Source organism: Granulicella mallensis MP5ACTX8, assembly GCF_000178955.2.
Taxonomy (GTDB): domain Bacteria; phylum Acidobacteriota; class Terriglobia; order Terriglobales; family Acidobacteriaceae; genus Granulicella; species Granulicella mallensis.
Window position 1 is genome coordinate 1,833,635 of record NC_016631.1, and the last position, 115,343, is coordinate 1,948,977.

Consider the following 115,343-nt stretch of genomic DNA (forward strand, 5'->3'; position numbering starts at 1 on the left):
GCAATCCTACAACTACTGTCGTTAGGTCTTTAGCCAATTGGAACGTCCCTTCAAGGATGAGCATTTGGCGGGTCTCCCGACGGCTTTAGGAGAACCAGGATGCCGAATCAAAAGAAACCAGCTCGCACAGGGCTGTTTCTCGCTGCATGTATATTGCTGGCGGGAAGCAGTGCCTACGGCCAGGCCGTTTATGGCTCGCTTTACGGAACGGTGAAAGACACCTCAGGTGCAGTCATCAAGGGTGCCACCGTTACGGTCACGGACGAACAAAAGGGGACGGTACAAACCACCCAGACCAACGAGAGTGGCGGCTGGAACGTCGGCCACCTCGTCCCGGACAACTATGACGTCAAGATCAGCGCCCCGACGTTTCAATCAACCGAGTCAAAGGACGTAGTGGTCCACGCCGACGTCTCCCAGCTTGTCGATGTGCAACTGGGAATCGCCGGAGCAGACCAGACGGTTACCGTTTCGGCCTCGGACACCCCGGCCCTGAAGACGGACCGCGCTGATGTCTCGCAGGTGATCGACGAGCACGCCGTGCAAAACCTCCCCAACCTGGACCGCAACTTTACGCAGTTCACCCTGCTCACGCCGGGCGTGCAGCACTCCACGTTCAATATCAATGGTCCCGAGAATCCGCAGGGAACCACCTCGGTAACGACGAACGGCTCCAGCTACGGCGTCCAGGGATGGCTGCTCGACGGCACCGACAATCGCGAGCCGGTTGACGGCATCATCGTGATCAACCCGACGCTGGATTCGGTCGGTGAGCTAAAGGTCACCTCTGCCGACTACGACGCCGAGTTTGGCGGCGCTGTGGGCGGTATCGTCAGTGCGCAGACCAAGTCCGGCGGCAACGATCTTCACGGCGACGCCTTCTTCTATCGCCACAGCGGAGCGCAGCTGGCTCGCAACCCCTTCACGCAATCCGAGCCCGATCCGGTTACCGGCCACCTCATCCCGGGCCAGGTCTACGGCCAATTTGGCGGCTCGCTCAGCGGACCCATCGTCAAGGACCGCACCTTCTTCTTCCTCGACTACCAGGGCACGCGGCAGCGTCTCGGTGCCAGCCAGTTGCTCACCGTGCCGACCCTGACGGCCCGCAACTCCTGCGTCCTGCAGACCGCCGGTGCCACCTGCGATCTGAGCCAGTACCTCGGCTCACAGCCTATCTATTACCACCCGACAGGTTCGGGCGGACCGGGCCAGTTATTTGCGAGCAATGCGATTCCGGTCTCGGCCATCTCTCCGCAGGGTGCGAACCTGCTGAAGCTGTTGCCGGCGCCGAACACCAACGGCACGTCGATCACCAACAACTTTGCGGCCTCCGGCAACGGCAACGACAACGCCGATCAGGCCGACATCCGTCTGGACCATCAACTCAACAGCAAGATTCATCTCTTTGGCCGGTATGACTACGCGCTCTTCGGCCTCTTTGGCAGTGCGGCCTTCGGTCCGGGCGGCGGTGTCGGATTCGGCATCTCCGGAACGACCGGTACCTCCGAGGTCCAGAACCAGAGCGCGGCTCTCGGCATGGACTGGGCGATCCATCCCACGCTGTTGACGGATCTGCGTGCCGGCTTCCTCAGCTATCACGTCTCCGAGAACAAGCTGACGGCAGGCCAGACCCCGGCCGCTGATGCGGGTATTCCGAACCTCAACACTGCCGCAGACAGCAGCGGTCTTCCCAACATCACGATGGCCGACACAATCAGCAACTTCGGCAACCAGGGCTGCAACTGCCCCCTGCTGGAGAGTGAACAGGTCTTCCAGTTGGCCAACAACTGGACGAAGATCCTCGGCAACCACACGATCAAGTTTGGCGGAGACATTCGCTACGCCTTGAACCTGCGCAATGCCAGTGACAACGACCGCGCCGGTGTACTGAGCTTCGCAGCGGCGTCGACAGCGGCTGGCCCCTCCGATCCCACAGCCTCCAGCGGTACCGCTCTTGGTTCTCTGCTGTTCGGTCAGGTTGCCCAGTTCCAGCGCTTCGACGTCTACTCGCAGGATGCTGCCAACCGCCAGAAGCGTGGATCTTTCTATGCCCAGGACTCCTGGCGGCCCAACAGCAAATTGCAGGTGAACTACGGCGTGCATTGGGACGTCATCTTTCCTGAGACGGTTAACAGCCCCGGCAACGGCGGCTTTGCCGATATCAATGCGGGCGGCGTGCGCGTAGCAGGCTTTGGCGGTAACGGCACCAACGGCGGCCAACGCATGGATTACACCAACTTTGCAGGCCGCTTCGGCTTCGCCTACCAGGTTCATCCCAACACGGTCATTCGTGGTGGCATCGCCCAGGTGTACGACGACGTAGGCTTCTTCGGTACGCTCTTCGGTTCTGTCCTGACGCATAATCTGCCGGTGCTGAACAACGAAAACGAAGGCTCAACCAGCTCGACCGGGCAGTACATCTCGACATTGACGACGCTGCCTGCGAAGCCCGCTGCACCCACGATTCCGGCGAGCGGCATCATTCCGTTCTCCAACAGCTACAGCCCGCAGTTCCGCGGCGATCGCATCCAGCTTCCCGAGGTCGACCAGTGGAACGTAACGCTGCAGCAGCAGTTCTCCAGCAACTTCACGATGGAGATCGCCTACGTGGGCAACCACGCGGAGCGTATCTACCCGGGTGAGACCTACGGCTTCGACTTCAATGCACCGACGCTGCCTACCTCTCCCGCACAGTTGGGTGATACCTCGGCACGTCGTCCTTACTTCAATAAGTTCACTGGAACCTACCAGGGAGCTTCGACGATCTGCTGCTCGAACGGCCTGACCTCGGCCGCTCCAACGGCGAACTCCAACTATCACTCGCTGCAGACCAAGCTCGACAAGCGCTTCAGCAACGGACTGCAGTTCAACGCCAACTACACCTGGTCGAAGGCAATGAACTATGCCAACGACGAGGCCTTTGCGAACTATCCGCAGATCAGCCATGGGCGCGGAGACACCAACCGCACCAATGTCTTCGTGGCGAGCGGTGTCTACGCCTTGCCGTTCGGTCGCGACCGTATGTTCGCCAGCCACGTCAATCGCCTTACCGATTACGCGATCGGCGGTTGGACTCTCAGCGGCACGACGACATGGGAGAGCGGACGCCCCTTCACTCCCACGTACCAGGAGTGCGGTGCGGATGAGGACATCGACAATAACTTCGGAGGCCCGGGTGTTACCAGCGATTGCCGTCCCAGTGGCGACGCGGCAAACCTCGTGCGTTCGGTAGGTGCACTCGATCCGGCAACGCACTCCAGGCAGTTCTTCACGCCTGTGGCTGCGCTTACAACGAATGGCGCTACTTCCGGCCCGTTCACCCGCCCCGCGTTTGGAACCTTCGGCAACGTCGGTCGCAACTCCCTGACGGGCCCCAGCGATTACTACGCCGATATGTCGCTCATCAAGGACATTCCCATTACCAAGCGCGTCAAAGGCCAGTTCCAGTTCCAGGCTTTCAACGTCTTCAACCATCCGGAGCTGGATATTCCCAACGCTTCGAACGCACGTTGCATTGATTGTTCGAACGGCGGTGTGATCACCACCCTGGAAGGGAACTCGAGCATGCGTCAGTTGCAGTTCGCAGCGCGCGTTTCGTTCTAACGGCGCTATACCTCGAAAGCCTCCTGACACGTAAGACCGCATAGAACAATGTGGTCTTATGTGCCAGGAGGCTTTTGGCATAGAGCGATGACACGATGCAGATACCTACCCCGATCATTCGATAGAGGCACGCTCTAAGCCCCGAAGGGGCGGCCCCATCATAGCCCAGGGTGAAACCCTGGGTAACAATGTCACCAAGAAGGTGAGCCCTGAAAGGGCGTCCTATCGATGCTCACCGAGATAGGTCGCCCTTTCAGGGCTACACATCTCAATGCTCTACAACCCAGGGTTTCACCCTTGACGCAGAGCGCGATGCAAATGTTTGTGGCGCGCTTTGCGTCCTCACCCTGGGCTATGATGGGGCCGCCCCTTCGGGGCTAGTTGGTCGGCTCTCTGTATTTCTTCGGGATATCACTTCGATGGTTCTTAGAGAGGCGCCTCGACCGGAATTCTTCCGGCAGCCTCAGCCGTCTGCACTGTGCCCTCCTCTTTATCCGAGAAGGTCAACAAGAACAGAACCAGAACAACAGCCGAAGCCCCAGCCGCAACCAGCCAGATCGATCGCCAGGAGTGCACGTCTGCACCCGCCGCCGAGAGCGTCGTGTAGTGCTCAACGACCGCTCCCGATAGCCAGGAGCCGACAAACATCCCGACACCATAGGTAAGGAATGTAATCAACCCCTGCGCCGCGGCCCGCAGCGCCAGCGACGACTTTCGGTCGATATAAATCTGGCCGGTGACGAAGAAAAAGTCATAGCAGATGCCGTGCAGCACGATGCCGAGCACCAACATCCACACATGTTCATTCGCATTGCCATAGGCAAACAGAACATAGCGCAGAACCCACGCCAACATTCCCGCGACCAGCATGTACTTGACGCCGAGCCTGCGAAAGAACCACGGGATCAGCAGCATGCAGAACAGCTCTGACATCTGTCCGCCGGTCATCTTTCCGGCTGCATTCCTGACGCCTGCCTCATTCAGAAACAGATTCGTGAAGGCGTAGTAGAACTGCAACGGGATGCAGATAAGAAACGAGGCAATCGCAAAGATGGCCATGGAGCGCTCGCGCAGCAACGATCGTGCCTCTTTAGGAAAGACACTCTCGATCGTGAACTTGCCCTCGCGTGAGAGCGGTGGCGTATCCGGAAGCGTAAGGCAGTAAGCCGCCATCAACAGGGAGAAGGCCGCCGCCGTCTGTAGTGGTCGCGCTGTGCTTTCGAGCTTCAGCGTGCCGATCAACAGGCCCGCAACGATCCATCCGAGGGTGCCCAGCACGCGGATCGGCCCGAACTCCAGCTTCGGCTCGCGCATCTGGCGAAAGGCAAGCGAGTTGGTCAGCGCCAGCGTCGGCATGTAGCACAGGCTGTACAACAACAGCAGGACGTACTCTGCGTGAAAGGCTGTCTGCACCGAAGCAATAAACAACAGCACGCCACCCAGAAGATGAAGCAACGCCAGCACCCGCTGGGTGGCGAAGAGCTTATCCGCAATCAAGCCCACAAAGAAGGGGGCGATCATGGCGCCCACCGCTGTTGTGCCTGCGGCCAGGCCAATCTGCTGCCCGGAGAAGTGAAGCGATTTCGTCAGCCAGGTTGCAAGCGTGACATACCACGCGCCCCAGATAAAGTACTGGAGAAACATCATTACGCCCAACCGTGCTCTGATCTGCATCTTCATATGGGCAAGTTTATCCTTTGTGCCCACTTCCACTCCTGGAGTGAAGTCGAACCGTGCAAATAGTTTTGTTGGGCACGGATCGGAAGGGCATGGCTCCATAGGCTACGGAAAAGCAGGAGCTTGATCTTCAAGAGCATCTTGGTCTTTAGGGCCAAAGGCCCTAATTTATTGCTGCATCGAATTCTTCACCAGCATCGGCTCTTCGGTATCCTCGACAACACGCGAAGCCAGTCCAAGAGTCGCAAGTAACTCCCCCACAGCCAGCCCGACCGAAGCCTCTAAAAAGCGGCTGCGCACAATCTCCAACTCACCCTCCAGCAGACTGGCAGTCGTACCGCGCAACGCCACACAGCGCTCCGGGCGATAGGTGCAGGAGGCCAGATCGGTAATGCTCAATGTCTTTGTTGGTGTGCAAAAGATCGTGCGTGGAGGCGCCATGCGATCCAGCAGGCTGAAGATCTCCAGCTTGGATTCGAGTTCGTCGGGAACGAAATCAATCACCAGGTCCGCATCATGAACAGCGTCTTCCACCGTGCCCGCATAGCGCAGCGAACCCGTCGCGCCTGCCGTCGCAACAAACTCGGCGTACTCATCCTGCGCGCGCCGCAGGTTCGAGGGCATCACGTCCTCGAGCACCACCTGCAAGCCGGCACCGGCACAGCGAAAAGCAAAGGCGCGTCCAGCGGGACCGGCGCCAATGACGGCGACCGATCGCACGTGGAACACGCCTTGTTCTTCTGCAAACACGTCAGTTACTTGGCCGAAAGAGCGGTTACGACAGACTCGTAGCTCGGGTCGGCATGGCGGACATGCTCAGCAACGCGCTCGCGCTCTTCGGGTGTCAGCACCGGCAGCACCGACAGAATGCGGCGCAGGGTCACTGAGATGTCGTCGACGTAGTTCATGGTGCGAATAGCTTCACCGGAAAGTGGCACGAATAGGCTCCTCTACTTCTTTGTTATTAAGTGTACGCGTCCCTGACGAGGGAATCCTAGCCCCTGGGTTGCGTGGTTAGCTTTGCGATCCCTCATCCACGCGCAGATGGGCTTCGTCGGTGGGGCCGCCTGCACCCTCTCCCTCAAGCGGCTTTTGATAGCCGTCGCGGTCGGTCATCTCCATGATCGCAGCCAGCTGGGTCGCGAAGTCCGGATGCAGCGCATTAGGCGCATAGCGCCATGTCCAGTTGCCGTTGGGCGCGGCAGGCACGTTCATGCGGGCTTCGCTGCCAAGATGCAGGACATCCTGCAAGGGGAAGATGCAGGTCGTCGCCACGGAGCCGGCTGCTGCCTTGATCATCGCCCACACGATATCGCCGTCGTGGTCGATACGGTGCAGGTAAACCTGCACATTCTCGCGCTCCACCGGCGAGGCATCATCGCGCCACCAACCGAGCGTCGTGTTGTTGTCGTGCGTGCCCGTGTAGACCACCGTATTGGGCACGTAACGATGCGGCAGGTAGAGATGCCCGCCCCGGTCCGCGAAGCCGAACTGCAAAATACGCATGCCGGGCAGACCGAAGTACTCGCGCAACTCATCGACCTCAGGCGTGATGAGGCCAAGGTCCTCCGCGATAAACGGGAGCTCTCCGAAGATCTCCTTGAGCCGCTGAAACAGCGGCCGTCCCGGAGCTTTGACCCACTGGCCATTGATGGCGGTCTCTTCCTCGGCGGCTACGGACCAGTAGGCCTCAAAGCCGCGGAAGTGGTCCAGGCGAACATTGTCGTAGAGTGCCAGCGCACGACGAATGCGCGCCACCCACCAGTCGAACCCATGTTCTTCCAGCAGCTTCCACTTGTACAGAGGATTGCCCCAGCGCTGGCCTGTCTTCGAGAAGTAGTCGGGCGGCACGCCTGAGACTCGAATCGGCTTGCGCTGATCGTCGAGTTCGAAGATCTCAGGGTGCGTCCACACATCCGCACTATCGTAGCTGACGAAGATCGCGACATCGCCCAGGATGCTGATCTTGCGCTCCGCACAGTAGGCGCGCAACGCAACCCACTGCTCGTTGAAGAAGAACTGCACCACCTGCTCGATCGCCAAGTCGCGGCCACTGTCCGTCAGCAGCGCGGTCATGGCCTCGGGGATGCGCAGGGCATACTCGGAGGGCCACTCGTTCCAGCTCGCATAACCGAAGCGCCGCCGCAGCAGGTTGAACATCGCATAGTCGGTGAGCCAGGAGGTGTTGTCCTGCGCGAAGTGCTGGAAGCGTGCGCGGTCTTCGTCTCCGGCGCGGTCGAGAAAGTTCGCCGCTGCCTCTTCAATCAGTGGGTGTTTGAGATCGAAGGCCGCGCCGAAGTCGCAGGGCCCTTCCGCGCCGGGCAACCCCTGGATGCGGTCCCAGCCAATCCATCCTGCCTCCGCCAGCCGTTCCAGGCTGATAAACAGAGGGTTTCCCGCAAACGCCGACAGAGCAGAGTAGGGAGAGCTGCCATAGCCCGTCGGGCTGAGTGGAAGCACCTGCCACATGCGTTGCTTGGCCGCCGCCAGGAAGTCAACGAAGTTGTAGGCTGCCGGGCCGAAGTCGCCCACTCCGCCATACGAGGGCAGAGACGTTACGTGTAACAAAACTCCTGAGATGCGCTCCGCAGCCATCGAACCCCCGCTTACCAATCGATCTGAAACGTAGGACGTAAACAAGAAGCGCCGGGATGCGTTAAAGCTTCCCGGCGCTGCAAGATGAGTAAACCAGTTTTACTAGCGTCCGCCAAACGGCGAAGCAGGCTGCTTGGTGCTATAGACAATCGCACCGGCCTTCTCGTACTTGTCCATCAGCGAACCGACGAAGACGTTGAAGATCTCTTCGCGCTTCACGTTCAGGAGCTTCTCCCGGCTGGTGGGAAGGTTCTTGGCGATATCGTCAGCGGTCGGCTCCTGCTTGTCGGCAAGCTGAATCACGCTGCCGTTGGGGCCTTCGTTGATCGGGCCGGAGATGCCGCCCTTGGGCAGCGAGAACACTACTGATGCCGGGCCGGTAAGCGCACCGAGATCGGGTACCTGCGCATCACGGCCAACCAGGTCGCTCGTCTTCACCGGGACGTTCATCTCGGCTGCGGCCTTCTTCAGGTCGTTCAGAACCTTGGCGCGATCGGCGAGCTTGATCAACTGCGAGTTGAGAAGCTCAGGAGCCTTCTGCTCGCGGTAGTCGTCGAGGATGTGCGGCTTGTAGTCGGCAAAGTCAGGAGCGTGCGCTGCCTTGATGTCGTCCACCTGGAAGACCGCGTAGCCTTCACCCGTGGAAGCCGTTGCCGGCGCCGCGCCCTTGGCCACACCGAACGCCTGCGTCAGCACGTTGGAGCTGTCAGCCAGGCTGGCGATCACGCCATCGTGGCCGATGTAGTCGGTGGTTACGAGATGCAGGCTATGAGCGTCAGCGGTCTTCTGCATGCCGTTCTTCTTGGCTTCAGCAGCAAGCTGGTTGGCGAAGTTCAACTCCGCTGCTCCTGCCTTCTGCTGCTGCAGCAGGGGAACGATGGTGTCCTTGGTCTCAGCCAGCGTCTTCGTGTGGGCTGCTTCCTTCTGCTCGGTCTGGATGATGTGATAACCGAACTGCGAGCGCACGAGGTCCGAGGTCTGGCCCGGGTTCAGGGCCATGGCTGCCTTCGAATACTCAGGCACAAATCCGCTGGTCGGCATCAGGGGCAGTTCGCCGCCCTGGTCCTTGCTACCGGGGTCATCGGAATTCTTCTTGGCGAGGTCGGCAAAGTTGCCGCCGGCCCTGATCTGCTTCAGGATGTCCTCTGCCTTGGCCTTCGCCGCTGCGTCGGTCTTAGCATCCGCGCCCTTCGCGACGGTGATCAGGATGTGCCGCGTCTTTACCTGCTCGGGAAGCTTGTACTGATCCAGATGAGCGTTGTAGTAAGCCTGTACGTCGGCATCGTTCACCTGGGGCTTGCCGCCCGGAATGTTGGAGGCGTCGAAGGAGAAGAGCTCCAGCTTCCGCGTCTCGGGAATAGCCGTCGCGTAGCGGGCGGCAAACTGCTTGAAGAAGGCCTGCAGGTCCGCATCGCTGGGGTTGATCGTCTTCTTGATGTCGCTGGCCGCGATGACCGCGTAGTCGAACTTGACCTTGGTTCCTTGCTGCATGTAGTCCGCACGAACCGCGGCATCGGAGACCGTAACGCCGGCGGTAACCAGCGACTGCAGGCGCTGGAGCTCGAGGTCAGACTTCACCTCGGCTTCAAACTCAGGCACCGAGATCTGGAAGTACTGCTGCACGAAGTTGGTGTACTGGTCGGTCCCGATGAACTTGCCGCCGGGAAAGATGTATTGGGACAGGGTGCCCTTCTGCATGAAGGAGCGCAGATCCTCGTCGCTCACCTGCAGGCCCAGGCGGTCGGCCTCGAGTGCGAGCACCTTACGCTCCACCTGCTGCTGGCCGACACGGCCCGCCAACAGGGGAGCATACTGCTCGGGCAGATGCTGTTGCTGGATCTGCTGCATCGTCTGGCGCTGCACGTCCGCCATCTGCACCTGCTGAGATTCGCCCACGATCTTGCCGAAGATGCCCGGCGTATGGATCGTTGCGAACACCGAAGGATTGTTGTTCGCGCCGTTGTCGAAGATGCCGGGAACCAGGGTGATGACCATCGTGATAATGGCAGCGCCGATAATGAGCGCAAAGATGGCTTTGGTGAGCCGGTTGTCTTGCTGCAGAATGCGGATCATGCTTGGCTAACGACCTTCACTTCGCGCGAGTTTTACAGAGAACGTCTCGCGTGCCCGGGATTTTTGCGCACGGCAGGTACTCGTCCCGTATCGAACGCACCACGCCTGCTTGCAGGGGCTCGCTCTAAAGTATAAATCAGCACAGCACAGCTTCCCGGTAGCTAAATCTGTATTTGCGCAGTTTCGGAACCACGCTGTTACAGCACAAAGAAAAAGCCGCCAGAGGATTCCTCTGGCGGCTTGTGTAACGTTGAAGGCTTAGTACGGACGGTAGTACGGCGGTGGGTAGGGTCCGGGGCCGTAGTAGCGAGGTCCAGGACGAGGTCCGGCGGCGTACGACAACCGTGCCATCTCCTGCTGCGATACGGTTGTTACTGTCGTCGGCTGAGCCAGCGTAAACGTCAGCACCGTCTCGGGCGGTACGATGACGCGTCCGTTGGGCGACGCCGCCGAGCTGGCAACACCGGCCGCTCCGCCGACGCCCGCGCCGATGGCCGCACCTGCACCGCCACCCGCCACTGCACCGAAGAGAGCTCCAACCGCACCCAGACCGATCGCACTATTGACCGTTCCGGTTGTCTTGTCCCGGCCGGCCTGCGCCCAGACATTGCTCATCAGGGGATAGGTCTGGCCGCCGAGGGTAAGGCTCGTAATCTGCAGCGTCAGCACGCCACGGCCCTTCAGCGTACCGGCCTTCTTGGCTTCGACCACCGAGCCCTGGACGGAAGCGCCACGAGGGATGGCGACCGCTCCGTTGGCCACGATGTCGTTCATCACGATTCCATCGAAGGGCGTTCCGGGCTGAACGTGATTGGAGTCCAGACCGCGATTGATGCGAACCTGCACTGCCGCTCCGTTCGGAACGGTAACCTGCAGACCGGCTCTCTGACCGGCATAAGGATTGCCATTGGGGGCACCGCCGGGAGCATAGCCATTACCGTTACCACCGTACATCGGCTGGCGGCCCGGAGGGGGTGGGGGACCAGGCTGTCCATAACCCGGTTGGCCGTTGGGTTGGCCCGGCTGGCCATATCCAGGCTGACCACCCGGCTGGCCCGGCTGTCCATTGGGCTGTCCGCCGTTGTCATATCCGGGCTGCGGCGGCTGATTGCCGTTATCGGCCTGCTGCTGTCCGGGCTGTCCCTGATCGTCCGGCTGCGCGGGAGCATAGGTTCCATCCGACTGGAGAACCATGTTGCTTCCGGGCTGACCCTGATTGGGGTTGTTGGGATCGGCTCCAGGGGCACCCTGTCCGCCGTCCGGCGCGCCCTGCTGCTGGGCGTCACCATCGTTTCCGGCGGTGGTTGCAGGCGTATCGCCGAGGGTGAGTTCATCGACTACTTTTTTCACGCCCTGGGCCCGAGAGGCGAGATTTTCAGCCTTGGTACGGAGGGCATCGTCGTGCACATTACCCGAGAGGGTCACGGTGCCATAGACGGTCGTGGACTGAATATTCTGATTCGAAAGTTCGGGTGCGCCCGCTAACTGCCGAAGGACATTGGCCTCAATCTGGGCATCCGAGATGGTGCCTTTGCCTTGCGGCTGTGGATTACTTTGGGCCTGGGGCTGGGTTTGGGTCTGCGCACCGGCAACGCCCAAGGCAAGCCCACCCGCCAGCACCACTCCGCCCAGACGATTGATTCGATGAAAACTCATAACTCTATCTCCCTCCAGGGACTCAGCGGCCATGAGCGCCTAACCCTTTTGATGCTTGTTTGCCTGGCCAAATCGTTTAGGCCAATGCCTCGCACTATCATTGACGCAGTTTCAGAAGAAAAGTTCCGGTTTCTTGTAGGCAGCATTTCTCTTACTTCCGTTTATTCAGCAACCTGGCAGGAATTGACCTGAGCGGCTTTGTAACGCTATAGTCAAAGAGCGGGGTGGAGCAGCCCGGTAGCTCGTTGGGCTCATAACCCAAAGGTCGTAGGTTCAAATCCTACCCCCGCAACCAAAAGATTCAAAGTAAGTTACAGGACATCGGATACTACCGGTCGATTCCCACTAAAGACTCCCCAACAAGAAAAATCATGGGTTTAGGCGCTCGCTTTTACCGGCTTGAGCACCCTCTCTACAGCCTTGCCTGCTGCATCTCTCTTCGATGACACATGCCCTATCCGTAGATACTCATCGTCGTCTGGATGAAGGCATGCCGCATCCATTCCTGCTGCACCTTCATGGGAGCTCCGGTGAACGGAACGTGTGCTGGCCGATCTCTCCGAGCTTCCCCGTCCCAACTTGTCATGGATCAGAACGCGCTTGCCGTCCGCTTTGGGCTCATCTTGCTAGCCCAAAGTAGGACGGACCACACAGTAACCAGAGCGGCGAAGATGCCGCTTCTGGATCTCGGTCAGGGGATAGGGGCGGTTCGTCATCGGCTGGCAAACACCCAGATCGCAGCTTAGCTGCGATCTGGGTGAGGACTATCTATCCTGCATCGTAAGTTAACTAGTTAATTTCGATTGCACTGAGCAGGGAATTGTTGACGACCGAAGCGAACGTAACTACGAAAGTACCGTTGGAATCCGCATTTGTCGTGAATTGCTGTATCACTGCCTTGTTCTTGGCGCCCGCCGCCGCGAAGATATCGTAATTTGTCATCACCTGCGTGCCATTGATGCTGATATCGAAGGTGCGGGAGCCGGCAGTGGAGAAGTAGGTTTCGGCGAAATGCAACCTCACCGTATGGCTCGATCCGGGGACAAAGCCTGACAACGTGTAGCTAAAGTTTCCCTGGCGTGCGTCCTGATACACAGCCATCGGCGCAGCATTCGTAACACCACTGAGATCGATGACGTTCTTGTGGCTAAGAATCGAACCGCCCTCGAAGTCAACATCCGGAATAAAGGGAGCAACCTCTGAACCACCCACATTAATCCTGGCACTCCCAATCGTCGGGCAGGCGCTGATTGAAGCGCTGGACTGAGGCGACGAGAGTGATAATCCCGCCAAATCTACCGCTTGTACTGTGTAGTAGTAGGGCGTCTGACAGGTTACTGTCGTATCCTCATACTTTGTGCCGGACACTACCGTTGCGATCTGGTTGGCGGCCGATGGACTGAAGCCGGACGTGGTGCTGCGGAACACCTTGTAGTACCCAACCGCGCAGCCTGCGGGAGCGGGACTGGCGTTCCAGGTTAGTGCAATCGCATTGTTGGAGTCTTCCGCCGCGCTCAATGCGCTCGGCGTCTGAGGCAGGATGCTGCAACTATTGCTTCCACCTGCGGTGACAGTCATCGAGTCAAGACGAGAGATGCTTTGAGTGGCCACGTTGAAGACTTGAACGGTGTTTTGGCCAGCCTTCAAAGGGACCGCAATGGTTACAGTGTTAAAGGTATCGAAGTCTCCGGTGACAGGGAAGTTCAGATCATCGGTCATGACAGTGCCGTTTACCATCACGCCCTCTGGACGATTCAAAACCCCTTGAAAAAGGCCGGTGGCAAATGCATAGCGGATCGCCAAAGTGTAGATGCCGGGGGCCGGTACCACCACGTTCGAGAAGGTCGCTGTGCCGTCAGTCGTATAGGCCATATCGACGGTCTCTTTGGCAGGATTCGACGCGTTCGATGAGGTGATATAGGAGGGGAACCAGGAACTTAACTCCTCGAAACAATCGAAGCCATTGAGTAAAGCATCCTTGAAGTAATATTGCGTTCCGCCCTCAACGGGCGCGCCAGCGACCGTACCAGTGCCGCGCGATGTTGGAAATTTCACAGGACAGGGTCCGGCCAACGCCGCCCTGCTTCCCAGAGACAGCAACATCAATAGAACAAGAGATGCTCTTTTCATTACGGTGCCTTTCAGTACCTGAATTCAGCGTTAGGGATGAAGAAGTGGGTGTTGTCAGATAAAACACCGAGGAGGCCAGATTTATTCCCTGCTGGATAGATGCTGTGGCGAGATGTTTCTTTTTTCAGATTGTTGCTTTGTTAATGATTTAGCGAGCTTTTCAGATGCTTACTCAGACCAGTCAGTACAGGCTTTCTTTCGTTGCTCATTGGCGGGGTGGACTACCACTTGGTTCAATGAGGATCTTCGACCGTCACATATTTGCAGAAGATCGGCACACACGCTAGCAGGGCGGCCAGAAACCAGAATGCATTGTGCAAGCCGATCCCCTTGGACAGGAAGCCAATGACAGCCGGCCCTGTCAGCATGCCCGCGTAACCCGCCGTGGTGAGGGCAGCAACGGCTAATCCCTTAGGCATGGTGTGTTGCGTGCCCGCGAGTCTGAACAAGATAGGCACGATGTTTGCGGCTCCAAGGCCCACAAAGACGAAACTGACAAGTCCGATCCATGCAACGGGTGCGAGGAGGAGGCCGCACAATCCGAGAAGCGCTGTCACCCCGCCAAGTGTCAGCACGATTCGGTTCCCGAATCGCGCCACGATGCCATCGCCGACGAAACGGCTGAACGTCATCGCGATGGAGAAAAGCATGTACCCCAGCCCCCCGTGCGCAGCAGAGACGAGGTGTTCGCCGACGAGCAGGAGCGCACTCCAATCGAGCAGAGCCCCCTCAACCAAGAATGAGATAGCCGCGAAGATAGCGATGACGAGCACGATACCTTTCGGAATCGCAAAAAGAGGTTGTTTCGTCCCCTCTCGATTCGAGAGCATGCGCGGAAGGGCCACAAGAATCAGTGCGACAAGAATCGCGGAGCTAAGAAGGGTACTTGAGCTGGGTGCGATTCCTCGAGAAAGAAGAGCTGTCACGGTCCCCGAACCCAGAAAGCCCCCAATGCTGAAGAGTGCGTGAAATCCAGACATCAACGGCTTCTCAGAGGCGTGCTCAACATCTACGGCGTGCAGGTTCATTGCAACATCCAGCGATCCCAGAAACGCCCCGAAGGCGAACAGCGCAACTCCAAGTGCGATCGGCGACGAGACGATACTCAGGAGCGGCAATGTGACCGCCAGTCCCAAGCCGCCCGTAAGTACGATCGGCTTGCTGCTGAAGCGCCCGCTCAGATTCGCCGCGAGCGGCATCGCCACAATGGAACCGGCGCCCAGGAGAAGCAGGACCAGCCCCATCGTGCCGTCGCCGAGATGGCAGCGGGTCTTGGCAAAAGGCACTAAGGGTGCCCAGCAAGCTACACCGAACCCTGCGGCGACAAACGCCAGCCTGGTCGCCAGCTTCGCGCGTGATTGATTCACATCCGCTGTCATGAAATCCCCGCTCTCAGTTGTGCTGAACGAGACGCAACCTGGGATTGCGCAAGGATTACTTTGGGGCCGGCATTGGAAAAGGTCGAAACGATCTCTTCAGACGTACCGTTCTCAAGAACAATATGGTCAAGGACTGCGAGTGCGGCCACCTGAAACGGTGCGCGAGTCTCAACTTTGTCCATCGTGACCAGCGCCGCGGTGCGATTACTTCTTGCCAGGAGTGTGCGTTTAAATTCGGCGTCCGCCAGCAGGAACGCGCCAATTCCCAGAGACATGGACACGGCGCAGGTTCCGAGGAAACACAGATCAAAGCTCAATCGTTCTGCTTCACGGATCGCAGAGAGCCCGATCGCCGCTCCGGTTTCACGGTCGATCTCTCCTCCCAGGACGATGACTTTGAAATTCTTCCGATCGAGGAGGGCACTTGCGATGGAGATCGAATTTGTGGCGATGGTAAGAGAGCGATCGGGCGGCATCTCTCTGGCCAGGGCCAGGTTGGTACTGCCGCTGTCGAGGAACACCGTCGATGCTTCAGAGAGTAAGGGGAGGGCGGCCAAAGCTAAAGCGCGCTTCTCTTTCGAATCGTTCAGGAGTCTTTGTTCAAGCGGAACGCCTTCCGGCGATATCGGAAGCCCGCCCCCGTAAACCCGTTTGCACTTGCCCTCGGCAGCTAACGCTCGCAGATCTCGACGGATGGCGTCCTCAGACACCAGGAACTCCCTTGCAAGAGCAGTGGCATTGACTGACAGGCCACTCTGCAGCCGGCTTTCGATCTCGTCTTTTCTTGTTGTCCCTAACGAAACGTGCACAAACAAGAATTACCATGCACAATCAAGAAAGACAAGAATTTTCCTTCGCCCGGTCATCCGCCTACCGTACAGATCCTCCAGCGGGTAGCTACAGCGGCAACGTCCGCAGGGTCATGTCGACTACGCGAGCGGCAACGTCCGCAGGGTCATGTCGACTACGCGGTTCAGGTCGGCTTTGGTATCGCCATTGGCAGCCATAATTCCAAGACCGTAGATGACAGAGGACAGATATCGAGTGAGATCTCCGGCGTTCACGTCTTCCGGCAGATCCCCTTCTGTCCTTGCCCGCTTGAATCGCTTCTGCATCTCTACCTCAGCACCTTTGCGCCATTCGATCAGTACATTCTTAATGGGCTCTGCACCGAGCCCTGTTGCAAGCGCTCCTTGTGTCGATAGACAGCCGCGAGGATTCTTCGGGTTCCCCAGAAGATCGACTACCCCCTTGAGCAGTGCCTCGACGACTCTTCGAGCGGTCGGCTCTTGCAGCGCCGTCTTTACATAGGAGGCCGGTCCTTCTCCATACCGGGCAAGCGCTTGACGAAACAGCGCCTCTTTATCGCCAAAGCTTGAGTACAGGCTCGCGCGATTGATCCCCATTGCCTCCGTCAGGTCCGCAAGGGAAGCCCCTTCGTACCCCTTCTCCCAAAAGACGCGCATAGCCGCCTCCAGCGCAGTCTCTTCGCAGAAAGCGCGAGGGCGACCCAACTTTGCCGTTGCTGTCTCAGTCATGCTCACAGAATATTAGATGTAGATATTAACCGAACAGTCCAAAATATCTGAAACCTTTCCTGCAGCCCTACATCTATTTTTTAGAACGATCAGTACAAATATAAACAGGAGAGAGTGATGTCAAAGAAGCTTGAAGGTAAGATCGCAATCGTCACAGGTGGAAGTGCAGGCATTGGCCTCGCAGCCGCTCAGCAGCTGGTTTTGGAGGGCGCATACGTCTTCATCACAGGCCGGCGCCAGTCGGAGCTCGATATCGCGGTGAAGGCCATTGGGGCAAACGTCACCGGCATTCAAGCCGACTCGTCCTCACTGAGCGATTTGGATAAGGTCTATGCTCAGATCAAACAACAAAAGGGACGTGTCGATATCGTCTTCGCAAATGCAGGTGGCGGCGATTTTGCTCCCCTGGGTGCGATCTCCGAAGAGCACTTCGACAGGATCTTCAATGCAAACGTAAGAGGCTTGGTCTTCACCGTTCAAAAGGCGTTGCCGTTGATGCCCGACGGGGGCTCCATCATCCTCAATGCCTCTATCACTTCGATCAAAGGCACGGGAGCATTCAGCGTGTACTCCGCGAGTAAAGCGGCTGTCCGCTCCTTTGCTCGCACCTGGACCGTCGATTTAAAGGACCGCAAAATCCGCGTTAACGCCGTCAGCCCTGGGCCGATTGAGACCCCCGGACTCGGTGGGCTCGCTCCGGATGCAGAGCAACGCAAGGGATTGTTCGCCCATCTTGCGTCAACAGTGCCGCTCGGTCGCATTGGTCAACCCTCTGAAATCGGTAAGGCGGTCACATTTCTCGCCTCCGACGACGCCAGCTTTATCACCGGTATCGAGCTCTTCGTGGACGGCGGAGCCGCTCAAATTTAATTCATCTGTCCCGTGGGGGTGCGTCCCAGCGCGGACGCACTCTCTTCTTCAGCGTTGTTCATCTCAAAGGAGTTGTAGAGCATTGAGCACAGAAGATGCTTTTGTAGATATGGCGCTTCGCGCCTGGAAGTTAAACGTAGACCGAACTGGGAAATTTTTCTCCAGTCTCTCTGAGGAGCAGCTGCTCCACGAAGTCGCCCCAGGGAGAAACAGGCTCGTGTACTTATGGGGACACCTTGCTGCGGTCAGTGATGCGCTGATTCCGCTGCTCGGATTCAGTGAGCGGCTTCATCCCGAACTTGACGTTATGTTCATTTCGAATCCCGATCGCGCTCTGGCTCAGACTCTTTCCGGTGCGGAACTGACGAGCATTTGGAACGAGATGAACGATGCCCTCTGGCTCGGGTTTGGTAAATTGTCCGCCTCGGACTGGCTGGACAAACACACCGCCATCTCAGATCAGGATTTCGCGCGCGAACCGCATCGAAACCGGTACTCCATCCTGCTAACCAGAACTTCGCATCTCGCTTACCACTTTGGCCAGGCGATTCTGACGCGCAGCCGATAGCTCGATGATTCGCACCCATTCGTTCGTGTCTGACGAATGGGTGAATCCGACGCGGAGTCCGGTCGGATACTGCACAGTCCACGGCCGGACAGCCGTCCTGGCCGTGGACCTTAGTCGGAATTCAGTCTTCGACGATACTCTTTGACCTTCAACCGATTCCCGCAGGTCGCCATACTGCACCAGCGCCTGCGGCCGGGTCGGGTGAGGTCGTAGAACCAATGAACGCAAGTCTCAGAATCGCAACGGCGGACACGTTCGAAATCGCCGTTTGCCAAAAGCTCAGCAGCCTTCACTGCAATCGGTGCCAGTACCTGCTCGGCCGTGTCAGTAGAACGGGAGGTCTGTATTTCAATTGTCCTGGCTTTCGACCAAATGAGTTGCGGATGACTTTGAGCGGCAGCCAGGAAAGCATTCAGGTCTGATAGATCAGGTCGTTTACCCGCTTTGCGAGCTTCAATCAGAATACGAATCACCGACCGTAGCGCATGAGCGGCCCGCACCAGAGAACCGGAGGGACGAACTTCTGTAACCCCAACAGGTGCAAGTCCAGTCTGCCGTAGCCAACTGAAGACATCCCCATCCGTTTCAAAGAAGTCCTCTGTGCCAGCCGCTGTGGGCCATTCGGTATTTAATAAATCCAGCGCCGCGTGGCTGGCGAGAAAAACACCAGGCTTCTCAACTTGTTCGATCTTCTTGGAAGTACGTTCAACCATAGAGCTTTTGCATCTGCAACGTTCCCTTTCAGCGTAACGTAGCGACTGGTAGAGCGTGAGAACTTGCTGCTTGTTTATTAGATGTAACAACGAGTTGGGAATAGATCGGGCGAAGAAAGCTATTTGGGTGCCTGCGATATTCGAGCTTGTCCGTGCACACGACCCGAGTTGAAGCTCTCGGTCGTGTGCACCGAACAAACATGGTACCGACAACGCTACAACTTCACGACGATCTTTCCGTTGGCCTTATTCGACTCCATGAGAGCCTGCGCCTCACGAATCTGATCGAATGAGAACACTGCCGCTGGCTTCGCCTTGTAGATGCCTTTCTCGACCTTCTCCACGATCTCCTGAAGGTGATATTCAGAGACAGGAAACTCCGGTGTCCCTAGGGCCACGCTGACAAACAGGCTGAAATGGATTCCACTTGCCATTTGGAGCAGGGGATTGAAATCTGGAATTGGCGCAAGACCGCCTAGCCAACCAATCAGACAAACCCGTCCATGGCGATGAGGAATGGCGACGGAGTCGAGAAGAGTGCTGTTTCCGATAAGATCCAGCACGGAATCCACCTGCTTCCCGTCATTCAGTCTCTTCGATAGATCGGGTCCTTCCAGCTCGCAGCGTTTGGCTCCCATTTCAAGCAGCTTGCCGAATTTTGCCTCGCTACGGGTCGTTGCAATGACATTCGCACCGGCATCCACCGCGATGTTCAGCGCAGCTTGTCCAAGCGCCGAGGTGGCTCCCCGAAGTAGTAGCGTTTGGCCTGGCTGAATGTCGAGGTTGGCCTTGAGTGCGATCCAGGCTGTGGCGTAGGACTCGGGTAATGCAGCGAATTCCTCCCATGGCAGAGTCGTGTTGATCTTGATCACATTTGTCACCGGTGCAACGGTGAACTCTGCATAGCTACCGTTGATCGTCCTGCCGAGGCCTCCCATAAACGCGGCCACTTTATCCCCGGGATTGAACTCCCCGCCTGGGGCAGAGACCACCTCGCCTACGCACTCGATACCAATGATAGGCATTGATTCTGCCCACTCACCCTTGCGCATGTGTGTTTCCGCATGATTCAGACCGAAAGCACGCACTGCAATCAAAACTTCACCTGGCCGTGCTTCCGGCTTTGGCATTTCCTTGATAACCAGACTCTCCAGCCCACCGAATCCCTCTAAGACGACAGCTCGCATTCTGTTGCTCTCCTTGGCCCGGGAAGTTGAATCCCGAACATATTGGAGTAGATTTACGACACCAGTAAAATGATTATTTAATGGTGTCTATTTTATGAAATAATTCTTATAAGTTTGAAATGAAATAGATTTTCATACTCTTACGTAACCTGATGAATGTTAAGTAATTGGTTACTAGACGGGAATGGAAATCTCTACGATCAGAGCAGGCGTCTCGATATCGTCCGTAGCTTGATCGGTAAAGGTTCTGCATATCTCTTTGGGTTGGAGGGCGCTGATGCCATCCATTCGTCGGAGAGGCAATAGATACCGGAGACTTACGGTTTTGAGCAGCTGGACGATCTGGCAGCCAAAGCGAACGGACGAGGAGATTACATGGATAGCTATCGGGGAATGAATCGAGAGGCGCTTGACCGTGCCTACAACAACACCGCCGCAGTTCCCGATGTAGCCGAAGTGATGGCCGATTTCGGTCGTCGCAGCGCTGTGATCTATGGCCGTAACGGGATCAAGCGAGACCTGGCCTATGGAGAGGGCGCGAATCACCGAATTGACTGGATTCCCGGTCCTCACGCTGGCGCGCCGACCATCGCATACATCCACGGCGGTTATTGGCAAAGCTTGTCCAAGGAGAAGTTTGCCCATATCGCTGCCGGCCCGCTCTCACACGGCTTCAATGTGGCACTTATCGAATACACACTCGCGCCCGAGGCGCGTATTGGCACGATCGTCAGCGAGATTGGCCGGGCGATCGATTTCCTGGCGACTCATCTCGACGAATGGAGAGCCGATCCCGCGCGTCTCTGTCTTGTGGGCCATTCCGCCGGCGGCCATCTGGCGGCTTGCCATCGGTCTCATCCCGCCGTCTCGCTCATCATGGGCATCAGCGGACTGTATGATCTTGAACCGATCCGGCTCTCCTATCTGAACGAGAAGCTCGATCTCACTCCCGCCGAGGTAGAGGTCTACAGTCCGGAACGACACGCCAGCACTGGAGTTCGTACCCTGTTAACCGTTGGGAGCGCCGAATTGCCTGAGTTGAGGCGCCAGACCGCAGATTACGCCTCCTCCCTGCGAGCGCGCGGCGAGTTGGTCGAGGAAGTCACAACGCCCGGCTATAACCACTTCACGATATTGGAGACGATAGCCTTGCGAAACGGCGCGGCAATCGAGGCAGTGGCCCAGGCACTTTCTTGAGGCAGTTTGATCGTCTTAGATCGTTATCTTCTATTCCGGCAGCAGATCATCTACGGCCGCAACAATTGGTATTCAGGACCTGGAACGTTTCCCGGCATTCAACAGAATGCGTCCTGATGAAGCGGGGAGACAGGACAACAAAACTGTCCTGTCTCCTCCGCTTCCCACCTCGCTACATTGAGGACGTCCTGTGAGCATCGTCTTCGATAGGTTGAGAGCTATCTGGCCTCACGAGCTGCCTCTTCAATGACGTTCGCAACGATTTGGGGCTGGGATACGAAGACACTGTGGCTCGCGCCTTTAACTTCTGTCACCTTCGCTCCTGCGCGCTGGTACATATTGCGTTCTTCGTCTGGGTTGATAATGCGATCTTCCGTCGGGATTACGCCATAGCTTGGTTTGGTATGCCAGGCTGCCGCAGTGACAGGCGTCATAAAAGCTGCCCCGGAGACGGGTACCTGGGAATGAGCCATAAACTCAGTCACTGACCTGGGTACGTCCGCCGCAAAATCTTCCGAAAAGTCGGCCGGATCTTCGAAGAGGAAGCCATCTGCGGTCGGATGAATATTATTGCTTGCAGGAGGAATAGACATAACCAGCTGCGCTGTATTCTCACCTACTTCAGGAGCTGTGGCGGAGACATACACGAGCGCCTTCACCTTAGCATCCGTTCCTGCCTGCGTGATGACAGATCCTCCATAGCTCTGCCCCACGAGAACTACAGATCCGCTCTGCAGATCGAGAACGCGTTGGGTCGCTGCAACGTCGTCGGCAAAGGATGTTTGCGGTTCCTGCACGATCGTTACCTTGAATCCGTCTTTGACCAGCAATTCGTAGACGCCCTTCCATCCTGAACCATCGACAAGCGCGCCATGAACGATGACGACATTGGGGATGCTTGCTCGCTCCTGGCTTTGCGCCGGAGAGGAACATGAAACGAGAGTCGTCCCGTAAGCGATCATTGCTGTGATAGCCGCTGCCTGCTTTACGCGTTGTTTTACTGTGCGCATGGTGTGTATCCTTTTCTCTATTCCTACCGTCTAGTAGGTAGTTTCGGGGAAAGCGAGAACCCCTGAACTGTCGGCGATCCACTCTACTTCGGAGTTGAAAGTCTGTTTAGGCTGCTCCGCATAACGTCCTGGTATACCGCGCAGTTGCCATAGACACGCGCGGAGATCATTGCTCCATGAACCAGGGCGATAAAGTTTTGAGATGGATGCTTGGCTTTCGGAATACCACACTTTTGGCGATATCAGCATAGCTAAAGGCTGAGTATCCGCACTCAGCAATTAGATCGTGTGCTGTTTTGACGATTCGATCGGCCATTTCACCGTGCATGTCTAGGTAGACAACCTTCTAGTCGGTTTGGTTACAAGGGAATTGAAATTGGACAGACTACATGGGAGCCACTGGTGTTCCTTCCGCACCCTCAGGGGTAAACCCAAAGGTCGCAGGTGCCGTTGCCGCAACGTCTTTCATTGTCATGGCTGCAAAGCGAAGCCCCTGCCGTAGCAGGGGCTTCGCGGGATGATCTTCGATTCGTTACTACAACTAGTTGAGGTCGGGTGCGGCCTTTGCTTCGTCCTCTTTGCTCTTCTTCGCCGAATACTTCTCTTTGCCTGTCTTCGGCTTCTTTGGCTCTTCCGGCTCGCTGGCGCTCTGTTTCATAATCGGGCCGCCTGCTGCCGTGATCTTCTTCGCAGCGTTCAGCTCTTCTTTCAGATTGGAGTTCAGAAGCTTGGCAACCTTGGCCAGGCCTAAGGTGGTCGCCATGGAGATGCAGGCTTCGTAACCGGCGATCTCATAGTGCTCGGTTCGCAGTGCCGCGCCGATCAGGCCGGAATCGAACGATGCACCTTCCTCGTCCTTCTCCAAAGCATCTTTTCCTTCTTCAATGACGCCTTCCATCCCATTGCAGTGCTGTCCGGTCGGCTTTTCCCCTAGCTCAAGGAAGACCTTCTTCAGCCGCTCTACCTGGCCCTTGGTCTCCTCGAGATGGGCAGCGAAGAGCTGCTTCAACTTGGGGTTCTTCGCTCCCTTGGCGAGCTTCGGCAGAGCCTTTACCAGTTGGTTCTCCGCGCTATACATATCGCGGAGTTCATCGATTAAAACTTCCTTGAGTGCCATGTGTCGGTTCTCCTTGTACTTAGAAGGATGCAAACCATGCGACTCGCGTATAGGCGTCAGGAGCAATCTCTCTAAGAGTCGATTGGGAGAACCGTCTCCGTGCCTAATGATTCGTGGCGTAGAGCCTGCAATGTTCGAGGTACGCCACCTCATGATCCGCGATGAGGGCGACAACGCTGGACCAGAGCCAGCTTGGCGCATCGAGGCTCTTCGAGTGCTGCTTTCTCAACTTAGCGAGCCAGGACGACCTTACTTTGACGTCCATCTGCCTCCCATGAGCTTTTCCGACGACTCCTGCCAGATAACGTGCAGCGGCTACCGCTTCCTCCTGGGTCAGGCGGTCCAGGTCGAACTTGAGGTCCTGGGGCATCAGCTCCCGCATGACCAGGTCTTTGCCTCCGAGCCTGACGGCCAGCATGCGCTGTCCCAGGTTTGGTGAGAGCTCACACGCTCCGGTCACAACCCTTTGGGCGTTGCTGCGGACCTTCATCCTGCTTTGAGGCGCTGCCGCTGGCGTGGCCTCTTTGAGGTCGATGAGGCAATAGCTTCGTTCGCTCTTCTTCCCGATCCCCAGCAGAACTGCATACCGAAGCCGTCCCAAAGAACTGCATCCCTTCATCCAGTAAGCCGCATCCACGACTGAAATTTTGGTCTTCGGCTTACGTCCTTTAAATTCCAGGATCTTCTTTACAACGCCCTCTTCCTCAAAGAGCGCGTTAATACCAGCGCGTTCCTTTTCTTCCAGGGCCCAGAAGCGCTTGCCGAGCGGAATCACAGGTTTTACATCTTCAATGCGTTCCTCGGCAAGGTGGTGCCAGCGCCGCCGCTGCGATTGTCTGAGTACGGCCTGGATGGGCTCGAGACCGTCACCGTTCGCCTTCATTGAGGCCTTCGGAGTGGTGAGCGCCTGTTCGTACCCATCGATCATCTGCTCCATCATCTTGACGACGGTAACCCCGGGCAGATCCGAGCCCCGCGCCGCAGTCGCCAGGGACAGGGCCAGGCGAACGAGGTCATGGGCTGGATTCCCCACTACCGTCTGATCGAGGTCCCGAATCTGAATCTCGATATGACCCTCTGAATCGGCCAGAGGCCCAATATTTCCAACATGGCAATCTCCGCAGATCCAGACGGGTGGCCCCTCCGGGATGCTCCGGGCCGAATGCTTCTTCAACCACTCATAAAAATGGAGAGTATTCCCACGAACATAAGCATGGGCCGATTGAGCCATCTTCGCTTGTCGATTGGCAGTGAGAACCTTGGCTCGGTCGGTAGGTTTAATGGAAGTGGCAGCTTTAGGCATCTGCTATTTGTACATGAAATGTGAATATAAGATGAATACGACCGATTTTCGGCATACAGCATGCCTCGCTGGCTTGAGGCCCGTGCCTCGCGTGTCGAAGATCAGGCTTCCGTGCTTTGTTCTTCTGGGAAAGCTATGATTCGTATATGAAAATTGCCTGGCTAGCCCCTGTTCTTGCGATTACAGCTTTTGCCTCCGCGCAGAGCGCCGTAAAAGATCGTCCCGTGCCCGCCTCGCAGCCACGTCCGTCGCAGGCGACTGTTGCTCAGTGGCAGGATCGCAAGTTCGGCATGTTCATCCACTTCGGGCTGTTTTCGGAGTTCGGCGGGGTCTATCACGGCAAGCAGATCGACAACGGGTATAGCGAGCAGATCATGGCGAATGCTCCCATCCCTGTGGAGGAATACGCCGCCGCAGCCCAGACCTTCAATCCCACGAAATGGGACCCGGATGCCATCGTCGCCCTGGCTAAGGCCGCGGGGATGAAGTACATCGTCATCACATCCAAGCACCATGACGGCTTCAACATGTTTGCGACGGCACAGACGCGATACAACATCGTCGACGCGACGCCCTATCACCGGGATATTGTGAAGGAGCTCTCTGAAGCGTGCCGCCGCGGCGGACTCGCGTTCGGTGTTTACTACTCCTCCATCGACTGGCATCAGCCTGGTCTGGATCACTACATCGAAGGCAACAGCAATCCGCTAAGCGACGAACACGCCCGTTTCAATGCCGCACAGTTGCGGGAGCTGCTGAGTCACTACGGTCCCATCAGCGAGATCTGGTTCGACATGGGCAAGCCCACTCCGGAACAGAGCAATCTCTTTGCGACGACGGTCCACAAGCTGCAGCCACAGGCCATGGTGAGCGGTCGCGTTTGGAACTACCAGGGCGATTTCACCGTCATGGGCGATAACCAGGTTCCTGAATATGGCATCGATGAACCCTGGCAGACTCCCGCGTCGATCTTTGGCGAGACGTGGGGATACCGCTCCTGGCAGAAGCGTGAGAATGTCGACGGAAAAATTCAGGAGAACATTCTGAAGCTGGTCCAGGTCGTAAGCCGTGGAGGGAACTACATCCTCAATATCGGCCCGGAGGGCGATGGATCGGTTGTGCCGTATGAGGCAGAGGTCTTGCGCGGAGTGGGAGCGTGGCTGAAACCGAATGGAGAGGCGATCTACGGTACAAGGTCGTCGCCGTTCGGGAATCTGGACTTCGGTTATGTGACGGTGAAAGACCATAACGTTTATCTCTTCGTGAAAGATGCGACAGCCCCGATCATCCTGCCTCGCGCAGCCAGGACGAACGTGCTGAATGTGAGCGTTCTCCAAAATCACATCCCGCTAAAATTCGAGACACGCGGTGAGGACCTGGTCATCAAGGCAACTCCCGATCAGCTTTCAGGCTATCTGCCCGTAATCAAACTTACGACCGCGCAGGGTCTCGTCGTGCAGCACGATATTCCGCAGTGGGCTCCACACGGAGCCCTCAAGCTGACGAGTGCGGAAGCTGAGAAGTACTTCAACTACAACGGCAGGGGCTATGAAGCACCTGCCACCCTCTACAAGATGCGCTGGTATCTGCCTGCAGGCTGCACGCATCTCACGTTCCACACAGAGGGGCAGGGAACAGTTGCGTTGGTTGCGGACCATAAGGCAACGGCGATCTCACTCGCCGATGGAACCGAGCGTACGGTAACGGTCGGTGAAGATGGAGTGCTGGAGATCACTCCTCCACAGCCCTTCGTGAAGGGGACGCAGCTTGCTCTCCACATCCGATCAATGGATGCGACCACTTGCGCGAGTACGGGCGGTTCCCACTAACCGGCCCCTACTGTCTCATTCCAACTGTAGAGGATGAACAAACTGAAACACAGATGAAGTAGCATGCCTCCTAACATCATCTTTTTTGTCTTTGAGGCCCTCTCATGTCCAGTCCGAAGTCGTACGCCACGTATCGATCCCCGATCCTTTCGCTTTGGCAATCGGCTGTGCATGCGGTCCAGCTCAAGCATCAGGACGCGGCGTCTCCCCACGTCCTGAAAAGCTCAGTGGTCTCAACGACGCCTCCTCCCACGGAAGACGATTTGATGGCGCCGGCCCATCTCATCGGCGTGCCGCTCTCCGCAGGGCAACCGGCTCCAGCCGCTATCACTTCGCCACTGCCGGCAGTCGCGCCACGAGCCGTGGGAACCGCCGGGTTGGTGGTCGACTGCGCCGAGACGACGGCCAAGTTTCTGTGGGCCGAGATGACGGGGAACCAGCAGAACTCAGCTATCTATGCGGCACAGTTGCGCGACAGCCCATGCAATGCGCTCGGCTGGTTTGAATGCGTGACAACCTATCTGGGCTTCAAGGCTTCGCTCGGCAGCCTGCCGTATCGGCCCAACCAGAACGTCGTCGTTACGATCCCCGATCAGGCTAAGATCGCGATCATCGGCGACTGGGGAACAGGTGGCTCGACGGCAACGAATCTGCTGCAGCAGGTTGCCACCTTCAAGCCGGACATCCTGCTGCACCTCGGCGACATCTACTTTGCCGGTACGCAGAGCGAGGCGAACGATAACTTCCTTGCGATCTGCCGCCAGGTGCTGGGTAACATTCCGTTGTACAGTCTGTGCGGCAATCACGACATGTACTCGGGCGGCGACGGTTACTATTGGCTGCTCGACCAGATCGGGCAGAAGTCCAGTTACTTCTGCCTGCAGAACGACTACTGGCAGCTTCTCGCCATGGACACTGGTTATAACGACTGCGATCCGTTTACCGTGAACAGCAATATGACCAGCCTGTACAACAAGAACGGTTGGAACGAAGCCGATTGGCACCTCGACAAAATTCAGCAGGCCGGCAATCGCAGGATCGCCTTGCTCTCGCACCATCAGTTGTTCTCGCCGTTCATCTCAGTGGGGAACAATGCTGCCGGTCAACCATCAGCCTATAACCCCAACCTACTGGCTAACTTTCAAAGCGTTCTGCCTAAGGTCGACATCTGGTTCTGGGGACACGAGCACACGCTCGCTCTCTACGATCCGTATCTGGGATTAGTGCGCGGACGCTGCGTCGGCGCCTCGGCCGTGCCGGTCTTCACCAATCAGCAGGACTACCTCGCTGATACCAGTCTCCTGAACGCCCAGGTAACAACGCTGCCCACCTGGAACTCCGTTGCGAACCTCGGGAGCACGGACGGTGACTACAACAACGCCTTCGCCATCATGACACTCAATGGCGTAGAACCTGCCGTGGTCAACTACTACCAGGTTCCGCCTGATGGGGCGTACGAACAGATCCCGTTCACTGATACGATCTGACGCGATCGCTGTCGCTTTTGCTGTTGTCGTTGCCGTTGCCGTTGCTTTTCTGGTTGTCATTCCCGCAGGGAATCTGCTGTTGTTCTTGCTTTTCTTGCTGTCATTCCGACCCTGAGCGTAGCCGAAGGGGAGGAACCTGCTGTCTCCCGTTCTTCGTTCGGATTACTTGCATGGTGGGTAGAAGCAAGAGGTTTAGCTTGTGCTGGCACGAACTAAAACGGGAGGAAGCAGGTTCCTCCCCTTCGGCTACGCTCAGGGTCGGAATGACAACAAGAAAAGCAACAACAAAACCGCCTTAAAATCGTCCCACGCTTTGACCGCGCAGCTTTGTTATTCATATCCCTCGACGGCCTTGATGAGATTGTTGCGCAGGGTGACGATGGCTTTCTGTACCTGCGGATATTCCTCGGCTGTCAGGCCAATAGCCTTGGCGAGGCTCATTCCCAGGCCTTTCTCTCTCAAGCGCCGTCCCGTGTCAGTCAAGCTGACAAAGACACGACGTTCGTCTTCTGCATCTCTCTGCCGCCGCAGATATCCCAGTGCTTCGAGTTTTTTGAGGATGGGGGTCAGGGTATTGGATTCGAGAAACAGCTTCTCCCCCAGGCTGCTGACCGTCTGGTGGTCTTCCTCCCAGAGCGCGACGATCGTGATGTATTGCGTATAGGTCAGTCCGAGTTTTTCGAGAATCGGCTTGTAGGCTTTCCCATACGCAAGGTTGGCTGAATAGACCGCAAAGCAAAGAAAATTGCTGAGTTTGGGATTGGCTGGATCGGTCGGATCGATAAAAGGAACCTTCTTCTTCGCGCTCATAAGTGGGCCTCGTGAACTCCCTGTAAATTTTATATCGCATACGATCAAATCGCAATTGACATAGAGTGGACCGGCATGTAGATTTACATCGTGGTCGATTGAATCGCACACGATTTAAATGAAGTGAAGGAAAGAAGGAGATCGTCATGACTCAAGTCGAGAAAGTACTGTACACAGCGAAAACTCACACCACGGGGGGACGAGACGGTGCCTCTCGCAGCTCGGATGGCCATCTGGACATCAAGCTTTCCTCCCCCGGGGCTCCAGGCACTGGCACCAATCCGGAACAGTTATTCGCAGCCGGTTGGTCGGCCTGCTTTATCGGAGCTATGAGGCTCGCGGCCGGAAAGATGAAGGTCTCCTTGCCGTCCGATGTGGTGGTTGACGCGGAGGTGGACCTCGGCACCGCCGAAGGCGCGTATCTCCTGCAAGCTCGCCTCAACGTGAGCCTGCCTGGTTTGGAGCGCGAAGTGGCGCAGTCGATTGTGGACTTCGCAGAACAGAACTGCCCTTATTCCAAGGCGACGCGCGGCAACATCGGCGTCACCGTAACTCTGATCTAACTCCGATTCAGGACAGCCCCGGGAGATCACACGAGATATCCCTGTCCGGATGAAATCAACGCAGATGAACAGAATTCGAAAGGAAAATCTAAAATGAAAAAACTTATTGCAGCTCTCGCCGTCGCCGTCGTCTCGCTCTCCGCTTCATTTGCAAAGGCAGCTGAACCCACAAAGCCAACGGTCGTGCTGGTCCATGGTGCTTTCGCAGATAACTCAAGCTGGAATGGCGTAGTCAAGATCCTTGAGAAGGATGGCTACACCGTCGTCGCGGCCTCTAACCCACTGCGCGGAGTGAAGAGCGATGCGGACTACGTCGCGAACATCATTGCGGGAATCAAGACGCCCGTCGTGCTGGTTGGCCACTCTTATGGTGGATTTGTGATCAGTGAAGCCGCCTTCGGCAAGGACAATGTAAAGTCGCTGGTCTTTGTCTCAGCCATGGCTCCGGAAGCCGGTGAAACTGTCGGCGGCCTGATAGGCAAGTTCCCTGGGGCCACCCTTGAACCCACGCTCGCTCCCCCGGTCGATCTTCCCGGTGGCGGCAAGGATCTCTACATCCAGCAGGATAAGTTCCACGACCAGTTTGCGGCCGACGTGCCGGAGCCAGAGACAAAGGTCATGGCTGCGACGCAGCGTCCGATCGCAGCGGCCGCCCTGGGTGAAGCCTCTACCGATCCGGCCTGGAAGACGATTCCGTCTTACTTTATCTATGGCGATAAGGACAAGAATATTCCTCAGCAGACAAGCATCTTTATGGCGGATAGAGCGCACTCAAAACACACGATTGCCATCAAGGGCGCTTCTCACGTCGTCATGATCTCCCACCCCAAGGCCGTGGCGGACCTCATTGAGGAAGCTGCGAAGTAACTCGATCTTCAATCTTTACCGGACCGGCTCGCACGTATATTGTGCGAGCCGGTTGGCTTTAAATCAGTAACTGCCCTGAATTTAGAACGAACCAAGAAAGATGGATGCTCCGATATGTTTTCGTTCGCGTCCCCATAGAATCGTCATCCTGAGCGGAGTAACTCGCGCACTTTGCGAGGTACGCAGTCGAAGGACCCCGAGGGACTCTATCTTGCCCATGAGGTCAGGACCTTTTCCAGCACAAAAATCCAGGCGCAAAGGCTTGAGGTAGAAAAGGTGCAAAGAGGCATAGGCAAGATTACAACCCTTGGGGTCCTTTGACTCCGCGTCCCCAAGGGCCGGGACGCTCCGCTCAGGATGACGTTTCTGAAGGCAGAGAAATAAAAATATAACTACCGCTCCGACTTACTCATCTCCGCAGCAATCTCCCGAAGCCACTGCGTAAATACCGTCAGCGATTTAAAGTTCGTCCCACCCTTGAGCCTCGCGTATCCGATGCGCCGAGCCTGCGGCTTGGCCAGCGGTACGATCGAACAATCTTTAGCATGCGCCGCAGCCATCGAAGGCGCAATCGTAACGCCCGCTCCCGCGGCTACCAGCGGAAAGATCGATCCGAAGTGATTGGACTCGAAGGCCGGCGCCATCTCTGTCTTGCCTCGCTTGCACGCCATCAGCATGTCTTCTCGAAAGCAGTGTCCCTCCTTGAGCAGCAGCAGCTTCTCTCCCGACAGGTCCATCTTGCTGGCCAGCGGTTGAGAGACCAGCTTGTGGCCCTTGGGAGTAACCAGCACCAGTGGATCGCGGAGTAGTTCACTGCACACCAGGTCGGCGCGCTTCAGGGGAAGGCTGACGATGATGAGATCGAGATCGGCCGCCTGCAGCCTCTCGACAAGCCGCTCGGTCAGGTCTTCTTCAAGAGTGATCTCAATGTCGGGATAACTTCTGGTGAACTCCTGAAGACGCGGCGCAACCAGGTAGGGAAGCACCGTTGGGATCACGCCGATGCGAAGCGACCCACGGGGCTCTGTCTCCAGTTGCCTCACCTGCGCCGTTGCCAGCTTGGATTGATGGAGGATGTTCTCCGCATAGGGGTGAAAGACAGAGCCGGCCTGTGTCAGGCGAACCGAACGGCCAAGCCGCTCGAACAACTCCGCCCCAACAGAATTTTCGAGCCGACGGATCTGTTGGGACAGGGAGGGCTGAGCGATGCCTTCTTCTTCGGCGGCTTTCGTGAAGCTGCCGTTCTTTACGACGGAACAAAAATAACGGAGCTGATGGAGTTCCATATGGCTCTTCCTGACAGGCCACTCAGCGATCTCTACTGAGTGGCCTCTCTGGCGGATCATTCAATTCGATTGCGTGTTTAGCTCTAGAGTCCGAGATCGCTCAGGCTGGGATGATCGTCCGGCCTACGGCCGAGCGGCCAGTGGAACAGCCGGTCTGATTCCTTGATGGGCAGATCGTTGATGCAGGCGTAGCGATGATGCATCAGGCCATCCGGAGCGAACTCCCAGTTCTCATTGCCATAGGAGCGGAACCAGTTACCTGCGTCGTCATGCCACTCATACGCAAAGCGAACGGCGATGCGGTCGCCATCGAAAGCCCAGAGCTCCTTGATCAATCTGTAGTCGAGTTCCTTGTTCCACTTCCTGCGCAGAAACTCGACGATCTGTTCACGGCCATTCACGAACTCAGCCCGGTTACGCCAGACGCTATCGACGGTGTAGACCAGGGAGACCTTTTCCGGGTCGCGCGAGTTCCAGCCGTCCTCGGCTTTCCGTACTTTCTGAGCAGCCGTGTCGCGATCGAAGGGGGGAACGAGATTGGGAGCGGGCGTTGTCATAAGCGATCTCCTGTCGAGCAAGTGGATGAGTCACAAAACCGGCGAGCTTCTAAGCCGCCATATCAATAGTAGTGAAAAGGTGCGGTCTTAGCCCCGAAGGGCAAGGTTGTGCAAAAAAAGAAGTAGTTGCAGTTGTTTTTTTGCTTTTGCAGTTGCGGTTGCATTTGTTTTTCTTGTTGTCATTCCCGCAGGGAATCTGCTTCTGCTTTTGCCTTTGCTTTTCTGGTTGTCATTCCGGCCCTGAGCGTAGCCGAAGGGGAGTGAACCTGCTTCCTCCCGTTCTTCGTTCGGGTTACTCGCATAGCGAGTAGAGGCAAGAGGTTTGGCTGGTGCCAGCATAGTTTAAAAACGGGAGACAGCAGGTTCACTCCCCTTCGGCTACGCTCAGGGCCGGAATGACAACAAGAAAAGCAAAGGCAGAGCACCCAAGCTCACCCACTAACTCACGTCAATTCCCACAAGCATACTCACCACGCACTGCTTGATATAGAAGCAACTCCCTATAAGACCCATAGGCTCCGCACCCTACCTCCGCCAACCATCACCGCCTATCTTGGTTCTCGAGGTGATACAGGCAGATGAAGAAGCTTACAACCAAATTTGGAGCCCCCGTCGACAACAATCAAAACATCGGAACCGCCGGCAAACGTGGCCCGGCCTTGATGGAAAATGTGTGGCTCATCGAGAAGCTGGCGCACTTCGACCGTGAGGTCATTCCCGAGCGGCGCATGCACGCCAAGGGCGCTGGAGCCTACGGCACCTTCACCGTAACCCACGACATCACCCAGTACACCAAGGCGAAGATCTTCTCCGAAGTCGGCAAGCAGACTCCCATGTTCACTCGCTTTTCCACGGTAGGTGGAGAGCGTGGCGCAGCCGATGCCGAGCGCGACATCCGTGGATTTGCGATGAAGTTCTACACCGAGGAAGGGAACTGGGATCTCGTCGGCAACAACACCCCGGTCTTCTTCATTCGCGACCCCTTGAAGTTCCCCGACCTCAACCACGTCGTCAAGCGCGACCCGCGCACCGGCGTTCATAACCCGGACGCAAAGTGGGACTTCTGGTCGCTGCTCCCGGAGAGCCTGCACCAGGTCACCATCACGATGTCGGACCGCGGCATCCCTCGCTCCTGGCGGCACATGCACGGCTTCGGCAGCCACACCTACAGCTTCATCAACACCGAGAACAAGCGCTTCTGGGTGAAGTTCACCTTCAAGACCCAGCAGGGCATTCAGAACCTCACCGATGCCGAGGCGGAGAACCTGATCGGCCGCGACCGTGAGAGCCATCAGCGCGACCTGTTCGAGTCCATCGAGAAGGGTGACTTTCCGCGCTGGAAGCTGTACGTCCAGATCATGCCCGAAGAAGACGCGAACACCTATCGCATCCATCCCTTCGACATCACCAAGGTCTGGCCTCACGCGGACTATCCGTTGATCGAAGTGGGTGTCATGGAGCTGAACCGGAACGCGGAGAACTTCTTCGCGGAGGTCGAGCAGGTAGCGTTCGCGCCGACCAATATCATTCCCGGCATCGGGTTCTCACCCGACAAGCTGCTCGCGGGCCGGCTCTTCTCCTACGGCGACGCCCAGCGCTACCGCCTCGGCGTCAACCACGATCACATCCCCGTCAACGCTCCCCGTTGCCCGGTTCACAGCTACCACCGTGACGGCGCCATGCGGACCGACGGCAACGGAGGACGAACGATCAGCTATGAGCCGAACCGCCATGGCGAATGGCAGGAGCAGCCGGACTTCTCCGAGCCGCCGCTGGCGATCAACGGTGAGGCCGCGAAGTTCGACTTCCGCGAGGATGACGACGACTACTTCTCCCAGCCGGGCATTCTGTTCCGTCTGTTCACGCCGGAGGAGCAGCAGCGGCTGTTCGAGAACACGGCACGGGCAATCGTTGGCGCCTCGCAGGTCGTCCAGGAGCGCCACATCTCGAACTGCAGCAAGGCTGATCCTGCCTACGGTGCCGGTGTGGCAAAAGCACTCGTGGAGCTGCAAAAGCAATCAGCCTGAGGAGTTCATCTAGGGGCGCTCCATAGGCCCTTACTATAAGGCCTATTTGGGCCCTTTCAACCCTACCCCTACCTTGTCATCTCGACCGGAGGCGGCGTTCTTTGCCGCCGCAGTGGAGAGACCTGCAGCTTGCCTGCGCAGGCGATATTGCCTCCACGAGCAAACTGCAGGTCTCTCCACTGCGCATGACATAAAGCTGTCATGCTCCGGTCGAGATGACAATGCAGAGGTAGCTTTGAAAAGAACCCTCTACAGCTACATGGGCGCCGTCCGCTACGAAAGCCGCTCCATATAACTATCCGCCTGCGAGGCGAAGCGAAAGTCGAGCCCCAGGTAGAACGTCTGGGCATCGTGCGTGATGAGGGCGATCCGTTTGAGCGGTTTCAGCTCCGGATGCTCCAGCACGCAGCGCACCAGCCACGATCCCAGGCCCTGCCCCCGCCGCTCTTCCACGATGAAGACATCGCAAAGGTAGGCATAGGTGACATAGTCGGTGATGATCCTGGCCAGGCCGATCTGGCGGTCGCCTTCTTTCAGCGAAAAGCAGAGGGAGCTGCGCAGGGCGCGGTCAAGCGACTCCTGGGTCAATTCCGTCCACCACTTCGCCTGCGTTAGAAACCCGTAGATTGCCTCTGGATCAAGGTCGCCGGGGTCGGTCGATACAACAAAGCCGTTCTGTTCTCGGAGAAAATAATTCACATTACCCACTGGACCCTCTTATCTGCGAGGCCCCGCCGCTTACGTTGAGCGAACAGGAGATCTCGTACAGAAAAGCCACAAAACAGAAGGATAATCCTTGTGAGAGATTTTCGCGGGTATTATGTTAAAAATTAACAATTCCAGTGTGATGAAGAGCAAGGGAAGCGAGCTTTTGCCTTTCTTGTTGTCATTCCCGTAGGGAATCTGCTTTTGCCTTTGTTCTTGTCTTTGCTTTTGCCTTTGCTTTTCTGGTTGTCATTCCGAGCGCAGCGAGTGAACCTGCTGTCTCCCGTTTTTAACTCGTGCTGGTACAGCAGCTAAACCTCTTGCCTCTACTCACCATCCGAGTAATCCGAACGAAGAACGGGAGACAGCAGGTTCACTCCCCTTCGGCTACGCTCAGGGTCGGAATGACAACCAGAAAAGCAAGAGCTGGAGCGAATGACAGTTTGCTGACACCACCCTACGACGTCCGCAACCCATTCCCCTGCGGCTCGGAATAGTCGAATCGAAACAACATCAACGTCGCGATAAGCACGATAGCTGACCCCAGAAACTCCCTCGGAACAAGCCGCTCGCCCAGGATGCTGAACGCCAGAGCGACACCGAACAGCGGCATCAGATACAGCGACGCCGACGCAATCACGACATCGACCGTACCCAGCGCGCGGAGAAAGAACACCATCGACAGGCCATAGAAGAAGATCGCTAAATATCCCAGCGCTCCCCATTGAACCACCGTAAGGTGGGCCAGGTGGCTGAGGCAATGCGGTTCGAACACGAAAAGAACGGGCAGGCTGAAAACCGTCGTCGGCAGATAGCTGAAGAACAGAATCTCGATCCCCGAGAAGTGATTCAGGAGCCGCTTCGAGTAGACGTTGTAGAACGCGGAGCCCAGGCATCCAGCCGCGATGAGCAGGTTTCCGGCCAGCGCATGATTGCGTGTTCCTGCACTGGACACACCATTCAGGGGCGAGAGCAGAAACACTCCCGCGAGACCAAGCAGCAGCACGCTGACGCGAAGGGCGGAGAGCCGTTCGCGCAGCAGCCACACGGCGATCAGCGCGCCGAAGATCGGGATCAGTAGGCTAAGGATGGCGCCGTTCGAGGCTGTCGACCAGCTGATGCCCAGGGTCATTCCCACCTGTGCCATGAGCTGGCCGCAGATGCCGGCGAGAAAGAACTCGCGGCGCAGCGTCCACGCGGCCTTGAACTTCTGGGCGACGTCTCCACGGAGGCACAGCAGGCCCAGGCCGAGGAACGTGATGAAGTAAAGCGGAAGCAGGGCCGTAGCCAGCGGACCAAGCCCCCCGGCCAGAAGTTTGACCGCAACGCCCTGTCCGGCCCACAGAAGATTGGCGACGATCAGCAGTAGAACTGCCAAAAGCAGACGCGTGTTCCGTGTCGAACGCACTAGGCCATTCCCCAAAACGAATCCCGGAATGATGCGAGCTGCAGCATGCGCGCATCAAAGGCGTCGACGCCGCTGGAGCTGCCCTCGAAGAGATGAGGCATCTTGCCATGTTCGCTGGCGTACTCCTGCGCGATCCGCTCAATGGCACGCTGATCGTCAGGCCCGGAGCGTCCCAGGATGGCTACCACGCCGCCCGCACCGCCGCCGGTCATCTTAGCGCCGGGAAAACCTGCTTTGCGCGCGCGCGATACCAGCTCATCGCAGGCCGGAGAGCCCAGGCCGCATTCGGCATAGGCGACGTGCGACTGGCAGAGGATCTCGCCGATGAGTTGGAGCGTGCTGTCCGATACGCTGCCCTGAAGCAGCGTGGACACCGTCTGTACGCGGAGATTCTCCTCCGTCGCGTATCGAACCGCTGCACGGACGGGATACTCCGCAGCGGGATCGAGAGTGGTGAAGGGATCAACATGTTCGCCCGCCCGCGCCAGGAACTCGCGTCCACTGATCGACTCCGGCAAGCCTCGTTCGAAGCGCGAGCGAAACTCTGAAGGCGCGAGATTTGAGAGGTAACCGTTCCAGCGCGAATCCGTCCAGCGAGCAATTCCCGACGTCTGCTCCGGGATTACCGCGAGGCCTTCCTGCTGGCAGATCAGCTTGTACCCCATGAAGGCCGCGGCGCGGGCGATCTCGTAGGCCGCGCCCGTCGTCGAGCGGGGAGCCATCGAATCGATGCCCCAGAGCCGAAGGCCTGCAGGAAGCTTCACCGGAGCAAAGGGCTGGCAAGGCTGGCAGAGCAGGGGAAGAAGATGATTCTCTTTGCCCAGCACGATCGCCGCCTGGTCCATGATGCCGCACGCCGCGCCGACCACAACGTTCTCCACCCACTGCCCGGCCGTTGCCAGCGCGACACCATCAAGCGAGATTCCCCAAGCCGCCGAGGCCGCTTTGAGCACCGCGATCTCAAGCGCCGCCGAGGAGCTGACCCCCTTGTTCGGCGGCAGGTCAGAGGCCAGAAAGAGATCGGCCCCGGTGCCGCATCCATAGCGGGTCTTGAGAAAGTGGAGTGCACCGAGCACATAGCAGGCCCAGCGGGAACCTTCTCTTCTATGGCAGAGTAGGCGCAGGCTGGCCAGATCATCCATATCGCCCGCACAAAACTCGAGGGAGCTCTCCCAGCCGAACTCTGCTGCGCCGGGATTGAGCAGGCGGATCGTATCGTCGGCACGCGGCTGAATCGCAACCCAAACGGCCTCGCGGAGAAGGCCCTGCAGCACCACGCCGCCGGTGTAGTCGACGTTGCCTCCCATCACATCGAGGCGGCCAGGTGCACGCGCGATCCATAGCGGCTTCTCTGGAGAAAAGAAGCCGTACGTTGCGACGGTGGTGGCAACCTGATCTTCGAAGATGCTCAATTCCGGCTGGCTCTCTCGACGGGAGATGACATTCTCTTTTTCAGGCTACCGAATTGCTATACACAGAACATTAATAAAAGTTCATTCCGCCACCTGAACCTGCGTAATTTGACGCAACCGCGCAAGATCTTCGGCGGAGATGTCCTTATCGGTCAGGATCAGGTCGCAGTCCTCAATGCCGCAGAGGCGATACGTGGCCTCGGTGCCGATCTTGCTGCTGTCGACGACCAGCACTCTCCGCTTGCCCGCCTGCAGCATCTCGCGCTGCGCATCGGGATCGTGGACCATAATGCCGCGCGTAAATGAAACCGCTGCCGCACCAAAGATAATGGTGTCCGCGCAGATCGAGGTCAGGCTCTTGCCGACGGCATGCCCAATGAGGTCGTGGCTGCTCGAACGATAGACGCCGCCGGTCAGCTCCACCCGGATATCCTCGGCCGAGGTGAGCTCTTCGAGGACCGCCAGCGAAAAGGTGAAGACAACAACATTGCGCCGCGCGCGCAGCTCCCTGGCCACATAGAGCGTGGTCGTTCCCGAATCGAGAACCACGGACTCCCCATCATGAACCAGTGCGGAGGCTGCCGCGCCGATGCTGCGCTTGGCATGCGACATCTTCTGCAGGCGTTCGAAGAAGCTTCGCTCCGCACCCCGCCAGTTTTCAATCCGCGCCCCACCGGGAATTCGAATGACCTGCCCGGCTTCGACCAGCTTCTGCAGGTCACGCCGAATCGTCATCTGCGACACGTGAAAGGTCTCCGCAATCTCACCGATCGAGGCAGATGTGTTTATTTTTAACATTTGAACGATCGATTCAAGCCGGGAGCGTTCTGTGATCTCACTCATGTTGTCCGTTTCCCAAGTGTAAGTTTAGCGATTGTTCTACAGATTTTAGCCTATTTTCAGAATAAAACGAGAATGCCTGCATTTTCTCTGCCGCAAATCTAGATAAGCCATATGTCTGCGTTGTGTAACTTTTTCTCATGATGTGTCAAAAGTTTGTCCCTTATTAACATTTCTTTGTTACGGTCTTCTCATCGCAACTGAAGTACGTCGCGTCTGCTCACCACGCACGGGAGCTTTCGCGGTTTTATCGTTCTCGATCCTGAGTCTTCCCGACGAACGCATCTTCCAAACTTTGGGGTTTCTATGAATTGCGTCCTGCCCGCATCTACTGCAACTGTCTGTCTGCAATCCGGTATCGTTCGCCGATCCTATGGTAGCGACAAACGAATGAGCTGCCGAGTCTTTCAGACTTTCTACGGACTGGCATTGTTATTTGCCCTGATCGTTTCCGGTGGCGTCCTCCAGGCTCAGACCTTCTATGGCTCCATCAGCGGCGTCGTCAAAGATCCCAGCGGAGCGGTGGTGTCGGAGGTCGCTGTCACCGTGCACGAGAACCGCACGGCGACGGAGTACAAGACCCTTACCAACAAGGCAGGCAGCTATCGTGTCTCCTTCTTGAAGCCGGGTGGCTATACCGTCCGCTTTGAAAAGGGTGGTTTTGCGCAGTACATCACGGACGAGCTCAACATCGTTCTGAACCAGGAACTCGTCGTCGATGGAGCGCTGAAGATCGGCGAGAACTCCGAGGTCATCACGGTCACCGGCGCCGCGAGTCCGCTCAATGCCACCAATCCCCAGGTGGGCGGCGAACTCAGCACGCAGGAGCTGATCGATCTCCCCGAAGAGACCAGCACGAAGGGCGCGAACGAGTTCCTGCTGACCAAGACCTTCGCAGGTGTCGCCAGCACCAGCCAGGACTACTCGAACGTGAATAACGTCTCGCTTGGCGGCGGAAGACCAGTCACGAACCCCATCATCATCGACGGTCTGCCCAGCAACATGGGCGTCGACGGCACCTACGGCCTCATCCCGACGCCGGACTCCACAGAAGAACTCCAGGTTCTGACCTCGCCATTCTCTGCCCAGTACGGCCAGAGTGGTGGCGGCGCTATCCTGACCACCACCAGGTCCGGCACGGATAGATTTCACGGCAGCGCCTTCGAATCCTACAGCTCGCAGGATCTCGTTGCCCTGGGCTACTTCACCGCTCACGGCACCGTCGTGCCACCCCAGTCCTTCAACTACTTCGGAGGATCGATTGGTGGCCCGGTCTGGATTCCCAAAATCCTCGATGGACGTAAGCATCGTCTCTACTTCTTTACCGACTGGGAAGACACGATCACCCACGCAACCAGCCCGCTTAATAGCGACGTGCCTACCATGGCAGAGCTCGGCGGAGACTTCTCCGGGATCTCACCCCAAAATCAGCCGACACCCACCATCTACGATCCCAACACGACAACTGTAGACAGCAAGGGCCATATCACCCGTACTCCTTTCAAGGGAAACATCATCCCGAAGGCACGGCTCGATCAGGTAGGTCTCAATCTCGCCTCGTTCTTCCCGCAGCCGAACTGCAGCTATCTGACCTACAATTATTGCCTCAGTCCCGTATCGCACAGCAGCTATCTCTATAACGCCGACCGCATCGACTACAACGCCTCCGACTATGACCACATCTGGGCGAAGTTCTCGCGTGACGGTCCAACGAACCAGCCCACCATCGATATTCCGAACGCTGCCAACACCTCGGCGCTGGGCGGTTGGGTCGATGACCACTACGCTGTCTCCTGGAGCCATATCTTCTCGCCGCGCATCTCCAATGAGGCCCGCTTCGGCTATGTTTCGGAAGAGAACTTCAGCACCCCAACACCGGCGGATGCCGATGCCATCGGTCTCAAAGGCGTCCCTCTCACCCAGTTCCCCAGCATCTCTACAACCCAGTACATCAGCTTCGGCGCAGGCTCCTTTGCCCGGACGCGGGACGGCCACTACATCCTGAACGACGCCATGGTCATGCAGATGGGCCGTCACAGCCTCTCTGTCGGTGGAGAGTTCATGCGCTACGCCTACAGCTACTACACCCCCGGCGTTCTCTCCGGAAGCTATGGCTTCACGGGAACCTTTACCACTGCGAGCGGTCAGTCCGGACTGGGTCTTCCCGATCTCGAACTGGGTATTCCTGCAAGCGCGTCGATCAGCACCACCAATACGATCTTTCACGAGAACCTGAACTACTTCGCGGGTTATGTCCAGGACGACTACAGGGTTTCGACGAAACTCACGATCAACCTCGGTCTGCGCTACGAGTTCGATGGACCGTTCTCCGAAGAGCACGGCAACATGTATACCTTCAATCCGAACATCATCGACCCTGCAACGCAGAAGCCGGGCGGAATTGAATTCGCCGGCACTAACGGAGCGCCCCACAGCCTGATTCCGAACATCTACACCGGCATCCTGCCGCGCGTCGGCTTCAACTACCATGCTGCGCACAACATCGTTGTCCGTGGCGGCTATGGAATCTACGAGCTCCCGAGCATCGGCTTCGGCACAGCGGGACTCACCTCGGCTTCCACTGTCAGTGCCAGCTTCCAAAGCTCCGATCCCGGTGTCACTCCTGCCTTCGAGTTGAACCAGGGCGTTCCGGCCTACGGCCCCAACGTAGGCCCCAACGGCGAGCCGCTCATCCCCACCAGTCTCACGAAGCCCTCCTTCAGCCCCACGGAGTTGCCGCAGCACGCTGTGCTTCCGTATCTGCAGGAGTGGCAGTTCGGCGTACAGCAGGACCTCGGTCATGACTGGATCGCGGAGCTCGACTACGAGGGCAACCACGGCGTGCATCAGCCGATCGAGGTGCCCATCAACCAGATCACTCCTTCCGCGGGTTGCTGCTTCGGCTTATCCACTGCCCAGAGCCTCCGGCCCTTTCCCCAGTTCCTTACCGTCACTGCTCTGACCAATGGAGGTGCTTCAAAGTATGCGGCTCTCCTGGCGACGTTGAGCCACCGCTGGAGCAATGGCATCTCGGTTCGCGCCGCCTACACCTGGGCGCATGCAACGGACGATGTCGACGCTCCTGCCCGCGCCGATGCCGCCCCGGTCCAGAACGTCTACAACCTCCGCTCCCAGTGGGGAACGGCTATGACGAACGTTCCGCAGCGTTTCTCCCTCTCTGCCGTCTATGCGCTGCCGGTCGGTTCGGGCGGCAAGTTTTTCACGCATACGCCCGTTGTCTCGCAGGTGATCGGGCACTGGAAGGTCAGCACGGTGGCCCAGTTCCAGAAGGGTTATCCCTACTTCATCTCGCAGGCAAACCAGCTTGGTCTCTTCTCCGGTGCTCAGTATGTAACGCAGGTGGGCAACCCCAACCTGTCGCGCGGCTCTCGCACGGTGCAGGAGTGGTTCAACACCAAGGCCTTCGCGATTACCCCCGTGGATACCCTGGGCAATGCGCCGCGCGCCGCGCTCTATGGCCCGGGGCAAAATGTGTGGGACCTCAGCCTCATGCGTGAGGTTCCGCTCTGGAAGCACGCCGGGCTGACCTTCCGTGTCGACGCTCACAATGCCTTCAACCATCCGCAGTTCTCCGGCCTGGACACGACGATCACCGACGCCAAATTCGGCCAGGTCACGGGCGCACAGGATCCACGCATGCTGCTTCTCATCGCTCGTCTCAAGTTTTGAAGCTGCATAACCATAGAGACCTCAACGTATAACGAATAAAGGGACAACAAAATGCGTCATTCAATCACGAAGCTACTGATCGGCTACACCCTCGCAGGCGGCGTTGCCTGCGCCCAGACCGCGTGGACTCCAAAGGACGATGCGAAGACCATCAAGGTCATCTCCCATCGCGGCGAGCACCTCCACCATCCCGAGAACACGATGCCTGCTTTCCAGGCCGCCATCGATGCCGGTGCCGACTACTTCGAACTCGACGTCCGCACCACCTCGGACGGCAAGTTCGTCATCATGCACGACGGCACGCTGGACCGCACCACCAACGGCACCGGCGAAGTCCACAAGCATACCTTCGACGAGATCCGCGCCCTCGATGCCGGAGCCAAGTTCGGCGCTGCCTTCGCCGGAACCAAGGTCCCCACGCTCGACGAAGCCTTCGATCTCGCACACGGCAAGATCAACGTCTACGTCGACACCAAGTACGCTGACCCCCAGCAGTTGGTCGATACGATCGTGCGTCACGACATGCAGGATCACGTCGTGGTCTACGGCAATCCCTTCTTCCTCTACGAGGTGCATAAGATCAAGCCGACGCTGAAGGTGATGCCGGAGACGATCAGCCCCGACATCTGCAAGTTCCTGGTGCGCGGCATGCAACCTCAGGTTCTGGCCTTTGATGCGAACGACTTCAAAGATCCGGTCATCGCCTGCGCGAAAGACGCCAACGCGAAGATCTACGTCGACCGCCTCGGCGACGCCGACAACCCGGAGACCTGGCAGAAGGCCATCGACCTCGGAGCGAACGGCATCCAGACCAACCTGCCCGCAGAGCTGGCGACCTATCTGCGCGCCCACAACCTGGCGACCCACTAAGAATTACCCACGACTGTCATCTCGGTTGTGAAGAGACCCCTGTATTTGCTCGTAGCGGCTAGGCTGCTACAGGCAAAATACAGGGGTCTCAGCTTTCGCCCTGAACTCTTTGCCAATGCGGGCAAGGGATTAGATTATTGCAATCCTCCGGAGACGCGGATGATCTGTCCGGTCACCCAGCGAGCTTCATCCGTAGCGAGTAGGGTAACCACATCGCCGACATCCTGGACCGTTCCGAGACGGCCGAGAGGCGTCTTTGCCACCAGGCCTATGACAAATTCGCTCTCCGCGGTAAGACCGTCGGCGCTTGTGCCTTCCGTCAGGATGATGCCCGGATTAACGGAGTTGACGCGAATCTTCTTTGGGCCAAGTTCATTCGCCAGGACGAGTGTGATCGAATCCACCGCACCCTTCGTTGCGGTGTACGCCACGGAGGCCGGCACATTGAGCCGGGTGCCGACGCTGCCAATATTGATGACGCTGCCGCCCTCTTCGCTGAAATGCCTGATCGCCTCACGCGTCGTAAAGAGCAGGCCGAAGACATTCGTCTCGAATTGGCGGCGAAGCTCTGCCTCTTCCAACGCCTCGATAGGGGTGAAGGCATAGACACCGGCGTTGTTAACCAGGATGTCGAAACGGCTAAAGGCCTTTTTCGTCTCTTCAAAGAGACGTGCCACATCGGTGGTCTTGCCAACCTGCGCCTGGATCGCAATAGCTTTTCCGCCTGCCTTTACAATCTCGGCAACCGTATTCTCGGCACCGGCCTTATCCGACGCATAGTTGACGACGACCGATGCTCCCTCAGCCGCTAAGGACTTTGCGATTCCAGCGCCGATGCCCTTGGAGGCTCCTGTTACGATGGCGACCTTGCCGCTTAACTTGCTCATATCTTCAATCTCCATTTTTGCTGCGTACGTTCTATTGATCTGTGAATACTGCCCTTTGATGGGCACCCACCAAAGGGCATCGTCTTCGCGCTTTATAGATCCGCGGGTGGGGTCCATCCACCGATCTGCTGCATCACGGATAGGAGATTCGCCACACCCCAGTGGTCGGTGATCTTGCCGTCTTCGACGCGCATTACGTCAACCGTCTCGAAGTGGATCTTGCGATGCGTTGGAGCGACACCCAGAAAGGGTCCCTCGTGCGTGCCGTAATAGGTTTTGTAGGTCGTTACGCGATTTCCAGCGGCAATCTGCCAATGAATTTCGGCACGAAAGTCGGGAAAGGCAACACGGATGTAGGTGTAGAGCTTACGTACTCCGGCCTTGTCGGGCGTAGTCCCCGGCTGGGGTGTGTGATCGATGAAATCTTCGGCAAACAACTCCTCGAAGAGGTCGAAGTCTCCTTTGCCTTGAACTTCTTCGGTATTTCGTAGAATGACCGCTTTTGCAATGGCGGACTGATCGTTGATGCTCATGCGTTACGCTCCTTGCGGTTGAGAGGGATGTCGGTCGTGATTCTGCACGAGATATCTATCAATATAGATAGTATCTGTGTTAATAGAATTGATGACCTACACTGATGATGGATTCATCGGTTTTATGAAAAAAAGATCATCGGATGCCCTTCATGTCTGGCTGGTGTTGAACAAGGCTATCCAGGCCATCTCGCGATATGCCGACATGAAGATTCAGGGTGCTGGTCTGGGAGACTCCGACTTCCGGGTCCTTGAGGTCCTCCTGCATAAAGGGCCTCTTTCTGTGAACACGATTGGGCCGAAGGTAAATCTCACTCCCGGCGCCATCAGCGTTGCGGTGGATCGTCTCTATAACAAGGGATTGGTCAGCCGGGTCGAGAGTGCGGAAGATCGTCGCATTCGCATCGTCGAACTCACACAGAGCGGAAGGGAACTCATCGTTCCCGTGTTCCGGAACCATATGGAGACGATAGGGAAGGTATTTTCCAAACTCTCCCCGCAGGAATTGGAACAACTGGAAGCGATGATGAAAAAAGTAGGCAGGAATGCCGAAACACTCGGCGGGACGAATGAGGGCTCCTAGCGGAGGGAGCCGTAGTTTTTAGGCTGTGGAATAAAGGCCCTGCAAAAATTGAGCTTTAGGTAGTGCCTGACGAATCGGGGATAACAACGAATCACATATTTTGCTCCCCACAGAAACGTCATCCTGAGCGAAGCGCCTCGCGCTTTTTGCGAGGTGCGTCCGTTCGACTACGCTCAGGACCGAAGGACCCCGAGAGACTTGGTCTCGCCCACGCTGTCGAGACCTTTTCCAGCACGGAAGTCCAGGCACGAGCACTCGGGGTAGAAAAGGTGCGAAGGGTATGGGCAAGATTCCAACCTTCGGGGTCCTTTGGCTGCGCGTCCACAAAGGCCAGGACGCGCAGGATAAAATCCCCATCCTCCTTTGTCCTTGCTCCCCTCCACAAATTCGTCATCCTGAGCGTAGCGCCTCGCGTTTTTTTGCGAGGTGCGCAGCCGAAGGACCCAGAGGGATTTGATCTCGCCCAGGCTGCCGGGACCTTTCCCACCACGGACGTCCAGGCACGAGCGCTTGAGGTAGAAAAGGGTCAAAGAGTATGGGCAAGATTGCAACCCTCGGGGTCCTTCGACTTCGCGTCCCCAAAGGCTGGGACGCTACGCTCAGGATGACGATTCTGGGGTGGGATGAAAACAATGTCCTGCGTAAAGTTCACTCACTTCTTCACGACTGTCACCACGCCTATATCCACCGCCGCCCCCGTCTGCTCCAACTTGCCCTTATCCTCCGACCAGTGAAGACGCGTAATCTCGCTCTTGCCCTCTTCATACGCATACGTCTTGCCATCGTCGCTATAGATCGTGAAGTCCCCATCAGCCCCGGGATAAACACGCACGCTGGCGATCGCCTGCTTCTGCTCCGTGCTTTCGATCGGCACACCTAGCGGCAGAATCGAACCGGCTCGCACAAAGACCGGAATCGTGTCGATCGCGGCGGCAACTTCCACACGCTGTCCGCCATGAACACGCTCGTTGGTCCAGAAGTTGTACCAGTCGCTGCCTGCAGGCAGATACACCGACCGGCTCGTCGCACCCTGCTGCGTAACCGGAGCCACCAGCAATGCTGGCCCGAACATAAACTCATCGCCGATAGAGGCCGTATTGGGATCGCTGCCGAAGTCCATGAACAGCCCACGCATAAACGGCGCGCCGGTCTGGTGCGAAAAATATCCAAGCGAATAGATGTACGGCATCAACTCATAGCGCAGCTTCAGATACTTCTCAAGGATCGGCTCGGCCTGCTTTCCATAAGACCAGACCTCGTTGAAGTTGCGGCTTCCATGCGCACGCATTGTCGGCTGAAACGTCGCGTACTGGAACCAGCGCACATACAGCTCAGGATAGTCGTCGTAATGATTCACGTTCTCGCGTGCATCGCTGGAATCGATCAGAGGCAGATGCGCAGGCGTATGCGAGTAGGGAAGATACTGCCACCCGCCGATATCGGTACTCCAGTACGGCATGCCTGAGGCAACAAAGTTCAGTCCCGTCGGTACCTGCCGTCGCAACGTGTCCCACGTTGGAGCGATGTCCGACGACCAGAAGATCGCGCCATTGTGCTGCGCTCCCAGATAGGCATCGCGTGAGAGGATCAACGCGCGCGTCTGCGGCAGGTCGCGCCGGAAGCCGTCATACAAAGCCTTGGTGTGGAAGTACGGATAGACATTGAAGTACTCCGTCCCCGGCCCAACATGCAGATAACTCCCATTCGGAGGCAGGTCGGGCTCTGTCTCATCGGACCAGAAAGAATCGAAGCCCTTGCTCACAAAGTTTTCGCGAATCGTATCCCAGTACCACCGCGCTGCTTCAGGATTCGTCGTGTCGATATCGGAGCCCGCGCGATCGTAGGGCAGTCCATTGGTCGGCGTTCCATCAGCAAGATGTTCGAACCAGCCCTTCTTGAGCAGCAGATCGTAGTAGCGGTCCTCCGGCACAAAGCGTGGCCACACGCTGATCATGCTGTGGAAGCCCAGCTTGTGCAGCTCCGCGTTCATGGCCGTCGGATCGGGCCACTGCTTCGGGTCCATATCCATCTGCCCCATCTTCGTGAAGTAGAACCAGTCCACCACCATCACGTCGGCGGGAAGGTGCCGGTCGCGATAGCCATGCGCCACGTCCAGCAGTTCTTTCTGCGAGGCATAACGCTGCTTGCACTGGATGTAGCCATAGGCCGATTTCGGCAGCATCGGAACACTGCCGGTAAGGCTGCGATAGCCCTCATAGAGCTGGTCGTACGTGTCGCCCACAATCACGAAAAACGAAACCCGCTGTCCCACCTGCGAGGTCCAGCGCGTCTGCTCGTTGAACGCGAAGTCGACGCGTGTCTTCGACGGGTTGTCCCACAGAATCGCGTAGCCCTTGTTCGTCACCACAAAGGGAACGCAGACACTCGGGCCACCTGCGGCTGTGTAGTCGTGCGCGCATTCCAATGAGTGGCTACGCAGATCCAGGAAACCCTGCTGGTTCTGTCCCAGGCCGTAGTAGTGTTCGTCTTCAGGAGCCGCGAACGTTGCCCCTACCTCAAAGTAAGGATCGTCTCCCTCTCTGCGGTCGTTGAGCACGGCGGCGCTGCCGTCCTTGTGGTTCGGTACGGCCATCTCCCAATCGTTCATGCGCAGAATCGGTTTGCCGTCGGGCGTCTCGATGCGCAGGCCCACGTGGGGCGCAGAGCCATTGAAGTACCGGGCGATATCGGCACTGGTGCCGCTGGCCTTCCCATGGCCTTCCGGCGCAACCTGCACGACCATCCGGTTGGAGCGAAAACCATCTCCGCTGCCTTCACTGGATTGCGTCCATCCTGCCTCATCCGGCTCAGCCGTAATGCCCACACCCGGCGACTTCAGCGCGTACGTCTTGTCGAGGCTCATCGTGACACGGAGGATGTTCGGAGCATATCCCTCCAGCACCACCGTCGCGTTGCCGCGCGTGAGTACGGCCTGCTGGGCCATGGCCGTACCGCAGAAAAGAAATGCGGAAAGAAAGGTATAGCTCGTGCATCGACGAAAGAAAGGCATCTTCAGCAATCTCCAGAAAAACAATCTACGGCTGTACCAGCAGCGTGTGCTTCAAACGAACATCGGCAGAGGAAGCGGCCGCACGAAATTCGACGCGATCACCTTCGACGATAAAGCGATGTGTTGCCTCGTCCCAGTAGGCGAGGCTGGTGACTGGCATCTCGAAACGAACAACTTGTTTCTCTCCTGCGCGTAACGCAACGCGCCGAAACGCCTTCAACTCTTCGATGGGACGTGGCACCGTTGAACCCTGGTGTGCGGCATAGATCTGCACCACCTCGTCTCCCGCGCGCGATCCCGTGTTAGCAACCGTCACCTGCACGGCGATGGACTTGCCGCGCTGCGTGACCGTGAGATCGCTATAAGCAAAGCTGGTATAGCTGAGGCCGAAGCCGAACGGATAGAGCGGTGCCTTCTCGGCGTAGAGATAGGTGCGCCCGTGCCGCAGGTCGTAGTCCATCATCGGGGGAAGCTGTTCGAGCGAGGCAGGCCACGTCTGCGTCAAACGGCCCGCCGGGTTGTAGTCGCCAAAGAGAACATCCGCCAGTGCCGTGCCTTGCTCTTCACTGTTGTGCGTGATCTCGAGGATGGCGGGCGCATGCTCCTGCGTCCAGTTCGTGGTGTACGGAAAGCTGGTCTGCAGCACCACGACAGCATGCGGATTGGCGGCAAGCACTGCCTTCACCAGCGACTCGTCGGGCAACGTCAGACTCTTGCGGTCGATGGCCTCCTTGCCCTCGCTGGGCAGAGCGCATTTGTTCCACCCCGCATCGCACGTGGGATGGTTGCCGACGATCACAATCACGGCCTCCGAACGTGCCGCCAGAGCCGCCGCTGCTGCTTCGTCCTTGCCATCGTTGAACACCACCGAAGCCCCGGCAGCCCGCCGCCGAATGCCTTCAACCGGAGTCACGGAGAGCAGCGGTGTTCCGCTGTACCAATCCAGCGCCACGGTATCACCCCACTGGCCGATAACAGCGATGGACTTCAGCTTCGCCGCATCGAGCGGCAGCGCTCCGCCCGTGTTCTTCAGCAGCACAATCGATTCATCGGTAGCGCGGCGTACAAGCGCTCGCGGAGCTTCCGTATTCCACGGATCGCTCTGCGCTTGATCGAATGCGCCAATATGAGAGTAGGGAGAGTTTGCCGTCGGATCGAGCAGGCCAAGATGCAGCATCACCCGGTAGACGCCGCGCAAGTTGCGATCGATGTCCTGTTCCGTGATGAGCTTCTGCTGCAGCGCATCGCGCACCGGTTGCTGATAGTCGTCGAGAAATTGGTTGATCCCCGCATGAATAGCCGCCGCCGCAGCCTCCGGCATCGTGGCATACGTATGGTGCTGCTTCACCATGTTGGTAAGTGCACCGGCATCCGTGCAGACGATGCCGTCGAGACCCCACTGCGCCATCACCACATCGCGAACCACGGGATTGGCCGTCATCGGCACGCTGTTCCAGGCGTTGTAAGAGGTCATCATGGCATCGGCATGTCCCTCTTCAATCGCCATGCGAAAGGGAACAGCGTAGTACTCATGAAAGAGCCGCGCGTCGAAGTTGGACGACGAACCATCGCGGCCGTCCTCGTTGCTGTTGGCCAGGAAGTGCTTGAGCAGTGAGGCTGTCATCCAGACATGCGGATCGTCGCCTTGGAGCCCATGCGCAAACGCAGTGGCGAGCGTGCCGACGAGGAAAGGATCTTCACCATAGCTCTCTTCACCACGTCCCCAGCGGGGATCGCGGCTTAGGTCGGCGTTCGGTGCGCGGACCACTAAACCTCCGCGATGATATTTGCCAAAGGCAAAGCGCGTCTCATAGGCCTCCTGCGCTGCCGCCTTCTGCAGCAGGGCAGGGTCCCATGTCTGTCCTAGCCCACGCGACTGCGGAAACTGCGTTGTAGGAATGACATTCAGCATCGTGCGCCCCTCCGAATGGCCCTCCCAATGTCCCGGTCCTCCGAGCGCAAGGCCATGCAGGCCTTCGACATGATTGGTTCCAGCGACACCGAGCCGAGGCACGGAGGGGTCCGTGCTGAGCGCATGGATCTTCTCGTCGAGCGTCATGGCAGCCAGCAGCGCGGTGACGCGGCTCTCCGGATCAGCATGCGAGTCCAGATACACAGGAGGTGCTGCCACCTTTTGTGCAGCCATCACGGACGCCACTGGAACCAGGCATAGCAGGAGAAACGCAGTGCGGACGGGCACCGTTGTTTTGGAGTTGAGAGAGAGAGAGAATTTCTGGGCCAACATCAAACAGTTCTCCTGATTGCTTGTACTACTGCTTTTGTTTTTGCTGTTGTCTTTGCTTTTGCCGTTGTTGTTTCTGCCGTTGTCGTTGCTTTTCTGGTTGTCATTCCCGAAGGGAATCTGCTTCTGTTGTTGTCGTTGCTTTGCTGTTGTCGTTGCCTTTGCTGTTGTCGTTGCTTTTGCTGTTGTCGTTGCTTTGCTGTTGTCGTTGCTTTTGCACTTGCTTTTCTGGTTGTCATTCCGAGCGCAGCGAGGAACCTGCTGTCTCCCGTTCTTCGTTCGGATTACTCGCATTCGTGAGTAGAGGCAAGAGACTAGCTTGTACCAGCACGAGTTAAAAACGGGAGACAGCAGGTTCCTCACTTCGCTCGGAATGACAACTAAAAAGACAACGACAACAACACAAGCTACGAGCGAACCCCGTGGCGACCAACCCCACCACGGGACCCTCCCTAGAAGCTGTACTTCAGCGACAACTCCATCACCCTCGCACTCCCCGACTTCGTATCCAAAGTCCCCCACGTATACCCCGCAGGCAGCCCCGAAGCCACATTCGGTGTAAACGTCGTACCGTCATTCGTAGCGTACTTGAGCGTAATGTCGTTGCTCGTACTAAACCCTCCCAGGGGATGATTCAGGAAGTTGAACGCCGACACACGGAATTGCACATTCTGCTGTCCAGTAATGCGGAAGGTTTTATAAATAGTCAGATCCGAGTTGTCATAAGCGGGCCCACTCAGATAAGGGAACTGCCTCAACCCCTGATGCCCCACAGCAGGCGCGCTAAAGCAGGAGAGGTTCAGCAATTGCCGCGACTGCAATCCACTCCTCGGATTGCAGGTCATAATCGGCAGGATCTGGTTCGCATTGGTTCCGAAGTAAGTATTCGAAGTCAGCGATTCATTCTTCGCCGTGTTGAGAATCGTCAGCCCAAGATTCTGTGTATCCTGCGCCTGCAGGTTTCCGCCCGACTGCCAGGTCGTGGTGCCGGAGATCGTCCAGCCATTGACGGTGCCGCTAATCAGCCGGTGGTCTCCGCGATACACCTTGCCGATGTCATAGGCATACGAAGTATTGATCACCTGGGGACGATCGATATTCAAGATGCCATAGTTGCCACGCACGTTGAACGCATCGACCGTGCTGTTGATAATGCCCAGCGACTTCGACCACGTGTAGTTCACATCGAAGGACAGGCGGCCTGCCTGCTTGAGCCACGCGATCTGCAGCCCATGGTAGTTGGAGTAGCCGACATGCTGGTTCACCGTAATGGCGTTCGAACCATAACCGGCTTGATAGGGGTAGTAGTCGTTGAGCTTGTAGGTGGAGGTGTTATCGGGATCGGCCGGGGCCGCCGCACCCGTTACGGGGTCCGGTTGAAAGAGGCCGCCAACAGGAATCTTATTCACGTTGCTGAAGCCGGAACCGCCAATGGAGGAACCACTGCTCTGGCCACCCATCAACAGGTGGCGCGTGGTGTTGCCGACATACGCAATCTCGAACAGCGACTGCCAGGGGAGCTGCCTGTCGATCGTGAGATTCCAGGCAGCAGTGTTCGGAACGTTATAGTCGTTCGGGTCCGCCGCACTGACAGCGCTTGGAAGGGCCGCACTGGCAGCCGCAGTCGCGCCAAGATCACCAAGGTGCGAAAGAGTCACGGACTGCCCGCTGGGCGAGTTATAGGTGGTCATCAACTGTGACGTGCTAAGGTCCCCGGCATAGTCGTTGAATTGGTCGTTCCAGCGATACTCACCCCATCCGCCGCGGATGACGGTACGGCCCGCACCATCGAGATTCCAGGCCATGGCAGCTCGTGGTGAGGTAAAGGCCAGCCGCGTCGGCGAGCCGCCTACAGGGATGCCGGGATTGAGGGCATGCCAGGAGACGCCGGGATAGACCTTCCCTGAGTTGACCTCGCTCGTATAATTTCCGGGGAGCCAGACCGCCAACCCTGTTCCTTGCCGGTCGTACCAGCGGCCGACATGGTCCCAGCGCAGACCCAGGTTCACTGTAAGTCGGCTCGTGACCTTCCAGTCGTCCATCAGGTAGGCAGAGGTGGTGCGGTAAGCCATATCTTCGATCGGCATGTAGTTATTCTGGGTAAAGGCAGTGGCAATGCCCATCACCAGGTTCGCGACCGGATTGATGGAGCCGATGCGCACTGTTGGATTAGCTACGTTAGGCTGCAGCCCGCTGTTGAACGAGAGGTTGCCGTTCGGATAAGCGTAGGTTCCCTGGCGATTGCTGGCGAGGTCGGTATACGCTCCGAACTTGATGGTGTGCGACTTATAGACCTTGGTGACGTTGTCGGAGAAAGCTGGATTAGCCTTGACCGTAGGATAGGAACCTCCTACCTCCCACAGATCGGGTTGAGACAAGTCAGGAAAGGTCTGTGCTCCGGCGCTGTTGATCGAGGGCGCAAGCTGTGCGGCGCTGCTGTAGATCGTTCCGTAGCCATAGCCCAGCGTGGACTTATACGCTGCCTGAAGATTGTCCGGCTGATAAGGGCTGCTGGCATATCCCCACGCGGCGACGAACTCATTGGTGAGCGTTGCGCTGAAGATATGTACGAAGTTGCCCGTCAGAACCCGCGAAACGGTGGGATTGTTGATGGTGCCGCCCTGGTACGGCGCGGCATAGCTGGGGTTGTAGTAAATATGCGCCGGCTGCGAGGAACCGTTGCTTCCGGTCTGATAGGTAAAGAAGAGCTTCGTGTTCTCGCTGAGGTTGTAGTCCACCCGGGCGCGCCACACATAGCCGTTCGCCTGCGTGGTGACAGGCAGATAGAAGTTGTAGCCTCCGGGCGTACTGGCCGGATTGGCATTGGCGGCGGGGAACATCTTCATCAACGCCGCCGCGCCGGCGTCCAGGTACTGCGAAGGAATCACGCCTCCGGTGATCGGTGTGCCATCGGGGGCAACAGACTTGGACAGATCATTGCACCAGTTGGTGGCGGAGGGGCTGAAACCGCTGGGACAGAGCGCGGAGTTGCCTGCTCCGCCGGAGGTGAAGTTGCCTGCCTCCATGGCCGCCGTCGGCACATAAGACTCGAGCGGAGCGGCTGAGGGAAGGAGCTGGCTGTAGTACTCGTAGCCGGCCCAGAAGAGCAGCTTGTTGTTATGGTTGAAGTCCGTTCCGGGGACCTTGATCGGACCGCCTACATTGCCGCCGGGGTAGTAGTAGTGGGCCTCCTGCTTGGGGCTGCCTTGATTGTCGTTGGCCCAGGAGTTCGCGTTGAGCGCGCTGTTGCGGGCGTACAGATAAGCCTGTCCGTGGTACTTGGCGGAGCCGCTCTTGCTGATGGCGTTGACGATCACCGGACCGTTGGGACTGTCGGCGCCGAAGTTCGACGTCTGAACTTTTACCTCCTGGGTCATGTCCGGGTTCACCACGGCAATCGACCAGCAGTTGCAACCTGGATCGATGATGTTCGCGCCGTCGAGGATGTAGGACGTGCCGCCGCGATAGGGTGCGCCACCCGGGGAGAGTCCCACGCCGATGGTGCTTCCCGTCGAAGAGGAGGCGGTGAAGTCAAAGCCTACGCCGTTACCGATACCGTTGGGAACGCTGGTGACGCCGGGAAGGACCTTGAGGAGTTCCGAGATATTGCGGCCCTCCAGCGAAAGCCGCTCGATGTCTTTGGAGCTTAGAATCGCCGAGCGCTCTCCTGAATCGGTCGGCAGCAGATTGGCGGCACCGGCCTCGACCTCGACGGTCTCGCTGGAGGCGCCCACCGCCAGGGCGATCCCGGCCACCTCACGGGTATCGCCGGGGTTCATCGCAAGGCCTGATTGTTTCCAAGATTTGAAGTTGGCCGCCGAGACCGTCACCGTATAGGTGCCCGGCTCAACCGCTGCAAAGGTGAAGTGCCCCACGCTGTTGCTCACCGTCCGACGCTCGTCGCGGCTCGCCTCGTTAAGCAGAACGATACTCGCGCCGGGCACCGCGGCACCGCTGGAGTCCATGGCCGTGCCGGAGAGGCTTCCGGTCGTCAGTTGTCCGCGCAACAGCGGAGTCATGAGCAGAAGGCAAAGCGGCACGAGAGCGATCAGTCTGCCGAACGCCTTCCCCTCACGTCTGAACCTGTTCGGAATCCGGGCCCCTATTGAAAACGATGTTGTTCTCAGGATCTGCTGGAACAGGAATCTAAGTCTTGGGGTCATCTGGTTCTCCTTGAACGGATAAAAATGGTGGCGTCGTTTGCGATCGCTCACTGGCAAGCCTGAAGGTCTGGTCGAAGGCGGCGTAGGGAAACTCTGAACAGCCGTTTCTTCAGCCCGGATCACATGACGCTTCGGAATACACAGGCCACAAGCAATGTACGGTTCGTTACCGGTCTAACTGCTTGATTCTGCGTGTTTGACAGGTCAGATTACAGGGGGGTACCATACCGCCTCGTAGACATAACCTATTCATGGAAACCCTCATCAACCCGGCCTCTGCATCGGAGGAGAACCAGGGAACAGGATCTCGAAGCCCCGAGCGCGTGTACCAGGCGCTCGACCTGATCCTCTCCAGCCCTCCCTTTCGGAACACGCAACAGGGGCAGAGCCTGTTGCGCTACATCGTCAAGCACACGCTCGCCGGCGAGGACAATCTTCTGCGCGAACGCGTGATCGGCTCGGAGGTCTTTGGCCGCCGCCCGGACTACGAGACCGGCGACGACCCGGTGGTACGAATCCGGGTAGCCGAAGTTCGAAAGCGTCTGGCGCAGTACTACCAGTCGCTGCACGAGACGCCAGACGTCTACATCGAGATCCCCTCCGGCTGCTATCGCGCGACCTTCCGGTGGAACGACACTCCTCATGAAGCCGTCCACGGAGCGGCTGGTGGATTTATTCCACCTGTTGGAATAAATCCTGAACCTGTCTATACAAGCCACCCCCCAGTCGATCCCGAACTTCACCCAACTCCAGAAATCCCCCAGGGCTCCCCCATTTCCGCCACTTTGCGCGAATCCTCCGTCAAGAAGGGAAGTTGGAAGATCTGGACCTCGGCAGTCGTCCTTCTCCTCCTCGCAGGGATTGCCGTTTGGGCTCACTGGAACAACGCTCAAACCGAAGGTTTCAAAAAGTTCTGGGCTCCCTGGACGAACAGTCCAAAGCCGGTCATCATCGTCATCGGAAGCAACGCCGTATACCGGCTCTCCGACAGCGTCACCGACCAGTACGCTCGGGACCATGCGTTGGAGACGCACGGCCAGGAGTTCTTCGTTCCGTTCGCTCCAACGGCAACCCTCCATGGCAGCGATTTGCACCCGGCAGAGAACAGCTTCGTTGCTCTGGGTGACGTCGCGTCCGTCTCCGCGCTGGTAGCCACGATTACCCGGCAGAAGCAGACCTTCCAGGAGCGCTTTCCCAACGACATCTCCTTCGCGGAACTACGCAACAGTCCCACGCTACTGGTCGGAGGCTTCAATAATCCGATGACGGTGGAGTTGACCAAAGGTCTGCGCTTCGTCATGAGTGCCCGCAACGAAATCGATGACGCCCAGGACCCCCATCGACGCTGGCTGCTGCATGCTTCTCTGGACTCGCACGACACCGAGGACTACGCGATCGTCACCCGGCTCATCCAAAGCCCCGGCGATGTTCCTCTACTTAGCGTTGCCGGCATGGGGCAGTACGGAACCCTGGCTGCCGCCGACTTCGTCTGCAACCCCGCAGCAATCTCCGACATGGTGCATCACCTGCCGAAAGACTGGGCAAGCCGAAACCTGCAGCTGATCCTCCACGTCAAGGTCATCGACTTCAAACCGGTGGCAACAGAAGTCGTCGCCGTACACGTTTGGTAGGGCATTTGTAATCTTGCGGCAACAAAGCAATTGTTAGGCTTTGGAGATGATAGTGCGACGGTGTAGTTGGCAACTTGGAGTGATGACAGGCTTGGCTCTGCAGGCCGGGTTAGCGTTTGGACAGACGGGAACTTCGATCGATCTGCCAACGAGTAAGCAGATCGTGCGACCGGTGCCCGGTAGCCCGCAACGGCTGAACAGCTTGCCGATGTCGATGGCCATATCGCCGGACGGACGCTATGTCGTAACCGTGAATGCCGGGTATGGAACCTACGAATCGAACTACATGCAGTCGCTGGCCGTGATGGATACCCAGACCGGCGTAGTAGTCGATTTTCCCGATGACCGTACAGCAGTCAAAGCCAAGCAAACGCTTTACTCAGGCCTGGCCTTCAGCCACGACGGCAAGCACGTCTACGCCAGTATGGGCTCGGAGACCGACCCTCTCGGCACAGGTAAGAACGATACCGGCAGTGGCGTGGTGGTTTATGGCTTCAGCGACGGAAAGATCTCGCGGGAACGGATGATGAAGATTCCTCTGCAGCAGTTGGCTGCGGGGCGCAAGACGATGCTGGTCGGCGGAGTGGAGGGCGATAAGGGCGTTCCATTTCCAGCAGCGATCGCTGTCATTGGTTCGGCGGGCGCGGAGAAGATCCTGGTCGCCGATAATCTTTCCGACGATGTGCTGCTGATGGATGCGACTACAGGCGAGATTATCACTCGGTTCGACCTGTCGGAAAACGACGCTGTGCCTTCGACGTATCCTGTCGCCCTGAGCGTGTCGAAAGATGAGACCCGCGCGTTTGTGGCGTTGTGGAATGCGAGCGAGATCGTTGAACTGGATCTGAAGAAGGGCACTGTAGGCCGGAAGCTGCCACTGCTCAAGCCGGACAATGCTATAGCTGCAGGCACACATCCCTGCGCCTTTGAAGTATCGGCCGACGGTCGGACGATGTACGTTGCCCTGGCGAACCGCGATGCCGTTGCGGCCGTGAATGTAGACGCCGGACAGTTCGCAGTGAAGGGATACTTCGATACGCGTCTGCCGCGGCAGACCTACTTCGGAGCAGAGCCCGAGGCTCTGGCCTTGTCGTCCGATGATTCGAGACTGTATGTCGGCAATGCGATCACAGATGCGATTGCGGTGTTCGACACCAGGAAGCTGACCCCGAAGGCTGCCCAACAGGGGATGATCGAGCCGCTCGGATTTGTGCCGACAGAGTGGATGCCGATGTCGATGGGTATCACCGGAGGAAAGCTGTACATCGCAACAGCCAAGGGCAAGGGAACCGGACCAAATAACTTCCCCCAGCGTCAGGTGCCGGGATCGCACGCCAGGATCGGGGCGTCTACCTATATCGGAACGCTGCTCTACGGTTCGCTTGCCGTGTTGGATACGCAGGCGATGGAACAGAACCTGCCCAAGTGGACGGCTGAGGTTGTGGAGTCCAACCGGACGAAGGCCGCAGAGGAGAAGATCCAATTTGCAGGCGGCCAGGATCGCATCAAGCATGTGATCTACGTCATCAAGGAGAACCGCACGTACGATCAGGTCCTTGGGGATCTCAAGCAGGACGGTAAAGCCGTTGGCAACGGAGACCCGAGCCTGGCGATGTATGGTGAGGACAGCACTCCGAATGAGCACAAGCTGGCCTTGCAGTTTGGAGTGCTGGATAACTTCTACGATTCCGGTGAGGTATCGGGCGACGGACACGTCTGGTCGACCGCCGGCATTGGAACGGATTACCTGGAGAAGACCTGGCAGCAGAGCTATCGCGGCGGAGAGCGGACGTACGACTTTGAAGGAGTCGTAGCGCAGGGCTATCCGATCCTGCAGAAGATTCCGGACGTCAATGAGCCGACGAGCGGATACCTCTGGGGCAACATGGCGCGGCATGGCAAGTCGTACTACAACTTTGGGGAGTACATCGCGTCGACCTTCTGTGGAGCGAAGAAGACGGAGAATCCACAGGACGGCCCGCTGCTGGCCGGAGCAACGTGCGAGAAGCCTACGATCCTGCCGGGCGATGCTCTCCCTGAAGCTTGGGGCGGCGGAGTGAACAAGTGGCAATGGCCGATTCCGGTGCTGGCCAACAACACGGCCACGAAGCCAGAGCTGGTCGGCCACTTTGCGGCAGAGCAGCCGGACTTCAATCTGCGCGTTCCGGATCAGATACGAGTAGAAGTCTTCCTGAAGCACTTCAAAGGGTGGGTAGCGGATCGTGAGGCAGGTAAAGACACCTTACCGAACTTTATCCTGATGCGTCTCGGCAACGACCATACGGCGGGAACGGTTCCCGGCGGACCGACACCGAAGTCTTCCGTCGCGGATAACGATCTGGCTGTCGGCCGGTTGGCGGAGGCCATCTCGCACTCGCCCTATTGGGACGACACAGCGCTCTTTGTTCTGGAAGACGATGCCCAAGCCGGTGCGGACCACGTAGACGCGCATCGCAGTATTGCTTTAGTAATTAGCAAATACTCTCCGAAGAAAGCGGACGGAACTCCGTTTGTAGACAGCCGGTTCTACTCGACGGTTAGTTTCGTGCGGACGATGGAGACGCTGCTGGGACTGCCTCCGATGAACAACAACGATGCCTTCAGCTCTCTGATCGGATCGCTGTTTACGGGAGCAGGAGAGCAGCCAGCTTACACCGCGGACTATGTGAATCGCGATAACTCGTTGATCTATACGGCCAACGTGAAGACGGCCGTCGGGGCGAAGGAATCCATGAAGATGGACTTTCGCCACGCCGACCACGCGGACCCTCAAAAGCTGAACGTGATCCTCTGGAAAGACGCCATGGGGGATCGCCCAGTACCGGCGATGTTGACGGTACATCGGAAGCTAAAGAAGGACGATGACGACGACTAGTTTGTTTTAGGCAGGACGATTTTTGCTACGGCACGAAACGCAAACCCCGACACGAAAGTGTCGGGGTTTGCTTCAGCGCGCTACGACTGTTTCAGCAGCCCTAATTGTTCTTATGCCGTTTCTGTTTGTTCGCTGTTCTCCAGGTGTAAAGAGCATAGAAGGCATAACCGAATTGCAAACCCCATGTGATCGCGTAGATGAGTACCAAATTCCGATGGCCCAATGGCGTGTCGATCGCCGGGTCATACGGAAAGATATTCAGTAGAAAAAACAAGATGTTACGCATATTGCGATTCCTCATTTGCTGTTGAATCGATGATTTCCAGCGCCTCTGTTTCCTCATTCTGCTGGCTACGTAACTCCGCTGCGTACCGTATGCTGGCGATCAGCAGTCCCCATGCCGCCCAGGCAAGCACATTCCACCAGACAGGACGGGCAATGCTGGGAGCGATGGAACCTTCGCCTCCAAATACGGGAGCGGGATGTTGTGTACGCCACCAACGGGTAGACATGTAGACGATAGGGATATCGCAGAACCCAAAGATTGCCAGGACCGCGCACGTCGTAGCCCGGGTAGAACCAGTGCTCATGCGCCGCACGAACAAATAGCTAATGTAAATAGCCCACAGCATGAGCGTAGTGGTCAGACGTGCGTCCCAGGTCCACCATATGCCCCATTCTTCTCTCCCCCAGAGAGAACCCGAAACGAGCCCCAGTGTGCAATAAAGGACGCCCATCTCTGCCGTGGCAAGAGCCAGGGCGTCTGCTTTCACTGAGGCATCTGCATGCTTGTGCCGCAGGAATAAGTAAGCTACTGACGCCGCTAGATTCAGAGGGAGAAATACTGAAGCACCAATCCAATTTGGGAAATGATAGTAAAACGCCCGAATCATGTTGGCCTGCTCTGCATCGGGTGGCGATGCCCAGAGGGCCAATCTAAGACCATAGCCTAAGAGGCTTACGGAGATGACGAACCAGATCCAGCGGATCAGCCTTCCCTTTGTACTCATCGAATCATCTCTCGCATAGCTTCACGGAATTCTCTCATCTCCCGATTTTAGTTGAGCCTCATTGCGAGTTAGTCGTTTACCGGATAACTCGTTCTGTATGAAGCATCCGGGACAATTCTCCAATTACGGATGCCGTGCACCGCTTGCGACTCCCATGGAAACCTCAGAGGTTGAAGGCAACGCGAACCCCGCTGGAGGCATTTAACGTACGAAGACGAACGGTCTTCGGACCTGAGTGGACTATCCACTGCGCAGTGATGTCGGGCTCTAGTGGGATCCTCTCGAAAAGGAGGAGTTTAATGATCTCAAAGCAAATGTGTAGCAAGGTTCTACTGGGCTTCGTGCCTACGCTGTTGGCTGGTGCCATGGCCGTTGCGCAGAATCAACCGGGTGGTGGTGCTGCCGGTACGTCTAACCAGACCACCACGAATCCATCTACTTCGGCGCCAGGTCCAGGTGGTATGGCGTCCGATATGAATGACAATCAGCAGCTACAGGGAATGGCAGACCAATCCTTCGTGAAGAAGGCGCTCGAAGGCAATGCCGCCGAGGTTCAACTGGGGCAGTTGGCCCAGCAAAAATCACAGAGCGATGACGTTAAACAATTCGCGCAGAAGATGGTCTCGGATCACACGCAGCTCAACGACCAGATGATGAAGCCGATCGCTCAGCAGCTCAAAGTAAAAGAGCCGACCGAGCTTTCGAAGAAGGACAGAGAGCTTGTCGCAAAGCTCGGCGGCCTCTCCGGTCAGGAGTTCGACCAGGCTTACATTCAGGCTATGGTGAGAGACCATAAGCAGGACCTGTCGGAGTTCAAGGATGAAGCCTCAACTACGCAGAATCCCGGTATGAAGCAAGCCGCGCAGCAGGGGGTGGCGTTGATCTCACAGCATCTCCAGATGATCGAGCAGATCGCGCAAAATCACAATATGCCTGACGGTAAAGTAATGAAGTCTTCGGGTAGTTAATTGCCTTCTGCCTACAAAACAATGAAGGGCCTCATAGAGGCCCTTCATTGTTTTTTGCCTCGGAGTTCTTAGTTCGCTGCAGGTTCGCGCTGATAAGGCTTCTGCATCAGCGCACGGGCCTCGTTAATAGCTCCTTGTGTATTGTCGTTGGTCTGCACAGCCAGGCGGTACTCATTGACGGCACGATCGCGTTGGCCTGTTACATCAAAGATCCTGCCCAGATTGATATGGCTCCAGACCTCGGTCCACTTCGGATCGCCGTCGCCTCGTAGTGCGTCGCGAAACGAGTTAGCGGATGCCTGGTAGTTGCGCTGCGTGAAGAAGATCTCCGCGAGGCGATAGTTTGCCAACGAGCTGGAGCGGTTGGAGTCGAGTGCCTTTTGATACTCGGCGATCGCGGCCATCAGGTCGCCCTGCGCTACCTCCTGCTGGCCGCGCAGAACGGCAATACGGACAGCCAGGTCAGGCGTGTTTTTGAGCACCCAGTTCTCGGGATCAATGGTGATGCGGCGCGGCCGTCCGAAGGTCTCAATGGAGTAAGCAGACTCTGTCCCTGAGAGATCGACGCGGCGCTCCTCGGTCTTGCCTTCCGTCTCGATGCGCAGTTCTATCGGCATGCGAAAGAGGTCGAGGTCCTGCGTGACGGAGCCGACGGTGCGAAAGCCCTTGTTGCTGCCGAGCCGGAAGACGCTGAAATTGTTGCCTAGCTCGGGTGCGCCGGTGCCGTCGAGCCACTGGGAGAAGAAGGGCGTGAGCTGAAGCTTCGATTGGGCTTCGGCGACGGTCTGAACGTTTGCGGTACGTACGGGCTTGTCGGTGTACTGCGAGAGCAGCGAGCGCAGAAACTGCTGGAAGACATCGTCGCCCATCTCCCAGCGGAGCATGTGGAAGACCATCGCACCCTTCTCCAGGGTCATCGACTGAAACTGCGGCGAGAACGGATCGAGCCGGCCAAGGGTGGTGAGCGGTTCGGTGTCATAGGCCAGCGCCCCAGCCTCCACATCAGAGATAGCGGATTGCAGCGCAGTTTTACCGGCGGAGTCTTCGAGGTACAACAGCTCGGCGTAGCGCGACATACCGTTGGTGATCCAGGCGTCGTTGAGTGTCGCCGGTGAGGTCTCCGAGCCCCACCATTGGCGCGCAACAGTATTCGCGAACAACCGTGCATTGCCGCGGTCGGGGCGGATGGCGACGATCTCGGGCGCCCAGGCGGCAGAGACTGAATCTCCGGGGAGCTCTACTACCTCGAGCCGCCCGGACTCCGCGCCACCGAAGAGGTTCGTCATGAACTCGAACTCTTTGGCGACTGTAGCCGCGAAGTCCTGACCCTTCTCTTTGTACTTGTCCGTGACGAAGACGCGAATGTTGGGAATACCTGGCGTGGTGATCGGCGGAAGGAACTTGCCCGCTACGATGGTTCCGGGAAAGCCCGGCTTGGTCCAGTTGAAGACGAACTCAGTGCCACCGCCGGAAAGCTTGTGTTCGCCGCTTACGCCGCTGCCGACGACACGCTCGCCCTCGGGCACGGTGATGTGTATCTCGGCTGTGAACCGATCGGTGAAGAGCCCCGTCATGGGGAACCAGCGCCCCGCATAGAGCAGGACGCTGACGGGATCAGCAATCTGGACGAGCTTGATTCCATCGACCGGGCTGGTCTCGACGGTAGGCGCTCCCGCATAAGTAAAGATGTAGGTCGCCGAAGACCCTTTAGCTAATAAGGTGGCGGGGGTAACGCGGATGGTCGAGTCGGTAACGTTGCGCTCAGAGTTTAGAGAGGCGTTGGCCGCGTCAGTAATTTTGCTGACCTGCAGGCCGTTATTCAAACCGAAGACGACGACGTTGAGGTCATCGAGCGCCGTGAAGGTGATGGCGGCGGTGGCGGTCAGCTTGCCGGTCGCCGGATCGAGGTCGGCGTGAATGACATAGCCGGTGATGTCGATCTGCGGACGTCCTGGAGGAGCTGCGTGGAGCGCAAGCGCTGAGAGACCCACCAGAAGAATGCAAAGGCTGCGGAGTCGCTGAATCATGCCGTAAGTCCTTGGCGGAGCATCGGACCAGGCCGCGCTCCATCGTCATTGTGTTCTGTTTTGCGAGTGCTGAACACATGATTGCGTTTCAAACGTCTTAGACGCAAATTGTACGACTTAGGCCTTGTTCCCGCTGCCCGAAGACGAGAGAAGCTCAACCACGGCTTCGGCGACGCGGTGGATGGGCGATCCTGCTACCGCATCGCTCGCGCGAAGCTTGTGGCGGACGTCGGCCAGGGCTGCTATCTGGGCCTCGCGTGCCGGCCCATCGAGCAGCAGCGGAGTGAGCGCAGAGGCGACATTCGCGGCGGTGAAGCGGCTCTGTAGCAGCTCGGGCACGATGCGCCGCCCGGCGATGAGGTTGACCATCGCTACCGGCAGGTTGCCGTCGAGGTCCATCATTTTGGGGAACTCATCGGGATAGCGAACAAGCTTCTTGGCGAGCGCAAAGGTCAGGTCCGAGACCCGGTAGACGACGAGGAACGGATTGCCGACGATCGCCGCCAGCACGGTCGCGGTGCCGCTGGCCACGACTGAGGCGCGGGCATGGGAGAGAGCCTCGTAGGCGTCAGGAACCAGCGTGAGCCGGATACTGGAGGCCTCAGGGCCGAAGTACTTCAGGTGTTCGGCGTTCAGTTGATCGATGTACGCACGAAGATTTGTGGGATCGATCGTAGAGGCTACCGGCAGCAGGAACTCGTAGAGCGTGTGGGCGGCGGGATCGCGGGGCTGCCGGACACGGTTGCCGTCGAAGGTCGTATAAGCCGCGGAACTGGCGATTAGGTCGCTCATAGCCAGCTCGTGCAGCGTGGGCAGGTTGGCGTGGATCTCCTTCCAGCGGCTGCCGGGCAGCAACGCGATCCAGATTCTTTCCAGGTCGAGGCCATGCTGTGCGGCGTAGGCCTCGCGGGGGATGGCTGTTCTGGGCGTACCGGCCAGCGGATGTCCCACAAACTCCGCGTCGACGCCGCGTTCGCGGTAGAACGTCTCTTCGAAGGGGAAGATGACGAGCATCTTGTCCACGCGCTCCTGCACCCAGCGCAGACGGCGTCGCTTCCAGGCCCAGAGCTGCGGGCTGACGAACCAGACCACGGGCACTCCGGAGCGGTGGAGATGCTTCGCCAGCCGGAAGTTCACGTCGGGGAAGTCGATGAGCACGGCCACATCGGGCCTGTTGGCGCGGATGGAGCGAACCAGCCGGCGATAACTGGCGTAAATGTGCGGGATGTGGCGAAGAATCTCGGTGACGCCCATGACCGCGACGTCTTCCGCGCGGACAACCCGTTGCTGGCCGGCCTGTTCCATCTGCGATCCGCCCAGGCCGGTGAAGGTCGCGTCAGGGAAACGCTCGTGCAGATTTTGGATCAGGGCAGAGCCGTAGGCATCGCCCGAGGCCTCGCCTGCGGAGAGAAAGATGCGCGGATTGGAACGAGTGGCGATGGCTGTAGTTTAGCTGGTCGAGGAGTGGGTTTGTTTGGAACGGTATGCTGTGGGTGAGCTTTGCCGAGTCTATGAATTTAAAGAATTTAAAATTGTTGCCAAATTCAGAACGCTGGCGGTCGCATCTTTTGTCTGTGCCGCTGGGGCTGGTGAGCCGAGGGCTCATGACTCGCGACGCTCTTCTTGGAGTGACGCGCCGCATTCCAAAGCATGAGTCGCGCGAAGAGTTCTTCTTTGCCAGTGGTACCCGGCGTCTAGCCGGAGTGTTGGTTGCGGGTGATGAGGGCGCGCCGGTCATCCTGATCTGCCATGGGATCGGCGAGACGGTAGGGCATTGGAGTGGCGTTCAGGCATGGTTTCGGGATCATGGCGTGGGCACGATGGTCTTCAACTACTCGGGCTACGGTGCCAGCTCGGGAAAGATCCGTTCAGAACACTGCGACGAGGACCTGGTATCCGCTTATGCGGAGCTGCGAAGACGGATCGGACTAAGTGTGCCGGTCTTCGTGCTGGGTTTTTCCTTGGGCAGCGGTATCGCAGCGAGCGGGGTCGGGCGGCTGGAGCCACCGCCTGCGGGGTTGATCCTGTGCGAGGCGTTTACCTCTTTCCAGGATGCTGTGCGCTCGGCGGGATTTCCGCACTGGTTGGCGCGTGAGCTGCCGGATGTCTGGAACACCGTTACGGTTGTGGCTTCGGCGCGGTTGCCGGTCTGCGTGGTTCATAGCGACGGCGACAAGCTGTTTCCCTTGAAGATGCCGCGGCGAATCGCCAAGGCCTGTGGCGAACGAGGAGAGTTGATCGTGGTCGAGGGGCTGGCGCACAATGAGCCGTATCTGAAGCCGATGGACGCCTACTGGGGGTCGATCGTTGCGTGGATGGCTCGGCAGGAATGCCCGGGAGAGACTGATGGCGGCAGGTAAATCGAAGACGTTTCGCGCAGCCCTCGAAAAGGGCGACCGCTCGCTGGGCTGGACCATCGCACGCGTGCCCTTTGAGCCCTCCGAGATATGGCCGAAGATGGTTCGCCTGCGCGTGCGGGGCGAGATCAATGGCTTTGCGTTCCGTACCTCGCTCTTTCCCGATCCGCGTGGTGGATTCTACCTGCTGGTGAACAGGGTGATGCAGCGGGGGGCTTCGGTTTCCTCGGGAGAGATGGCGGAGTTTTCGTTGCAGCCGGATATGGAAGCGCGCGCGGCAGAGCTGCCGGATGAACTCGCCGTGCTTCTGGACGATGAGCCAGGGCTGCGCGAGTGGTACGACGAGTTGACCGAGTACATGCGGCGCGAGATCGGCAAGTGGATAGCGGGCGTCAAAAGTGATGAGGCCCGCATGCGCCGCGCCGAACAGGCAGCCGAACGCCTGCTTGCGGCGATGGAAGGCGAGCGCGAGTTGCCGCCGGTCATCGAGGCTGCGTTTCGCAAGAGGCCGAAGGCAAGGGTGGGCTGGGCAAAGATGACTCCTGTACAGAGGCGTGGGGAGTTGATGGCGGTCTTCCACTATCAGACGCCGGAGGCACGCGAGAGGCGAGTAGGGAAGTTGTGCGATCTGGCCGAAAAACGCGTTCTTTTGTAGAGCTTTCTCCAAAGCTTCCCCAAATGACAGGCTTTGGTGACCCTGCGCAATGCGTTTATGTGAACAGCCAAACTTGCAAGTTTAACTTGCAAGTTTGGCTGTTCATGCGTAATCTGAACCTGTCATGTCGCGAAAGAACTTCGACCTCGAAATCACCGACTTTACCCATTCCATTGGGCTCCTGGTGCGACGCGCGCGCGTTGCCTCTTCTTCGCAGGAACTCTCCTGGACGGAGACCAGCGTACTGAAGCGCCTTGCCAAGGAGGGACCTGCTACCACCGCCGATCTGGCGCGAATGCAGGGTATGCGGCCGCAGTCGATGCGAACCATCATTGCAACGCTGGAGAAACTGGGCATGATCGTGCGCAAGCCGCACGCGACCGACGGCCGCCAGGTGAACATCGCGCTGACCGCCAAGGGCGCGGCTCTGCAGAAGAGTGCTGGCGATGCCAAGCGGACGTGGCTGGCAAAGGCCTTCGCCCAGCTCGACGCACAGGAACGAGAGACGCTGTTCGCGGCCGGAAGGATCATCAAGCGCCTGGTGGAAGGCGATACTCAGTGAGGATCGACGGCAGCTTATGAGTGGACCTGCAACCAGTCCGGATAGGGAGGAGATCTCTTCTCCTGGCAGTTCGATATCCCACGCATGGCGAGCGCTGCGGCACCGCAACTTCAAGCTCTTCTTCTTCGGCCAGAGCATCTCCGTAATTGGCAATTGGATGACGCGGCTGGCGACAACCTGGCTGGTCTATCACCTGACCCATTCGGCGCTGCTGCTTGGCATCGTAAGCTTCGCAGGGCAGATTGTTTCGTTTGCACTGGGGCCGTTTGCGGGCGTCTGGGTCGAGCGCCTCCACCGCCGTAATTTATTGGTGAGCACGCAAGCCGCGGCGGCTATTCAGTCGCTCGCTATGGCCGCTCTCACGTTGGCCCATGTCATCACTCTCTGGGAGATCATCGCGCTCACCGCCCTGCAGGGCGTGATCAATGCGTTCGACATGCCCGCGCGCCAATCCTTTCTTGTGCAGATGGTGGACGACCGGAACGATCTCAGCAACGCCATCGCTATCAACTCTTCGATGGCTAATGGAGCGCGGCTGATCGGTCCCGCCATCGCCGGTCTGGTGGTCGCGGCCTTCGGAGAAGGTGGTTGTTTTCTCATCGACGGCCTCAGCTACTTTGCCGTGATCGCCTCCTTGCTGCTGATGCGGATCAAGCCGCAGGATCTCCGGCGCAGCAAAGCCAACATGTTTGAGCAGATACGCGAGGGCTGGGATTATGTCAGCGGCTTTCGGCCTATCCGCACCATTCTTCTGCTCTTTTCGCTCATCAGCCTCATGGGGTATTCGTGGTCTGTGCTGCTGCCGATCTTTGCCGCCCAGGTCTTGCATGGCGGCGTGACGACTCTCGGCTGGCTCATGGGCGCGGCGGGAATCGGTGCCCTGACATCGGCGATCTCGCTTGCTTTTCGCAAGTCGGTTGTCGGGCTCACGAGGATGCTGCAGGTCGCTTCTGGGATGCTGGGAGTGGCGCTGATCCTCTTCGGCCTGTCGCATACATTGTGGCTGTCGATTGTCCTGATGGTCTTCGTGGGCTTCGGCATGTTGCAGGCTGCGTCCGCCAGCAACACGATCATTCAGTCGCTGGTGCCGGAGGATAAACGCGCCCGCGCAATGAGTTATTACACGATGGCCTTCTTTGGCTCCGCGCCCTTCGGCAGCTTGTTTGCCGGTGCGCTGGCTGACCGAATCGGTGCCTCTCACACGGTCATGGTCACGGGCACGTTCTGCATCGCCGGATCACTTTGGTTCACGTTGGAGCTGCCGAAGGTTAACGCAGTCATACGCCCGATCTACCGCAAGATGGGCCTGCTTCCTGCTCGCGACATCGATGCGATGCCGGACGTACAAGAGCCGGCGTTATGACTTCAACAATCCCTAACTGAGAGGAAACCCCATTGAACTGGCATCACTTTATCGCTTGTTTTTTCGCCGGCCTATTTCTAACGAATGTCGTGCCTCATTTTGTGTCTGGCATCTCTGGTGACCGTTTTCCAACCCCTTTCGCTAAGCCTCCCGGAAAAGGCTTGTCCTCCCCGACGGTGAATGTTGTCTGGGCGCTCTTCAACCTGGTCGTTGGCTATCTTTTGTTTCGGGTTGGAAAGGTCTCGAGCGGAGACACTCTCGCCCTTGTTCTCTTCTTCGCGGGCATCGCTGTAATCAGCCTCTTCTCGAGCGTGCGCTTTGCGCAGAAACACGCCAGCTAACTGCCTGAACGGAAGACGGGCGATCTTCCAGATTCACCAACGAAAGGAAAACCATGCCTCTGACTACACTCGATCCCAAAGCCGCCTTGATTGCAATTGATCTGCAAAAAGGCATCGTCGGTCTACAGACCATTCATCCTGGTGGCGAGATCGTCGCACGCACTGCCCAACTTGCGCACGCCTTCCGCGAGAAAGGTCTGCCGGTCGTTCTCGTCAACGTAACAGCCCCGGCTCCAGGCCGTACCGACGCCGGTCCACGCAACTTTTCGTTTCCAGATGATTGGACCGACCTTGTTCCCGAATTGGAGCAACAGCCGGACGATTATGTGGTCAGCAAGCAGCGGCCGGGTGCGTTCATCGGGACTTCGCTCGATGAGTACCTGCGCCAGCGCGGCGTAACCCAGGTCTTCCTGACCGGTATCGCGACAGGCTCGGGAGTAGAAGCGACTGCGCGCAGCGCCTTTGATTACGGCTACAGCGTCGTGGTTGTCGTGGATGCAATTACGGATCGGGATGTCGATGCACATCGCCATTGCGTCGAGAAGGTCTTTCCTCGGATTGGGGAGACCGATACCACGGAGAATGTGTTGAAGGTATTGCGCGGGTGAAGACCAACCTAGCGCGAGCGCTATCCGCAATGCTTCAGCGTTGCGAAACGGAGGAAGCCGTGGGCTTTAGGCCACGGAATTCAGGCTTGGCAAAATGTGGCCTTTAGGCCTGGGCCTTCTTCGGCTGCGGACAAAAAGGCCCGTGGCTAGGTTATGTCTGACGAATCGAAGACCCCAGCCTTGGAGCGACCCAGGCTCGCTGTACGCATAGCTTTTGTTTTGCGTTTCCCCACAGAACCGTCATCCTGAGCGAAGCGTCCCAGCCTTTGGGGACGCGTCCGTTCGACTACGCTCAGGACCGAAGGACCCCGAGGGTTGACCTCTTGCTTATGCCTTTGGAGCTTTTCGACCTTGAGCGCTCGAGCCTGGACTCTCGTGCTGGAAAAGGTTCCGGCATCCTGGGCGAGATCAAGTCCTTCGGGGTCCTTCGACTCCGCACCTCGCAAAAAACGCGAGGCGCTACGCTCAGGATGACGTCTCTGTGGGGGAACAAAATATGTAATGCGTTGCTGTACACGATTCGTCAGACACGAACTAAAAGCTCAATTCGTGCCTGCCTCTTGTTCCGTAGCCTAAAGGCGATTGCCTCCCTTACCCTCCGTCTCTGTGACGCTGAAGCGTCACAGAACGCGCTTCGCGCTATAGCTGGGGGCGGCCCTACGCAGTCGCCGTTTCGGCGATAGAGGAACCCAACTCCTGATCCTTGTACTGGAGCTGATAGAGCTTGTAGTACAGGCCGCGCAGCGCCAGCAGCTGCTGATGCGAACCCTGCTCGCGCAGCTGGCCCTTGTGCATGACCAGAATCGTATCCGCGCGCTGGATGGTGGAGAGCCGGTGGGCGATGAGCACCGAGGTGCGGCCCGTGATCATGCGTTCGAGCGCGAGACGCACGCGCAGTTCCGTTTCGGTATCGACAGAGCTGGTGGCCTCGTCGAGGATGAGGATCCCCGGCTTGTGGGCCAGAGCGCGGGCGAAGCTGATGAGCTGCTTCTGTCCGGTGGAGAGTGTCGAGCCACGCTCCAGCACCGGCTCGGCGAACTGTGCGGGCAGGGTGCGGATGAAGTCGGCGACATTTACTTCTTCAGCCGCGTTGGCGACCTCGTCGTCGGTGATCCAGTTCGAGCCCAGGCGGATGTTCTGCGCGATGGTGCCGGAGAACAGGAAGGGGTCCTGCAGGACGACGCCGAAGCGTTTGCGCAAGGGGATGAGGTCCTGCTCGCGGACGTCGATGCCGTCCACCAGCACCGCACCGCGCTGCACGTCATAGAAGCGCATCATGAGCGCGGTAATCGTGGTTTTGCCCGCGCCGGTGTGGCCGACGATGGCGGCGGTCATGTCCGGCTCGATGGTGAAGCTGACACCTTTCAGAATCCACTCGATGTTATCGAGTGCTGCTATCTGAAGCCCATTGTTCTGCGCAGAGAGACCTTGAAGAGCCTTGAGTTGTTCCGGCGTAAGCGTCTCGTAGGTGAACCATACATCGCGAAATTCAATGCGTCCGCTGCGGTCACCGGTAACGGGCTTTGCAGGGATCGGGATCTCGGGTTCGGTATCGAGCAGTTTGAAGACGCGCTCGGCGGCGGCCATGGCTGATTGCAGGATGTTGTACTTGTCGCTGAGGTCCTGAATGGGCCGGAAGAAGCGCTGCGCGTACTGGATGAACGCGATGAGAATGCCGACCGTGACCACAGGATGCAGGAAGCCGCCATGCTGGATGGCTGTCTGTCCGTGCAGAACCGCGATACCGCCACGCCAGATGACCAGCGCAATCGCGATGGAGCTAAGAAGTTCGACGACAGGGTAGTAGAGCGCGTAGGCGAAGATGGCGTCGGTCCACGCCGCCTTGTTCTCGGAGTTCACCGCGGAGAAGTCGCGGAAGGCGCGCTTTTCGCGGTTGAAGAGTTGTACGACGCTCATGCCGGAGACGTACTCCTGCGTGAACGAGTTGATCTTCGCGGTGGCCGCGCGCTGGCGGCGGTAGCTCTCGCGCACATAGATGCGGAACAGCTGCGTCGCATAGAGGATCGCCGGGATGACCGAGAGCGTCAGCAGGGCGAGCAGCCAGCTCATGCTCAGCATGATGACGACGATGAAGGTGAGCGCGAAGACGTCCTCAAAGATGGCGAGCACGCCCGAGGTGAACATCTCGTTGAGCGCGTCGACGTCGGAGGTGACGCGCGTGACCAGGCGTCCGACGGGATTACGGTCGAAGAAACCGACGTGCATGCGCTGGATGTGGCGGAAGATCTGGCTGCGCAGATCGAACATGATCTTTTGTCCGGTCCACTGCATCAGGTAGGTCTGGACGAACTCCAGGCCGAAGGTGAGCAGCAGGGAACCGAGGTAAAGCGCGCCGATCTCGGTCATGCCGCGAACGGGGTCCGGGCTGAGATGACGGGCGAGCCAGCTCAGCGGTTTTCCGGGGGTAGGGGCGAAGTAGGTATCGACCGCGACCTTGACGAGGTAGGGGCCGAAGACGTCGCTGGCGGACTTGATGAGGATGGCGACCGCAGAGATGCCGGCCTGCAGCTTGTAGGGCTTCAGGTACGCGAAGAGCCGGCTCATGAGCCGGCTATCGTAGGCCTTGCCGACGACATCGTCGTCGATGCCTGGGCGTTTGGGGGCAGCTTGCTGCGTCTGCTCCGCCGTTGCGGCGGGTTTTTTCTGTTCGTCTGCCATCGATTCCATTCTATTCGGAGCGGGCAGTTCGTCTTCTGAAATCACACCGCATGAAAGAATGGATGCGTGAGGATCGAATCGGCTTCGGATGCGCTGGGGATATATATTTCAGTCCCTTTTTGCCGCGCCAAGTGCAGTTTTTGCAACTTTGCCTCGGGAGTTTCGTCTCCAGCAACCATCGAGCGTTATGTGGCGATGCTCTGCGGGGAGATTGACGCGGCAAAGAAAGCCGCCGCGAGCCTCGGAGCCGATCTGCCGGGGTCGGTCGGAACGGTGTACTTTGGAGGGGGAACCCCGAGCCTGCTGGCCCCTTCGCAACTGCGTGAGATCTTTGCGGCGTTGCGGCGGAACTTCGAGGTGGCCGGGGATGCCGAGATTACGCTGGAGTCCGCGCCGGGGCAGATTGCGGACGAACTGCTCGCCGAAGCGATGCGGCTGGGCGTGAATCGCGTGAGCCTCGGGGTGCAGTCGTTTGTGGACCGGGAGAGCGCCGCGGTGGGCCGTTTGCACACGGAACGCGAGTGCGTGCGCGAGATCCTGCGGCTGCGAGCTGCTGGATTGCCTGAAGTCGGCGCCGATCTGATTGCAGGATTGCCCTATCAGACCGAGGAAAGCTTCGCTCATTCGCTGGAGGTTGCGAGTGGTGTGGGGCTGACGCACCTCAGCGTGTACATGCTGGAGGTCGATGAAGACTCTCGCCTCGGTCGCGAGGTGCTCGCCGGAGGGCAGCGCTTTCACGCGCATGGGGTGCCGCAGGAGGAGATCGCCGCGACGCTGTACGAACAGGCCTGTGCGATGCTTCCGCAGCAGGGGTTTGCGCAGTATGAGATCTCGAACTTTGCGGCGGAGGAACATCAGTCCAGGCACAACAAAAAATATTGGCAGCGTGCGCCTTACATGGGTTTCGGCCTCGATGCGCACTCGATGCTGCTGCGCGGGGTGGGTGCGGTTCGGTTTGCGAATCCTGAGGAGCTTGCAGATTACAGAGCGGCTATGCCTGCTGAGCCAACGCTGGTGGGGGTGCGTGAGGCGTTTGAGGAGACCGTGTTTCTTGGCCTGCGGATGACTGAGGGAATTTCGATGCAGCAACTGCGGAGTGAGTTCGCAGAAGAGCTCGTTGCCCCGTATGAAGAGGCTGTGCGGGAGTTGGTGGATGAGGGATTGATGCTTGCGGAAGAGGATCGCTGGCGGCTTACGCTACGCGGGCGATTGGTGTCGAACGAGGTGTTTGGGCATTTGCTGGAGAGGCTTCCTGGGTGAAGTTGTGGTGGTTCGGGAAGCAGATTCCCTACGGGAATGACAACTAGAAAAGCAAAGGCAAAGGCAAAGACAAAACAGAATCAAGCAAAAGAACGAAGGGATAAAGGAAAAGATGAGTTCGAAAGTAATCGACCTGCGTAGCGACACAGTGACCCGGCCTACAGCGGCCATGTATGCGGCGATGGCGTCCGCCGAAGTGGGCGACGATGTGTACGGGGAAGACCCGACAGTGAATCGGCTGGAGCAACGTGCGGCAGAGGTCTTCGGTCGTGAGGCCGCGATCTTTGTGCCTACCGGAACGATGGGGAATCAGATTGCGATTCGCCTGCACACCCAGCATGGGCAGGAGGTTATCTGCGAGTCGCGCTCGCATGTGCTCGACTGGGAGATGGCCATGCTCTCCGCCTTCTCCGGCTGCATGCCGCGTACCGTTGCAGGAGACCGCGGTGTGTTGAGCTGGGAGTCGATCAGGAAGGCTATCTCTCCTAAGATCTACTACCGGGCGGCGACAGGGTTGATCTCGCTGGAGAACACGCACAACATGGCCGGCGGAACCGTGACGCCGCTGCCAGTGCTGCGCGAGATCTGGCAGGGCGCTCGTGAGGCGGGGCTGCCGGTGCATCTGGATGGCGCCCGTGTCTTCAACGCTGCGACTGCGCTGGGAGTAAGCGTTGCCGAGTTGACCAGTGGCTTCGATACCGTGATGTTCTGCCTGTCGAAGGGGCTGGGCGCGCCGGTGGGCTCGATCCTGGTGGGTAGCCGTGCGGCAATCGATCGCGCACGCATCTTCCGCAAGGCGTTGGGTGGAGGCATGCGGCAGGCTGGCATCCTGGCGGCGGCTGGATTGATTGCATTGGAAGAGATGCCGTCGAGGCTCGGTGAGGATCATGCGAATGCGCGTCTGCTCGCTGAGGCCACTGCGCAGTGTCCCGCAGCGGAGATTGATCTTACCGCGGTGCAAACCAACATCGTCATCTTTTCACTGAAGAACAATGGCGATGCCGCGGGGTTTGTAGCGAAGTTAAAGGCGAAGGGCATTCTGTCGAGCGCTATCGGACCGCACCATGTGCGGCTGGTGACGCACTATGATGCGAGCCGTGAAGATTGCGATGCTTGCGCGGCGGCACTTACGGAGCTATTGCGCTAAAGCAATAGGAAGATAAGTGGGCCAACTAGCCTGGTGGCTCACTTATCTCCTGTGGTTGATCCACCTCTGTAAGTATTTAATAAAGCTATAGATTTATTACTGCATGAATAAATCTATTCCGAAATCCAAGAAGACAATTATCTGACAATTCCCTGACAACAATCGTTATTGCGCGCGCCTATTGTGATTGGCGGGTAACTCCTCAGGAGAGACCCATCTTCGTAACAGATCAGGATAGGTAGAGCAATGGAAAATCCGATAAGCAACATCAATCGTCCAGTTAATCGCCGTTCATTTATGAAAAGCGGTCTTCTGGCAGGAGGCGCTGCAACAGTTGGCGTCGGTTTGTTAGCGAATGGAACGAAGGCCAGTGCCCAGGGTCGATCAGAGGGCAGGCTCAATGCAGGAGATGCTGCCATTCTTCGTTTTTTGGCGGCGGCAGAGCTCATTGAGTCGGATCTCTGGACACAATATGCGGAGCTGGGTGGTATTGGCAATAACAAGCCCATTGAAGTAGATCCCAACCCCAACCCACCGTTGAATAACTATCAAATAGCGTTATCAAACCTCGATACCGATGGCCCGCAATATATCACCAGCAATACGCTGGATGAAGTAAGTCATGCTGCCTTCCTGAATGCCTATCTCAAATCCAGGGGAGCCGAGCCGGTTGATTTCAGCGAGTTCGAGACTTTGCCGGGAAGTACTGCTACGGGGTCGTCAGGCAAGTTGCGCCTCACAAACCTCATGCATCTCAATGTCGACACCAGCTGGTTTGTTCGTTATCGCAGCACAAAGAACCCGGACCTGGGGGCGACCTTTCCGCAGGCTGTCACTCTCAATGGGGTTACGGCTATTCCCAAGACCGATGCCGACTTCAATGGCGGTGCCGCCAGCTTTCCGGGCAACCTTCATATTCAGGCGATCGCGAATGTGGCCGCCTTTCACTTTGGAGCGATTGAGCAGGGCGGTACAAGCCTTTATGCAGCCATGAGCCAGAAGGTGTCGGACCCGGAGGTGCTGCAGATCACGCTTGGCATCGGTGGGGATGAGATCGCTCACTTCCTGGAATGGGTCGATTTTGCCGGCAATGGAGTACAGCAGAGCATTGCTCCGTTTACCGATCCCATCTCCGGCCTGACATTCCCGGACTTTTTCAATAATCCACCGCTGCAACCGCCCAGCGTGGTTCAGCCCAGCCTGATCTTTCCTGTTCCTTGTGAGTTCATCAGCTCCGAACTCCCTCCAGTCGCCATCATTCGTCCGTTGACCGACAAGGTTACGGGCGCCGTCGCTTCGGTCGCAGCTCTTACCGCTAGTGGCCTTTTTACCGGCCAGAGCAGGAAGTTCCTTCAGACGCTACAGATCATGGCGATTGAAGCCGATGCCGCTGTTCGCTTTATTCTGTAGTCTTTTGAATTCACGTTACGTTGAATCACGAATGGGCTTGCTTCTTCAGCAAGCCCGGTTTTTTTAGCGTTTCATTTGTTCTTGCGCAGTTTCCATATAGGTGCAGAGGGTTCTTTTCAAAGTCCCCCATACCTTGTCATCTCGACCGAAGCATGACGGCTCTATGTCATGCGTCCATTCGACTTCGCTCTGGACGGAGAGACCTGCAGTTTGCTCGTGCGGGCGTCATTGCCTCCATGAGCAAGCTGCAGGTCTCTCCACTCCGGCGGCAAAGAACGCCGCCTCCGGTCGAGATGACAGTTTTGTGGTCAATTCGAAAAAGAGCCCTCTGCACCTATGTGGAAACTGCTCCTATGCACTTCAACTATCGAGTCGAGGCAGGAACACAGTAATCCTGGTTCCGTGATTCTGCTCGTCCGTGCTGCTCTCGATCTCGATTGTTCCGCTGTGCTTTTCGATGATGCCGTGGCTTACCCACAGGCCCAGCCCGGTGCCATGCTCTCCCTTGGTGGTGAAGAACGGCTGAAAGACCTGGGGCAGCGCGGCATCGGAGATTCCGACTCCGTTATCGGAGATCGTGATCTCGACACCAGCCTGCCTGCCTCCCGTCTTACCGCTGCGTACGGCGGAGCGGAGCTTGGTACGCACTGCGATGATTCCCCCCTGTGTCGAGGCATCGGCGGCATTGCTCAGCAGGTTGATAAAGACCTGCCGCAGTTCGACCGGATAACCTGTGACGCTGGCATTCGATGCAAATTCTGTCCGGACTTCAAGCTGCAACTGGCTCATCTGTCTGTTGAGCAGCAGGAGAACACTCTCCAGCATCTCCTTCACATCGACGATTACAGGCGTCTTCGACTCGCGATACATGCCCAGCATGGCTCGGCTGATCTGGGTCACACGATCGAGTTCCTGGCTGGCGAGTTGGAGAAACTGGGTGGATTCCTCGGGGGTAGCTCCGTCCTTCATCAGATAGAGCAGGTTGCCGACCGCATCCAGTGGATTGTGAATCTCGTGCGCCAGGGTTGCGGCAAGCCGGCCGGCTACGGCGAGCTTTTCCGTGGCGAGCAGCGCGGCTTGTGAGCGGAGCTGTTCGGTGATGTCGCGAAAGACCATGACGACACCGACCAGCTTGCCGGAGCGATCATGAATGGGAGCTCCGCTGTCGTCGACATTGAGCTCCGATCCATCCCGGCGCAGCAGCAACGCATGATTGGAAAGGCTGATGACGCGCTGAAGCTTTTTGACCATGGCGAAGGGGGTTTCCAGGGGCTCGCGCGTCGTCTCATGCACGATGCGAAAGACCTCTTCGAGCGGCTTGTGGACGGCCTCGGCCTGGCTCCAGCCTGTAAGCTGCTGCGCGACTAGATTGAGCAGTTCAATGGTGCCGTCGACGTCGCATACGATCACACCATCGCCGATGGAGGTCAGCGTGGTGCGCAGGCGTTGCTCGGATTCGTAGGTGCGTTGTGCATTGAGGCGCAACGACGCCAGCGTGGCCTGGAAGGCCGCGGACACCTGGTGCAGACGGCTCCGGGCGAAGAAGCCGATGGCGAGGCCGATGATCAGCGCCAGGGCGATGAGGATCTCCAGGGTCTCGCGCACCTGCCGCTGCCAGGTATCGACGATCAGGGTACGTTGCGCCTTCTGGCTTTCGACGATGTTATTGAGCCTGTCGCTCAAGGCGTCCATCTGGGCTTTGCCGCGGAGATTCAACCCGGAATCGCGGGTGTTCTGGCCCGCACTCGTCGCTGCGATCAAAGGCGCGGCGAAGGAGTTGCGCCAGACGTTGTGGGCCATGATGAAGTCGTCAACGGCGCTCGGATCGCTGCCTTGTTGCGTCAAACCGTCTCTTAGTTCATGCAGGGCATTGTCGAGCGGAACCTGGGAGTAGTCATAGGGCTGCAGAAAGATCTCGTTGGACGTGATCTGATAGCCGCGCAGGCCGGACTCCTCATTGACCATCAGGACAGAGACGAGTGTTGCCGTGGCGATATTGTTATCCGCCTTGCGCATCTGCGCGACGGTTCGTTCGGCATTTTCGATCTGCAACGACAGGATGGCGGCGACGAACATGAGCGCTACTACTGGAATCAGCAGCGTTTGCAACAACACCCGATTGAGTTGGCTCAGATTCACGGTAGGTTGAGGCTCTCGAGTTTCGTCCAGCTAAAGCAAATTTCCTGTAGGTGTATAGCGAAACCGCGACATTTATGGCCGTTTTTCCCCAGAAAAACGGTGCTGCACGCCCAATTCAACTTCCCAGTAACAGGAAATTTGCTCTAGTTGGAGAAGAGGCTGTCCAGCTTCTGCAAAAGCATGGGGGGACCTTCTCCTTTGGTCATAGAGATATCGACGAGGCCTACGAGATCTGCTGGAATCGCCATATAGGCTGAAAGCAGAAGGATGGGAACCTGAGGTTTGCGCTCGCGCATTTGAGCCGCGACCTGGCCGCCATTCATTCCCGGCATGGAGTAGTCCAAAACTACGGCCTCGACCGGATTTTCTGCAAAGATTTTCAAGCCTGTGGGCCCATCCTGCGCCGTCAGTACGGAATACCCTGACCGTTCGAGGATCATTCTGCGTACTTGAAGACCGACCGCTTCATCATCGACGCATAGCACCAGGCGGCGAGATTGCGGCATAGTTCTTCCTCCATCCAGACCCGACTGCCGAAAGAATATCATTGCGGCTCTTTTGGCTGAAGGATTTACGACGTCAGGTTGGCCAATGAATCAACCTTGGAATAAGAGGGTAATAGAGCCCGAGCATAATCTGTCTGTCCGCATCGGTTAATAGTCGGCACACAGCGGCGTAGCTTTCCATCTGCGGACTGTACTTGGCGCGTTCGTCTTCCGCAAAGCGTTCTGCTGAGCGCGAACCCTGCTCGGTGGTCTTGAAGTCGACGATCCAGAGAGCCTCGCTCCCCACGGATAAAGGCGCTGTGCCGCCCGGAAAGGTGCGGTCGACGCGCAGCGTGGGGGACTCTGCAGCCGCGAAGGTAAAGGCTCGCTCGCTGACGGCGGTTGGTTGAGGCATGAGAATCCAGCGGCCGATGTCATCGCTGAGTGTCTGCACGAGCGCTTGCAGTGCCCGTGAGGCCTCCCTCTGGCAGAGTGCGGGGGCCAGGCCTTCGCCACGCAGGCTGGCCAGCAATCGCGGCTCCCAGGAGCCCAGCTCCGCCAGCAACTGGTCGGCTGTTGTTCCACTTGTCAGACGGGTGGCAAGCACCTGAAGAAAACGATGCACTACATTGCCGAAGGCGCGCACGGCGAACGATCCCTCGGGACGCTCGAAGTTCGGTGTCTGGCGCAGGGCGGAGGCAGAGAGATATGGCAAGCGATGCTCTGCGGCTTCGGCGAAGCGCTGCAGGGGATTGAACGTCAGTGGAAGCCGGTGAATGAGCGGAGGTCCGCTGATCTGCGGAGTCCCAGGAGTGGCTGTTGGAACAATTCCTTCTGCGGATTCATCTTCTCCAAGCGATTGTTTCAGTTGCCCTTCAAGGTTCGAAGGCGGAGCTTCCAACCATGCGTCGAAGTGTTTTTGTGCAGCAGGCCAGCAGGAGTACAGCAGGGTTCCGATGGGTGGCTTGATCTCACCCTTCGACGTTCGTTCGCAGGTGGCGAAGAGATGAAGCTCTTCGCGGGCACGGGTGCAGGCCACGTAGTACAGCCGCTTGCGTTCGGCCTCCTCGCGCGCGTTTCTGATGTGGTTCAGCCACTTGTAGAGCTCGTCCGGATCGCTGCCCTTGCCGTAGATGGGAGCCAGCACGATGGATGGGCCGGTAACATCATCGCCATCCAGCTCCAGCCAGTTCAAAAGATCGCTGCGTGAGGTCTGCCCTCGTTTTTCGAGTGCAGGGACGATGACGACGTCCCACTCGAGGCCCTTTGCGGTGTGGATCGTCATAAGTTCGACGGCAACCTCTCCGCTGGCAGGTTCGGCGAAGAGTTTTTCCAGTCGCGTCTTGAGAGCACGCAGATCGATCCAGCCGCCGGGCTGTTCCAGCTCACGAAGCAGAGCGAAGAAGTGCTGGACGTTGGTCCGCTGCTCGGGCTGCAGGAGTACGTCTCCGCCGAGCGATCTCCAGGTGCGTTCGATGCGGACGGCGATGTCGCCTCGGCCGGACTCGCCGAGCGCGGTACGCAGGATGGGCCAGGCGCGTGTGAGCAGCGCACGGCCCTCGTTGCTGAGATAGGACTCGCTTGACTCGATCAGAGCGGGAATGGTGTCGGAAGAGGCGGGGGAAGAGCCTTCTCCGGTTAGGGCGAGCAGGTCGGCGATGCCCAGGCCGCACCACGGAGCATGCAGCACGGCTAGCCAAGCGACGCGGTCTGCCGGATGCAGCAGAGCGCGTGTGAGGGCCAGCGCGTCGAGGACCTCCGGCCGTTCGTCGAGGGCTTCGACCTTGACGGCCCGAAAGGGAATGGGGGGATGCGCGGCTTCGTTGCGCTGGAACTCTGCGACGATGGGCGCAAGATGACGCCGCGCACGCGCCAGCACGGCGATGCGCCAGGGTTGCGTGCGGCCCTCTGGAAGAGGCTTCTGCTGCCAGTGCTCGACGATCTGACGGATGCGGCGCGCTTCCAGAAGTGCATGATCATTTCTGGGATTGTTCGTCGGGGCGCTTTCTATTTCCTCGCCGAGCATTGCTGTATGCCAGACGATGCCTTCGCTCGTGGTCTTCTGCCGTACGGCAGTAGCGGCGACGAAGGGCACGTCGATGGCTTCGCTCGATAGCGTCGCGTCAGCGCCGGGAAAGATGCGGCTGAAGGCGCCGTTGAAGTCTTCGACCAGCGTGGCCTGCGAGCGGAAGTTCGAGGTGAGGCGGAGAACGCCGACGGGCACGTCGCCGAGGCTGGCCTCCTGCATGGTGCGCATGAAGCGTTCGACTCGGGCCTGCCGAAAGAGATAGATCGACTGCTTGGGATCGCCGACGAGAAAGAGTGTCTGGCTGTGGCCGTCCCACGAACGCGTGAGCAGTTCGATGAGCTCGTACTGGCTGGACGAGGTGTCCTGCATCTCGTCGACCAGCAGATGCCGCAGCGTTGCGCCGGAAGACCCGGCAAGATCGGCGGGGCCGTCATCGGCACGCAGAGCCTCGCGGGCCGCAAGCGCCAGTTCGGCAAAGTCGCATTCGCCGCGTTCGGCGAAGAGCACTTTGAGTTCGGCGAGCGCATGGAGCAGGAGGCGGAAGAGGGCTTTGGCGACCTCCCACTGTCCGTCCGGATAGCGTGCGGGTGGCAGCGCACGGAGGGCATGGAGCGCATCCAGCAGCCGGTCGTTCTGGATGGATTCGATCAGTTGAACCAACTGCTCTTTTTCGTACTTCGGAAGCATGAAGCCGAGGTTTCTGTCGGTGATTCCTCTGGATTTGCGCCAGTCTTTCTGCGTCAGCAGGAGATGGACCAGCGCAACCCAGTGGTCAAGGTGTTCCGCCTTGGTCTCAGGAGGTCCCTCAAGTCCAGCGCAAAACGAGATGGGGGAAGCCCCGTCGTTGTAGCCGGGCTGCATTCCCAGGCGAGCGGCCAGTGAGGCCAGCTCTTGCAGTAGCCCCGCTGGCATGGCTTTGGTGGCTCGCGTCAGGCCCGCGCAGACGATGTTCTCCAGCGCGCTCTCCAGCCTGGGTCGCACCTCTCTGTCCAGTGCGGCATCGTCCAACAACTCGCGATCGAGCGGAATGAGTTCGCCCCACTGTTCGCGCGCGGCCAGCATTCTGGCCAGCAGTGTTTCGCAATCGCTCAGGCTGCCGTCGCGATGCAGCAGGATGGTGCGCAGCGCCGTATGCAGGGCGGCATCGCTGCCGCCGAGCTGCATCAGAGTACGTCGCGCAGCTAGCCGGTAGAGCGGCTCTGCATCTTCCACGGGCGTGCGTGAGCCTCCGCTGCCCGAGAGTAGCGGCAGGGTGCTTGCGATCTCCGCGCAGACGGAGTCGATGGTGCGGACGCGCAGTCTTTGTGGGTTCTCGATCAGCTCCCAGCCGAGCGCCGCATCGCGTGCCAGGACTGCCGTTGCGAACTCGCGTGTTGCGCGCTCGAAGGTGCTGTTCTGGTCGAGCAAGGGTGTCTCGTGGTGCGCTTTTTCCAGCTCTGTGAGAATGCGTGCGCGCAACTCCGCGGTGGCCTTCCGTGTGAAGGTGATTGCCAGAACCTCTTCCGGTTGTACGACGCCATCTTCTGTGAGCAGCTTGAGATAGCGCTGCATCAGCAGGCCGGTCTTGCCTGAGCCCGCCGGGGCTTCCACGATCCATGAAGCTTTGGTGTCGAGCGCGCTGGTTCGCGCGGCAGCGTCGGAGGGCGGCGCTGGGAACTGGAGTACGTCAGCCATGGGCGTGCTCCTCGTGGAGACGTGCCTTCGCTGTTGCCTTTGGTGCTGCTGTTGCTTTTCTGGTTGTCATTCCGAGCGCAGCGAGGAACCTGCTTCCTCCCGTTTTTCGTTCGTAGTGCCCAGAAAATATGTGATCTGGAACGGGGGCCGGGTTGAACTGACGCACGACGTTTGTGGTGACACAAGCAAAAAGCGGGAGACAGCAGGTTCCTCGCTGCGCTCGGAATGACAACCAGAAAGGCAAGGGCCAAAGCACCGGCAAAGACATCTTTTCATCCAATGGCATGTCTAGTTGTCCTCTCCCGGTTCTTCTTCCTCTTCCGTGCCGGAGAGCAGGCTTGTGGGATCTAACCGACAGAGCAAACGCTGCGCACAGTGGACGCAGGTCATCGGATAGTCCTTGGGATGCACGGTAGCGTCTCCTCCGGCGAAGGACTCCGCCAGTGTCGTTAGCGTTGTGCGCCACTCTTCGACTTGGCTCTGCATATCGAGCACAGTCCTGGCCGGAGTGCCTGGAATGAGGCCTTCTGCATCCTGATAGCCGAGCCACTTCATATCTCGTCCCGGACGCACCTTGGCGAAGGCCAACCCCTTCAGCTCTCCCGCGCCGGGGAGCAGGGCATAGAGCGGGAGCTGCGGTTCATCGGGACGTTCGCCCAGCCAGTTCTTCGGATCTGAGGAGTAGCTGGTTTTGTAGTCGACGAGAAAGACACCGCCTTCGACGATGTCCAGGCGGTCGATGCGCAGCTTCAGATCCAGCGGACCGATATCGATCAGCTCATCGTGCTCGATGTACTGTACGGTGAACGGCCCACGCTCCATCTCTTTGTCGAGCCACTGCAGCAGGACGCGTTGCAGGCGTTCCTTCTGCAGGGCCACATAGGCTTCGTCCCATCTGCCCTGAATGTTGAGGTCTTTGTCGAGAGCCTGGTCGATACAGCGGCCCAGCAGTTGCGCGCGTGCATCACGAGACATCGCTTGCAACGCAGACTGCGACTGAACCTCTTCCCAGAAGCGGCTCATGGCTCCATGCAGCAGGCTGCCGTTCTCGCGGGCGTCGAAGCCAGCATCGCTGGCTTCGAGTTCGGTGGCTCCCAGTCGTATCTCCGCAAAGGCGCGGAAGCCACACGCAGCTTGCAACTGGAGTACGCGTGCGCCACCGCGTACGTTCGAGCTTGGTAGTGGCGGCAGAGATGCGATGTCTTCGACGATCTCCTCTGTTACCTGAAGCGCAGCGGGAGATGCGGGGTTGAGGTCGCGAGCCGCAACCTGCTGCCAATCAAGTTCGGCGATAGCAGGAGAGAGCCGCTGGTCGCCGTCGGCATTCTCTCTCGCATAGGTAAAGAGCACATCGCTGGAGCTGCTCAGCAGGCGGTCCAGAGCGTATTGCGCTCGCTCGGTGGCGCGCGGCTGGCTGGTGCCGGGCATCCCCAGGCTGGCCTGCAGTCCCCAGCCAAGCAGGGGATTCGAGCGTTCGACAGGAGGCCAGTTTGCGTCTGTGGCGCGGGCGAAGAGGACGGCGTCAAAGGTCATTCCGAGTGCGTTGGCGGGAGTCATCACCTGCACAGGAGCATCGTTGGAGGGCGGCGCGAAGAGGGTGGCGTTCGCCTGGCGTTCCAACGTACGAAGCGCGGTGGAGAAGGAGACGCGCCGGCCCCGGAAATCGAGCGTCGCCATCTGGTCGAGCAGATGGTCCCAGGCGATAGTCGCCTGAAACTCGTCGCCGGTCAGAGGCCGCTCGCCAGGCCAGTTCGCGGCCTTCGCGAGACCGCGGAGGAACTCGGCCCAGTCGGCAAAGCCGCGCGGTGTGCCACGATTTTCATTCCTCTTGAAGAACGCATTCAGCGGCTGCAGCCAGGCAAGAGGGGCTGTGCCACGGCTGGACTGCTGTGCCAGATACAGCAGTGAGGGCAGGTCGATCTCCGGGCGAAGCAGCTTGGCCTGGCGCAGATCGTAGGCATCGAACTGTGCGCTCTGGTTCTGCCCGCCGGACGTTCCAAGATACGGTGAAAGCAACAGGGCGCTGACCTTGCCGAGTTCCAGCGGGCCCTGTGTCCAGCGCGCGAGATCGAGCGCTGCGGCGATCATCGGCAGGGAGGACAACGGCTTGCCGCTGGAGAACTCGTAGGGAGTGGAAGAAAGATCGATGCCAATCTGTTGAAGCTCGGGAGCGAGGATCTCGCGGAAGAGGGTCTCCAGTTCCGCACGATCTTTCTCCATGTCAGGCAGCAGAACGCCGACACGCGCGCTCGGTCGTTGCTCAACAAAGTTTCGAATCCAGCGGGCGAGTGCGAGCAGTTCATCCTGTTCGTCGTCTGCCTGCACGATCGCTCGCTGGGCGCCGAGTTGCAGCGGTACGTCCATTGCATGCTGCACGAAGACGGAGCGCATGGCATCGAGCAGCTCTGTCCGTGCAGGAACCCAATCGCCAAAGCCTGCCAGCGTGACGTGGGTTGGCGCAGTCAGGGTTCCAGCCTCGATATGCTGCCGCAGTACGGTCTCCAGCGCAGCTCGCGAGAGGTAGCCACGCTGTTCGCATCCACGCGCAAAGGTCTCCGCCCAGCCTGCAAAGGTTCGGGCATCGTGGGTGGTGGCAAAGGCTCGCAGGCGTTCCGTCGCGTTGTAGGCATGGGCGAGGTTCCAGGCCTGGCGTGCCATATCGGCGAGCGAATCCGACGAGCCCAGGGTCGCTTCGTCGCCCTCCCGTGTGCCTGTGACGACCTCGCGCCACAGGTCATGTTCCTGCGCTTCGTTCAAGAGCAGGCGCGTGTCTGCGCCGGAGACGATCAGATCGCTCCAGAGCGAGTCCATCCACTGTCCCCAGGAGAGAACGCGAGCAGGCTCCCATGCCTGCAGTCCCAACTCGCGCTGGCTCGCGTCAAAGGCCCGGCGCAGGCTGCGAGAGGCGGCCTCGGTGGGCATGACGATGAGCGCACTACCGCTGAGGGCGTCGAGAAGCGCTAAGGGTAGGGCGGCCAAGGGCATCGATTATGTTTATACGCTGGTAGCCGGTGCGTAAACCATGACGCTGAAGAGCCCCAATTCCGATGAAGTTTTTACACCTTACTGTCCAAAGTGTTGTTGGTCTGCTGATAACCTAACTGGATTCGGCCCCTGTTCTGCATATGTTTTACGCATAAAACCACCATTCCGGTGCGGGAGAAATTCGTGAGAATTCGTTGTCTGTCTTTTTCGTCTGTAGCCAGCGTACTGAGCGTGGCTTTTGCTCTGGGACTCAGCGGTTGCTCGACGAACTTCGGGGATGTCTCCAATACCGCGACTCAGACCGCGATGCACATTCGCGGCGTGGTTCATGGCGGTCAACAGCCGATCAGCGGCTCGCATGTCTATATGTATGCCGCGAGTACGGTCGCTTATGGCGGTCAGGGGATCGCCCCCACTTCAGGGACCACAGGCAATGCATCGACCTCGCTGCTGACTGCCGCGACGGGAAATTCGGCGGATACGAACGGGAACTTCTACGTCACTACGGACGCCTTCGGTAACTTCGATATCAGTGGGGCTTTTGCCTGCACTTCAGGCCAGCAGGTCTATCTGTACTCGACCGGCGGAGATCCGCAGTTGGCCGGCTTCGGCGTTGCCGGCACCCCGAACCCCGCAGCCTCGCTGCTGGCGGTAGTAGGAGGTTGCGCCAGCGCGACTCCCGGCGCCGCCTTCCCGGGTGTTTCCTCCGTGTTCATGAATGAGGTCAGCACAGTCGCTGCCGCGTATGCGCTGGCGGGCTTTGCCTCCGACCCGCTGCACATCGGCGCGCCCAGCGCGGTGACGGGCCATTCGCTCGCCGGAGTCGGATTGGCTAACGCCTTCAACACCGCGTTGAACATCGCGAACCAGGCTAGCGGGACTCCCAATGCGACCCTGCCTCTCAACAGTAACGCCGTGGTGCCCGTGACCACGATCAACACCCTGGCAGACGTCCTGGCCGCGTGCATCAACTCCAACGGCATCAGCTCGTCGGGATGCAGCACGCTCTTCGCCAACGCGACGAACGGCACGGCGCCCACCGACACAGCGGCAGCGGCGATCAACATCGCGCAGCATCCGGCAGCCAATGTCTCTGCGCTGCTCAACCTGGCAACCAACGCCAGCCCCTTCCAGCCTATCGTCACTGCTGCCAACGACCTGACCCTCAGCATCAACTACACCAGCAGCCTGCCCGATCCAGAGGGAATTGCGATCGACGGCACAGGCAACGTCTGGGTCATCAACGGGAGAACCAAGTCTGTGACCGAGATCTCCAGCGCAGGAGCGGTCCTCTCCGGGACCAGCGGCTACACCGGCGGCGGCCTGAACAATCCAGAGGGGATTGCGATCGACACCTCGGGCAACGCCTGGGTGGCGAATCAAAGGGGTGTCGCTGTAACCGAGATCTCCGGCAGCGGGTCATTCCTCTCCGGGGCCACTGGCTATACCGACCCCAGCGGTGGCCTGGGTCAGCCCGATACAATTGCGATCGACGGCTTGGGCAATGCCTGGGCGACGAATTCCGACCAAGGCTTCGTGACTGAGCTCTCCCGTACCGGGACAATCCTCAACAGCTACACCATCGATAACGGCCTGTTCAATGCCCAGGGGATAGCGATCGACGGTTCGGGCAACCTCTGGTTGTCTAATGGATTCGCTAACGCGGTAACCAAGGCCTCCAGCACCGGGGCAAACCTTTCCGGGGCCGGCTTTACCGGCGGCGGCCTGGGTGATCCCGACGGAATCGCGATCGACAGCGCGGGTAACGCCTGGGTGGCGAATATAGGTACCTCTGTGACCAAGCTCTCCAACTCCGGAGCAGTCCTCTCCGGACCCAACGGCTTTACCGGCGGCGGCCTGAACGATACCCTTCAACTCGCGATCGACGGCTCGGGTAACGTCTGGGTGGCGAATCTGGCAGGTAACTCCGTAACCGAGCTTTCGAACTCCGGGGCATTTCTCTCCGGAGCTAATGGTTACACCAGCACTGGCCTGAACGAACCCTTTACGATCGCGGTCGATGGCTCAGGTGACGTCTGGGTGACGAATAAGACCTCCATGACGGAGATCGTCGGCGTCGGTACTCCCGTGATTACTCCGATCGCCGCCGGTCTGCCCGTGATCCCAACGGCGAACGGAAGCAGCAACCTGGGCACACGCCCGTAGCTTCTGTGTTCAAGAGCGCTGGGTTTACAGGTCCAACTACTTTTCTTGCGCCTGGAGAAGTCCCGAATAGGTGTAGGGTGTCTCCGCAACTGCGGCTCGAGATAAAGATCGAGCCGTGCAAATAGTTTGTCAGGGCAAGATCCGGAAGGGCAGGGTTTCAACCCTGCCGTGAAAGCCGTTCCACAAGAACCTACCTATCTGCCGAAGGCTGGAGTGAAGGCGTAGCCGCAACGACTGAATTGCTTTCTTTGGTTGCAGCGAACAGGTAGCCGCATTCGCGAATACACCTCGGGTGTCCCTGTGCTACCTGGGCTACACGCAGGAATACAATTCAGTCGTTGCGGCTGCGCCTTCACTCCGGCCTTCGGCAGAAAGGTGAGCCGTTCAGCCCTGTTTTTATGGCAGGGTTGAAACCCTGCCCTTCCGAGTCTTGGCTTAAGAAGCAATTTGCACGGCTCGATCTTTATCTCGAACCGCAGTTTGCGGACACACCCTACACCTATGCGGGAATCCTCTACAGTGCCGGAGACGAGCTGCTACGCGCCGGGTTCCAGAAGCTGACGGCAAGCAGCAACAGGGCGAGTACCATCGGCACAGCCATCGCAAGGCGTAATGATCCACTGTGTGTGGAGACGATCCCCATCAGCCACGGAAAGGCTGCGGCGCCAAGGCCGGAGACCGCCAGCACAAATCCCGCTTCTCGTGCCGAGGGCGAGCGGCGCATCAGCAGGCCAAAGGTTGCCGGGAAGAAGGGTGAGAGGCTGAGCCCCAGCAGGATGCAGCAGAGTGAAAGCTCCGTGGCATGGTGCGTCATCGTCAGCGCCCCGGTGAAGACGAAGGAGAAGACCAGGCCCACGCGCTGCACGGTGCTCTCGCGGATATAGCGAAGGGCAATCGAAGAGAGCCCGCGTCCTGCGGTGAGCGCCGTCCACATCAGGATCGTGGCGGACTGGCCGCCGAGCAGATGCGTGTCGGAGTAGCGAAGGGTGTAAGTCGTGAGCCAGCCGGTGAGGCACGTCTCCAGTCCACCGTAGAAGAAGAGCAGCAGCACGAAGGGAAGCAGGGCCTCCATCGGGAGAGAGGGATTCCTGGGTGCATCGGACGGTTGTGAATCCCGGGAGGCTTTTCCAGGCCGCAAACGCCAATCGAGGCCTCCTCCGATACTGATGACGAGAAACGCCGCGGCAAAGTACAGCAGAAGATTGCGCAGGCCGAAGTGCGGCATCAGGGCCGCGATGATGACGCCAGCGCCGACCGCGCCCAGGCTCCAGAAGAAGTTCAATGAGGCTAGAGCTGAACCGGTGTGTGCGCGGTAACGGTGTCCCGCGAGGATATTGGTCGAGGCGATGATCTGACCGAGCCCGATGCCTGCGACAAAGAGTGTCAACATGCCGCTCAGGAGCCCTTGAGACAGCCCAAAGGCCCCGAATCCGGCACAGGCCAGCAGAGTGCCGCCGAGGATTCCGAACCGCAGCTTGCGCGGTACGGTGACGCCTCCGATGAAGGAGCCGAGAAACTTGGCGAAGAGCAGCAGGCCGCTCTGGGAGTCGGCAAGATGCCAGTTCTGCGAGACGGAGGGGAGGATCGGGCCGAGGAGAACAGTCCCCAGCCCCGTGAGCAGGAAGCCGAGAGCGAGCCAGAGTACGGAGGGACCTGCGGTCGTGTCGTCGGGTCTGTGCGATAACTGCACTGTCGTTTGCTCCTGCGTTGGACAAACCTGTCCGTGAAGGTGAGGCAGAAGCGAGCTCAAAACAGCAGGAAATTCCTGAGGTTTTGCCTTCCGCAGTAGCTGCCGCACCGGGTCAACTCTGTTGGTGAAGCTTTTGGCTGTGATGCTAACACGGCACGCCAGAGGGCGAAGGACCTGCAGCGGGCCAGCTATCATAAGAGGTGAGCCCGATTTCTTTTCATCGTGCTCCCTGAGGCTCTTCGTGCGTTTGCGTTTTACTCTTCTCGCTCTTGTTGCTGCCATGACCCTGGCGCTTGGCAGCCTTGTAACCGGCTGTCACTCCGCGGCGAAGCCATCTGCGGTTGCAACGAAGCACTACCCGATACGGGGAGTGGTCGTCGAACTGGACGCGACCAACAAATCCGTTCTGCTGAAGCACGAGTCGATTCCCGGCTTTATGGAAGCGATGACGATGGCCTATCGGTTGAGCGATCCGACGGTGATGTCGGAACTGCATCCGGGCGACAAGATTACCGCAACGCTGGTGACCGACCAGGATGCCGATGGCCCAACGAATATGCGCCTGACCGACATCGTCGTGATCGCGCAGGCGCGGCCGGATTACAAGCCGACGGTGCAGTATCACGAACCCGCGCCGGGCGATTCGGTTCCCGACTTCGCACTACTTAACCAGTCGGATAAGAAGATCAGCCTCAAGCAATTCCGGGGCAAGGTCCTCCTGATGACCTTCATCTACACGCGCTGCCCTTTGGCGGACTACTGCCCGCGCCTGAGCCGCAACTTTGCGGAGATCGACAAGTCCCTCAGCACGGATGCCGGGGTCTATGGCGAGACGCATCTGCTTAGCATCAGCTTTGACCCTACCTACGACACTCCAAAGGTGCTGCGGAGCTATGGCGGAGCCTACACTGGACGCTATACGCAGGAGCAGTTCGGGCATTGGGACTTTGCCGCGCCCACGACGGATGAGATGGCGAAGATGGAGCAGTTCTTCGGTCTCGGAGTCACTCCTGGAGACAACGGGACGCTGCAGCACTCGTTGTCGACGCTGGTGATCGGCAAGGACGGAAAGGTTGTTGCGTTCTATCCAACCAACGACTGGACTACCGACGAAGTGATCGCGCAGATCCGCAAAGCGGCCACTGCGTAACTACAAACTTTAATTCTGAAAGCGAGATTCCTCTGTGGCAAAACTAACGATCGTCTTTGGTGTGCTGCTGGTTGTTCTGGGTGTTGCCGGCTTTGTGATGACCGGTTCCAGCCATCCGACGTCCCTCATCCCCTGCTGGTTTGGCCTGGTGCTGGCGCTCAGTGGAGCCTTGGCATCGGGTAATGACGCGAAGAAGCGCATGCTCTGGATGCATATTGCGGTGACCGTTGGCTTGCTGGGCTTCCTTTTCCCGGCGGTGATGTCCATCAAGTCGCTGGTCAAGGCGCATGCCCAGCAGGTGGAACTGGCTCATCCGGCAGCGGTGCATGAGCAGCTCATCATGGCGTTTGTCTGCCTGATCTTCGTCGTTCTGTGCGTTCGGTCGTTCATCGCAGCCCGCCGTGGGCGTGTAGCCTGAGTCTTCGGTGAGTCTGGAACATCGAACACTCAGGACTTCAATGAGACTTCGATTCATCGTGGCAGGACATTAGGGTTAATTCATGGCAGGTTTAGGAAGCTCGGGTCTCGGTCGCGGCAGTGGTGGTTTGCGTTCGGCCGAGAGGCCCTCGCGTAATACCAGTAAGGCTCTCAGCGCCGATTTGACGGCGAAGCGTCCAAAGCCGAAGCTCAGCGACATTCTGCCCGAGATCTGGGTGCTGATCAAGCCGCGTCTCTGGCTCCTCTCCGGCTGCTTTTTGCTGATGATCGTCAACCGGGCATCGAGCCTCGTCCTGCCCGCTCTCTCTCGGCCGCTGATCGACAAGGTGATGAATGCGAAAGACATCTCGCTTCTGCCGATGATCGTTGGCGCGGCTGTCGCGGCCACGATCCTGCAGGGCGGCACCTCGTATGCCCTGACCCAGTTGCTATCCAAGTCGGGCCAGCGTCTCATTACCGACATCAGGAAGCAGGTACAACAGCACATCGGACAGCTTCCGGTCGCGTTCTACGACGAGAACCGTACGGGCACGCTGGTGGCTCGCATCATGAACGATGTTGAAGGCATCCGCAACCTGGTCGGCACCGGAGTGGTGGACTTTGTCGGCGGCGTGCTGACAGCGATCTTTGCGTTCGTCTGGCTACTGCATATCAGCGTAAAGATGACGCTGCTCACTTTCGTTATTCTTCTGATCTTTGGGGCGATCCTGCAATATGCCTTCAAGACGATTCGCCCGATCTTTCGCGAGAGAGCCAAGATCAGCTCCGAGGTGTCTGGCCGCCTGACGGAGTCGCTTGGTGGCGTCCGCGTGATCAAGGGCTACCATGCCGAGGCCAACGAGGCGAACGTCTTCGCCGCCGGCGCGGAGCGCTTGCTGCGGAACGTCATCAGTTCGATCACGGCGCAGTCGTTTATGGGGCTGGCTGCGACAGCCGCTCAGGGCATCGTTACGGCACTGGTGATGTTTATCGGAGCCCATGAGCACTATGCCGATAAGCTCACCGTGGGCCAGTACTTCAGCTATGTGATGTTCCTGGTCTTCATGATTGCGCCGCTTATTCAGCTTGTCTCGGTCGGCACGCAACTTACTGAAGCTGTTGCCGGTCTCGACCGCACCAGGGAGGTTCTCGCCGAACGGCAGGAGGACGCCGATCCTCTGCGTTCGCATGAGATCGGTGTCGTGTCCGGAGATGTTCGTTTCGATGATGTGAGCTTCTCCTACGTTGACGACAAGCCTGTGCTGCACAACATCAACTTCGAGTCCAAACCTGGAACGGTGACGGCACTCGTTGGATCGAGCGGCTCGGGTAAATCGACGATCATCAGTCTGATCTGTGGCTTCCATACCGCGCAGAGCGGAGCGGTGCTGATCGACGGCCACGATCTCGCGACGTTGAAGCTCAGCAGCTTCCGGAGCCAACTTGGTGTCGTGCTGCAGGAGACCTTTCTCTTCGATGGCACGATTCGCGAGAACGTGAAGTTCTCGCGGCCTGAAGCGACGGAAGAAGAATGCCTGAAGGCCTGCTCTATTGCGCGTGTGGACGAGTTCGCCGAACGCTTTCCAGAAGGCTACGACACCATCGTCGGGGAGCGTGGAGTGAAGCTCTCCGGCGGACAGCGGCAGCGCATCTCGATTGCACGAGCGATCCTGGCGGACCCACGCATCCTCATCCTCGACGAGGCCACGAGCTCGCTCGATTCGGAGTCCGAGGCGCTGATTCAGCATGGTCTGAGCTACCTGATGCAGGGACGGACGACCTTCGTGATCGCGCACAGACTTTCAACGATTCGCCGGGCCGACCAGATTTTGGTGATCGAGCAGGGAAGAATTCTGGAGCGTGGCACCCACGACGAGTTGTACAAGCTGGGAGGCCGCTACTACGACCTCTACACGCAGCAGCATGGGCTGGAGACGAATCTGTTCCTGGCGCCGGGTGAGGGTGACAAGGTGGAGTTGACCGCCAAGGCTTAGTAGCCATGTACACTATGTACATGGCGTTGCATATTACCAATCCGGCGGTGGAGCAGAAGGTACGAAGCTTGGCCTCTGTTACCGGAGAATCCATTACAGAGGCCATTGGTGCGGCCGCGGAAGAGCGCCTGATTCGTTTTAACGCCGCAGGGAAAAACCTATCCTCTCCTTCCGTTGAAGAGGTTCTGGCGATGATACGGAGCTTCAATCTGAAACCTATCAACGAAGACCTGACGGACGATGAGATTCTGGGGTACGGCCCAGAAGGTTTTTGCGAGTAATGGTTATTGATTCATCAGCATTGGTGGCAATCCTCCTCGCAGAACCTGATGCCTCAATTTATATTTCCGCAATATTGAACGATGTGACGAGACTCATCTCTGCTGCGACACTTGTAGAAACCTCTATCGTCATGATCAGAAGAAGAGAGCCTGACGCTATTGCCGCGCTCGATGCTGTTGTAGCCCGACTGCAATTGACTGTCATTCCTGTAGATCGTGAACAGGCTCTACTTGCCCGACAAGGGTTCCGACGGTTCGGCAAAGGACTGGATCGCGCAGGACTTAATTTCGGTGACTGCTTCTCCTATGCGTTGGCTATGCACCTTAACGAGCCCCTGTTGTTCAAGGGAAACGATTTTACGTTCACGGATGTTCTCCGTGCTTAGCCCTTCTCCTCCACCAAGCCAAGCTCCTTCAGCAAAAACGCGAAGTCGAACGCAATCTCCTTCAGATAGTCGTAGCGTCCCGAAGCTCCGCCGTGTCCCGCATCCATATTGATGTGCAACAGCAGAGGCGTGTCGTTGGTCTTGAGCGTGCGCAGCTTGGCAACGTACTTCGCCGGCTCCCAATACATCACCTGAGAGTCGTTCAGGCTGGTCTTCACCAGCATCGCGGGGTACGCTCCTGCCGCGAGGTTGTCGTACGGCGAATAAGACCGCATGTAGGCAAAGGCCTCGGGCTCGTTCGGATTGCCCCACTCTTCATATTCGGCGACCGTGAGCGGCAGGCTGGCGTCGAGCATGGTGTTCATCACATCGACGAAGGGAACATGCGAGAGCACCGCGTGGAAGAGGTCTGGACGCATGTTGGTGACGGCGCCCATCAGCAGGCCGCCGGCGCTGCCGCCTTCGATTGCGACGCGCTTGCGGTCGCCATAGCCTTCGGCGAGCAGGAACTCCGTCGCGTCGATGAAATCAGTGAAAGTGTTGCGCTTGGACATCATCTTGCCCGCATCGTGCCAGGGATCGCCGAGTTCGCCACCGCCGCGGATGTGGGCATAGGCGATAACAACGCCGCGGTCCAGCAGGGCCAGTCGCGAGGCGCTGAAGCCCAGCGGCAGCGCGTAGCCATACGATCCATAGCCGTAGACATAGAGCGGCGACGAGCCGTCCTTGTGAAACTTGTCGCTACGATAGACGAGCGAGATCGGAACCTGCACGCCATCGGTCGCGCTGAACCAGAGACGCTCGGAGGCATATTGCGAGGCGTCGAATCCTCCCGGCACCTCCTGCTGCTTCAGCAAGGTCGACTGCTGCGTTGCCACATCGTACGTAAATACCGACGCAGGCCTGACCAGCGACTGGTAGGCGTAGCGGAACGTTGTCGTTGCAAAGTCGCGATTGATCTCGCCAAAGGCCGTGTAGGCGGGATCGGGGAAGCGGATGTCGTTTGAAGTGGTGAGCAGACCTGAGGCGTCGAGGGCGAAGACGCGCAACACCGGGAGGCCGCGCTCGCGGTAGCTGGCGACGAGGAAGCTCTGGAAGAGATCGAAGTCTTCGAGCGGAGCGTCTGCGTGCTCGGGCAAGATCTCCTGCCAATGCTCACGGCCTGGGGTGTCCACAGGTGTGCGCACCAGCTTGAACTGCTCCGCCTCGTGATTGGTGCGGAGGTAGAAGAAGCCCTCGCGATGCTCGACGGAGTACTCCTCGTCATCAACGCGTGGAGCGATCAGGGTGAAGCTTCCTTCAGGTTTTGTGGCATCGAGAAACCAGCTCTCGCTGGTGGTGTGGCTGCCGCATTCGAGCATCAGGTAGCGGCGGTCGAGCGTACGGCCCACTCCGATGTTGAAGCGTTCGTCCTTCTCTTCGAAGACGAGTGTGTCTTCGGTCGAACCGAGGCTGTGCCTCCAGAGCCGGTCCTGGCGCTTAGTCTGTTCGTCCTCGGTGGTGTAGAAGAGCGTCGCTGAGTCCGCTGCCCAGGAGATCGAGCCCACGCGTTCGGCGGTGTCGGTCAGGGTTTCGTTCGTCTCGAGGTTCTTGATCGCGAGCCGGTACTGCCGAAATCCGGTGTTGTCCGTTGTATAGGCCAGCAGCTTTCCGTCCGGACTGACGCCGAGGGTCCCAACGCTCATAAACGGCTGGCCCTCGGCGAGCGCGTTGACGTCGAGAATCGTCTGCTCTTCGCCTGGGCCCTCTGCGGCGCGGCGGCAGAAGCGGGGATATTGCAGGCCTTTTTCCGTGCGGGTCAGATACTCCCAGGCGCCGTCGCGATAGGGGACTGAGACATCGTCCTCCTTGATGTGCGACAGAATCTCGTCATAAAGCGCACCCTGCAGTGCCTCGGTGCCCTTCATCGCGGCACTGGTATAGGCATTCTCGGCTTCGAGGTACTCTGTTACGCGGGGCGAACCCTTGTCGCGCAGCCAAGCGTAATCGTCGTGTAGCTGCGTGCCGTGGATGTCCAGAGTCTTTGGTTCAGGGGTGGCGAGGGGTAGCTGCGATATCGAAGGCATGAGTTCTCCATCTCCAGAATAAAGCCGCCGGGACCAGGATGGGGACAACGCGGGAGGGGCGCAGGGACTCCTACAGCCGTAAGCTATTTTTCCGCGGCTCTGCCGCAACGAGGAGACACCCCATGAAGACGACGAAGAAGATGCTTTGTATGACCGTAATAGGCTGCGCTGCCATGTTTGCGTCCTCCCAGGCAAAGGCTGCTGTCACCGATGCTGACAAGACGTTTCTCGCGGCAGCGGCACAGGGCGATATGAACGAGATCAAGTTGAGCGAACTGGCCGAGACCAAGGCTTCCAACCCGGAGGTGAAGGCCTTTGCGCACAAGATGGTGGCCGATCACAAGATGCTCGAAGCGAAGATGAAGCCCTTTGCCACGGCATGGGGCCTTACGGGACCCAGCGGTCCCGATGCGGCCCACCAGGCTGAGTGGGACAAGCTGAACGGGCTGTCCGGCGCGGACTTCGATACGGAATACATCAACGTGATGGACCAGGACCATCACCAGGCTCTGGATGCCTTCACGACTGAGGCTCAGACCACCACGGACGCGAAGTTCAAGGCGGCCGTGATGCAGGGCAAGAGCGTTGTCGCCGCCCACACGAACATGGCTGATGATCTAAAAGGCAAGATGAAGATGTAGTTGCGGTTCTAGTACGTGCGTTTCTCGACCGGACTGCAATAGATATTGGCCCGCAGGGATGGCTTATACAACCCTGCGGGTAAAGTCTTGGGCCAGTGCGTACGCCTGTGGTATTGCAACGGCACTTTCCTTAGAGAACACGGGTATGTCTGGTGATGGTTCTATGTGGAAGGGAACTTCGCAACCTATCCGGGCGTATCCTAAATCCGTGACCGTGACGCGTAAATTTCTAGGAGTTCTGGTGTTCTTGTTGGCCGCTGCGTGCCTGGTGCGAGCGGAATCGGTCGACAAACTGCCCAAGCCGACAAGCTATGTCAGCGACTTTGCCGGCGTTATCGACGAGGGGTCCAAGCAGAGCCTCGAAGATCTGTGCAAGCAGGTCTATGAGAAGGCGCACGCGACGATTGAAGTGGTGACGGTCAACTCTCTCGATGGCCTGACGATCGAGGACTTCACGACACAGCTTGAGGACAAGTGGAAGGTCGGCCCGAAAGGCTCGGATAAAGGCGTTGTGATGGTCTTTGCGATTCAGGACCACAAACGCCGCATTGAGGTCGGGTACGGTCTCGAGGGCATCCTGAACGACGCCAAGGTGGGCGACATCGGCCGCAGCATGGTTCCGCAGCTCCAGCAGGGGGAGTATGGCCCTGCGATTCAGACCGGCGCGCAGCAGATTGCTCAGGTGATCGCCACGGATGCGGGCGTTACGCTGGATGTGGCTCCGGTTCACACCTACCATCGTGAGCAGGTTGAGCAACACGGCGGCAGCAATTGGTTCGGCATCATTATTTTCATCGTCATTCTGTTGGTCATCTTTGGCGGCAGAGGCGGTGGCGGTGGGCGCGGTGGCTGGCTCTGGTTCCTGCTCGGAAGCATGATGGGCGGAGGACGTGGCGGCTTCGGTGGAGGTGGCGGCTTCGGAGGCGGTGGAGGCAGGGGCGGTAGCAGTGGCGGCGGCGGAGATTTTGGTGGCGGATTTGGCGGCGGTTCTGGTGGCGGCGGCGCCAGCGGAGACTGGTAGTGCAGTAAGCTAGGAACGCAAGTCAAGACGCCGGAATGAAGACGATAGAAGGAAATGGGAGATCGACGATGAAGGGTATTTGGGTTGCACTGGGTGTTGTAGGTCTATTAGTGGTCGTGCTTCTGCTGGGAGCAGGAAGCTATATCTCCGCAAAGAACCAGATGGTTCAGTTGAACGAGGACGTCAATCAGTCCTATTCGCAGCTCAACGTCGTGCAGCAACGGCGGCTTGACCTGATTCCGAACCTCGTTGCCACGGTAAAGGGCTACGTGAAGGAAGAAGAGACGGTACTGACCAACATCGCTAACGCGCGCGCGGCTGTGATTGCCGCGTCGTCGGACCATGCGAGCAGCATCCAGGCGAACCAGAAGCTCGATCTCGCGATCAGCCCCCTGTTGCGCCTGCAGGAGCAGTATCCCAACCTGAAGGCCAATGAGCAGTTCATCCGGCTCTCCGATGAGCTGGCTGGAACCGAGAACCGCATTGCGGTCGAGCGCCAGCGCTACAACAAGACGCTCGAGCTGTACAACGTGGATGTCCGTCAGTTTCCTAACAGCTTTTGGGCGAATATCGCTGGCTTCCACTACCGCGACGAGTACTTCAAGGGCAATCCGGCGAATGGCACTGCTCCAACCGTCGACTTCGGCAAGTAAACTTTTCGTTCCAATCGAGAGCCAACGCTCAGGCGTTGGCTCTTCGCTTTTCGCTGTAGTTTGCTGTGCGTGTTCGTGGCGTGTCATCCGCAAACCGCGAACCTCTCAGATGGGGTAGGTTAAGGGAGAGATGAGCGACTTGATTCCAGTGCCGACCAGCGCCTCCACCCTTCTGGGGATGCGCGTCGTCGACTCCGCTGGACATCCCTGCGGACGCGTGACGGAGTTCGCGGTCGATCTCTCGCGAGACGCTACGCATATTGCCGGTTTTGTTCTCGGCCTGCGATCGAAGGGCAAGATGCGTTCGACGTTCCTTCCCGTGGATCAGGTCCTGGTCCCCCGGCGGGCGGATAAGGTTTTGCGCACCGGCTCGAAGCCCACACCCTATACAGAAACCGACGATCTTCTGCTGTTGGACCGCGACTTGCTGGACCAGCAGATCATCGACGTGGATGGCCGCAAGGTCGTTCGTGTGAACGATGTCAACCTCACGTGGGAGCGCGCGGACCAATCGGACGAGGCCAAGGGCCTTCGTATCGACGAGGTCGAGGTGGGGCTTCGCGGCGCTTCACGACGGCTTTTGAAGGGAGTCTCGGCACAGGCGGTCGAGGCAGTCTCGAGCAAGTTCCCGTCTCGTGCGATTCCCTGGGACTTTGTCGATCTGATCGACCGGGACCCAGCTCGGCGCGTGCGGTTGCGGATCGAGCAGGACAAGCTTTCGCGGATGCACCCCTCGGACATCGCGGCCATCCTCGAAGAGCTGGCTCCGGCCGAGCGCGAGGCTATCTTTACCAGCCTGCCGGAAGAGACAGCGGCGGAGACGCTGGAAGAGGTCGAGCCGAAGATGCAGAAGGCGCTGCTGCAGGGCCTCGACTCCGAACGCGCAGCCGACATCATCGAGGAGATGGACCCCGGTGCGGCCGCCGATCTGCTCTCCGAACTCTCCGATGAGGAGAGCGAAGCGATCCTCGAAGAGATGGAGCCTGAGGAGCGTCAGGACGTTGAGGACCTGCTCGAGTTCTCCGCCAACAGCGCCGCCGGCCGCATGACGACTGACTTCGTGGGCGTAGCGCTGGGCGCCACCGTTGCCGATGCCATCGAGGTACTGCGCGCCTTTGACGGAGACGCGGACACCATTACGGAGATCTATCTGACTGGCGAAGAGGAGCACCTCAAGGGCGTTGTCGCACTGCCGAGGCTGCTTTTGGCGGCTCCCGACAAGTCCCTGGCCGAGCTCTCCGAGTGGCGCATTGTGAGCTGCACCTTGAAGGCTTCCGATAACGAGGTAGCCGAACTCTTCGACAAGTACAACCTCCGCTCACTTCCCGTGGTCGATCATCATGGACACATCGCCGGTGTGATCCACGCCGAGCAGGTGATCGCGCAACTGCGTGAAGGGTGAGGCCATGACCCGAAGGAAGATGGCATGACCGCTCGCCCGCTCAAGATTTTGTACGTTGCCGGTCTCTCCCCCAACGACTCCTCGCAGTACCGTCTCTGGGCGCTGGAGCGGCTCGGCCACAGCGTCGTCTCGCTGAACGCCTATGGCTATCAGCCGCAGAGTGACCTCCTGAAGAAGGTCGTCTACCGCGTGCAGAGCGGGCCGTGGGTGGCGCGTCTGAACCGCGATATCCTCGCGGTGGCCGAACGTGAAAAGCCCGATATCTTCTGGGCGGACAAGTTGCTTTCGCTGCGGCCCGAGACGCTCGACAAACTGCGCGGCATGGGGATCGTGAGCGTCAGCTACATGATCGACAACGCCTTCGGCCCGCGCCGCGATCCAGGTTGGCGGCTGTACATGAAGGACATTCCGCACTTCGATCTGCACGTTGTGCAGCGCGATAAAAATATTGCGGACTACAAGGCCAGCGGGGCTCGTGACGTCATCAAGATCCAGACAGCCTATGAGCCGACGATTCACTTTCCGCCACCGGCTGGATGGAGCGATAAAGACCGTGATCGCGGTGTCTCCTTCATCGGCACACCCTACGACGACCGTCCGCAGTTCCTGACGCGGCTCTGGAAAGAGTTTGAGCTGCCTGTGGTGGTCTCGGGCGGCCTGGTGTGGAAGAAGGCGCTCGGGCCGGAGGCGACGGCTGCGTTGTATCGCGGCCATGGCGAGCTCTTTCGTGAGGAGTACCGCGAGGGAATCTGGAAGTCGAAGATCAATCTCAGCTTCATCACTCATGCCAACCAGGATGAGTTTGTGCACAAGAGCTTCGAGATCGCTGCTTGCCAGGGCTTCCTTCTGGCAGAGCGTTCTCCGGGGCACCTGGCACGTTTTGTCGAAGACGAAGAGGCTGTCTTCTTCTCGGGAATCGAAGAGTGCGTGGCCAAGATTCGTCGCTATCTGCCGAATGAAGAGGCCCGCGAGCGCATCGCCGCCGCAGGCCGCGCCCGCGCGGTGCGGGATGGCTATCACAACGACGCTCAGGTGGCTGCGATTGTGCAGCGTCTGCGGGACCTGCTTGCCACGAGGAGCTCTCAGGCATGATCTTCGATCTCCTGCGCGACCGGCCCGGCCCTGATGATGTAGCTGATGTCTGCATCGTCGGCGCGGGTGCTGCGGGAATCGTTCTGGCCGTAGAGCTGGCGCGGCAAGGGAAGAGCGTTCTCATCGTCGAAGGCGGCGGCCGAGAGATCGAAGAGCCCGCACAGGAACCCTATCGCAGCGAGGTCGTTGGCCTGACGCATCGCGGCATCCACACCGGACGCTTTCGCGTGCACGGAGGGACGACGACGAAGTGGGGCGGGCAGATTTTGGAACTCAACCCCGAAGACTTCGAGCGCCGCAACTGGATCGCTGGCAGCGGCTGGCCGTTTGCCAAGGCGGAACTGGACCCCTTTTATCGCCGCGCACTTGAGCTGGAAGGCGTCAGCGGTGCGATACAGCGTGATGGAGAGGTCTGGCACACCCTGGGCCTCAAGGAGCCGGAGTTTGCCGGGCTGCAGTCCTATCTGTCGCGCTGGTGTCCCGAGCCAAACTTCGCGCGTCTGCACGCCGGTTCGATTGAACAGAACGCGGGCATTCGCATCTGGCTGCACGCGAATGCCGTTGAACTTCTGATGGAACAGGAGACTGTCCGCGGCCTGCGTTGCCGCACGCAGACAGGGGTTGAGGCTGTCTTTCAAGCGAAGCAGTTTGTCTTTTGCATAGGCACGATCGAGTGCGTACGATTCTTCCTGCAACCGCGAGAGGGCGGTCTGCCGTGGAACCGGTCGGGTCTGCTGGGCCGCCACTTTCAGGATCATGTGGATGCCAACGCCGCACAGGTCCAGCCGCGCAACCGCCGTGCTTTTGGCACACTCTTCGACAACATCTTTCTGCGCGGCTACAAGTACCACCCCAAGGTGCGGCTGATGCCCTCCGAACAGGAAAAGGCCGGTCTGCTGAACTGTGCGGCGACGATGTACTTTCAGAGCGACATCGACGAGACGCTGGACGGGCTGAAGGGAACCGTAAAGCACCTGCTGCGCGGAAGGTTCGGAGAGCTAGGCATCGGCGATGCCGTACGCATGGTGCAGCATGCCCCTGTGCTGGCGCGGCAGTCACTGCGCTATGCGCTGCAGCACAGGGCCTACAATCCGGCGTCGGCCTCGATCAAGCTGCGCGTCCACTGCGAGCAGCGGCCCGACAGCACGAGCTCGATCACGCTGGGTGAGGAGAAGGACTCTCTGGGATTGTGGCGCACGCGCCTGGACTGGCGTATCTCGGAGCTGGAGCTGAGCACTATCCGCTATTTCGCGCAAACAGCGGCGAAGGCTCTGGATGAAGTGGCAGAGGTGACCCCTGAAGCAAGCTTGAGGGCAGAGGGAGATGGCTTCCTCGCACAGTGCGATGACAGCAACCATCACATGGGCGGCATGCGCATGGCTGTCAGCTCCGCAGAGGGAGTCGTCAGCCCGGAGCTTCTGCTGCATGGCACGCGGAACTGCTTTGTCTGCAGCGGAGCGGTCTTTCCGACCTCTGGATTCTCCAACCCAACGCACACCGTGCTTGCTCTTGCGGTGAGGCTTGCGGATCATTTGTCCCGAGCGTAATGCGGGTCATGGTTAAAGCGATGCCGTAGTAGCTGCCTCAATGTTTGTTTTTTCGTATCACCATAGAACCGTCATCCTGAGCGAAGTCGTTCGCGTGCTTTGCGAACTACGCAGTCGAAGGACCCCGAGGGGCTTGGCCTCACCCAGGCAGTCGGGATCTTTTCCAGCACGGAAGTTCAGGCTCGAACGCTTGAGGTAGAAAAGGGGCGAAGGGTATAGGCATGATGGCACCCTCGGGGTCCTTCGACTCCGCGTCCCCAAAGGCTGGGACGCTCCGCTCAGGATGACGACGTTACCAACTGAGTTACAAATTGCATTCGATGCCCCTTCTCCACCCAACGGTTTCGCCTCTCCTCCACGATGCAGATACTCTAGAGCCAGCAGCAGGAGGCCCCTTGCAGACGTTCAAGCTTGCAGATACCGGACGAATCACGACGCAGCTTGGCTATGGCTGCTCATCGCTCATGGGTGCCCTGGGACGGCGCAGCTCCCTGGCCCTGCTGGAAGCGGCGTACGACGCGGGCATTCGCCACTTCGATGTGGCCCCGATGTACGGTTATGGCGAAGCAGAGGCCTGTGTCGGCGAGTTCCGGCAGCGCCATCGCGACGAGATTACGATTACGACGAAGTACGGTATCCCGCCGGCACGAAATAGGGCTTTGCTGGGGATCGCACGTCGCCTGGCCGGGCCCATTGTCCAGCATGTGCCCGCACTGAAGCAGAGGCTGTCTCGCGCGGCCTCTGCCGTAGCGGCCCCAGCGGAGAAGGCCAGCTTTACCGCCGAGCAGGCCAAGGCTTCTCTGGAGCGCAGTCTTGTCGCTTTAAAAGCAGACCGAATCGATGCCTGGCTACTGCACGACGCTGAAGCCGATGATCTGCGTGACGACGGGCTTTTGCGTTTTCTCGAGGATTCCGTTGCGAAGGGAACCCTTGGCACCTTTGGAATCGGCAGCGACCGCAACCAGGTAGAGGCTCTTCTGCAGGAGCGCGCAGGGTACTGCCGCGTGCTGCAGTATCAGTGGTCGATTCTCGACGATGCGATTGCGCCGGGCGGCCCTTTCCGCATTCATCACCGCGCTCTTACGGATAACTTTCGCTCTCTGCACGCGGCTCTGATTGCGGACCCCGAGCGCTGCAGCCGATGGTCCGATGAGGTGGGTGTCGATCTCGATGACCGGGGAATCCTCGCGGCGGTTATGCTGAAGGCCTCTTTTGTCTTCAATCCTGATAGCATCGTGCTAGTTTCAACGAAGAATCCAAACCACATACGAGAGAATGTACGTGTCGCTGGAGAACCGGCGCTGGTTGCACCCGCGCGTCGTTTGCATGCCCTGATGCAGAGGGAAGCCCGGCGGGAAGGCCTGCCCTCCACGACGACTCCCTCGAGGATGACCGCATCATGAGCTTCTGGCGTCGCTGGCGGACCAGCATTTTTCTGATCTTCGCGGTCCTCGGGCCCGGCTTTATCACGGCCAACGTCGACAACGACGCCGGCGGCATCTACACCTATGCCACGGCAGGGGCCCAGTTCGGCTATACGCTGCTGTGGACGATGATTCCCATGGCAGTGATGCTGGCGTTCGCGCAGGAGATCTCGGCGCGCATGGGCGTTGTTACCGGCAAGGGCCTGAGCGAGCTGATCCGCGAAGAGTTCGGGTTGCGCATTACCGCGATCCTGATGATGGGCCTGGTGCTGTGCAACCTGGGCGATGTCGTCTCGGAGTTCGCCGGTGTGGCCAGCAGCACGCAGCTCTTTGGGCTGAGCAAATTTATCACGGTGCCCATTGCGGCAGTGCTGGTGTGGTGCCTGGTCGTCTATGGCGACTACAAGAAGCTGGAAAAGATCTTCGTCGTCCTCTCGTTTCTGTATGTGGCCTACATCATTACCGCGGTGCTGTCGCACCCGAACTGGAGCCAGGCTGCGCACATGACCCTGCGTCTACCGAAGTGGCATGACCTGCGCAATCACAGCTATTTGTACTTATCGGTGGGCCTTATCGGGGCAACGGTCGCGCCTTGGCAGCAGTTCTATCTCCAGGCCTCGGTGGTGGATAAAGGAGCGCGGAAGTCGCAGTTGAAGCTGGCCCAGGGCGATGCAATCTTTGGCTCGGTATTCTCCGTGCTGGTCGCGGCTTTTATCGTCATCGCCTGTGCGGCGACCCTGTTCGTTGGTGGCCAGCATGACATTCGCGATGCTGCGGATGCTGCTCAGGCGCTACGTCCGCTGGGTGGGAAGTATGCATTCATCCTGTTCTCGTTCGGATTGCTGAATGCTTCGCTGTTTGCGGCGTCGATCCTGCCATTGTCCACGGCCTATACGGTGTGCGAGGCAATGGGATTTGAGTCGGGGCTGAGCAAGAAGTTCAAGGAAGCCCCAGTCTTCTACTGGCTGTACACCTCGTTGCTGGCCATCGGGGCGATCGTCATCCTGGTCTCGAAGACCGAGCCGGTGAAGCTGGCGGTGTTGTCGCAGGTGCTGAATGGCGTGCTGCTGCCCTTCGTGCTGGTATTCATGCTGGTGTTGGTGAACAAGAAATCGGTGATGGGCGCGAAGACGAATCCGACGATCTACAACGTGGTGGCCTGCGGCCTGACGGCACTGGCGACCACCCTTACAGTGGTGATGCTGTGGGGAACGGTGTTCTCGCACTAGTCGACGTATTTTGTTCGTACTCTCACAGAATCGTCATCCTGAGCGAAGTAGTTCGCGTACTTTGCGAACTACGCAGTCGAAGGACCCCGAAGGACTTGATCTCGCCCATGACGTTGGGACCTTTTCCACCGCGAAAGTCCGGGGCTGGAACGCTTGAGGTAGAAAAGGGGCGAAGGGTACAGGCAGGATGGCAATCCTCGGGGTCCTTCGACTCCGCACCTCGCAAAAAGCGCGAGGCGCTCCGCTCAGGATGACGATTCAGGGGGGTATGAACAAAAAACGCTATTGGTATCACGATCTTGATTTCGCTCTAGAAAAGTTACTCTAAAGAATCTTGCCTTCGGCCAGGTCACGTATCAACGTAAGATCGGCGGCGAGGAAGTCGTAGTCAGGCAACCGTTCGAGAGGGCTCCAGAGCATCTCCTGAAAGATGCGATTGTCGAGGTCGCCGCTAAATTCAGTCACAGCAAAGAACTGGATCTCGATCGTTCCCCCATTGCGATACGTATGGCGCACGGTGGTGATGTGATCGCCGATCTCGGCGACGATGCCCAGCTCTTCGCTCAACTCGCGAGCCAGAGCCTCTTTCGGGGTCTCGCCGGGCTCGATCTTGCCACCGGGAAACTCCCACTTGAGCCCCATGGGCTGATCGGGGCGGCGCTGGCAGATGAAGACCTCGCGTTCGGCCCCGCTGCCGCGCAGAATCATGGCCGCTACTACGTGCCGCAACGGTTTTGCGGTGTCGAGTGCGCGTTGCCCGTTGAGTTTGCGAATCGGCTCTTTCACGTCTGCTCACAGTGTAGAACTTTTAGGCTGTGAACGAGGCGATGAGGGACCAAGTTTGACTCGTAAACAAAATTAGAAATCGTGAGGGCACAATCGAAGCCATGCCCTCACGATGCCAGGAATGATTTTTTCAGCTACCGCACAACAGAAGCCGGATAGTAAACCGGCCACGATTCAGCGATGCTGCGCTGCACGAGTTCTTCGGAAGGGTTTACCGGGAAGGCGCCCCTCGCGATCGCGAGCATGGCGGCATCATGCACCGAGTTGCCGAAGACCACGTCCGGCGCAGTAATGCCCGCGCGCCGCAGTGAGGCGACCTTGCCTTCATCGGTGGGAACATCCAGCAGTCGCTCGGTAGCGCGGCCGTTCTCAATCGCCACGCGGGCCGAGAGCACGCGATTGGCGGGGATGTTGAAGCGCCGCACGCCCTCTTCGATGACCCAGTCGCAGGTTGAGCTCACAGCCCAGATCTCTACGCCGTTATCCTGCAGTGCCGCTACGAGCTCGGCCATCTCGGGAAAGATATTGCGTTCGACGTGATTGCGAAAGAACTCGGCGGCGGCACTGCGCAGCTCGGTCTCGCGCAGGCCGTGGTAGATCTGCACCATCTCGCCGCAGATGGCGATCTCGGAGACCGTGCCGCGCTTGTACTCGACATAGCGGCTGTTGAGCCACTCGGTGGCCTCGCGCGAGAGCAGGCCGGTGTCCATCGTCCAGCGCATGAAGGAAGAGCCGGCATCGCCGGACCACAGTGTTCCGTCGCAGTCGAAGACCGCAATCCTGGGGGAAAGCGCATGGACACGGCTGAAAAACTGTTCGGTTGTCAGTGCCGCCGCTGTCGCGACCGGAATTGGCGAAGAAGAGAGGGTGTTCAATCGGGACTCCAAAGTGTCAAACCTCAGTAGAGTAGCATCGCAATGTTAAGAGCAATAGATGAGATGCCGGGAGTGGCTGTCATAGCACCTGTCTGACCGAAGTGGTTCGAGTTTGATACGCTTCCAGCGTGGGCTCTTGAGACGTTAGGCCCGAAGGGACGCGAATACATGTTGGACAAAAATAGACTCTTTCCGGCGGAGAGCGCTTCGCGAGCGGTCGCTGCAAAGTTGTACGAGACAGTGCGCGACCTGCCGATCATCAGCCCGCACGGCCATACCGACCCGCAGTGGTTTGCCGATAACCAGCCTTTTCCGAATCCCACGGCGCTTTTTATTCAACCGGATCACTACATCTTCCGCATGCTGTACTCGCAGGGGATCTCGCTCGAGTCGCTGGGCATTCCGCAGGTGGACGGCAAGCAGTCGGCCGACCCGCGCGAGGTCTGGCGTCTCTTCGCGCGCAATTATTTTCTGTTCCGCGGGACACCGACGCGTCTCTGGATCGACTTCGCCTTTGCGGAGCAGTTTGGCCTGAAAGAGCGTCTCAGCGCTGAGAACGCCGACGAGTACTACGACGCGATCGATAAGAAATTGCGGACGCCCGAGTTTCTGCCGCGTGCCTTGTATGAGCGGTTTAATCTTGAGGTGATCGCCACGACGGATGCTGCGGTCGATTCGCTGGAGCATCATCGCAAGATCAAGGCCTCCGGCTGGAAGGGCCGCGTGCTGCCGACCTTCCGCCCGGATGCGGTCGTCGATGCCGAGTACCTCGGCTTCCAGGACAACCTGAAGAAGCTCGGTGAAGTAAGCGGCGAGGACATCTCTTCGTGGAAGGGCTACCTGAGCGCGCTGCGCAAGCGCCGCGCCTTCTTCAAGGAAAATGGCGCCACCGCGACCGATCATGGCCACCTTACGGCGATGACCGCGGACCTCTCGCTCAACGAAGCTACGGCTTTGTACGAACGTATCTACACCGGCAAGACGAACCCCGGCGACGTGGAGCTCTTCCAGGCGCAGATGCTGACCGAGATGGCGGGCATGAGTGTGGAAGACGGTCTTACGATGCAACTGCATCCGGGCGCGATCCGCAATCACAACCCGCATGTCTACGAGAAGTTCGGACGCGACAAGGGCGCGGATATTCCGTCGCCGACGGAGTACGTCCGCAGCCTGCGACCTCTGCTCTCGAAGTACGGCAACGAACCCGGGTTCACGTTCATCCTGTTTACGCTGGACGAGTCGACGTTCAGCAGGGAACTCGCACCGCTGGCTGGACACTACCCCTGCCTGCGCCTGGGACCGCCGTGGTGGTTCCACGATTCGCCGGAGGGCATGACCCGCTTCCGCGAGCAGGCCACCGAGACGGCAGGCTTCTACAACACGGTTGGGTTCAACGACGATACGCGTGCGTTTCTGTCGATTCCCGCGCGGCATGATGTAGCCCGCCGCATAGATTGTGCTTTCCTTGGAAAGCTTGTCGCGGAGCATCGCCTGGACGAGAGTGAGGCGTTTGAGTTGGCGCAGGACCTTACGGTGAACCTGGTGCGGAAGGCTTATAAGCTCTAGCGTCGCGGGGCGGAGAGAGCCGTAGCCTTTGGACTACGGAATCAGGGCGGGCAAGGATCGGGTTTCCACCCAGGTCTTTGCCCGTTTTTGCTTTTTGGGTTGTCATTCCGAGCGTAGCGAGCGAACCTGCTGTCTTCCGTTTTTCGCCAGTGCTATTACAAACGTTGCGCGTCGCCACAAAGCGGCCTCTTTCGCCTGCAGTTCACATGTTTAGGTCCTACGAACAAAGAGCGGGAGACAGCAGGTTCGCTCGCTACGCTCGGAATGACAACCAGAAAAGCAAAAGCAAGTGCTTTCTGCACGATTTTGGGAAGGGCATCGCCCCTTCGGGGCTAACGCCCACCCTCTGGAACCCCCTGTTCTGCCTCCCTGACGACCTCGACATTCTCGCTTTCCCAACATTCCTGTCTGACCCGTATTTGCGCTGTCTGACTGGAAGTGGGTATTCTGTCACACGGTGATGAACGCCAAGGCGTTCGGTGACGGAGTGGAGACGACCATGAGCAAGGGCATGAAGCTGCCGAAGTTTTCGGTGGGTGTTGGAGACAGGTTTGCGCATCAGGCGAAGGCGCAGTTGGCGGCCTGCATTAAGGCTGGCGAATTTGGGGTAGAAGTGGTGCCGGTTTGGAATAAGTCCAACCGTGAGCACATGATCATCGGCACGGAACCCAGCCAGACCCGTATCGCCGCCGATGCCGCAGTCAAGGAGCTGGGCTGGACGAAGCCCTATTTTCTCGACGCGGACCACATCAACCTGAAGACCGTCGATCGCTTCATCGCTCCGTGCGACTTCTTCACGCTGGACGTTGCCGAGGAGATCGGTAAGGCAGCTAAGCCGGAGGACGTTGCCGCCTTCGTTCAGCAGCATCCTGAACTGATCGGTGAAGTAACGATCCCGCACATCGCCGAGCCGTTCAAGACGGACGCTGCCTTCGTGACGGGCGTCGCGAACAAGTTCCTCGCGGCCGTGCAGGACGCGGGCAGGATCTACCGCTATCTCGTCGAGAAGAAAGGCGAAGGCAACTTCGTGCCCGAAGTCTCGATGGACGAGACGGATTCCCCTCAGACGCCGGTTGAGCTGCTGATCATCCTCGCTGCCATCGCGGACGAGAAGATTCCCATCCAGACGATCGCCCCGAAGTTTACCGGCCGGTTCAATAAGGGCGTGGATTACGTCGGCGATGTTGCGCAGTTCACCAAGGAGTTCGAGGAAGACCTGGCGGCGATTGCGTTCGCCATCAAGACCTACGGCCTGCCCGAGAACCTGAAGCTCAGCGTTCACTCCGGCTCGGACAAGTTCTCGATCTACAAGGCGATCCACGAAGGCGTGAAGAAGTTCAACGCCGGTGTCCACCTGAAGACCGCGGGAACGACGTGGCTCGAAGAGCTGATCGGCCTGGCCGAGGCGGGCGGAACCGGCCTGGACATCGCCAAAGAGGTCTATCGCGAGGCCTATGCTCACTCGGACGAGTTGCGTGCGCCCTATGCGACGGTGATCGACATCGACGACGCCAAGCTGCCCAAGCCCGAGGTGGTTGAGGGCTGGACGAGCGTGCAGTTCACCTCCGCGCTGCGCCACGACCAGGGCAATCCGGCCTACAACCCGAGCTTCCGGCAGTTGCTGCACGTCGGCTTCAAGATCGCGGCCAAGATGGGCGACCGCTATCTGAACGCTCTCGAAGCGAACGAGGAAGTGGTGGCGAAGAACGTGACGACGAACCTCTTCGACCGGCACATTCGCCCCGTGTTCCTCGGTCAGTAAACAACCCTTGCGGGGCGCGGGCTTTGGCCCGCGCCTTGCGCGTTGTAGGGCTGCTATCGTAGAGTTCAAACGGTTTTACAGATACGAGGGCGTCGATGATTGTCGTGTTGATGGGCGTGAGCGGGTCGGGCAAAACGACCATCGGTTCACTGCTTGCGAAGCGAACGGGAACTGTCTTTGCAGACGCGGACGACTACCATCCGCTGGCGAACAAGCAGAAGATGGCCTCCGGTCAGCCGCTGAACGACGACGACCGCCAGCCCTGGCTGGAGACGCTGAACAAGCTCTTGCGCGGCTGGCACGACAGTGGCAAGGGCGGTGTCCTGGCCTGCTCGGCACTCAAGGAAAAATACCGCGCGACGCTGGCCGCGGATATGCCCAAGGGGAGCGTTGCCTTTGTGCTGCTCGACGGCTCGCATGAGTTGATCGCCGAGCGCCTGGCCGCCCGCAAGCATGAGTTCATGAATCCGAAGCTGCTCGAGACCCAACTGGCTACGTTGGAGCCGCCCGCCGATGCTTTGCGCGTCGTCAACGACCGTCCGCCGGAAGAGGTCGTCGCACAGATTTTGCAGCACGTTTCACCGCAGGCCTGACGGCTGTGGATCAACCGATAGAGAAGTAAGGGGAGCAAGAGAAGTCATGGGATATAAGCCGTTGGATCTGACAGGGAAGACTGCCGTTATTGTTGGCGGAACATCGGGCATTGGCCTGGCGATGGCCATCGGCCTGGCCGAGGCCGGCGCCGATGTGGTTGCCAGCTCACGTCGTGCCGAGCAGGTGGACGAGGCCGCGAAGAAGATCGAGTCGACGGGACGCAAGTCTCTGCGCCTGACCTCCGACGTCGCCGATCGCGCCAGCCTGGAAGCGCTATGTGCCGGCACGATCAAGGAGTTTGGCAAGGTCGACATCCTGATCAACTGCGCGGGCAAGATCAAACGCGCCCCGACGGTCGATTTCCCCGAAGACGAGTGGCAGTCGATCATGGACACGAACGTGACCGGAACGCTGCGCGCCTGCCAGATCTTCGGCCGGCACATGCTGGAGCGTGGTTACGGGCGCATCATCAACATCGCTTCGCTCAACACCTTCGTGGCCCTCAAGGAAGTTGCGGCGTATGCCGCCTCGAAGGCCGCAATCGGCTCGCTGACGCGCTCGCTGGCGGTGGAGTGGTCGTCGCAGGGCGTGACCGTGAACGCGATTGCCCCGGGCGTCTTCCGCACGGCACTCAACGCCGAGCTGCTCGACAAGAGCGAGCGTGGCAAGGAGCTGCGCATGCGCACTCCGATGGGGCGCTTTGGCGCGACCGAGGAGCTGGTCGGCGGAGCGATCTATCTGGCTTCGGATTCCGCGGCATTTGTGACCGGTGAGATTCTCGTGATCGATGGTGGCTTCCTGGCCAGCGGCGTGAACCAGTAGTACGAATCCAACGCCATCGGCGCGATCCGGACCGGCCTGGGGACTCCCTGGACTGGTTTGGGTCGCGCCGATGCATTTTAGTTTGCGATAGGGGTGATTACCCTTGAGTCAAACGGTTATCCTTTGTTGAAACAAATTCTGTAGGATCAGGCGTCAGGAGAAAAAAGGATGAGGATTCGATTTACCGCAACAGCTGTATTCACTGCAGCGATGCTCTGCACCACAACGGGTCTGCTGGGAGCACAGCAGAAGTCCGTAGACAAATCGCAGCCGTGGATGAATCCTCAACTGTCTCCCGAAAAACGAGCCGAACTTGTCCTGCAGCAGATGACGTTCGACGAGAAGATCTCCATGCTGCATGGCGAGGGCATGGCGGGCTCGAAGAATCTGCATCCGGAGTTCCAAAAGGTGCATGAACTCTTCAACGGAGGGGCCGGCCTCGTCATCACGCCTACCCGGCTTGGCATCCCGATGATCCAGATGAGCGACGCAGCCTATGGCGTGCGCGACAGCGCGATGAATGGCCGTTACTCGACGGCGCTGCCCTCGAACCTGGCCTCGGCTGCAAGCTGGGACCCTCAAGCTGCCTGCAGCTACGGCACCCTGATCGGCCGCGAGCTTCGCGCCCAGGGCTACAACATGACGCTAGGCGGCGGCGTGAATCTGACCCGCGAGCCGCGCAACGGACGCACCTTTGAGTACATGGGCGAAGATCCCGTGCTGGCCGGAACGCTGGTCGGCAATCGCATTCGCTGCGAGGGCGCGCAGCATGTCATCTCGGACATCAAGCACTACGCGATGAACGACCAGGAGAGTGGCCGACAGGAGATCGACGCCCGGATCGGCGAACGAGCCCTCCGCGAGAGCGATCTGCTGGCCTTCCAGATTGGCGTCAAGACCGGCCATCCGGACGCCGTGATGTGCAGCTACAACGGCGTCAACGGCGACTACGCGTGCGAAAACCGCTACCTGCTGACCGACGTGTTGAAGAAGGAGTGGAACTTCCCGGGCTTCGTCGTCTCCGACTGGGGTGGAACGCACAGCACGGAGAAGGCCTCCGCCGCCGGGCTGGACAATGAAGAGGAGTGGGCGAGCTTTTATGGCGACTCGTTGAAGGCTGCCGTGCAGGCCGGGCGTGTGCCTATGACTGAGATTGACGATCATGTCCGCCGCATCCTGTGGGCGGAGTTCGCCAGCGGGATCGTCGACGACCCGCCGCGGAAGGGAGTCGTCGATGTGCAGGCAGGCTTCGACACCTCGCGGCATATCGCCGAACAGGGATCGGTACTGCTGCGCAACGAGCGGAATCTGCTTCCGCTGGACTCGGCCAAGCTCCAGTCGGTTGCGGTCATTGGCTTTCATGCGGACACCGGCATGATCTCGGGCGGAGGTTCGGCGCAGGTTGATGCTCCGGGCGATCAGGCTGGTGGAGAGTGGAAGCGCAAGGTCTGGTTCCCGACCTCTCCCCTGGAGGCGTTGCGGGCCAAGGCTCCTGGAGCGAAGTTCAGCTTTGTCTCCGGAGAGAACATCGCCCAGGCCGTGGCCCAGGCCAAGGCTGCAGACGTAGCCGTGGTCTTCGCCTGGCAGTGGGAGGCCGAGGACTTCGACCTGCCGAACCTGTCGCTACCCAATGAGCAGGACAAGCTGATCGAAGCAGTCACCGCTGCTAACCCTCGTACGGTAGTCGTATTGGAGACCGGTACTGCCGTGACCATGCCCTGGCTGGAGAAGACGGGTGCCGTTCTGGAGGCGTGGTTTGCCGGATCGAAGGGCGCGGATGCCGTTGCGAACCTGCTCTTTGGCGACGTAAACCCCAGCGGCAAGCTGCCGATGACCTTCCCTCGGAGCGAGGCCGACCTGCCGCGTCCGACGGTCGCCAAGCCGCCTGCCGGATCTAAGAATGGAACGCTCTCCTTCAAGGTGGACTATAGCGAGGGAGTTAAGGTCGGCTACAAGTGGTACGACGCCGAGCACAAGCCGGTGCTCTTTCCGTTCGGCTTCGGGTTGTCCTACACGAGCTACAGCTATTCAGGGTTGACTGTTTCGCCGGACGGTTCCAGCGTCAGTTTCACGGTAGCCAATACCGGGCACAGGGCCGGGGCTGAGATCGCAGAGGTCTACGCGTCGCTGCCCGAGTCGGCAGGGGAGCCGCCGAAGCGGTTGATCGGCTGGCAGAAGGTTGAACTGGCTGCGGGTGAGAGCAAGTTCATTCGTCTGGCAATTGATCCCACCTATCTCTCGATCTGGGATGAGGTTGCCAAGAAGTTTGTGCGGCCTTCAGGAAGCTATCGGGTGATGGTTGGCGGTTCGTCGGCGGAGCTGCCGCTGACGAAGGAGATCAGCCTGCAGTAAGTGATTACGAAGCCGAGCTCCTTTGGAGTTCGGCTCCGTATCCTTTTCTCCTAAGCTATTCGCAAAGCTCTAGGTCGTGTCTGATAAATCGGAGATAGAGCGAAACCAAACTCGTTGCACGCATAGCTTTGTTCTTCGTTTCCCCACAGAATCGTCATCCTGAGCGGAGCGTCCCAGCTTTTGGGGACGCGGAGTCGAAGGACCCCGAGGGGTGACCTCTTGCCTATGCCCTTTGGAGCTTTTCTACCTCGAGCGCTCGTGCCTGAACTCTCGTGCGGGAAAAGATCCCGACCTTCTGGGTGAGATCAAGTCCTTCGGGGTCCTTCGACTGCGCACCTCGCAAAAAACGCGAGGCGCTACGCTCAGGATGACGTCTCTGTGGGTGGAACAAAATATCTGATTTGTTGTTGTCCCCGATTCGTCGGGCACTACTTAATGCGCCCCGGCAGGTGGTTTGCCCGGCTTCACCTTCTTGAAGAACCACACGATGATCACGCAGAAGAAGCAAAGCAGCGAAAGCCAGCGGAAGACGTCAACGTAAGCCCAGCTTGAAGCTTGCTGTCCAAGTTGCTGATATAAAGTGGCTTGTGCTGGATGGGATGCGTTTGCTGGGCCGTACGCTCCGGTCAGGGCCTGCGTGGTGTTGTGGAGTGAGTTCTGGAACTGCTGGCCGCTACGCGGCACATAGTTGGTGATCTCGCTCTGGTGAACGGCGGCCCGCCGTGTCAGCAGGGTGGTGGCGATGGAGATGCCGATCGAGCCACCTACGTTACGCATCAGGTTGAAGAGACCGCTGGCATTTCCGATCTGTTCGTTCTTGAGCGTGCCATAGGCCGCCGTGCTGATCGGCACAAAGACAAAGCTCAATCCGAACCCGGTGATGAGAATCGGCAGGAAGAGCGTGGTGGGCGAGACCTGAAGCGTAATCGAACCGAAGTACAGGGTCGTGAGGCCGAAGGTCAGAAAGCCGAAGGTCAGCAGGTAGCGTGGATCGACCTTGTTGGAGAGGTAGCCGATCACGGGCATACCGCAGATAGCTCCGAGGCCTCTAGGGGCGACGACGAGACCGGCGGTGAACGCCGTGTAGCCGAGCAGTTCCTGATAAAACAGCGGCAGAACCGTGACCGTGGAATAGATGCCGATGCCGAACATGAAGATGAGGATCGAACCCAGTAGAAAGTTCCGGTCTTTGAGGACGCGGAGATCGACCAGCGGATCTTTCTTGAACCACGACTGGTAGCAGAACCAGACGAAGGCTATGACCATGGCGAGGAACGCCCAGCGTACCCAAAGCGCTCCAAACCAGTCGACCTCCTGGCCCTTGTCAAGGATGATCTGAAGGCAGCCGGTCCAGACGATAAGGGTTCCGAAGCCGATATTGTCAAAGGCAGGAACCTTTGCATTCTTGATATACGGCGGATCCTGAATGTAACGGTTAATCATGTAGAGGGCCAACGCGCCCACGGGAATATTGATGTAGAAGGCATAACGCCAGGAGTAGGTATCGGTCAGCCAGCCACCGAGGGTGGGTCCAAGAACCGGCGCCACGACCACTCCGAAGGCGAAGACGGCCATGGCGACGCCACGTTTGCGAGGCGGAAAGCTTTCGAGCAGGATGGCCTGTGAGAGGGGCTGGAGAGCGCCGCCACCAGCTCCCTGGATGACGCGGGCCACCAGCATGAGGGCCAGGGTGGGGGCGGCTCCGCAGGCAAAGCTGGCGGCCGTGAAGATGGCGACGCAGCTCATGAGGAAGCGCTTGCGGCCAAAGCGCAGGGAAAACCAGTTGGACGCCGGGAGGATGATGGCATTCGCCACCAGGTAGCTGGTGAGCACCCAGGTGGCTTCGTCGTTGGAGGCTGAGAGCGAGCCGGCAATATAGGGCAGCGCGACAGAGGCGATGGCGGTGTCGAGCACCTCCATAAAGGTGGCGAGCATGACCGCGGCGGCGATCAGCCACGGGTTTACACCCTTCGTCACACTCAGGGTATCTGGCTGCGTGGATGCGGCGTCGGCTGTTGCGGCGGCGGCCATACTGTTGATCGTGCTCCAGGGGAAGAGTCGAAACAGGCTGCAAGCGTTGCAGCTTCAGGGTTGGATGCCATGCAGCGAAAGGGGTTGTGATGCCCCGAACGATGATCGCTCATGAAGCGTATTAAAACGGGGGCCGATAAAGCTTAAGGAAAACTTGAAGAAGAGATCTTACTCGATTGCGACAGGAGGTTTCATGGGGAAGTGCCGTTTGAGCCGCAGGAAGGGCAGTTCCAGGAGGTGGAACGAGATCCATGAGATCAACAGCGTAGCTGAAAAAGCCAGGATAAGTTTGGTGACCAGATAGCGTTGGTCTGAGTTCGAGTGAGTCAAATGGCGGGTGATGGAGCTATAGGTCGGCTGCAGCAGGATGTGGAAGACGTAAAAGCCGTAGCTGATGCGGCCGATGAATCGCAGAGGTGCTGTCGAACAAAGGCTACGTGGAACGCCATTGCGCAGAAGGAGAGCGATAGCCGCGGCAGCCGCCAGGCTGAATGCAGGAAGGCCCAGAACAAACTGCAGGTTGGAGATGAGCATGAAGCTGTGGGAGCTGAGGCTGGAGAAGAGGTAAAGCGCAAGCCCGACGAAGAAGGCAGGCATCGCGAGCCGTTCGATCAGTGCCTTTTCCGGGCCTCGCCAGGCGATGGCCAGGTAGGCGCCGAGGGCAAAGGCTCCGGCGTGAACCAGGAGGAAATCTCTGAAAGAGTAGGCCACCTGACCCGAGACCAGGGGAAGCCCATAGATCGCGATTCGAAAGGCAGCCGAGACCGCGAACGTCCAAAGACTGAGCCAGAAGGCCCCGCGGCGGC

General features: G+C 58.7%; 86 protein-coding genes and 1 tRNA gene (1 of these 87 cut by a window edge). 44 read left to right on the forward strand and 43 right to left on the reverse strand.

The features are described 5' to 3' along the window. Positions 1–99 precede the first annotated feature (99 nt). Positions 100–3,603, forward strand: a complete 3,504-nt coding sequence (locus ACIX8_RS07810) for a carboxypeptidase regulatory-like domain-containing protein (RefSeq protein WP_014264795.1) — start codon at positions 100–102, stop codon at positions 3,601–3,603. 426 nt (positions 3,604–4,029) lie between these two features. Here ACIX8_RS07810 and ACIX8_RS07815 read toward each other — a convergent pair whose 3' ends face one another. From ACIX8_RS07815 to ACIX8_RS24440, 6 genes are all read right to left on the reverse strand, one after another. Then, positions 4,030–5,283: a nucleoside permease gene (locus tag ACIX8_RS07815; RefSeq protein WP_044176360.1), complete on the reverse strand. Its 1,254-nt coding sequence runs from the start codon at positions 5,281–5,283 to the stop codon at positions 4,030–4,032. Between the two features lie 165 nt (positions 5,284–5,448). After that, positions 5,449–6,009, reverse strand: coding sequence for a 3-hydroxyacyl-CoA dehydrogenase NAD-binding domain-containing protein (locus ACIX8_RS07820; RefSeq protein WP_223295479.1), 561 nt, complete (start codon positions 6,007–6,009; stop codon positions 5,449–5,451). A 26-nt stretch (positions 6,010–6,035) separates the two neighbouring features. After that, complete coding sequence (locus ACIX8_RS07825; protein ID WP_014264798.1) at positions 6,036–6,218, reverse strand: hypothetical protein; 183 nt, start codon at positions 6,216–6,218, stop codon at positions 6,036–6,038. 76 nt (positions 6,219–6,294) lie between these two features. Further along, complete coding sequence (gene malQ / locus ACIX8_RS07830) at positions 6,295–7,875, reverse strand: 4-alpha-glucanotransferase (RefSeq protein ID WP_014264799.1); 1,581 nt, start codon at positions 7,873–7,875, stop codon at positions 6,295–6,297. Positions 7,876–7,977: 102 nt separating this feature from the next. After that, complete coding sequence (locus tag ACIX8_RS07835; protein ID WP_014264800.1) at positions 7,978–9,948, reverse strand: peptidylprolyl isomerase; 1,971 nt, start codon at positions 9,946–9,948, stop codon at positions 7,978–7,980. Positions 9,949–10,206: 258 nt separating this feature from the next. After that, positions 10,207–11,472 (reverse strand): BON domain-containing protein, encoded by a 1,266-nt coding sequence (locus tag ACIX8_RS24440; RefSeq protein WP_396248598.1) that lies wholly within the window; start codon positions 11,470–11,472, stop codon positions 10,207–10,209. 350 nt (positions 11,473–11,822) lie between these two features. On the opposite strand from ACIX8_RS24440, the gene ACIX8_RS07850 reads away from it, so the two are divergent. Further along, positions 11,823–11,899 (forward strand) — tRNA-Met (locus tag ACIX8_RS07850). Positions 11,900–12,393: 494 nt separating this feature from the next. Here the strand turns inward: ACIX8_RS07850 and ACIX8_RS07855 are convergent. From ACIX8_RS07855 to ACIX8_RS07870, 4 genes are all read right to left on the reverse strand, one after another. After that, positions 12,394–13,659, reverse strand: coding sequence for a malectin domain-containing carbohydrate-binding protein (locus ACIX8_RS07855; RefSeq protein WP_223295480.1), 1,266 nt, complete (start codon positions 13,657–13,659; stop codon positions 12,394–12,396). A 308-nt stretch (positions 13,660–13,967) separates the two neighbouring features. Continuing rightward, the gene (locus tag ACIX8_RS07860) at positions 13,968–15,101 is read right to left on the reverse strand and encodes an MFS transporter (protein WP_223295481.1); all 1,134 of its coding nucleotides are present in this window, start codon (positions 15,099–15,101) and stop codon (positions 13,968–13,970) included. A gap of 8 nt (positions 15,102–15,109) precedes the next feature. After that, positions 15,110–15,922, reverse strand: a complete 813-nt coding sequence (locus tag ACIX8_RS07865; RefSeq protein ID WP_014264804.1) for a DeoR/GlpR family DNA-binding transcription regulator — start codon at positions 15,920–15,922, stop codon at positions 15,110–15,112. A gap of 120 nt (positions 15,923–16,042) precedes the next feature. Next, positions 16,043–16,579: a TetR/AcrR family transcriptional regulator gene (locus tag ACIX8_RS07870; RefSeq protein WP_263053394.1), complete on the reverse strand. Its 537-nt coding sequence runs from the start codon at positions 16,577–16,579 to the stop codon at positions 16,043–16,045. 189 nt (positions 16,580–16,768) lie between these two features. Between ACIX8_RS07870 and ACIX8_RS07875 the strand changes: the two genes are divergently transcribed. Together ACIX8_RS07875 and ACIX8_RS07880 are read left to right on the forward strand one after the other, a co-directional pair. Next, positions 16,769–17,521: a glucose 1-dehydrogenase gene (locus ACIX8_RS07875; protein ID WP_014264806.1), complete on the forward strand. Its 753-nt coding sequence runs from the start codon at positions 16,769–16,771 to the stop codon at positions 17,519–17,521. A gap of 82 nt (positions 17,522–17,603) precedes the next feature. Next, positions 17,604–18,089: a DinB family protein gene (locus ACIX8_RS07880; RefSeq protein WP_014264807.1), complete on the forward strand. Its 486-nt coding sequence runs from the start codon at positions 17,604–17,606 to the stop codon at positions 18,087–18,089. Between the two features lie 110 nt (positions 18,090–18,199). On the opposite strand, the gene ACIX8_RS07885 is transcribed toward ACIX8_RS07880, so the two are convergent. After that, the gene (locus ACIX8_RS07885) at positions 18,200–18,802 is read right to left on the reverse strand and encodes a CGNR zinc finger domain-containing protein (protein WP_044176364.1); all 603 of its coding nucleotides are present in this window, start codon (positions 18,800–18,802) and stop codon (positions 18,200–18,202) included. Between the two features lie 215 nt (positions 18,803–19,017). Continuing rightward, complete coding sequence (locus ACIX8_RS07890; RefSeq protein ID WP_014264809.1) at positions 19,018–19,989, reverse strand: alcohol dehydrogenase catalytic domain-containing protein; 972 nt, start codon at positions 19,987–19,989, stop codon at positions 19,018–19,020. Between the two features lie 375 nt (positions 19,990–20,364). Here ACIX8_RS07890 and ACIX8_RS07895 point away from each other — a divergent pair, with 375 nt between their 5' ends. Further along, a complete protein-coding gene (locus tag ACIX8_RS07895; protein WP_014264810.1) occupies positions 20,365–21,186 on the forward strand; it encodes an alpha/beta hydrolase in 822 nt (273 codons plus the stop codon). A gap of 218 nt (positions 21,187–21,404) precedes the next feature. Here the strand turns inward: ACIX8_RS07895 and ACIX8_RS07900 are convergent, their stop codons facing one another. The 3 genes from ACIX8_RS07900 to ACIX8_RS07910 all read right to left on the reverse strand — a co-directional run bounded on the left by ACIX8_RS07900 (position 21,405) and on the right by ACIX8_RS07910 (position 24,616). Then, positions 21,405–22,196 carry an alpha/beta fold hydrolase gene (locus ACIX8_RS07900; protein WP_014264811.1) on the reverse strand — a complete coding sequence of 264 codons (792 nt, stop codon included), beginning with the start codon at positions 22,194–22,196 and terminating at the stop codon, positions 21,405–21,407. Between the two features lie 541 nt (positions 22,197–22,737). Further along, on the reverse strand, positions 22,738–23,313 hold the full coding sequence (locus tag ACIX8_RS07905) for a YciE/YciF ferroxidase family protein (RefSeq protein WP_014264812.1): 576 nt from the start codon (positions 23,311–23,313) through the stop codon (positions 22,738–22,740). A 103-nt stretch (positions 23,314–23,416) separates the two neighbouring features. Then, positions 23,417–24,616 carry a DUF2252 family protein gene (locus ACIX8_RS07910; protein ID WP_014264813.1) on the reverse strand — a complete coding sequence of 400 codons (1,200 nt, stop codon included), beginning with the start codon at positions 24,614–24,616 and terminating at the stop codon, positions 23,417–23,419. A gap of 146 nt (positions 24,617–24,762) precedes the next feature. Here ACIX8_RS07910 and ACIX8_RS07915 point away from each other — a divergent pair, with 146 nt between their 5' ends. Together ACIX8_RS07915 and ACIX8_RS24445 are read left to right on the forward strand one after the other, a co-directional pair. After that, complete coding sequence (locus ACIX8_RS07915; RefSeq protein WP_014264814.1) at positions 24,763–26,445, forward strand: alpha-L-fucosidase; 1,683 nt, start codon at positions 24,763–24,765, stop codon at positions 26,443–26,445. A gap of 104 nt (positions 26,446–26,549) precedes the next feature. After that, the gene (locus ACIX8_RS24445; RefSeq protein WP_014264815.1) at positions 26,550–27,932 is read left to right on the forward strand and encodes a metallophosphoesterase family protein; all 1,383 of its coding nucleotides are present in this window, start codon (positions 26,550–26,552) and stop codon (positions 27,930–27,932) included. 330 nt (positions 27,933–28,262) lie between these two features. Here the strand turns inward: ACIX8_RS24445 and ACIX8_RS07925 are convergent, their stop codons facing one another. Continuing rightward, a complete protein-coding gene (locus ACIX8_RS07925) occupies positions 28,263–28,742 on the reverse strand; it encodes a MarR family winged helix-turn-helix transcriptional regulator (RefSeq protein WP_014264816.1) in 480 nt (159 codons plus the stop codon). Positions 28,743–28,888: 146 nt separating this feature from the next. Between ACIX8_RS07925 and ACIX8_RS07930 the strand changes: the two genes are divergently transcribed. Together ACIX8_RS07930 and ACIX8_RS07935 are read left to right on the forward strand one after the other, a co-directional pair. Then, positions 28,889–29,305, forward strand: coding sequence for an organic hydroperoxide resistance protein (locus ACIX8_RS07930; RefSeq protein ID WP_014264817.1), 417 nt, complete (start codon positions 28,889–28,891; stop codon positions 29,303–29,305). 93 nt (positions 29,306–29,398) lie between these two features. Next, a complete protein-coding gene (locus tag ACIX8_RS07935) occupies positions 29,399–30,172 on the forward strand; it encodes an alpha/beta fold hydrolase (protein WP_014264818.1) in 774 nt (257 codons plus the stop codon). Positions 30,173–30,564: 392 nt separating this feature from the next. On the opposite strand, the gene ACIX8_RS07940 is transcribed toward ACIX8_RS07935, so the two are convergent. Both ACIX8_RS07940 and ACIX8_RS07945 read right to left on the reverse strand, forming a co-directional pair. Then, a complete protein-coding gene (locus tag ACIX8_RS07940) occupies positions 30,565–31,458 on the reverse strand; it encodes a LysR family transcriptional regulator (RefSeq protein ID WP_014264819.1) in 894 nt (297 codons plus the stop codon). Positions 31,459–31,541: 83 nt separating this feature from the next. Next, positions 31,542–32,015 carry a nuclear transport factor 2 family protein gene (locus tag ACIX8_RS07945; RefSeq protein ID WP_014264820.1) on the reverse strand — a complete coding sequence of 158 codons (474 nt, stop codon included), beginning with the start codon at positions 32,013–32,015 and terminating at the stop codon, positions 31,542–31,544. Positions 32,016–32,593: 578 nt separating this feature from the next. Between ACIX8_RS07945 and ACIX8_RS07950 the strand changes: the two genes are divergently transcribed. After that, on the forward strand, positions 32,594–34,042 hold the full coding sequence (locus ACIX8_RS07950) for a catalase (RefSeq protein ID WP_014264821.1): 1,449 nt from the start codon (positions 32,594–32,596) through the stop codon (positions 34,040–34,042). A 273-nt stretch (positions 34,043–34,315) separates the two neighbouring features. Here the strand turns inward: ACIX8_RS07950 and ACIX8_RS07955 are convergent, their stop codons facing one another. The 4 genes from ACIX8_RS07955 to ACIX8_RS07970 form a co-directional block, all read right to left on the reverse strand. Continuing rightward, a complete protein-coding gene (locus tag ACIX8_RS07955) occupies positions 34,316–34,741 on the reverse strand; it encodes a GNAT family N-acetyltransferase (protein WP_223295483.1) in 426 nt (141 codons plus the stop codon). Positions 34,742–35,204: 463 nt separating this feature from the next. Beyond that, complete coding sequence (locus tag ACIX8_RS07960) at positions 35,205–36,125, reverse strand: DMT family transporter (protein ID WP_223295484.1); 921 nt, start codon at positions 36,123–36,125, stop codon at positions 35,205–35,207. 29 nt (positions 36,126–36,154) lie between these two features. After that, a complete protein-coding gene (locus ACIX8_RS07965; protein ID WP_014264824.1) occupies positions 36,155–37,567 on the reverse strand; it encodes a galactokinase in 1,413 nt (470 codons plus the stop codon). An 81-nt stretch (positions 37,568–37,648) separates the two neighbouring features. Further along, complete coding sequence (locus ACIX8_RS07970; RefSeq protein ID WP_014264825.1) at positions 37,649–38,410, reverse strand: DeoR/GlpR family DNA-binding transcription regulator; 762 nt, start codon at positions 38,408–38,410, stop codon at positions 37,649–37,651. Positions 38,411–38,797: 387 nt separating this feature from the next. On the opposite strand from ACIX8_RS07970, the gene ACIX8_RS07975 reads away from it, so the two are divergent. After that, positions 38,798–42,097, forward strand: coding sequence for a TonB-dependent receptor (locus ACIX8_RS07975; RefSeq protein ID WP_014264826.1), 3,300 nt, complete (start codon positions 38,798–38,800; stop codon positions 42,095–42,097). Positions 42,098–42,148: 51 nt separating this feature from the next. Continuing rightward, positions 42,149–42,967 carry a glycerophosphodiester phosphodiesterase gene (locus ACIX8_RS07980; protein WP_014264827.1) on the forward strand — a complete coding sequence of 273 codons (819 nt, stop codon included), beginning with the start codon at positions 42,149–42,151 and terminating at the stop codon, positions 42,965–42,967. A 134-nt stretch (positions 42,968–43,101) separates the two neighbouring features. On the opposite strand, the gene ACIX8_RS07985 is transcribed toward ACIX8_RS07980, so the two are convergent. Together ACIX8_RS07985 and ACIX8_RS07990 are read right to left on the reverse strand one after the other, a co-directional pair. After that, a complete protein-coding gene (locus tag ACIX8_RS07985) occupies positions 43,102–43,854 on the reverse strand; it encodes an SDR family NAD(P)-dependent oxidoreductase (protein WP_044178117.1) in 753 nt (250 codons plus the stop codon). Positions 43,855–43,946: 92 nt separating this feature from the next. Further along, positions 43,947–44,387, reverse strand: coding sequence for an ester cyclase (locus tag ACIX8_RS07990; protein ID WP_014264829.1), 441 nt, complete (start codon positions 44,385–44,387; stop codon positions 43,947–43,949). Between the two features lie 124 nt (positions 44,388–44,511). Between ACIX8_RS07990 and ACIX8_RS07995 the strand changes: the two genes are divergently transcribed. After that, on the forward strand, positions 44,512–44,970 hold the full coding sequence (locus ACIX8_RS07995; RefSeq protein WP_044178120.1) for a MarR family winged helix-turn-helix transcriptional regulator: 459 nt from the start codon (positions 44,512–44,514) through the stop codon (positions 44,968–44,970). A 652-nt stretch (positions 44,971–45,622) separates the two neighbouring features. Here the strand turns inward: ACIX8_RS07995 and ACIX8_RS08000 are convergent. The 4 genes from ACIX8_RS08000 to ACIX8_RS08010 all read right to left on the reverse strand — a co-directional run bounded on the left by ACIX8_RS08000 (position 45,623) and on the right by ACIX8_RS08010 (position 54,385). Beyond that, positions 45,623–47,980, reverse strand: a complete 2,358-nt coding sequence (locus ACIX8_RS08000) for a glycoside hydrolase family 31 protein (RefSeq protein WP_014264832.1) — start codon at positions 47,978–47,980, stop codon at positions 45,623–45,625. Positions 47,981–48,005: 25 nt separating this feature from the next. Beyond that, complete coding sequence (locus ACIX8_RS08005; protein ID WP_014264833.1) at positions 48,006–50,225, reverse strand: glycoside hydrolase family 3 C-terminal domain-containing protein; 2,220 nt, start codon at positions 50,223–50,225, stop codon at positions 48,006–48,008. Next, entirely contained in the window at positions 50,225–50,461 is a 237-nt protein-coding gene (locus ACIX8_RS25585) for a hypothetical protein (RefSeq protein ID WP_150110526.1), read from the reverse strand. The genes ACIX8_RS08005 and ACIX8_RS25585 overlap by 1 nt, the downstream gene beginning before the upstream one ends. 213 nt (positions 50,462–50,674) lie before the next feature. Next, the gene (locus ACIX8_RS08010) at positions 50,675–54,385 is read right to left on the reverse strand and encodes a TonB-dependent receptor (RefSeq protein ID WP_014264834.1); all 3,711 of its coding nucleotides are present in this window, start codon (positions 54,383–54,385) and stop codon (positions 50,675–50,677) included. Positions 54,386–54,636: 251 nt separating this feature from the next. On the opposite strand from ACIX8_RS08010, the gene ACIX8_RS24450 reads away from it, so the two are divergent. Together ACIX8_RS24450 and ACIX8_RS08020 are read left to right on the forward strand one after the other, a co-directional pair. After that, positions 54,637–56,016: a hypothetical protein gene (locus tag ACIX8_RS24450; protein ID WP_014264835.1), complete on the forward strand. Its 1,380-nt coding sequence runs from the start codon at positions 54,637–54,639 to the stop codon at positions 56,014–56,016. Positions 56,017–56,098: 82 nt separating this feature from the next. Further along, positions 56,099–58,891 (forward strand): bifunctional YncE family protein/alkaline phosphatase family protein, encoded by a 2,793-nt coding sequence (locus ACIX8_RS08020; RefSeq protein ID WP_150110527.1) that lies wholly within the window; start codon positions 56,099–56,101, stop codon positions 58,889–58,891. Positions 58,892–58,991: 100 nt separating this feature from the next. On the opposite strand, the gene ACIX8_RS08025 is transcribed toward ACIX8_RS08020, so the two are convergent. Together ACIX8_RS08025 and ccsA are read right to left on the reverse strand one after the other, a co-directional pair. Beyond that, on the reverse strand, positions 58,992–59,177 hold the full coding sequence (locus ACIX8_RS08025) for a hypothetical protein (protein WP_014264837.1): 186 nt from the start codon (positions 59,175–59,177) through the stop codon (positions 58,992–58,994). Beyond that, on the reverse strand, positions 59,170–59,901 hold the full coding sequence (gene ccsA / locus ACIX8_RS08030; protein ID WP_014264838.1) for a cytochrome c biogenesis protein CcsA: 732 nt from the start codon (positions 59,899–59,901) through the stop codon (positions 59,170–59,172). The genes ACIX8_RS08025 and ccsA overlap by 8 nt, the downstream gene beginning before the upstream one ends. A 299-nt stretch (positions 59,902–60,200) precedes the next feature. Between ccsA and ACIX8_RS08035 the strand changes: the two genes are divergently transcribed. Beyond that, positions 60,201–60,869: a DUF4142 domain-containing protein gene (locus tag ACIX8_RS08035; RefSeq protein WP_014264839.1), complete on the forward strand. Its 669-nt coding sequence runs from the start codon at positions 60,201–60,203 to the stop codon at positions 60,867–60,869. A 68-nt stretch (positions 60,870–60,937) separates the two neighbouring features. Here the strand turns inward: ACIX8_RS08035 and ACIX8_RS08040 are convergent, their stop codons facing one another. Then, positions 60,938–62,896 (reverse strand): M1 family aminopeptidase, encoded by a 1,959-nt coding sequence (locus tag ACIX8_RS08040; RefSeq protein WP_014264840.1) that lies wholly within the window; start codon positions 62,894–62,896, stop codon positions 60,938–60,940. 117 nt (positions 62,897–63,013) lie between these two features. Further along, positions 63,014–64,336 (reverse strand): lipid-A-disaccharide synthase, encoded by a 1,323-nt coding sequence (locus ACIX8_RS08045; protein ID WP_014264841.1) that lies wholly within the window; start codon positions 64,334–64,336, stop codon positions 63,014–63,016. Positions 64,337–64,500: 164 nt separating this feature from the next. Between ACIX8_RS08045 and ACIX8_RS24455 the strand changes: the two genes are divergently transcribed. The 6 genes from ACIX8_RS24455 (at position 64,501) to ACIX8_RS08075 (ending at position 68,782) form a co-directional block, all read left to right on the forward strand. Beyond that, positions 64,501–65,256: an alpha/beta hydrolase gene (locus tag ACIX8_RS24455; protein ID WP_052310579.1), complete on the forward strand. Its 756-nt coding sequence runs from the start codon at positions 64,501–64,503 to the stop codon at positions 65,254–65,256. Continuing rightward, positions 65,243–65,908 (forward strand): YdeI/OmpD-associated family protein, encoded by a 666-nt coding sequence (locus tag ACIX8_RS08055; protein WP_014264843.1) that lies wholly within the window; start codon positions 65,243–65,245, stop codon positions 65,906–65,908. The genes ACIX8_RS24455 and ACIX8_RS08055 overlap by 14 nt, the downstream gene beginning before the upstream one ends. 124 nt (positions 65,909–66,032) lie before the next feature. Next, complete coding sequence (locus tag ACIX8_RS08060) at positions 66,033–66,470, forward strand: MarR family winged helix-turn-helix transcriptional regulator (protein WP_014264844.1); 438 nt, start codon at positions 66,033–66,035, stop codon at positions 66,468–66,470. Between the two features lie 16 nt (positions 66,471–66,486). Next, a complete protein-coding gene (locus ACIX8_RS08065) occupies positions 66,487–67,833 on the forward strand; it encodes an MFS transporter (RefSeq protein WP_014264845.1) in 1,347 nt (448 codons plus the stop codon). A 161-nt stretch (positions 67,834–67,994) separates the two neighbouring features. Beyond that, on the forward strand, positions 67,995–68,174 hold the full coding sequence (locus tag ACIX8_RS26130) for a hypothetical protein (protein WP_223295485.1): 180 nt from the start codon (positions 67,995–67,997) through the stop codon (positions 68,172–68,174). A 53-nt stretch (positions 68,175–68,227) separates the two neighbouring features. Continuing rightward, a complete protein-coding gene (locus ACIX8_RS08075) occupies positions 68,228–68,782 on the forward strand; it encodes a cysteine hydrolase family protein (RefSeq protein ID WP_014264847.1) in 555 nt (184 codons plus the stop codon). 657 nt (positions 68,783–69,439) lie between these two features. Here ACIX8_RS08075 and ACIX8_RS08085 read toward each other — a convergent pair. After that, positions 69,440–71,461 carry an ABC transporter ATP-binding protein gene (locus tag ACIX8_RS08085; RefSeq protein ID WP_044178138.1) on the reverse strand — a complete coding sequence of 674 codons (2,022 nt, stop codon included), beginning with the start codon at positions 71,459–71,461 and terminating at the stop codon, positions 69,440–69,442. Positions 71,462–71,527: 66 nt separating this feature from the next. Between ACIX8_RS08085 and hemW the strand changes: the two genes are divergently transcribed. The 3 genes from hemW (at position 71,528) to ACIX8_RS08100 (ending at position 75,278) form a co-directional block, all read left to right on the forward strand. Continuing rightward, positions 71,528–72,721, forward strand: coding sequence for a radical SAM family heme chaperone HemW (gene hemW, locus ACIX8_RS08090; RefSeq protein WP_014264849.1), 1,194 nt, complete (start codon positions 71,528–71,530; stop codon positions 72,719–72,721). A gap of 112 nt (positions 72,722–72,833) precedes the next feature. Then, complete coding sequence (locus ACIX8_RS08095) at positions 72,834–73,868, forward strand: threonine aldolase family protein (protein WP_014264850.1); 1,035 nt, start codon at positions 72,834–72,836, stop codon at positions 73,866–73,868. 246 nt (positions 73,869–74,114) lie between these two features. Then, positions 74,115–75,278, forward strand: coding sequence for a hypothetical protein (locus tag ACIX8_RS08100; protein WP_014264851.1), 1,164 nt, complete (start codon positions 74,115–74,117; stop codon positions 75,276–75,278). Between the two features lie 360 nt (positions 75,279–75,638). On the opposite strand, the gene ACIX8_RS08105 is transcribed toward ACIX8_RS08100, so the two are convergent. From ACIX8_RS08105 to ACIX8_RS08120, 4 genes are all read right to left on the reverse strand, one after another. Further along, positions 75,639–77,417 (reverse strand): ATP-binding protein, encoded by a 1,779-nt coding sequence (locus ACIX8_RS08105; protein WP_014264852.1) that lies wholly within the window; start codon positions 77,415–77,417, stop codon positions 75,639–75,641. A gap of 143 nt (positions 77,418–77,560) precedes the next feature. Further along, positions 77,561–77,923: a response regulator gene (locus tag ACIX8_RS08110; RefSeq protein ID WP_014264853.1), complete on the reverse strand. Its 363-nt coding sequence runs from the start codon at positions 77,921–77,923 to the stop codon at positions 77,561–77,563. Between the two features lie 73 nt (positions 77,924–77,996). Then, complete coding sequence (locus ACIX8_RS08115; protein ID WP_014264854.1) at positions 77,997–81,605, reverse strand: UvrD-helicase domain-containing protein; 3,609 nt, start codon at positions 81,603–81,605, stop codon at positions 77,997–77,999. A 288-nt stretch (positions 81,606–81,893) separates the two neighbouring features. Beyond that, positions 81,894–84,590, reverse strand: coding sequence for a PD-(D/E)XK nuclease family protein (locus ACIX8_RS08120; protein WP_014264855.1), 2,697 nt, complete (start codon positions 84,588–84,590; stop codon positions 81,894–81,896). Between the two features lie 183 nt (positions 84,591–84,773). Here ACIX8_RS08120 and ACIX8_RS08125 point away from each other — a divergent pair, with 183 nt between their 5' ends. Continuing rightward, a complete protein-coding gene (locus tag ACIX8_RS08125; RefSeq protein WP_014264856.1) occupies positions 84,774–86,756 on the forward strand; it encodes an NHL repeat-containing protein in 1,983 nt (660 codons plus the stop codon). 514 nt (positions 86,757–87,270) lie between these two features. Here the strand turns inward: ACIX8_RS08125 and ACIX8_RS08130 are convergent. Then, the gene (locus ACIX8_RS08130; RefSeq protein ID WP_014264857.1) at positions 87,271–88,446 is read right to left on the reverse strand and encodes an MFS transporter; all 1,176 of its coding nucleotides are present in this window, start codon (positions 88,444–88,446) and stop codon (positions 87,271–87,273) included. 241 nt (positions 88,447–88,687) lie between these two features. On the opposite strand from ACIX8_RS08130, the gene ACIX8_RS08135 reads away from it, so the two are divergent. The 5 genes from ACIX8_RS08135 to ACIX8_RS08155 all read left to right on the forward strand — a co-directional run bounded on the left by ACIX8_RS08135 (position 88,688) and on the right by ACIX8_RS08155 (position 92,674). Next, positions 88,688–89,596, forward strand: coding sequence for an SCO family protein (locus tag ACIX8_RS08135; protein WP_014264858.1), 909 nt, complete (start codon positions 88,688–88,690; stop codon positions 89,594–89,596). A 34-nt stretch (positions 89,597–89,630) separates the two neighbouring features. Further along, positions 89,631–90,014 (forward strand): hypothetical protein, encoded by a 384-nt coding sequence (locus ACIX8_RS08140; RefSeq protein ID WP_014264859.1) that lies wholly within the window; start codon positions 89,631–89,633, stop codon positions 90,012–90,014. 82 nt (positions 90,015–90,096) lie between these two features. Further along, a complete protein-coding gene (locus tag ACIX8_RS08145; RefSeq protein ID WP_014264860.1) occupies positions 90,097–92,007 on the forward strand; it encodes an ABC transporter ATP-binding protein in 1,911 nt (636 codons plus the stop codon). A 14-nt stretch (positions 92,008–92,021) separates the two neighbouring features. Beyond that, positions 92,022–92,288, forward strand: coding sequence for a type II toxin-antitoxin system VapB family antitoxin (locus ACIX8_RS08150; protein ID WP_044176374.1), 267 nt, complete (start codon positions 92,022–92,024; stop codon positions 92,286–92,288). Further along, positions 92,288–92,674: a type II toxin-antitoxin system VapC family toxin gene (locus ACIX8_RS08155; protein ID WP_014264862.1), complete on the forward strand. Its 387-nt coding sequence runs from the start codon at positions 92,288–92,290 to the stop codon at positions 92,672–92,674. Before ACIX8_RS08150 ends, ACIX8_RS08155 begins: the two co-directional genes overlap by 1 nt. Here the strand turns inward: ACIX8_RS08155 and ACIX8_RS08160 are convergent. Next, entirely contained in the window at positions 92,671–94,740 is a 2,070-nt protein-coding gene (locus tag ACIX8_RS08160; protein ID WP_014264863.1) for a S9 family peptidase, read from the reverse strand. The genes ACIX8_RS08155 and ACIX8_RS08160 overlap by 4 nt on opposite strands. Before the next feature lie 122 nt (positions 94,741–94,862). On the opposite strand from ACIX8_RS08160, the gene ACIX8_RS08165 reads away from it, so the two are divergent. From ACIX8_RS08165 to ACIX8_RS08200, 8 genes are all read left to right on the forward strand, one after another. Further along, entirely contained in the window at positions 94,863–95,381 is a 519-nt protein-coding gene (locus tag ACIX8_RS08165) for a DUF4142 domain-containing protein (RefSeq protein WP_014264864.1), read from the forward strand. 163 nt (positions 95,382–95,544) lie between these two features. Continuing rightward, complete coding sequence (locus ACIX8_RS08170; RefSeq protein ID WP_052310580.1) at positions 95,545–96,402, forward strand: TPM domain-containing protein; 858 nt, start codon at positions 95,545–95,547, stop codon at positions 96,400–96,402. Positions 96,403–96,470: 68 nt separating this feature from the next. After that, positions 96,471–97,055 carry a LemA family protein gene (locus ACIX8_RS08175; protein WP_014264866.1) on the forward strand — a complete coding sequence of 195 codons (585 nt, stop codon included), beginning with the start codon at positions 96,471–96,473 and terminating at the stop codon, positions 97,053–97,055. A 130-nt stretch (positions 97,056–97,185) separates the two neighbouring features. Next, on the forward strand, positions 97,186–98,457 hold the full coding sequence (locus tag ACIX8_RS08180; protein WP_014264867.1) for a magnesium transporter MgtE N-terminal domain-containing protein: 1,272 nt from the start codon (positions 97,186–97,188) through the stop codon (positions 98,455–98,457). A gap of 24 nt (positions 98,458–98,481) precedes the next feature. Next, entirely contained in the window at positions 98,482–99,549 is a 1,068-nt protein-coding gene (locus ACIX8_RS08185) for a CgeB family protein (RefSeq protein WP_014264868.1), read from the forward strand. Further along, entirely contained in the window at positions 99,546–101,096 is a 1,551-nt protein-coding gene (locus ACIX8_RS08190; RefSeq protein WP_014264869.1) for a GMC oxidoreductase, read from the forward strand. Before ACIX8_RS08185 ends, ACIX8_RS08190 begins: the two co-directional genes overlap by 4 nt. A 395-nt stretch (positions 101,097–101,491) precedes the next feature. Next, positions 101,492–102,499, forward strand: a complete 1,008-nt coding sequence (locus ACIX8_RS08195; RefSeq protein WP_014264870.1) for an aldo/keto reductase — start codon at positions 101,492–101,494, stop codon at positions 102,497–102,499. Further along, positions 102,496–103,749, forward strand: a complete 1,254-nt coding sequence (locus ACIX8_RS08200) for an Nramp family divalent metal transporter (RefSeq protein WP_014264871.1) — start codon at positions 102,496–102,498, stop codon at positions 103,747–103,749. The genes ACIX8_RS08195 and ACIX8_RS08200 overlap by 4 nt, the downstream gene beginning before the upstream one ends. 324 nt (positions 103,750–104,073) lie before the next feature. On the opposite strand, the gene ACIX8_RS08205 is transcribed toward ACIX8_RS08200, so the two are convergent. Together ACIX8_RS08205 and ACIX8_RS08210 are read right to left on the reverse strand one after the other, a co-directional pair. Further along, positions 104,074–104,535, reverse strand: coding sequence for a (deoxy)nucleoside triphosphate pyrophosphohydrolase (locus tag ACIX8_RS08205; RefSeq protein ID WP_014264872.1), 462 nt, complete (start codon positions 104,533–104,535; stop codon positions 104,074–104,076). A 134-nt stretch (positions 104,536–104,669) separates the two neighbouring features. Next, complete coding sequence (locus ACIX8_RS08210) at positions 104,670–105,410, reverse strand: HAD family hydrolase (RefSeq protein ID WP_223295486.1); 741 nt, start codon at positions 105,408–105,410, stop codon at positions 104,670–104,672. 168 nt (positions 105,411–105,578) lie between these two features. Here ACIX8_RS08210 and uxaC point away from each other — a divergent pair, with 168 nt between their 5' ends. The 5 genes from uxaC (at position 105,579) to ACIX8_RS08240 (ending at position 112,506) form a co-directional block, all read left to right on the forward strand. Further along, complete coding sequence (gene uxaC, locus ACIX8_RS08215; RefSeq protein ID WP_014264874.1) at positions 105,579–106,976, forward strand: glucuronate isomerase; 1,398 nt, start codon at positions 105,579–105,581, stop codon at positions 106,974–106,976. A gap of 460 nt (positions 106,977–107,436) precedes the next feature. Continuing rightward, positions 107,437–108,738: a tagaturonate epimerase family protein gene (locus ACIX8_RS08225; protein WP_014264876.1), complete on the forward strand. Its 1,302-nt coding sequence runs from the start codon at positions 107,437–107,439 to the stop codon at positions 108,736–108,738. Positions 108,739–108,833: 95 nt separating this feature from the next. After that, positions 108,834–109,331 (forward strand): gluconokinase, encoded by a 498-nt coding sequence (locus tag ACIX8_RS08230; RefSeq protein ID WP_014264877.1) that lies wholly within the window; start codon positions 108,834–108,836, stop codon positions 109,329–109,331. Between the two features lie 46 nt (positions 109,332–109,377). Continuing rightward, positions 109,378–110,154 (forward strand): SDR family NAD(P)-dependent oxidoreductase, encoded by a 777-nt coding sequence (locus tag ACIX8_RS08235; protein ID WP_014264878.1) that lies wholly within the window; start codon positions 109,378–109,380, stop codon positions 110,152–110,154. A gap of 168 nt (positions 110,155–110,322) precedes the next feature. Continuing rightward, a complete protein-coding gene (locus ACIX8_RS08240; protein WP_014264879.1) occupies positions 110,323–112,506 on the forward strand; it encodes a beta-glucosidase family protein in 2,184 nt (727 codons plus the stop codon). Between the two features lie 432 nt (positions 112,507–112,938). Here ACIX8_RS08240 and ACIX8_RS08245 read toward each other — a convergent pair whose 3' ends face one another. Both ACIX8_RS08245 and ACIX8_RS08250 read right to left on the reverse strand, forming a co-directional pair. After that, complete coding sequence (locus ACIX8_RS08245) at positions 112,939–114,537, reverse strand: DHA2 family efflux MFS transporter permease subunit (protein ID WP_014264880.1); 1,599 nt, start codon at positions 114,535–114,537, stop codon at positions 112,939–112,941. 168 nt (positions 114,538–114,705) lie between these two features. Next, positions 114,706–115,343: the 3' portion of an acyltransferase family protein gene (locus ACIX8_RS08250; protein WP_014264881.1), read on the reverse strand. The gene runs 517 nt beyond the window's last position; 638 of the gene's 1,155 nt are visible here — the last part of the coding sequence; the start codon falls outside the window, past its right edge; its stop codon occupies positions 114,706–114,708.

Coding starts and splice junctions, on each gene's coding strand:
- ACIX8_RS07810 (WP_014264795.1), top strand. CDS start 100: ATGCCGAATCAAAAGAAACCAGCTCGCACAGGGCTGTTTCTCGCTGCA.
- ACIX8_RS07815 (WP_044176360.1), bottom strand. CDS start 5,283: ATGAAGATGCAGATCAGAGCACGGTTGGGCGTAATGATGTTTCTCCAG.
- malQ (WP_014264799.1), bottom strand. CDS start 7,875: ATGGCTGCGGAGCGCATCTCAGGAGTTTTGTTACACGTAACGTCTCTG.
- ACIX8_RS07835 (WP_014264800.1), bottom strand. CDS start 9,948: ATGATCCGCATTCTGCAGCAAGACAACCGGCTCACCAAAGCCATCTTT.
- ACIX8_RS07870 (WP_263053394.1), bottom strand. CDS start 16,579: ATGCGCGTCTTTTGGGAGAAGGGGTACGAAGGGGCTTCCCTTGCGGAC.
- ACIX8_RS07875 (WP_014264806.1), top strand. CDS start 16,769: ATGTCAAAGAAGCTTGAAGGTAAGATCGCAATCGTCACAGGTGGAAGT.
- ACIX8_RS07885 (WP_044176364.1), bottom strand. CDS start 18,802: ATGGTTGAACGTACTTCCAAGAAGATCGAACAAGTTGAGAAGCCTGGT.
- ACIX8_RS07890 (WP_014264809.1), bottom strand. CDS start 19,989: ATGCGAGCTGTCGTCTTAGAGGGATTCGGTGGGCTGGAGAGTCTGGTT.
- ACIX8_RS07895 (WP_014264810.1), top strand. CDS start 20,365: ATGGATAGCTATCGGGGAATGAATCGAGAGGCGCTTGACCGTGCCTAC.
- ACIX8_RS07900 (WP_014264811.1), bottom strand. CDS start 22,196: ATGCGCACAGTAAAACAACGCGTAAAGCAGGCAGCGGCTATCACAGCA.
- ACIX8_RS07905 (WP_014264812.1), bottom strand. CDS start 23,313: ATGGCACTCAAGGAAGTTTTAATCGATGAACTCCGCGATATGTATAGC.
- ACIX8_RS07910 (WP_014264813.1), bottom strand. CDS start 24,616: ATGCCTAAAGCTGCCACTTCCATTAAACCTACCGACCGAGCCAAGGTT.
- ACIX8_RS07915 (WP_014264814.1), top strand. CDS start 24,763: ATGAAAATTGCCTGGCTAGCCCCTGTTCTTGCGATTACAGCTTTTGCC.
- ACIX8_RS24445 (WP_014264815.1), top strand. CDS start 26,550: ATGTCCAGTCCGAAGTCGTACGCCACGTATCGATCCCCGATCCTTTCG.
- ACIX8_RS07925 (WP_014264816.1), bottom strand. CDS start 28,742: ATGAGCGCGAAGAAGAAGGTTCCTTTTATCGATCCGACCGATCCAGCC.
- ACIX8_RS07930 (WP_014264817.1), top strand. CDS start 28,889: ATGACTCAAGTCGAGAAAGTACTGTACACAGCGAAAACTCACACCACG.
- ACIX8_RS07935 (WP_014264818.1), top strand. CDS start 29,399: ATGAAAAAACTTATTGCAGCTCTCGCCGTCGCCGTCGTCTCGCTCTCC.
- ACIX8_RS07940 (WP_014264819.1), bottom strand. CDS start 31,458: ATGGAACTCCATCAGCTCCGTTATTTTTGTTCCGTCGTAAAGAACGGC.
- ACIX8_RS07945 (WP_014264820.1), bottom strand. CDS start 32,015: ATGACAACGCCCGCTCCCAATCTCGTTCCCCCCTTCGATCGCGACACG.
- ACIX8_RS07950 (WP_014264821.1), top strand. CDS start 32,594: ATGAAGAAGCTTACAACCAAATTTGGAGCCCCCGTCGACAACAATCAA.
- ACIX8_RS07970 (WP_014264825.1), bottom strand. CDS start 38,410: ATGAGTGAGATCACAGAACGCTCCCGGCTTGAATCGATCGTTCAAATG.
- ACIX8_RS07975 (WP_014264826.1), top strand. CDS start 38,798: ATGAGCTGCCGAGTCTTTCAGACTTTCTACGGACTGGCATTGTTATTT.
- ACIX8_RS07980 (WP_014264827.1), top strand. CDS start 42,149: ATGCGTCATTCAATCACGAAGCTACTGATCGGCTACACCCTCGCAGGC.
- ACIX8_RS07985 (WP_044178117.1), bottom strand. CDS start 43,854: ATGAGCAAGTTAAGCGGCAAGGTCGCCATCGTAACAGGAGCCTCCAAG.
- ACIX8_RS07990 (WP_014264829.1), bottom strand. CDS start 44,387: ATGAGCATCAACGATCAGTCCGCCATTGCAAAAGCGGTCATTCTACGA.
- ACIX8_RS07995 (WP_044178120.1), top strand. CDS start 44,512: ATGAAAAAAAGATCATCGGATGCCCTTCATGTCTGGCTGGTGTTGAAC.
- ACIX8_RS08000 (WP_014264832.1), bottom strand. CDS start 47,980: ATGCCTTTCTTTCGTCGATGCACGAGCTATACCTTTCTTTCCGCATTT.
- ACIX8_RS08005 (WP_014264833.1), bottom strand. CDS start 50,225: ATGTTGGCCCAGAAATTCTCTCTCTCTCTCAACTCCAAAACAACGGTG.
- ACIX8_RS25585 (WP_150110526.1), bottom strand. CDS start 50,461: ATGACAACCAGAAAAGCAAGTGCAAAAGCAACGACAACAGCAAAGCAA.
- ACIX8_RS08010 (WP_014264834.1), bottom strand. CDS start 54,385: ATGACCCCAAGACTTAGATTCCTGTTCCAGCAGATCCTGAGAACAACA.
- ACIX8_RS24450 (WP_014264835.1), top strand. CDS start 54,637: ATGGAAACCCTCATCAACCCGGCCTCTGCATCGGAGGAGAACCAGGGA.
- ACIX8_RS08020 (WP_150110527.1), top strand. CDS start 56,099: ATGACAGGCTTGGCTCTGCAGGCCGGGTTAGCGTTTGGACAGACGGGA.
- ACIX8_RS08025 (WP_014264837.1), bottom strand. CDS start 59,177: ATGCGTAACATCTTGTTTTTTCTACTGAATATCTTTCCGTATGACCCG.
- ccsA (WP_014264838.1), bottom strand. CDS start 59,901: ATGAGTACAAAGGGAAGGCTGATCCGCTGGATCTGGTTCGTCATCTCC.
- ACIX8_RS08035 (WP_014264839.1), top strand. CDS start 60,201: ATGATCTCAAAGCAAATGTGTAGCAAGGTTCTACTGGGCTTCGTGCCT.
- ACIX8_RS08040 (WP_014264840.1), bottom strand. CDS start 62,896: ATGATTCAGCGACTCCGCAGCCTTTGCATTCTTCTGGTGGGTCTCTCA.
- ACIX8_RS24455 (WP_052310579.1), top strand. CDS start 64,501: ATGACTCGCGACGCTCTTCTTGGAGTGACGCGCCGCATTCCAAAGCAT.
- ACIX8_RS08055 (WP_014264843.1), top strand. CDS start 65,243: ATGGCGGCAGGTAAATCGAAGACGTTTCGCGCAGCCCTCGAAAAGGGC.
- ACIX8_RS08060 (WP_014264844.1), top strand. CDS start 66,033: ATGTCGCGAAAGAACTTCGACCTCGAAATCACCGACTTTACCCATTCC.
- ACIX8_RS08065 (WP_014264845.1), top strand. CDS start 66,487: ATGAGTGGACCTGCAACCAGTCCGGATAGGGAGGAGATCTCTTCTCCT.
- ACIX8_RS08075 (WP_014264847.1), top strand. CDS start 68,228: ATGCCTCTGACTACACTCGATCCCAAAGCCGCCTTGATTGCAATTGAT.
- ACIX8_RS08085 (WP_044178138.1), bottom strand. CDS start 71,461: ATGGCAGACGAACAGAAAAAACCCGCCGCAACGGCGGAGCAGACGCAG.
- ACIX8_RS08095 (WP_014264850.1), top strand. CDS start 72,834: ATGAGTTCGAAAGTAATCGACCTGCGTAGCGACACAGTGACCCGGCCT.
- ACIX8_RS08100 (WP_014264851.1), top strand. CDS start 74,115: ATGGAAAATCCGATAAGCAACATCAATCGTCCAGTTAATCGCCGTTCA.
- ACIX8_RS08110 (WP_014264853.1), bottom strand. CDS start 77,923: ATGCCGCAATCTCGCCGCCTGGTGCTATGCGTCGATGATGAAGCGGTC.
- ACIX8_RS08115 (WP_014264854.1), bottom strand. CDS start 81,605: ATGGCTGACGTACTCCAGTTCCCAGCGCCGCCCTCCGACGCTGCCGCG.
- ACIX8_RS08120 (WP_014264855.1), bottom strand. CDS start 84,590: ATGCCCTTGGCCGCCCTACCCTTAGCGCTTCTCGACGCCCTCAGCGGT.
- ACIX8_RS08145 (WP_014264860.1), top strand. CDS start 90,097: ATGGCAGGTTTAGGAAGCTCGGGTCTCGGTCGCGGCAGTGGTGGTTTG.
- ACIX8_RS08150 (WP_044176374.1), top strand. CDS start 92,022: ATGTACATGGCGTTGCATATTACCAATCCGGCGGTGGAGCAGAAGGTA.
- ACIX8_RS08155 (WP_014264862.1), top strand. CDS start 92,288: ATGGTTATTGATTCATCAGCATTGGTGGCAATCCTCCTCGCAGAACCT.
- ACIX8_RS08160 (WP_014264863.1), bottom strand. CDS start 94,740: ATGCCTTCGATATCGCAGCTACCCCTCGCCACCCCTGAACCAAAGACT.
- ACIX8_RS08165 (WP_014264864.1), top strand. CDS start 94,863: ATGAAGACGACGAAGAAGATGCTTTGTATGACCGTAATAGGCTGCGCT.
- ACIX8_RS08170 (WP_052310580.1), top strand. CDS start 95,545: ATGTGGAAGGGAACTTCGCAACCTATCCGGGCGTATCCTAAATCCGTG.
- ACIX8_RS08175 (WP_014264866.1), top strand. CDS start 96,471: ATGAAGGGTATTTGGGTTGCACTGGGTGTTGTAGGTCTATTAGTGGTC.
- ACIX8_RS08180 (WP_014264867.1), top strand. CDS start 97,186: ATGAGCGACTTGATTCCAGTGCCGACCAGCGCCTCCACCCTTCTGGGG.
- ACIX8_RS08185 (WP_014264868.1), top strand. CDS start 98,482: ATGACCGCTCGCCCGCTCAAGATTTTGTACGTTGCCGGTCTCTCCCCC.
- ACIX8_RS08190 (WP_014264869.1), top strand. CDS start 99,546: ATGATCTTCGATCTCCTGCGCGACCGGCCCGGCCCTGATGATGTAGCT.
- ACIX8_RS08200 (WP_014264871.1), top strand. CDS start 102,496: ATGAGCTTCTGGCGTCGCTGGCGGACCAGCATTTTTCTGATCTTCGCG.
- uxaC (WP_014264874.1), top strand. CDS start 105,579: ATGTTGGACAAAAATAGACTCTTTCCGGCGGAGAGCGCTTCGCGAGCG.
- ACIX8_RS08225 (WP_014264876.1), top strand. CDS start 107,437: ATGAACGCCAAGGCGTTCGGTGACGGAGTGGAGACGACCATGAGCAAG.
- ACIX8_RS08230 (WP_014264877.1), top strand. CDS start 108,834: ATGATTGTCGTGTTGATGGGCGTGAGCGGGTCGGGCAAAACGACCATC.
- ACIX8_RS08235 (WP_014264878.1), top strand. CDS start 109,378: ATGGGATATAAGCCGTTGGATCTGACAGGGAAGACTGCCGTTATTGTT.
- ACIX8_RS08240 (WP_014264879.1), top strand. CDS start 110,323: ATGAGGATTCGATTTACCGCAACAGCTGTATTCACTGCAGCGATGCTC.
- ACIX8_RS08245 (WP_014264880.1), bottom strand. CDS start 114,537: ATGGCCGCCGCCGCAACAGCCGACGCCGCATCCACGCAGCCAGATACC.